This window comes from Comamonas koreensis (assembly GCF_021026195.1).
GTDB lineage: Bacteria > Pseudomonadota > Gammaproteobacteria > Burkholderiales > Burkholderiaceae_C > Comamonas > Comamonas koreensis.
Genome location: NZ_JAJNCT010000004.1, coordinates 1 through 114,349, shown reverse-complemented (window position 1 = coordinate 114,349; position 114,349 = coordinate 1). Strand labels below are relative to the sequence as shown.

The 114,349-nt window shown below is 63.3% G+C and carries 100 protein-coding genes (1 of these 100 cut by a window edge); 49 read left to right on the top strand and 51 right to left on the bottom strand.

The features are described from left to right. Both LPW39_RS02170 and dbpA read right to left on the bottom strand, forming a co-directional pair. Window positions 1–217, bottom strand: partial view of a cation diffusion facilitator family transporter gene (locus LPW39_RS02170; RefSeq protein WP_230770953.1) — the 5' portion only. The gene continues 737 nt to the left of window position 1, outside the view; 217 of the gene's 954 nt are visible here — the first part of the coding sequence; the start codon lies at window positions 215–217; the stop codon falls past the left edge of the window. Window positions 218–238: 21 nt separating this feature from the next. Beyond that, complete coding sequence (gene dbpA, locus LPW39_RS02165; RefSeq protein ID WP_230770951.1) at window positions 239–1,648, bottom strand: ATP-dependent RNA helicase DbpA; 1,410 nt, start codon at window positions 1,646–1,648, stop codon at window positions 239–241. Window positions 1,649–1,781: 133 nt separating this feature from the next. On the opposite strand from dbpA, the gene LPW39_RS02160 reads away from it, so the two are divergent. Together LPW39_RS02160 and LPW39_RS02155 are read left to right on the top strand one after the other, a co-directional pair. Further along, window positions 1,782–3,266 carry an AMP nucleosidase gene (locus LPW39_RS02160; protein WP_230770949.1) on the top strand — a complete coding sequence of 495 codons (1,485 nt, stop codon included), beginning with the start codon at window positions 1,782–1,784 and terminating at the stop codon, window positions 3,264–3,266. A gap of 173 nt (window positions 3,267–3,439) precedes the next feature. After that, complete coding sequence (locus LPW39_RS02155; protein WP_230770948.1) at window positions 3,440–5,146, top strand: tannase/feruloyl esterase family alpha/beta hydrolase; 1,707 nt, start codon at window positions 3,440–3,442, stop codon at window positions 5,144–5,146. Window positions 5,147–5,264: 118 nt separating this feature from the next. On the opposite strand, the gene purT is transcribed toward LPW39_RS02155, so the two are convergent. Next, window positions 5,265–6,494 (bottom strand): formate-dependent phosphoribosylglycinamide formyltransferase, encoded by a 1,230-nt coding sequence (purT, locus tag LPW39_RS02150; protein WP_230770946.1) that lies wholly within the window; start codon window positions 6,492–6,494, stop codon window positions 5,265–5,267. Between the two features lie 155 nt (window positions 6,495–6,649). On the opposite strand from purT, the gene LPW39_RS02145 reads away from it, so the two are divergent. The 6 genes from LPW39_RS02145 to LPW39_RS02120 all read left to right on the top strand — a co-directional run bounded on the left by LPW39_RS02145 (window position 6,650) and on the right by LPW39_RS02120 (window position 11,056). Further along, complete coding sequence (locus LPW39_RS02145; protein WP_269075735.1) at window positions 6,650–7,546, top strand: 3-hydroxybutyryl-CoA dehydrogenase; 897 nt, start codon at window positions 6,650–6,652, stop codon at window positions 7,544–7,546. A gap of 36 nt (window positions 7,547–7,582) precedes the next feature. Then, window positions 7,583–7,957, top strand: a complete 375-nt coding sequence (locus LPW39_RS02140; RefSeq protein ID WP_230770942.1) for a hypothetical protein — start codon at window positions 7,583–7,585, stop codon at window positions 7,955–7,957. A gap of 33 nt (window positions 7,958–7,990) precedes the next feature. Then, window positions 7,991–8,794 (top strand): HpcH/HpaI aldolase family protein, encoded by an 804-nt coding sequence (locus tag LPW39_RS02135; RefSeq protein ID WP_230770940.1) that lies wholly within the window; start codon window positions 7,991–7,993, stop codon window positions 8,792–8,794. A gap of 159 nt (window positions 8,795–8,953) precedes the next feature. Next, window positions 8,954–9,424: a MarR family winged helix-turn-helix transcriptional regulator gene (locus LPW39_RS02130; RefSeq protein ID WP_230770938.1), complete on the top strand. Its 471-nt coding sequence runs from the start codon at window positions 8,954–8,956 to the stop codon at window positions 9,422–9,424. Between the two features lie 41 nt (window positions 9,425–9,465). Continuing rightward, window positions 9,466–9,885, top strand: a complete 420-nt coding sequence (locus tag LPW39_RS02125; RefSeq protein ID WP_230770936.1) for an organic hydroperoxide resistance protein — start codon at window positions 9,466–9,468, stop codon at window positions 9,883–9,885. A 118-nt stretch (window positions 9,886–10,003) separates the two neighbouring features. Beyond that, the gene (locus LPW39_RS02120) at window positions 10,004–11,056 is read left to right on the top strand and encodes a serine/threonine protein kinase (RefSeq protein WP_230770934.1); all 1,053 of its coding nucleotides are present in this window, start codon (window positions 10,004–10,006) and stop codon (window positions 11,054–11,056) included. Between the two features lie 7 nt (window positions 11,057–11,063). Here the strand turns inward: LPW39_RS02120 and LPW39_RS02115 are convergent, their stop codons facing one another. Continuing rightward, on the bottom strand, window positions 11,064–11,570 hold the full coding sequence (locus LPW39_RS02115) for a hypothetical protein (RefSeq protein ID WP_407928774.1): 507 nt from the start codon (window positions 11,568–11,570) through the stop codon (window positions 11,064–11,066). Between the two features lie 226 nt (window positions 11,571–11,796). Between LPW39_RS02115 and LPW39_RS02110 the strand changes: the two genes are divergently transcribed. Beyond that, entirely contained in the window at window positions 11,797–13,008 is a 1,212-nt protein-coding gene (locus LPW39_RS02110) for an MFS transporter (protein ID WP_230770931.1), read from the top strand. A 1-nt stretch (window position 13,009) separates the two neighbouring features. Here LPW39_RS02110 and LPW39_RS02105 read toward each other — a convergent pair whose 3' ends face one another. The 4 genes from LPW39_RS02105 to htpG all read right to left on the bottom strand — a co-directional run bounded on the left by LPW39_RS02105 (window position 13,010) and on the right by htpG (window position 21,662). Then, window positions 13,010–13,738: an exosortase H-associated membrane protein gene (locus tag LPW39_RS02105; RefSeq protein ID WP_230770929.1), complete on the bottom strand. Its 729-nt coding sequence runs from the start codon at window positions 13,736–13,738 to the stop codon at window positions 13,010–13,012. A gap of 96 nt (window positions 13,739–13,834) precedes the next feature. Continuing rightward, complete coding sequence (gene xrtH, locus LPW39_RS02100; protein WP_230770927.1) at window positions 13,835–14,386, bottom strand: exosortase H; 552 nt, start codon at window positions 14,384–14,386, stop codon at window positions 13,835–13,837. A 167-nt stretch (window positions 14,387–14,553) separates the two neighbouring features. Beyond that, window positions 14,554–18,807 (bottom strand): DUF11 domain-containing protein, encoded by a 4,254-nt coding sequence (locus tag LPW39_RS02095; RefSeq protein WP_230770925.1) that lies wholly within the window; start codon window positions 18,805–18,807, stop codon window positions 14,554–14,556. A gap of 905 nt (window positions 18,808–19,712) precedes the next feature. Further along, on the bottom strand, window positions 19,713–21,662 hold the full coding sequence (gene htpG / locus LPW39_RS02090) for a molecular chaperone HtpG (RefSeq protein ID WP_230770922.1): 1,950 nt from the start codon (window positions 21,660–21,662) through the stop codon (window positions 19,713–19,715). 437 nt (window positions 21,663–22,099) lie between these two features. Between htpG and LPW39_RS02085 the strand changes: the two genes are divergently transcribed. The 8 genes from LPW39_RS02085 (at window position 22,100) to LPW39_RS02050 (ending at window position 29,440) form a co-directional block, all read left to right on the top strand. After that, window positions 22,100–24,220, top strand: coding sequence for an MSCRAMM family adhesin SdrC (locus tag LPW39_RS02085; protein WP_230770920.1), 2,121 nt, complete (start codon window positions 22,100–22,102; stop codon window positions 24,218–24,220). Window positions 24,221–24,317: 97 nt separating this feature from the next. Next, window positions 24,318–24,938, top strand: a complete 621-nt coding sequence (locus LPW39_RS02080; protein ID WP_230770918.1) for a hypothetical protein — start codon at window positions 24,318–24,320, stop codon at window positions 24,936–24,938. After that, window positions 24,938–25,609 (top strand): hypothetical protein, encoded by a 672-nt coding sequence (locus tag LPW39_RS02075; protein WP_230770916.1) that lies wholly within the window; start codon window positions 24,938–24,940, stop codon window positions 25,607–25,609. Before LPW39_RS02080 ends, LPW39_RS02075 begins: the two co-directional genes overlap by 1 nt. A 12-nt stretch (window positions 25,610–25,621) precedes the next feature. Then, window positions 25,622–26,113 carry a hypothetical protein gene (locus LPW39_RS02070; protein ID WP_230770915.1) on the top strand — a complete coding sequence of 164 codons (492 nt, stop codon included), beginning with the start codon at window positions 25,622–25,624 and terminating at the stop codon, window positions 26,111–26,113. Next, window positions 26,110–26,925: a fimbrial biogenesis chaperone gene (locus tag LPW39_RS02065; RefSeq protein WP_230770913.1), complete on the top strand. Its 816-nt coding sequence runs from the start codon at window positions 26,110–26,112 to the stop codon at window positions 26,923–26,925. Before LPW39_RS02070 ends, LPW39_RS02065 begins: the two co-directional genes overlap by 4 nt. After that, window positions 26,922–27,587, top strand: coding sequence for a hypothetical protein (locus LPW39_RS02060; protein WP_230770911.1), 666 nt, complete (start codon window positions 26,922–26,924; stop codon window positions 27,585–27,587). The genes LPW39_RS02065 and LPW39_RS02060 overlap by 4 nt, the downstream gene beginning before the upstream one ends. Before the next feature lie 80 nt (window positions 27,588–27,667). Beyond that, window positions 27,668–28,972, top strand: a complete 1,305-nt coding sequence (locus LPW39_RS02055; RefSeq protein WP_230770909.1) for an amidase — start codon at window positions 27,668–27,670, stop codon at window positions 28,970–28,972. A gap of 9 nt (window positions 28,973–28,981) precedes the next feature. After that, window positions 28,982–29,440 carry a hypothetical protein gene (locus tag LPW39_RS02050; RefSeq protein ID WP_230770907.1) on the top strand — a complete coding sequence of 153 codons (459 nt, stop codon included), beginning with the start codon at window positions 28,982–28,984 and terminating at the stop codon, window positions 29,438–29,440. Between the two features lie 74 nt (window positions 29,441–29,514). Here the strand turns inward: LPW39_RS02050 and LPW39_RS02045 are convergent, their stop codons facing one another. Further along, window positions 29,515–31,074 carry a pseudouridine synthase gene (locus LPW39_RS02045; protein WP_230770905.1) on the bottom strand — a complete coding sequence of 520 codons (1,560 nt, stop codon included), beginning with the start codon at window positions 31,072–31,074 and terminating at the stop codon, window positions 29,515–29,517. Window positions 31,075–31,407: 333 nt separating this feature from the next. Here LPW39_RS02045 and LPW39_RS02040 point away from each other — a divergent pair, with 333 nt between their 5' ends. Then, window positions 31,408–31,635, top strand: coding sequence for a hypothetical protein (locus tag LPW39_RS02040; protein ID WP_230770903.1), 228 nt, complete (start codon window positions 31,408–31,410; stop codon window positions 31,633–31,635). A 3-nt stretch (window positions 31,636–31,638) separates the two neighbouring features. On the opposite strand, the gene LPW39_RS02035 is transcribed toward LPW39_RS02040, so the two are convergent. Further along, complete coding sequence (locus LPW39_RS02035) at window positions 31,639–32,379, bottom strand: Crp/Fnr family transcriptional regulator (protein ID WP_021028675.1); 741 nt, start codon at window positions 32,377–32,379, stop codon at window positions 31,639–31,641. 134 nt (window positions 32,380–32,513) lie between these two features. Between LPW39_RS02035 and LPW39_RS02030 the strand changes: the two genes are divergently transcribed. The 9 genes from LPW39_RS02030 (at window position 32,514) to LPW39_RS01990 (ending at window position 42,278) form a co-directional block, all read left to right on the top strand. Then, window positions 32,514–33,059 carry a DUF4822 domain-containing protein gene (locus LPW39_RS02030; RefSeq protein ID WP_230770902.1) on the top strand — a complete coding sequence of 182 codons (546 nt, stop codon included), beginning with the start codon at window positions 32,514–32,516 and terminating at the stop codon, window positions 33,057–33,059. A gap of 75 nt (window positions 33,060–33,134) precedes the next feature. Next, on the top strand, window positions 33,135–33,389 hold the full coding sequence (locus LPW39_RS02025; protein ID WP_021028674.1) for an acyl-CoA-binding protein: 255 nt from the start codon (window positions 33,135–33,137) through the stop codon (window positions 33,387–33,389). Window positions 33,390–33,764: 375 nt separating this feature from the next. Then, entirely contained in the window at window positions 33,765–35,711 is a 1,947-nt protein-coding gene (locus LPW39_RS02020) for an AMP-dependent synthetase/ligase (RefSeq protein ID WP_230770900.1), read from the top strand. A 25-nt stretch (window positions 35,712–35,736) separates the two neighbouring features. After that, complete coding sequence (locus LPW39_RS02015) at window positions 35,737–36,519, top strand: ABC transporter ATP-binding protein (protein ID WP_133855165.1); 783 nt, start codon at window positions 35,737–35,739, stop codon at window positions 36,517–36,519. A 22-nt stretch (window positions 36,520–36,541) separates the two neighbouring features. Next, a complete protein-coding gene (locus LPW39_RS02010; protein ID WP_133855166.1) occupies window positions 36,542–37,471 on the top strand; it encodes a branched-chain amino acid ABC transporter permease in 930 nt (309 codons plus the stop codon). A 14-nt stretch (window positions 37,472–37,485) separates the two neighbouring features. Next, window positions 37,486–38,550, top strand: coding sequence for a branched-chain amino acid ABC transporter permease (locus LPW39_RS02005; RefSeq protein ID WP_133855167.1), 1,065 nt, complete (start codon window positions 37,486–37,488; stop codon window positions 38,548–38,550). Window positions 38,551–38,628: 78 nt separating this feature from the next. Beyond that, window positions 38,629–39,942 carry an ABC transporter substrate-binding protein gene (locus tag LPW39_RS02000; protein ID WP_230770898.1) on the top strand — a complete coding sequence of 438 codons (1,314 nt, stop codon included), beginning with the start codon at window positions 38,629–38,631 and terminating at the stop codon, window positions 39,940–39,942. Between the two features lie 129 nt (window positions 39,943–40,071). After that, window positions 40,072–40,911: an ABC transporter ATP-binding protein gene (locus LPW39_RS01995; protein WP_021028666.1), complete on the top strand. Its 840-nt coding sequence runs from the start codon at window positions 40,072–40,074 to the stop codon at window positions 40,909–40,911. A 107-nt stretch (window positions 40,912–41,018) separates the two neighbouring features. Then, a complete protein-coding gene (locus LPW39_RS01990; protein WP_230770896.1) occupies window positions 41,019–42,278 on the top strand; it encodes a phenylacetate--CoA ligase family protein in 1,260 nt (419 codons plus the stop codon). Window positions 42,279–42,348: 70 nt separating this feature from the next. Here the strand turns inward: LPW39_RS01990 and LPW39_RS01985 are convergent, their stop codons facing one another. Beyond that, window positions 42,349–42,660, bottom strand: coding sequence for a hypothetical protein (locus LPW39_RS01985; protein ID WP_230770894.1), 312 nt, complete (start codon window positions 42,658–42,660; stop codon window positions 42,349–42,351). Window positions 42,661–43,822: 1,162 nt separating this feature from the next. Here LPW39_RS01985 and LPW39_RS01975 point away from each other — a divergent pair. Continuing rightward, the gene (locus LPW39_RS01975) at window positions 43,823–44,665 is read left to right on the top strand and encodes a hypothetical protein (RefSeq protein WP_269075733.1); all 843 of its coding nucleotides are present in this window, start codon (window positions 43,823–43,825) and stop codon (window positions 44,663–44,665) included. A gap of 342 nt (window positions 44,666–45,007) precedes the next feature. Further along, window positions 45,008–46,174, top strand: a complete 1,167-nt coding sequence (locus LPW39_RS01965; RefSeq protein WP_269075732.1) for a hypothetical protein — start codon at window positions 45,008–45,010, stop codon at window positions 46,172–46,174. 51 nt (window positions 46,175–46,225) lie between these two features. Here the strand turns inward: LPW39_RS01965 and LPW39_RS01960 are convergent, their stop codons facing one another. The 7 genes from LPW39_RS01960 to urtA all read right to left on the bottom strand — a co-directional run bounded on the left by LPW39_RS01960 (window position 46,226) and on the right by urtA (window position 52,904). Beyond that, window positions 46,226–46,597 (bottom strand): zinc ribbon domain-containing protein, encoded by a 372-nt coding sequence (locus LPW39_RS01960; protein WP_230770889.1) that lies wholly within the window; start codon window positions 46,595–46,597, stop codon window positions 46,226–46,228. Between the two features lie 69 nt (window positions 46,598–46,666). After that, window positions 46,667–47,890, bottom strand: a complete 1,224-nt coding sequence (gene fmdA / locus LPW39_RS01955; protein WP_133855171.1) for a formamidase — start codon at window positions 47,888–47,890, stop codon at window positions 46,667–46,669. A gap of 80 nt (window positions 47,891–47,970) precedes the next feature. Then, on the bottom strand, window positions 47,971–48,660 hold the full coding sequence (gene urtE / locus LPW39_RS01950; RefSeq protein ID WP_230770887.1) for an urea ABC transporter ATP-binding subunit UrtE: 690 nt from the start codon (window positions 48,658–48,660) through the stop codon (window positions 47,971–47,973). 10 nt (window positions 48,661–48,670) lie between these two features. Beyond that, the gene (urtD, locus tag LPW39_RS01945) at window positions 48,671–49,414 is read right to left on the bottom strand and encodes an urea ABC transporter ATP-binding protein UrtD (RefSeq protein ID WP_230770886.1); all 744 of its coding nucleotides are present in this window, start codon (window positions 49,412–49,414) and stop codon (window positions 48,671–48,673) included. A 14-nt stretch (window positions 49,415–49,428) separates the two neighbouring features. After that, window positions 49,429–50,637: an urea ABC transporter permease subunit UrtC gene (gene urtC / locus LPW39_RS01940; protein WP_230770884.1), complete on the bottom strand. Its 1,209-nt coding sequence runs from the start codon at window positions 50,635–50,637 to the stop codon at window positions 49,429–49,431. Window positions 50,638–50,660: 23 nt separating this feature from the next. Beyond that, window positions 50,661–51,575, bottom strand: a complete 915-nt coding sequence (gene urtB, locus LPW39_RS01935) for an urea ABC transporter permease subunit UrtB (RefSeq protein ID WP_230770882.1) — start codon at window positions 51,573–51,575, stop codon at window positions 50,661–50,663. Window positions 51,576–51,656: 81 nt separating this feature from the next. Continuing rightward, window positions 51,657–52,904 (bottom strand): urea ABC transporter substrate-binding protein, encoded by a 1,248-nt coding sequence (gene urtA, locus LPW39_RS01930; protein ID WP_230770880.1) that lies wholly within the window; start codon window positions 52,902–52,904, stop codon window positions 51,657–51,659. A gap of 273 nt (window positions 52,905–53,177) precedes the next feature. Here urtA and LPW39_RS01925 point away from each other — a divergent pair, with 273 nt between their 5' ends. The 3 genes from LPW39_RS01925 (at window position 53,178) to LPW39_RS01915 (ending at window position 58,768) form a co-directional block, all read left to right on the top strand. After that, the gene (locus tag LPW39_RS01925; RefSeq protein WP_230770878.1) at window positions 53,178–56,561 is read left to right on the top strand and encodes a hybrid sensor histidine kinase/response regulator; all 3,384 of its coding nucleotides are present in this window, start codon (window positions 53,178–53,180) and stop codon (window positions 56,559–56,561) included. A gap of 2 nt (window positions 56,562–56,563) precedes the next feature. After that, on the top strand, window positions 56,564–57,448 hold the full coding sequence (locus tag LPW39_RS01920; RefSeq protein WP_230770876.1) for a response regulator transcription factor: 885 nt from the start codon (window positions 56,564–56,566) through the stop codon (window positions 57,446–57,448). 333 nt (window positions 57,449–57,781) lie between these two features. After that, window positions 57,782–58,768 carry a tripartite tricarboxylate transporter substrate-binding protein gene (locus tag LPW39_RS01915; protein WP_230770874.1) on the top strand — a complete coding sequence of 329 codons (987 nt, stop codon included), beginning with the start codon at window positions 57,782–57,784 and terminating at the stop codon, window positions 58,766–58,768. Window positions 58,769–58,839: 71 nt separating this feature from the next. On the opposite strand, the gene LPW39_RS01910 is transcribed toward LPW39_RS01915, so the two are convergent. Together LPW39_RS01910 and LPW39_RS01905 are read right to left on the bottom strand one after the other, a co-directional pair. Next, window positions 58,840–59,175 carry a DUF1840 domain-containing protein gene (locus tag LPW39_RS01910; protein ID WP_230770872.1) on the bottom strand — a complete coding sequence of 112 codons (336 nt, stop codon included), beginning with the start codon at window positions 59,173–59,175 and terminating at the stop codon, window positions 58,840–58,842. A 10-nt stretch (window positions 59,176–59,185) separates the two neighbouring features. Next, on the bottom strand, window positions 59,186–60,451 hold the full coding sequence (locus LPW39_RS01905) for a class I SAM-dependent methyltransferase (protein WP_230770870.1): 1,266 nt from the start codon (window positions 60,449–60,451) through the stop codon (window positions 59,186–59,188). Window positions 60,452–60,577: 126 nt separating this feature from the next. Between LPW39_RS01905 and LPW39_RS01900 the strand changes: the two genes are divergently transcribed. Continuing rightward, complete coding sequence (locus tag LPW39_RS01900; RefSeq protein WP_230770868.1) at window positions 60,578–61,141, top strand: hypothetical protein; 564 nt, start codon at window positions 60,578–60,580, stop codon at window positions 61,139–61,141. A gap of 3 nt (window positions 61,142–61,144) precedes the next feature. Here the strand turns inward: LPW39_RS01900 and LPW39_RS01895 are convergent, their stop codons facing one another. Further along, window positions 61,145–62,254, bottom strand: coding sequence for a M14 family metallopeptidase (locus tag LPW39_RS01895; protein ID WP_230770866.1), 1,110 nt, complete (start codon window positions 62,252–62,254; stop codon window positions 61,145–61,147). Further along, complete coding sequence (locus tag LPW39_RS01890) at window positions 62,251–64,344, bottom strand: molybdopterin-containing oxidoreductase family protein (protein ID WP_230770865.1); 2,094 nt, start codon at window positions 64,342–64,344, stop codon at window positions 62,251–62,253. Before LPW39_RS01890 ends, LPW39_RS01895 begins: the two co-directional genes overlap by 4 nt. A 263-nt stretch (window positions 64,345–64,607) precedes the next feature. On the opposite strand from LPW39_RS01890, the gene LPW39_RS01885 reads away from it, so the two are divergent. Beyond that, entirely contained in the window at window positions 64,608–65,813 is a 1,206-nt protein-coding gene (locus LPW39_RS01885) for a M20 aminoacylase family protein (RefSeq protein WP_230770863.1), read from the top strand. 319 nt (window positions 65,814–66,132) lie between these two features. Here the strand turns inward: LPW39_RS01885 and LPW39_RS01880 are convergent, their stop codons facing one another. The 4 genes from LPW39_RS01880 to hmgA form a co-directional block, all read right to left on the bottom strand. Next, a complete protein-coding gene (locus LPW39_RS01880; protein ID WP_230770861.1) occupies window positions 66,133–66,834 on the bottom strand; it encodes a haloacid dehalogenase type II in 702 nt (233 codons plus the stop codon). Between the two features lie 210 nt (window positions 66,835–67,044). Then, a complete protein-coding gene (locus LPW39_RS01875; RefSeq protein WP_230770859.1) occupies window positions 67,045–68,016 on the bottom strand; it encodes a Bug family tripartite tricarboxylate transporter substrate binding protein in 972 nt (323 codons plus the stop codon). A gap of 87 nt (window positions 68,017–68,103) precedes the next feature. Next, a complete protein-coding gene (gene fahA, locus LPW39_RS01870; RefSeq protein ID WP_230770857.1) occupies window positions 68,104–69,423 on the bottom strand; it encodes a fumarylacetoacetase in 1,320 nt (439 codons plus the stop codon). Between the two features lie 102 nt (window positions 69,424–69,525). Then, window positions 69,526–70,836 (bottom strand): homogentisate 1,2-dioxygenase, encoded by a 1,311-nt coding sequence (hmgA, locus tag LPW39_RS01865; RefSeq protein ID WP_230770855.1) that lies wholly within the window; start codon window positions 70,834–70,836, stop codon window positions 69,526–69,528. 178 nt (window positions 70,837–71,014) lie between these two features. Here hmgA and LPW39_RS01860 point away from each other — a divergent pair, with 178 nt between their 5' ends. After that, window positions 71,015–71,461 carry a MarR family winged helix-turn-helix transcriptional regulator gene (locus LPW39_RS01860; RefSeq protein ID WP_230770853.1) on the top strand — a complete coding sequence of 149 codons (447 nt, stop codon included), beginning with the start codon at window positions 71,015–71,017 and terminating at the stop codon, window positions 71,459–71,461. Between the two features lie 80 nt (window positions 71,462–71,541). Here LPW39_RS01860 and LPW39_RS01855 read toward each other — a convergent pair whose 3' ends face one another. Further along, window positions 71,542–72,591 carry a fumarylacetoacetate hydrolase family protein gene (locus tag LPW39_RS01855; protein ID WP_230770852.1) on the bottom strand — a complete coding sequence of 350 codons (1,050 nt, stop codon included), beginning with the start codon at window positions 72,589–72,591 and terminating at the stop codon, window positions 71,542–71,544. A 158-nt stretch (window positions 72,592–72,749) separates the two neighbouring features. On the opposite strand from LPW39_RS01855, the gene LPW39_RS01850 reads away from it, so the two are divergent. The 5 genes from LPW39_RS01850 to LPW39_RS01830 all read left to right on the top strand — a co-directional run bounded on the left by LPW39_RS01850 (window position 72,750) and on the right by LPW39_RS01830 (window position 76,290). Further along, window positions 72,750–73,550, top strand: coding sequence for an IclR family transcriptional regulator (locus LPW39_RS01850; protein WP_230770850.1), 801 nt, complete (start codon window positions 72,750–72,752; stop codon window positions 73,548–73,550). Between the two features lie 48 nt (window positions 73,551–73,598). Then, window positions 73,599–74,873 (top strand): DUF3108 domain-containing protein, encoded by a 1,275-nt coding sequence (locus LPW39_RS01845; protein WP_230770848.1) that lies wholly within the window; start codon window positions 73,599–73,601, stop codon window positions 74,871–74,873. 181 nt (window positions 74,874–75,054) lie between these two features. Continuing rightward, on the top strand, window positions 75,055–75,360 hold the full coding sequence (locus tag LPW39_RS01840) for a BTH_I0359 family protein (protein WP_230770846.1): 306 nt from the start codon (window positions 75,055–75,057) through the stop codon (window positions 75,358–75,360). Between the two features lie 125 nt (window positions 75,361–75,485). Then, a complete protein-coding gene (locus tag LPW39_RS01835; protein WP_230770845.1) occupies window positions 75,486–75,908 on the top strand; it encodes a MerR family transcriptional regulator in 423 nt (140 codons plus the stop codon). Next, a complete protein-coding gene (locus LPW39_RS01830; RefSeq protein WP_230770844.1) occupies window positions 75,901–76,290 on the top strand; it encodes a carboxymuconolactone decarboxylase family protein in 390 nt (129 codons plus the stop codon). The genes LPW39_RS01835 and LPW39_RS01830 overlap by 8 nt, the downstream gene beginning before the upstream one ends. Here LPW39_RS01830 and LPW39_RS01825 read toward each other — a convergent pair whose 3' ends face one another. Further along, the gene (locus tag LPW39_RS01825) at window positions 76,291–77,064 is read right to left on the bottom strand and encodes an AraC family transcriptional regulator (RefSeq protein ID WP_230770842.1); all 774 of its coding nucleotides are present in this window, start codon (window positions 77,062–77,064) and stop codon (window positions 76,291–76,293) included. 104 nt (window positions 77,065–77,168) lie between these two features. Here LPW39_RS01825 and LPW39_RS01820 point away from each other — a divergent pair, with 104 nt between their 5' ends. Continuing rightward, window positions 77,169–78,374, top strand: coding sequence for an MFS transporter (locus LPW39_RS01820; protein ID WP_230770840.1), 1,206 nt, complete (start codon window positions 77,169–77,171; stop codon window positions 78,372–78,374). A 101-nt stretch (window positions 78,375–78,475) separates the two neighbouring features. On the opposite strand, the gene LPW39_RS01815 is transcribed toward LPW39_RS01820, so the two are convergent. Next, window positions 78,476–80,941 (bottom strand): adenosylcobalamin-dependent ribonucleoside-diphosphate reductase, encoded by a 2,466-nt coding sequence (locus LPW39_RS01815; protein WP_230770838.1) that lies wholly within the window; start codon window positions 80,939–80,941, stop codon window positions 78,476–78,478. A 542-nt stretch (window positions 80,942–81,483) separates the two neighbouring features. Here LPW39_RS01815 and purU point away from each other — a divergent pair. From purU to LPW39_RS01800, 3 genes are all read left to right on the top strand, one after another. Then, the gene (gene purU, locus LPW39_RS01810; RefSeq protein ID WP_230770836.1) at window positions 81,484–82,329 is read left to right on the top strand and encodes a formyltetrahydrofolate deformylase; all 846 of its coding nucleotides are present in this window, start codon (window positions 81,484–81,486) and stop codon (window positions 82,327–82,329) included. Between the two features lie 75 nt (window positions 82,330–82,404). Then, window positions 82,405–83,910 carry an FAD-linked oxidase C-terminal domain-containing protein gene (locus LPW39_RS01805; RefSeq protein WP_230770834.1) on the top strand — a complete coding sequence of 502 codons (1,506 nt, stop codon included), beginning with the start codon at window positions 82,405–82,407 and terminating at the stop codon, window positions 83,908–83,910. Window positions 83,911–84,034: 124 nt separating this feature from the next. Next, a complete protein-coding gene (locus LPW39_RS01800; protein WP_230770833.1) occupies window positions 84,035–84,451 on the top strand; it encodes a carboxypeptidase regulatory-like domain-containing protein in 417 nt (138 codons plus the stop codon). Here the strand turns inward: LPW39_RS01800 and LPW39_RS01795 are convergent, their stop codons facing one another. Next, on the bottom strand, window positions 84,452–85,423 hold the full coding sequence (locus LPW39_RS01795) for a DUF6882 domain-containing protein (protein WP_230770831.1): 972 nt from the start codon (window positions 85,421–85,423) through the stop codon (window positions 84,452–84,454). Between the two features lie 217 nt (window positions 85,424–85,640). Next, the gene (trxA, locus tag LPW39_RS01790; RefSeq protein WP_230770830.1) at window positions 85,641–86,597 is read right to left on the bottom strand and encodes a thioredoxin; all 957 of its coding nucleotides are present in this window, start codon (window positions 86,595–86,597) and stop codon (window positions 85,641–85,643) included. Between the two features lie 112 nt (window positions 86,598–86,709). Between trxA and purE the strand changes: the two genes are divergently transcribed. The 4 genes from purE (at window position 86,710) to LPW39_RS01770 (ending at window position 90,497) form a co-directional block, all read left to right on the top strand. Next, complete coding sequence (gene purE / locus LPW39_RS01785) at window positions 86,710–87,204, top strand: 5-(carboxyamino)imidazole ribonucleotide mutase (RefSeq protein WP_021027607.1); 495 nt, start codon at window positions 86,710–86,712, stop codon at window positions 87,202–87,204. After that, window positions 87,201–88,397 (top strand): 5-(carboxyamino)imidazole ribonucleotide synthase, encoded by a 1,197-nt coding sequence (locus LPW39_RS01780; protein ID WP_230770828.1) that lies wholly within the window; start codon window positions 87,201–87,203, stop codon window positions 88,395–88,397. The genes purE and LPW39_RS01780 overlap by 4 nt, the downstream gene beginning before the upstream one ends. 11 nt (window positions 88,398–88,408) lie before the next feature. Further along, the gene (locus tag LPW39_RS01775) at window positions 88,409–89,407 is read left to right on the top strand and encodes an L-threonylcarbamoyladenylate synthase (RefSeq protein WP_230770826.1); all 999 of its coding nucleotides are present in this window, start codon (window positions 88,409–88,411) and stop codon (window positions 89,405–89,407) included. Window positions 89,408–89,504: 97 nt separating this feature from the next. Next, entirely contained in the window at window positions 89,505–90,497 is a 993-nt protein-coding gene (locus LPW39_RS01770) for an SGNH/GDSL hydrolase family protein (protein ID WP_230770824.1), read from the top strand. Between the two features lie 102 nt (window positions 90,498–90,599). On the opposite strand, the gene LPW39_RS01765 is transcribed toward LPW39_RS01770, so the two are convergent. Further along, a complete protein-coding gene (locus LPW39_RS01765) occupies window positions 90,600–91,463 on the bottom strand; it encodes a pirin family protein (protein WP_230770822.1) in 864 nt (287 codons plus the stop codon). 144 nt (window positions 91,464–91,607) lie between these two features. On the opposite strand from LPW39_RS01765, the gene LPW39_RS01760 reads away from it, so the two are divergent. Continuing rightward, window positions 91,608–92,519, top strand: a complete 912-nt coding sequence (locus LPW39_RS01760; RefSeq protein WP_230770820.1) for a LysR family transcriptional regulator — start codon at window positions 91,608–91,610, stop codon at window positions 92,517–92,519. Window positions 92,520–92,569: 50 nt separating this feature from the next. Here the strand turns inward: LPW39_RS01760 and LPW39_RS01755 are convergent, their stop codons facing one another. The 19 genes from LPW39_RS01755 to LPW39_RS23495 form a co-directional block, all read right to left on the bottom strand. Next, window positions 92,570–93,421, bottom strand: coding sequence for an amidohydrolase family protein (locus LPW39_RS01755; RefSeq protein WP_230770818.1), 852 nt, complete (start codon window positions 93,419–93,421; stop codon window positions 92,570–92,572). Further along, window positions 93,418–94,569: an FMNH2-dependent alkanesulfonate monooxygenase gene (gene ssuD / locus LPW39_RS01750; RefSeq protein ID WP_230770817.1), complete on the bottom strand. Its 1,152-nt coding sequence runs from the start codon at window positions 94,567–94,569 to the stop codon at window positions 93,418–93,420. The genes LPW39_RS01755 and ssuD overlap by 4 nt, the downstream gene beginning before the upstream one ends. 119 nt (window positions 94,570–94,688) lie before the next feature. Beyond that, window positions 94,689–95,306, bottom strand: coding sequence for an NAD(P)H-dependent oxidoreductase (locus tag LPW39_RS01745; protein WP_230770815.1), 618 nt, complete (start codon window positions 95,304–95,306; stop codon window positions 94,689–94,691). Window positions 95,307–95,430: 124 nt separating this feature from the next. Further along, window positions 95,431–96,705: an acyl-CoA dehydrogenase family protein gene (locus LPW39_RS01740; RefSeq protein ID WP_230770813.1), complete on the bottom strand. Its 1,275-nt coding sequence runs from the start codon at window positions 96,703–96,705 to the stop codon at window positions 95,431–95,433. After that, window positions 96,702–97,535, bottom strand: a complete 834-nt coding sequence (locus LPW39_RS01735) for a MetQ/NlpA family ABC transporter substrate-binding protein (RefSeq protein ID WP_407928771.1) — start codon at window positions 97,533–97,535, stop codon at window positions 96,702–96,704. Before LPW39_RS01735 ends, LPW39_RS01740 begins: the two co-directional genes overlap by 4 nt. A 26-nt stretch (window positions 97,536–97,561) precedes the next feature. Next, window positions 97,562–98,368, bottom strand: coding sequence for a MetQ/NlpA family ABC transporter substrate-binding protein (locus LPW39_RS01730; RefSeq protein ID WP_230770811.1), 807 nt, complete (start codon window positions 98,366–98,368; stop codon window positions 97,562–97,564). Window positions 98,369–98,393: 25 nt separating this feature from the next. After that, a complete protein-coding gene (locus tag LPW39_RS01725) occupies window positions 98,394–99,752 on the bottom strand; it encodes an LLM class flavin-dependent oxidoreductase (RefSeq protein WP_230770809.1) in 1,359 nt (452 codons plus the stop codon). Between the two features lie 50 nt (window positions 99,753–99,802). Then, window positions 99,803–100,666, bottom strand: coding sequence for a MetQ/NlpA family ABC transporter substrate-binding protein (locus LPW39_RS01720; protein WP_230770807.1), 864 nt, complete (start codon window positions 100,664–100,666; stop codon window positions 99,803–99,805). Between the two features lie 20 nt (window positions 100,667–100,686). After that, window positions 100,687–102,132, bottom strand: coding sequence for an LLM class flavin-dependent oxidoreductase (locus tag LPW39_RS01715; RefSeq protein WP_230770805.1), 1,446 nt, complete (start codon window positions 102,130–102,132; stop codon window positions 100,687–100,689). Further along, complete coding sequence (locus LPW39_RS01710; protein WP_230770803.1) at window positions 102,132–103,388, bottom strand: SfnB family sulfur acquisition oxidoreductase; 1,257 nt, start codon at window positions 103,386–103,388, stop codon at window positions 102,132–102,134. The genes LPW39_RS01715 and LPW39_RS01710 overlap by 1 nt, the downstream gene beginning before the upstream one ends. A gap of 72 nt (window positions 103,389–103,460) precedes the next feature. Then, window positions 103,461–104,723 carry an SfnB family sulfur acquisition oxidoreductase gene (locus LPW39_RS01705; RefSeq protein ID WP_230770801.1) on the bottom strand — a complete coding sequence of 421 codons (1,263 nt, stop codon included), beginning with the start codon at window positions 104,721–104,723 and terminating at the stop codon, window positions 103,461–103,463. A gap of 89 nt (window positions 104,724–104,812) precedes the next feature. Next, window positions 104,813–105,475 carry a methionine ABC transporter permease gene (locus LPW39_RS01700; RefSeq protein WP_133855220.1) on the bottom strand — a complete coding sequence of 221 codons (663 nt, stop codon included), beginning with the start codon at window positions 105,473–105,475 and terminating at the stop codon, window positions 104,813–104,815. Further along, a complete protein-coding gene (locus LPW39_RS01695) occupies window positions 105,465–106,655 on the bottom strand; it encodes a methionine ABC transporter ATP-binding protein (protein WP_230770799.1) in 1,191 nt (396 codons plus the stop codon). The genes LPW39_RS01700 and LPW39_RS01695 overlap by 11 nt, the downstream gene beginning before the upstream one ends. A 24-nt stretch (window positions 106,656–106,679) precedes the next feature. Continuing rightward, a complete protein-coding gene (locus LPW39_RS01690) occupies window positions 106,680–107,498 on the bottom strand; it encodes a MetQ/NlpA family ABC transporter substrate-binding protein (RefSeq protein ID WP_230770797.1) in 819 nt (272 codons plus the stop codon). A gap of 52 nt (window positions 107,499–107,550) precedes the next feature. Beyond that, complete coding sequence (locus LPW39_RS01685) at window positions 107,551–108,363, bottom strand: MetQ/NlpA family ABC transporter substrate-binding protein (protein WP_021026289.1); 813 nt, start codon at window positions 108,361–108,363, stop codon at window positions 107,551–107,553. An 827-nt stretch (window positions 108,364–109,190) separates the two neighbouring features. Next, window positions 109,191–109,661 (bottom strand): hypothetical protein, encoded by a 471-nt coding sequence (locus LPW39_RS01680; protein ID WP_230770796.1) that lies wholly within the window; start codon window positions 109,659–109,661, stop codon window positions 109,191–109,193. Window positions 109,662–109,773: 112 nt separating this feature from the next. Next, window positions 109,774–110,070, bottom strand: coding sequence for a hypothetical protein (locus LPW39_RS01675; RefSeq protein WP_230770794.1), 297 nt, complete (start codon window positions 110,068–110,070; stop codon window positions 109,774–109,776). Between the two features lie 652 nt (window positions 110,071–110,722). Next, window positions 110,723–111,043 (bottom strand): hypothetical protein, encoded by a 321-nt coding sequence (locus tag LPW39_RS01670; protein WP_230770792.1) that lies wholly within the window; start codon window positions 111,041–111,043, stop codon window positions 110,723–110,725. A gap of 3 nt (window positions 111,044–111,046) precedes the next feature. Next, window positions 111,047–114,289, bottom strand: a complete 3,243-nt coding sequence (locus LPW39_RS23495; protein ID WP_330166582.1) for an RHS repeat-associated core domain-containing protein — start codon at window positions 114,287–114,289, stop codon at window positions 111,047–111,049. Window positions 114,290–114,349: the final 60 nt, after the last annotated feature.

Genomic DNA, 114,349 nt, shown 5'->3' with positions numbered 1-114,349 from the left:
GGCGTTTGGCGATGGTGACCATGCCCAGCGCAAACAGGGCGCCCACCAGGTTGACCAGCGATTCCAGCGCATCGGACAACAAGCCCACCGAGCCGCTGACGGCCCAGGCGCTGGTCTTGAGGGCAATGGTGGCAATGGCCACCACCACCGAGATGCGCAGCAGGTTCTCGGGCGTGGTCCAGCGGCTGTGGGCTGCAGCGGATAAGGCGGGTTTCATGGCGGCGAGGTGTGGCCTGGTTTACAGCAGGCGGGCCTTGACGGTCTTGCCCTTGACCCGGCCGCTGTTGAGGCGGTCCACCGCCTGGTGGGCGATGTCGCGGCTGACGGCCACATAGGTCGAGAAGTCGTTCACATTGATCTTGCCGATCTGCTCCTTGGCGTAGCCAAAGTCGCGTGTCATGGCGCCCAGCACATCACCGGCACGGATCTTTTCCTTGCGCCCGCCGATGATCTGGATGGTGCGCATCGCCGGCACCATGGGCTGGCTGGATGCGGGGGTCAGCTCGCTCAGCGGATGCCATTGCGACTCGCGCCCCTGCAGCACCTCGATCTTGCCGACCGAGCCCATCTCGTCCATGCTGGCCAGGCTCAGCGCCAGGCCTTCGGCATCACCCCGGCCGGTGCGGCCGATGCGGTGGATATGCACTTCCGGATCGGGCGTGGTGTCCACATTGATGACGGCGGCCAGGTTGGCGATGTCCAGCCCGCGCGCGGCCACATCGGTGGCCACCAGCACGCTGCAGCTGCGGTTGGCAAACTGCACCAGCACTTCGTCACGCTCGCGCTGCTCCAGCTCGCCAAACAGCGCCAAAGCGCTCACGCCCTGGGCCTGCAGCACCTCGACCAGGTCGCGGCATTGCTGCTTGGTATTGCAAAAAGCGATGGACGACTCGGGCCGGAAATGCGCCAGCAGCTGCGATACGGCATGCAGGCGCTCGGATTCCTTGACCTCGTACCAGCGCTGCTCAATCTTGTGCGCGCTGTGCTGCGAGGCGACCTTGACGGTCTGCGGGTCGCGCATGAAGCGCTCGGCCAGCTGGGCAATGCCCTCGGGGTAGGTGGCCGAGAACAGCAGGGTCTGGCGCTCGGCCGGGCACTGGCTCGCAACGGTGACGATATCGCCATAAAAGCCCATGTCGAGCATGCGATCGGCCTCATCCAGCACCAGCGTATTGAGGGCGGCCAGGTCGATCACGTTGCGCTCCATCAGGTCCATCACCCGGCCCGGGGTGCCGACGATGATGTGGGCGCCGTTCTCCAGGCTGGCAATCTGGTTGCGCGAAGGCACACCGCCGTAGACGGTGACGACCTTGATGTTCTCTTCGGCGCGCGCCAGGCGGCGGATTTCGGTGGCGACCTGGTCGGCCAGCTCACGGGTGGGGCAGAGCACCAGCGACTGCACGGCAAACCAGCGCGGGTTCAGGCGGGCGAGCAGGGCCAGGCCAAAGGCGGCCGTCTTGCCGCTGCCGGTGCTGGCCTGGGCGATGACATCCTTGCCTTGCAGCGCAAAGGGCAGGCTGGCCGCCTGGATGGCCGTCATCTGCGTATAACCCAGTTGCTGCAGATTGGCCTGCATGGTCTGGCCCAGCGGCAGTTGGCTAAAGGAGGCGGCGTCCGCTGCGTTGGCGGGGGTGTTTGTTGCGTTCATGCCGCGATTATCCCGCGCCCGGGCCAGGGGCCGCCAACCACCCGGCGGGAAGCCCTGAAATCCGCCCTCGTCCACAGCGCTGCAGGCAGGCGATTTGTCATGCCGCCGCCCCAAAGCAGAGGCACAATGGTGCATGACCTATACCAAACCTGCCTTTACCGCACCGACCAGCCACCGCACGGCTCAATCCGCGCTGGCGCAGGTGCAGGCCATCTACGCCGAACAGATCGGATTCCTGCGCCAGGCCATGCAACGCTTTGTGGCGGGCGAGACCCCATCTGCCCCCTACCGCGCCTGCTACCCCTTTGTGCGCCTGCACACGCGCACCGTGGCGCGGGCCGACAGCAAGCTCGCTTATGGCTTTGTCGAGGGCCCCGGCCACTACGAAACCACGCTGACCCGCCCCGATCTGTTTGCCAACTACTATGCCGAGCAGTTCCGGCTGCTGATCGAGAACCACAATGTGGAGCTGGAAGTGGGCACCAGCAGCCAGCCGATTCCGATCCATTTCTCGTTTGCCGACAACGACCACATCGAAGGCCAGCTGAGCGCCGAGCGCCGCATGCTGATGCGCGATGTGTTTGACCTGCCCGATCTGCATGCGATGGACGACGGCATCGCCAACGGCACCTGGGAGCCCAAGCCGGGCGAGGCGCAGCCACTGTCGCTGTTCACTGCGCCGCGCATGGATTACTCGCTCCAGCGCCTGCGCCACTACACCGGCACCCTGCCCGAGTGGTTCCAGAACTTTGTGCTGTTCACCAACTACCAGTTCTATATTGACGAGTTCATCCGCCTGGGCCGCGCCGAAATGGCCAACCCCGACAGCGAATACATCGCCTTTATCGAGCCGGGCAATGTGGTCACCCGCCGCCAGGGCCTGGCGCCCGAGGCCGTGGATGCGCTGGGCAGCCCGCCACCGCGCCTGCCGCAGATGCCCGCCTACCATCTGGTGCGCGCCGACCAGTCGGGCACCACCATGGTCAACATTGGCGTGGGCCCGGCCAATGCCAAGACCATCACCGACCACATTGCCGTGCTGCGCCCCCATGCCTGGATGATGCTGGGCCACTGCGCCGGCCTGCGCAACAGCCAGCAGTTGGGCGACTATGTGCTGGCCCACGCCTACGTGCGCGAGGACCATGTGCTGGACGAAGAGCTGCCGCTGTGGGTGCCCATCCCTGCGCTGGCCGAGATCCAGGTCGCGCTGCAGCAGGCGGTGGCCGATGTCACCCAGGTGCCCGAGGACGACCTCAAGCGCTTCATGCGCACGGGCACCGTGGCCAGCACCGACAACCGCAACTGGGAGCTGCTGCCCGACAACACGCCCCAGCGCCGCTTCAGCCAGAGCCGGGCCGTGGCGCTGGACATGGAGAGCGCCACCATTGCCGCCAATGGCTTCCGCTTCCGCGTGCCCTACGGCACCCTGCTGTGCGTGAGCGACAAGCCGCTGCACGGCGAGATCAAGCTGCCCGGCATGGCCAACCACTTCTACCGCGAGCGGGTGGACCAGCATTTGCGCATCGGCATGCGGGCGGTCAACATCCTGCGCGAAGGCGGTGTGGACCGCTTGCACAGCCGCAAGCTGCGCAGCTTTGCCGAGGTGGCCTTCCAGTAAAAGCCGCATCGGCAGCGCCCCTACTCCAATGCCAGCACCAGCGTGCTGGCTTTTTTACTTATGGGGAACTACCTAACTGCAAACCCTGTGGATAACTGTGCGCCTCACTTCCACAATGGTCGGCGGGCCGTAAAGAAGCCTTTGCGCCCGCACCATAACAACCAGGAGACACAGTGACCATAACCATCCTCCCACCCCTGCGGCGCCTTATCCCTCTGACGGCGGTCGCCAGCGCGGTCCTTGCGCTGTCCGCCTGCGGCAGCGGCGGTTCGCACAGCTTCAATTTTGACGAGGCCAGCCTGGCGCTGGCCAAGCAGCAGGTGGCGGCCAGCCAGATCGGCCTGCCCACCAGCGGCGCCACGGTGACCTCGACCGAAAAGCCAAGCGCCGCCACCGGCGCGCAGCCCCCCGCTTCGGTACGGGCCAATATCTCGATTGCGCCGGTCGACCCTGGTGCCCCGGCCATCAAGATGGGCCTGCTGCTGCCCAAGGACTGGAACGGCAAGGTGGTGATGGTGGGCGGTGGCGGCTACAACGGCGTGATGCCCAGCCTCTACACCTACCCGGCCGCCCCCGCCAGCCAGGGCGCCTACCCGCTGCTCAACCAGGGCTATGCGGTGTTTGGCAGCGACTCCGGCCACCAGGCCGGGGCAGCCGGCAGCCGCGATGGCAGCTTTGGCACGAATGACGAAGCGGTCGCCAACTTCTCCGGCGCTGCGCTGAAGAAAGTCAGCGACGTGGCCGATGTGTTGGTGACCCGCTTCTACGGCAGAAAGCCGGACAAGCGCTACTTCATCGGCGGCTCCACCGGCGGGCGCGAGGCACTGGCCGTGGCCCAGAAATGGCCGTCCGACTGGGATGGCGTGGTGGCCTGGTACCCCGCCTGGAACGCCGCCAGCCTGGATCTGCAGTTTGGCCGCATCAGCCGCGCCTTTGCCCAGCCGGGCGCCTACCCCAGCCTGGGCCAGCGCAAGCTGCTGCGCCAGGCCGCGCTGGAGAAATGCGATGCGCTCGACGGCGTGCAGGACGGCGTGGTCAGCAATGTGGCCGCCTGCAACAACCAGTTTGACCCGGCTACCGCCACCTTAGGCGGCCAGCCGCTGCGCTGCACCGCTGGCGCCAGCCAGGAAGGTTGCCTGTCCGATGCGATGATCAGCGCGCTCAAGACCTACAACAGCGAAATCCGCTTCAGCGCACCACTGGGCAGTGGCGAGACGCAGTACCCGGGCTTCAACGTCTGGGGCTCGGAGCTGGGTGAGGAAGGCAGCAGCCCGCTGCAGCCCACGGTCAACCTGCTGGCGATGAACACCACCGCCCCGGCCAGCCCCGCGCCGCTCACCGCGCCCTACTGGGCGGTGTTCTGGGACCAGTGGGTGCGCTACTTTGTGACCCGCGATGCCAACTTTGATGCGCTGTCGCTGGACCCGCAAAACCCCGGCGCCTGGAGCGACCGCATCAACCAGCTCACCAAGCTGCAAGACATCAACAGCACCGACCTCTCCGCCTTCAACAAGCGCGGCGGCAAGCTGCTGATGGCCCATGGCACGGCCGATGTGCTCGTCAGCACCCGCGCCACCGCGCAGTACTGGCAGCGCCTGGAGCAGACCATGGGCGCCCCTGCGGTCAAGAGCTTTGCCCGTTACTACGAAGTGCCCGGCTACGGCCATGCGGCCAGCACCGCCTTCAATGCCAACTGGGATTCGCTCAAGGCGCTGGACCAGTGGGTGACTGCTGGCACCGCCCCTGGCGCCCAGGTGGTCAGCGACACCTCGGGTGTGCCGGGCCGCACCCGGCCGCTGTGCGAGTACCCGACCTGGCCGCGCTACAAGGGCAGTGGTGATGTGAACCTGGCCGACAGCTACAGCTGCCAGTCCAACTAAAAAACACCGCACCAAGCACGCCCCAAACAAAAGCATCTGGACGCCCTTCTCAAGGGCAGCCAGATGCTTTTTTATCGGATAAATCTAACGCGCTGCTGAGCAGTCGCTCAGCAACCGTTTACTCCGCCACGCGGGGCTTGACCAGCGCCGCCGCCTTTTTGGCGTTGTCGCGTGCTGCATCGGTATCGGCCGCGCGGGCCAGTGCCACGCCCATGCGGCGGCGGCTAAAGCTCTCGGGCTTGCCAAACAGGCGCACTTCAGTGCCGGGGATCTGCAGAGCGGCATCGACACCATCAAACACAATGCCCTGGGCATCCACACCACCGTAGATCACGGCGCTGGCGCCGGCGGTCTTGAGGCTGGTGTCTACCGGCAGGCCCAGAATGGCGCGGGCATGCAGCTCGAACTCGTTTTGCCACTGGGTGATCATGGTCACCATGCCGGTGTCATGCGGGCGGGGGCTCACTTCGCTGAACCAGACCTGGTCGCCCTTGACGAACAGCTCCACGCCAAACAGGCCCAGGCCGGCGGGCTCGCCGTTCAGTCCGGTGCCCAGGTCGCTGGTGATGGCGCGGGCAATGTCCTGCGCCAGGGTCAGCGCGCCGGGCGCCATGCGGGCCGGCTGCCAGCTTTCCACATAGTCGCCCTGCACCTGCACATGGCCGATGGGCTCGCAGAAATGGGTTTCGATCTGGCCGGCGGCATTCTTGGCGCGCACGGTCAGCAGGGTGATTTCGTAGTCAAAGTCGATAAAGCCTTCAACGATGATGCGGCCGCCCTGCACCCGGCCGCCTTCCATCGCATAGTTCCAGGCCTTTTCCACATCGGCCGGGCCGTCGATCTTGCTCTGGCCCTTGCCCGAACTGCTCATCACCGGCTTGACCACGCAGGGGTAGCCAATGCCGCCATCGATGGCCGCCTGCAGCTCTGCCAGGCTGTCGCAGAACTGGTAGGGGCTGGTGGGCAGGCCCAGGGTCTCGGCCGCCAGGCGGCGGATGCCTTCGCGGTCCATCGTCAAACGGGTGGCGCGGGCGGTGGGCACCACGCGCACGGTGCCTGCGGCCTCCAGCGCCTGCAGCGCGGGCGTGGCAATGGCTTCGATCTCGGGCACCACCATGTCGGGCTTTTCTGCCTCGATCAGCGCCGTCAGCTGGGCCGGGTCGCTCATCGTGATGGTGCGGGCATGGTGCGCCACCTGCTGGCCGGGCGCATTGTCATAGCGGTCCACCGCCACCGTCTCCACGCCCAGGCGCTGCAGGGCAATCAGCACTTCCTTGCCCAGCTCGCCGCTGCCCAGCAGCATGACTTTGGTTGCGTTCTTGGTGAGCGGGGTGCCGAAGGTGGTCATATCAGGTCGTGTCTACAAAGGGGCTGCGGCGCAGCGATGGGGGGCATTTTAGAACCCTCGCCTATCCCCGCGCTCTGTCGCCCAGTTTGTGCGGCGGTGCAGCACCTGCCGCTATGATCTTGGCACCGGGCTTGCCGATAGGCACTGCAGGGCGGATGCAGGCCAGCCCCTCTCCCAGCAACAGGACCCAAGGAAGACAGATGACGATCCAGACCGTAGGCGTAATTGGTGCAGGCACCATGGGCAACGGCATTGCGCAGACCTGCGCGGTGGCCGGGCTGAATGTGGTGATGGTGGACATTTCGGAGGCGGCCGTGCAAAAGGGCTTGGCGACGGTGGGCAGCAGCCTGGACCGCCTGATCAAGAAGGAAAAGATCAGCGAAGCCGACAAGACCGCCGCACTGGGCCGCATCCACGGCAGCACCCGCTATGAAGACCTGCAGAAGGCCCAGCTGGTGATCGAGGCGGCCACCGAGAACTACGAGCTCAAGCTCAAGATCCTGCAGCAGGTCGATGCGCTGCTGGACCCTTCGGTGCTGCTGGCATCGAACACCTCGTCGATCTCGATCACCCAGCTGGCTGCTGCCACCAAGCGCGCCGACAAGTTCATCGGCATGCACTTCTTCAACCCGGTGCCGATGATGGCGCTGGTCGAAGTGATCCGTGGCCTGCAGACCAGCGACGCCACGCATGACGCCGTCAAGGCACTGGCCGAGAGCCTGGGCAAATCGCCGATCAGCGTAAAGAACTCGCCCGGCTTTGTCGTCAACCGCATTCTGGTGCCGATGATCAACGAGGCCTTCTATGTGCTAGCCGAAGGCATTGCCTCTGCCCAGGACATCGATGACGGCATGAAGCTGGGCTGCAGCCACCCGATTGGCCCGCTGGCGCTGGCCGACATGATTGGTCTGGATGTCTGCCTGGCCGTGATGGAGGTCTACCTGAAAGACTTTGGCGACAGCAAATACCGCCCCTGCCCGCTGCTCAAGGAAATGGTCGCCGCCGGCCAGCTGGGCCGCAAGACCGGCAAGGGCGTCTACAGCTACGCCTGAGCGCGGGCGCCTGCGCTGCCCAGCGACCCCTGCCCCATGCCCGCGCCACGCAGCACCCCGATCTGGAAAAAGGCCCTGCCTGTGGCCGCGCTGGTGCTGGCCCTGGTGGCCTGCCTGGCCGGCTTTCGCATCTGGAAGCAGCAGCTGGAAGACGCGCCGGTCGATGCGCTCTACCGCGACTACCTGGCCTATGTGGCCGCCCGGGTACCCGCCGCCGATCTGCACCTGAGGCGCTACTACCAGCGCTATGGGCGCGACACGGTGGCCGCCAGGCATTTCAAGCCCATCTGCCGCAGCGTGACGGCCATGGCGGACCAGCAGGCGTTGGACCTGGGCGCCAGCGAATGGCACACCCTGGCCGGCAGCTGCCGCACGCGAATGGGCAACGACGAGATGCACCTCCTGCCCTGAGCAAACCCCTCACCACACACAACAGAGACAAGCATGCCAACCCCCAACCTCTTCAAAAAAGCCATGGCCGCCGGCCAGGCGCAGATCGGCCTGTGGTCGGCCTTTCCCTCGCCCTACATCACCGAGCTGCTGGCCGGCAGCGGCTACGACTGGATCATGCTCGACACCGAGCATTCGCCCAACGATGTACCCCAGGTGCTGCAGCAGCTGCAGGCGGTAGAAGCTGCGCTGCAGCCCCGCCCCACCAGCACCGTGGTGCGCCCGGCCTGGAACGACCCGGTACTCATCAAGCGCTACCTGGACATTGGCGCCCAAACGCTGCTGATCCCCTTTGTGCAGAACGCCGACGAAGCCCGCGCCGCCGTGCAGGCCATGCGCTATGCGCCCAAGGGCATTCGCGGCATGGGCGGCTCGATGCGCGCCAGCAACTTTGGCCGCGACATGCAGTATGTGGACGATGCCGACAAGGAGCTGTGCCTGCTGGTGCAGGTGGAAACTGCGCAGGCGCTGGACCAGATCGAGACCATCGCCGCCGTCGATGGGGTGGACGGCATCTTCATCGGTCCTGCCGACCTGTCGGCCAGCATGGGCTACCCCGGCCAGCCGCGCCACCCGGTGGTCAATGCCGCGATCGATGACGCCATCACCCGCATCCGCGCGGCCGGCAAGGCCCCCGGCATCCTGATGGTGGACGAAGCCCGCGCCCGCGAATGCCTGGCACTGGGCGCGCAGTTTGTCGCCGTCTCGATGGACCTGATCCTGCTGCGCACCGCTGCCGATGCGGTGGCTGCCAAGTTCAAGGACAGCAGCGGCCAGGTGGTGCAGACCGCATATTGAATGGACGGGGCGCAACCCAGCCGCCATCTGCGGCGCGGGCTGCCTGCCTTTAAGACGAAGCCAGGGCCCATGCACCGGCCCTGCGCAAACACCCTGTTGCCTGCAGGTGTTTTCTCAATTAAGTTGTGCACAATTTAATTGAGCACGATAATTCAACCCATGCCCAACGCCAACCCTGCCACTGCCCACAACGCGCTGCTGCTCGACCAGCAGCTGTGTTTTGCGCTGTACTCCAGCTCGCTGGCGATGACCAAGCTGTACAAGCCCTTGCTCGAACCATTGGGTTTGACCTACCCGCAGTACCTGGTGCTCTTGGTACTGTGGGAGGGCGATGGCTGCATGGTCTCCGAGCTGGGCGAGCGTCTGTACCTGGATTCGGGTACCTTGACGCCACTGCTCAAGCGCATGCAGACAGCAGGTTGGCTGCAGCGCCAGCGTGACAGCGACGATGAGCGCCGCGTGCGTGTGCACCTGACAGAAGCCGGCCGGCAACTGCGCGAGCAAGCAGCCGCCGTTCCCGCCTGTGTGCTGGAGCGCAGCCAATGCAGCTTACAGGAGTTGCAGGCCTTGACCCAACAGATCCAACAGCTGCGCAGCCGATTGGCCGCGCCGCTGCCCGCCGCTTCTTGAAGAAGCAGTTTTTTTGTCCCACCGTTGACCAGGAGTTCACCATGGCTACTCTCGAAAAAGTTCTGTACACCGCCCAAGCACACACCACCGGCGGCCGCGACGGCGCATCGCGCACCAATGATGGCCGCCTGGACGTGCAACTGTCCTCGCCCGGCACCAGCGGCCAGGGCACCAACCCCGAGCAGCTGTTTGCCGCAGGCTACTCTGCCTGCTTCATCGGCGCGATCAAGGCGGTCGCCGGCAAGCAAAAGCTTGCACTGCCCGATGGCCTGTCGATCGACGCCGAAGTGGACCTGGGTCCCATCCCGAACGCCTACGGCATTGCGGCCCGCCTGACGGTCAACCTGCCCGGCATGGACAAGGCCGCCGCTGAAAAGCTGGTGCATGACGCCGACCTGGTCTGCCCTTACTCCAACGCCACCCGCGGCAATATCGACAAGACCCTGACCGTGGTGGTGTAAGCCACGCTGCGCAACGATTGACCCTCTCCAGTACAGCCGGTGCATGCCTTGCATGCCCGGCTTTTTTTGCGCCCCTTTGGTCAAAACGGGCGACACAAGATAGGCGCACAATGGCAGGATGCACGACAACGACGACTACCCGCCCAGCAGCCCGCAGCAGGAACATGCCTATGCCGCACTCACGCCCGATCTGGTGCTCGATGCACTGGCATCGGTAGGCCTGTGGGGTGATGGCCGCCTCAATCCGCTGTCCTCGTATGAGAACCGCGTCTACCAGGTCTGGCTGGAAGACGGCAGCAAGGTGGTCTGCAAGTTCTACCGCCCGGGGCGCTGGAGCGATGCGGCCATTGCCGAAGAACACCATTTCTCCCAGCAACTGGCCGATGCCGAAGTGCCCGTGGTGGCACCTTTGCAGCTGGGCGGCCACAGCCTGCTGCAGCATGGCGGTTTTCGTTTCTCGGTATCGCCGTGGCGAGGCGGACGCCAGCCCGATCTGGACGATTGGGAAGTGCTCGAATGGGTCGGCCGCTTTCTGGCCCGCATCCACACCGTGGGCGAAGCCCAGCCCTTTGCGCACCGCCCCAGCATCAACGCCCAGGACTTTGCCCGCGAACCCCATGACTGGCTGATGGCGCACGGCGCCATCCCGCCCGGCCAGCGCAGCGCCTGGAGCGATGCCTGCCGCCGCGCCACCGACAAGATCTGCGAGATCATCGACCCGGGCAGCGCGACCGGCCACTTTGCCGCAGGCAGCTTTCGCAGCCTGCGCCTGCATGGCGACTGCCACCCGGGCAATGTGCTGTGGGTGCCGCCTGAGAACCAGGGCGGCGGCCCGCATTTTGTCGATCTGGATGACACGCGCAGCGGCCCCGCTGTGCAGGACCTGTGGATGCTGCTGTCAGGCGACCGCCGTCAGCAAAGCGCGCAGCTGTCGACCCTGGTGGAAGGCTATGAGCAGTTCCGCCCGTTTGACCGGCGCGAGCTGGTGCTGATCGAGCCGCTGCGCACCCTGCGCCTGATCCACTACAGCGCCTGGCTGGCACGGCGTTTTGACGACCCGATCTTCCCGATCCATTTCCCCTGGTTTGGCAGCGAGGCCTACTGGCAGGAGCAGACGCAGCTGCTGCAGGCCCAGCGCATCGCGATGGACGAGCCGCCGCTGTACGTTTAAGAATCGGTTAACAGCGGTTGTTCAAGCGGCAATCCGGCACCAGCTGGCCGTCAGCGCCGCGCCACTGCAGGTTGGCGTCATGCTCGCCCGTGGGTGGGTTGACCACCCCTGGTACGACCACGCCGGGCTGTGCGGACGGTGTATAGTCCGGCGCCGTTGCGGGGGCCGATGCAGGCGCCACGGGCGCAGCGGGGTCATACAACACCGTGCCGGTGCCCACACCCACGCCCACATTCGCACCACCGACGGAGGTGCCTACGCCGACACCCGCATTGCCGGTCACCTGGCCGCGCTGGTTGACCCCCACACCCACACCGACGGGGCCGACGCCTGTGCCCACCCCGGCGCTGACACCGCCACTGCCTACACCGACGCCCACCGAGAAGGGGCCCACCGGCACGCCAACGCCCACATAGGGTGAGCAGGCAGTCAGCGCAGCGAAGGACGCAGCGGCAATGGCGACGGCGGCCGCCGCACGGCGATGGCGGGGGAGGAAAAAGGGCATGGCAGGCATTCGGGTCATGGCTATTTTTAACAGCGATGGCCACACCAACCTTGACTACAAGGATATTCACAGGGCCACGGCAGGCCGATGTCCGACGCCAGGCCATGGGCTCCTGAGCGGGCCTGCGCCATGGCCAGCGCCTCTCCCTACAATCCAGCCCACCACTCCTCCCTGACCAGCCGCCATCCGCCGCTGGCCTGCTGCTGCCACCGCAGCCCCGCTCCAAGTTCTGATCATGAAATACCAATGGCCGCCCTATTTCTGGGTGTGCTTCTCGATGTGCGTCGGCGTCATGGGCACGGCGCTGGCCAGCCCGCTCTACCCGCTGTACCAGGCGCAGTGGCAGCTGCCGCCCAGCGCCATCACCCAGGTGTTTGTGCTGTACATGGCCGCAGCGCTCACCAGCCTGATGCTGCTGGGCGCGATCACGACGCGCTATGGCTTTTTCAAGGTGCTGCGGGCGGGGGTGATACTGATGAGCGGCGGCGTGCTGCTGTCGGCGCTGGCCTGGAACATGCAGGTGTTTGGCCTGAGCCGCATCATCATTGGCCTGGCCTCGGGGATGATCACGACCTCGGCCTCGCTGGGGCTGACCCAGCTCAACACCAGCGGTGACACGCAGCGGGCCGCTGCCACCACCAGCCTGACGATTGCCTTTGGTTTTGGCCTGGGGCCCATCGTCGGTGGCCTGGTGGCGCAATGGGCGCCCTTTCCGCTGCGCAGCGCCTATCTGCCGTCGCTGCTGCTGAGCGCCTTGGCGATTTATTCGCTGTTCCAGGTGCAGCTGCCGGCCCATTTGCAGCCCGCGCCAGCCAGCAGCAGTTTTGGCCTGTGCCAGCTGATGCCGCGCCTGACCTTCCCCGAACGTACAGCGCTGCGCCGCTACGGCCTGGCCGCCATGGGCGCCTTCTGTGCCTTTGGCATGTTCAGCCTGTTTGCATCGCTCGCACCCAGCTTCATGCAAAGCATGCTGCCCTGGCATGGCCCGGCGATCAGCGGGCCATCGATCGGCCTGATCCTGCTGCTGTCGGCCGCCACGCAGTATGCCGCCAAGGGCTTTGTCACCCGCAAGGTGCTGATCACCGGCTATGCAGCGCTGGCGCTGTGCAATCTGCTGCTGATCGTCAATGTGTTTGCCAGCTCGGCGGCGGTGTTTCTGCTCTGCGTGCTGACTGCGGCACTCGGCCATGGCCTGTGCAACCTGGGCGGCATCTCGGTGGTCAACAAGGTGGCACGGGCCGACAACCGGGCCGGCCTGCTGGCCACCTATCTGGTCATCGGCTATGTGGGCACGATCCTGCCCATCCTGGGGATTGGCTGGCTGTCGGACCAGGTGGGCCTGTCACGCGCGCTGCTGGCATTCTGCGCCGTTTTTGCACTGCTGGCCACGGCGTTGGCGCTGGCCACCTGGCGCACGCAAGTGCCGGCCCCCGGCAATAAGAGCTAGCTTATTTGCGCGGTGGCAGGGTGATGCTGATCTCGTGCGAGATCTCGGGCCCGCTCTCAGCCGGGCGGATCACCTGCTCGGGTGGAGGTGGCGGCGGTGGCCGCACCACGGTGGGGCGCGGCACCAGCTTGGGCTGGATGTTCTTCTTCCAGGCCTCGACCAGCACTTCGTTGACAAACTGGCGGTCCAGCCACAACCACAGCAAAAACGGCACCAGGGTCGGCAGCACCAGGCTGCCCAACTGGTAGCCATAGGCCAGCAAATCCAGCTGGGTCTGCGAAATCTTGAGCAGGCGCAGATCGATGTTGGTGGCCAGCACCATCTGCATCAGCAGACTGGTGCAGATGCTGAATGCCTGGAACGGCAGCAGGATCACATAACCGAGAACAGCGCGCCAGATGCGGCCTTTGCGCCAGGCAGCCAGCAGCAGCGCCAAAAAGATCGGAAAGCCGTAGGCATAGCGGCCTGGGTCGCCATCGACCGAAATCTCTGCCCAGCGGCCACCGGTATTGGCATTGGCCACGCCGACCGAGGTATCCACCTCGATCTTGCCGGGCGCAATGTGCACCTGCTTGACCCAGCCTGCTGCCAGGTCCTGCAGGCTTTCCTTGGAGATCACCGCCACCGGGTAACTCATCCACGGCGACAGCTGCACCCACAAGGTGGTCAGCACGATGATGCCTGCAAAGGCCAGCAGCGCAAATCGTTGTATCGGGTTCAGGCGCTTCATCCCACTTCCTCTGTATCCGCCCTTCTGGGGGCTGTGTGCTTTTTCGTGTGCCTATGGAAAAAAGCCAGCAGTGCGCACACTGCTGGCTGGTTCAGATCAGGCGGCGGCCAGTGCCGGGCCCGCCCCTGAGCCCGAAGGCGGCGGGGCGTCCGTGCCATCCTCGGCGCGCTTGGCACGCTGGCCGGCACGCACCCAGACCAGCCAGACCACCAGCACGTCCAGCATGATCAGCGCCTGCCACAGGTATTCGTGGGCAAAATTGAAGGCCGACATGTTCCACTGGCCCAGGTAAAACAGGCTGATCACGCGCACGATATTGACTGCCTGCACCGCAATAAAGCCCAGCACCAGGCCGATCATCTTGTGGCGCCAGCTCGACGGGAAGGCCATGATGGCCGCAAACAACACAATGCAGGCCTCAATGCCATTGCAGCCAGCCTCGATGGACACGCCAAAGTTGGTCGCATGGTTCCACAGCACCTTGCCTTCTGCCACGGCCGACTTGTCGAACCAGGTCACCAAAAAGGCGCAGATCTGCGCCAGCATCGCGGTCCAGGGCTCGACCAGGTGCTTTTGCACCCAGCTCAGCATATTGAGACCGAACAATGTGAGCTGAAGCCCTAGAAATACAAAAAAGAAGCGAACCATGGTGAGTGCCTGCTGTCGTCGAAGTGGACGTAGGAGCAAATATAGCCGTTAAAGTTCTGACCGGGGGAAATGCCTCTGTCAACAACTGGTGTACGTGCGGCGAATCCCCCACGCAAAAAAGCCGCGCAAGGGAATGCGCGGCTATATATATAGAGCTATTGATAATCTCAATAGTTTTTACGGCGTCCCAGTCGCAGGGCCGCCAGGCCCGCCATTACCAAGGCCAATAGCAGGACGGAAGCCGGGGCCAGGGTGGGCACCGCGACAGGCACGTGCTCAGGCTGGGGTTCGGGGTCGGGCTCAGGATCCGGAACCGGTGTCGGCTCGCCCGGGCGGTCTTCGCCGCCGCTGTCCTTACCGGGAACCGTGGTGGTGGCCGAGCTGTGGTTGTTGCCGGGGTCGCTATCGCCGGGCAGTTCCACCACAGCGGTATTGACCAGGCTGGCCGGGCCTTGCAGCGCGGCATCCACGGTGGTCTCCACCGTCAATGCGACGGACGCGCCCACGGCCAGCGGCTCCAGCGCGCAGCTGAGCGTGCGGCTGCCTTCGTCAAAGCGGCAGGCCGGTGACGCTTGCACAAAGACCAAGCCCTGGGGCAAGACATCGGTCACGCTGGCTTCGCGGCTAGCGGCCGGACCGTTGTTAACAACCGTCAAGCTGTAGGTCAGCGCGTCGCCTGGGGCGGCCTGGGCCTTGTCCACCGTTTTGGTCAGCGCCAGGTCCACCAGAGCCAGCGGCGTCTCGTTGCGGCTGTCGTTGTTGGTCTCGTCGGTATCGCCTGGGCTGGTCAGCGTGGCGGTATTGACGATGCTGGTCTGCCCATCTGCGCGCGACAGCAGCTTGGCGCTGAAACGGAAATCCCGCGTTTCACCGGCATTGAGCGACGTGATTTCGCAACGCAAGGCGCGCGTGGCCGGGTCATAGCCGCAGCCGGCGGGGGCTGCGCCTTCCAGCGCCAGGCCTTCTGGCAGCACATCGATGACCACCGCCTGGCCGTTCACCAGGTCATTGCGCGGATTGGCGGCCGGGTCTTCCTCGTTCTTCACCGTCAGGATGTAGCTGATCAGATCGCCCACATCCACGGCACCCGTCGTCGCGCTGGTCTTGGTCAGCGACAGATCCACATAGCGCAGCTTGTCCAGCTCATCAGGAGAGAGCTGTGCCGGGTCGTAGGTGGAGGTGCGGTCAGCCGTCTGGTTGTTCTTGCTGACATCGATGCCGTCCAGCACTTCCACATCTGCCTTCACGGTTGCGCTGTGGTTGATGGTGCCCACGGCGCGGCCATCACGCAGGGCGTCTGGCGCCATCGTGAACTTGATCGCCACCGACTCGTTGGGAGCCAGCCAGGGGAAATCGCAAACCAGCCTGCCTTCAATAGCGCCAGGGGCAGGCGCCGTGCAGTTCTTCACACCGATGCGGGCATCGGCCTTCGCCAATGCGACGCTGTCGAGCGACACAAAGCGGAAGTCTGCCGTCGATCCCGCCGCCGGGAACACATCCACCATCTGCACGCCGGTGGCATAGGACTGCGATGCACCGCTGTTGGTGACCGTGATCGTGTACTGGGTGTTGCCGGTGTCCAGCGGGATGCCGTCGTTGGTGTGGCGCATGTTCACCAGCACATCGACCTGGGGCTGGTCCAGTGGCACCGTTTCGCGGGCGCTGTTGTTGGTCTTGTCGGTCTCAGGGGTCACCGATGCCACGACGACCGCACTGTTCAGCACGGCTGGGTAGTCCAGCGCAACGGAGCGCAGTTGGTAAGTGACCGTTTTTTGGGCGTTTTCACCCACGGGAGCGCTCCAGGTGCAGGTCAGGGTGCGGTTGGCTTCGGTAATTTGCAGACCCGCCTCAAAGGCAGCGCCGCCACCCAGTGTGCAGCTGCCGCCGCTGATGGCCGGTGCCGATCCCACCCACAGGGTGCCCAAGGGCAGCGTGTCGGTAATGCTTACCGCACTTGCCTGCGAAGGGCCGCTGTTCTTGGCCGTCAGCGTATAGGTGATCGCCTGGGCGGCTGCCGCTTTCTCGGGCGCTGCCTGCTGGGTGACGGTCAGGTCCGTCAGCGCCTCCAGCTTGACAGTGGCCTCGGCGCGGTTGTTGCTCGGGTTGAACTCGGCCGTGTCGGTGGAGCTCACGGCCGCCACGTTGACGATGCTGTTGGTCTGCGTGCCATCGTTTTGGGGATCGACATACTGCCGTGCCTTGATGGTGACCACATATTCCGCCGTCGGGTCGGCAGGCAGATTGCGGAAGTTGCAGCGCACCGTGGCAGATTTCTGGTTGTTGTTGCCCGAGATCGAGCAGGCATCGGACTCCGCACCGTTGCCCCCTGGCATCTGCACTTCGGCGGTCAGGTAGCGCTTGTTGGCATAGGCCTTCACACCCAGCACGCCAGCGCTGTAGTCAGTCAGCAGGTTGCCCACAGTGTCGGTCACGGTGACCGTCTTGGCCAATTGCAGGTCCTCGCCCTGCGCATTGGCAGGCACATCGTTTTTCACGCGCAGGGTGTAGACCACCTCGGCGCCCGAGACCGCCGCCCCCGTCACCGCAGGCGACTTGCTGATCGCCAGATCGGCCTTGTTCTCGGAGATATTGACCTTGTTGCTGTTGACGATCTGGTTGAAGGCTGCGCCTTCGCGTCCAGCCACGCCAGTCAGCGACGCGCTGTTGGCGATGGACGCAAACTTGCCGTTTGCCGAATCGATATGCGCCACCACATTGAGCAGCAGCTCCGATGTTTTCCCCGCAGCAATGCCAGAGCCAAGCGTGCAGGTCAGCAGCTTGCCCAGCTCGGTGGGCAAGCTGCTCTTGGGGCTGCAGGCCCAGGGAGAATTGGCAGGAACACCGATGAACTGCAGCTGCCCATCGAGTTGATCCGTCACCGTCACAGTCTGGTCTTTCAGTACATCCAGCGGGCCGTTGTTCTTGATCTTGATCGAATACTGGTACGGCTGGCCGGAGGCAATCACCGACGCAGAAGTGCTCTTGGTGATCACCAGATTGACCTTGTTGCTGACCAAAACACTGGCCTGCGCCTTGTTGTTGTCAGTGACGTTGGCAGCGGGCTCATTGCTGGCCGACACGGCGGCTTGGTTGTTGAGCACCGTTTCCGCTTCGACCGATGCCACATCGACCGTGGCCTTGACCAGAATCGGCGGCAGGCTCTGCGTAAACGTGCCGCTGAATTCGCAGCGGATGACCTGCGCGTTGTGGTTGCAGGTCCAGCCCGTACCGCTGGCAGACACAAAGCTGATGCCGGCAGGCAGGGTGTCGGTGACCACCACATCCTTGGGCACCAGCTCCCCGGCCACGCGCTTGGCAACCAGTGTGTAGGTCACCGGTACGGCCTGGTCCGCCTTCTTGTCCACCACCGTAGGGCTGACCTGTTTGGTCAAAGCCATGTCCAGGTTCAGATTGGGCTGGACCTGGATGCGTACATCATCGACGTTGTTGTCCGGGTCGGCATCCAGAAACAGCTGCCCGGTCGCCGTTTCACCGGAGACGGAGACAACACTGCTCACATCACCATCGCCCGTCTTGAGCAGCACCGGGATGGAGAGTGTTGGCAGGGTCTGGTTGCGGGCCACCGACTGCCCGGCCGCCACCGTGTAGCTGCAGCTCCACATCGGAACAGGCTGGCCTGCGCTGGTGTCTTCCCCCTGCTTACAGACCCAGCCGTTACCAATGGGGCCGCCTTGGAACTCGGTGCCCTCTGGCTGCGGGAAGCGCACCACCGCCTTCTCGCCTTCCTTCAGCACAAAGGCATAGGGCGAATTGGAGTTGCGCACCTGGACTTGGTAGTCCACCTTATCGCCCTGGGTAAAGCTGCCCCCAGCGGCGGGCGAGAGAATCTGCACCGCCAGATCGGCACGCTCGTATGCGGTGATCGTGCGCGCAATCTCGCTGTGGTTGGTCGCCTCTGGATCCTTGTTGTTCAGTCCCGTGGCCGATGCCTTGGCCGTCCATGCCGTGCCTGCGCTGGGCAGCTTGACGCGGAAGTCCACTTCGACAAAGTCGCTGGCGGTCACCTTGGCGATCAGGCAGCTGAGCGGCGCATTGGCTTTGATGGTTTCACCCACCTTGGGCAGTTGCCCGGTGCAGCGCACACCGGTGGGCGCCACGATCCCTTCAAAAATCGCACCGGCCGGCAGCAGCTGCTCCAGTGTCACATTCGCCACTTCACCCCTGCCGCCGTTGAGCTTGACCTTGGCCCGGTAGACGAAGTCGGCGCCAGCGGGCCCGTCGACCGAGCCGTTTTCAGTGACAACGCCGGTCTGCGCGACAAAGGCGTCGTGGTTAACAAAGATGTCATACGCGGTCGACTGCGCGCAGGCCAGCGCAGGCAAATAGCCGCATACCAGTGCCACGGCGACACGGCCGCGCATATGGGCGAGCAGCGCCGCAGGCCGATAAGGATTTAACACTTTCAACGTCCCGAAAAAACAAATGGCAAAGCTTCGCCCTCCCCAAGAAAACAGGGATTTCGTTTTGCACATTCAGTGATAAAAAGGACTACCGATGCAGCGAAAACGGTTTTCCCCGCCACCGTTCAGATGGCGTCATCGGTAGAAACTGGTTGAGAACCCATCTGTTGCATAACGCAACAAAGGGGCCCGAATTTAGCACTGCGATTCACCGTATATATCCAATAAACTTTTATTTAAATTATTAGATATATATCAATGATTCGCATAAACAATGAATAAGCATTCATAGCCTTTGCAAACCATCGATGGATGCAGCAGGGATCGGCAAGCCACCCCGTGATGACCACCCTCTTCATCCCTTGTTACATCAGGCTCTAGCGGCAAGCGCCGGCGCTGCTCTAACGAAAATGCAACGAGTGCATCTGGGCCGGGCCTGAATCACAGCAATATGTTGATTTATATGGAAAATAATATAAAAAGGCTGAAGAGGTTCTGCATGGCCGTCACACCATGCACCCATCCAGGAATAAACGCGTGGTGTGCTTGCGACCGCAACCTGGTTACACGGGCGGGCCGCATCTTCAGGCAAGAAAAAGGCTCAGCGCGCGCGTGGATCTCAAGAAAAAAACGATGCTCGGCGACTTTCGCTGGCCGCAAGAGTCTCCGGCAGGGCTGTAGTCTTACTCCTACAATCTAATTGTTAACAAATATTAACGGGGTTTTTCTCAGGTATTTTAGATCAATGCCATCGGCAAGTAAGCGCTTCCATCAGGGTTATATGCCGCCACCGATCGGAGAAAAGCAATTTCCAGATCCGGCGGAATTGAATGAAGACATTCAAAATAAAAATCCCCGCAGGTCATTAACCCTGCGGGGATTTTGTGCGTCAATGATTTGCGGTTTTAGGCCAGCAGCGCATTCACCCGTTTCACATAGGCGGCGGGATCATCCGGCAGACCACCCTCGGCCAGCACGGCCTGGTCAAACAGGATCTGGGCCAAGTCATGGAAGTGCACCGACCCGTCCAGCTTCTTGACCAGCGGGTGCTCGGGATTGACCTCCAGCACCGGTTTGGACTCTGGCGCAGCCTGGCCGGCCTGCTTGAGCAAGCGGGCCAACTGCAGGCTCATGCCGCTGTCGGAGACCACCAGGCAGGCGGGCGAATCCACCAGGCGGCTGGTCGCACGCACATCTTCGGCCCGGTCCTTGAGCGCTTCCTTGAGCTGGGCCAGCACGGGCTTGAAGGCTTCCGCAGCTTCCTCCGCGGCCTTCTTCTCTTCCTCGTTCTGCAGCTTGCCCAGATCGACAGCGCCCTTGGCCACCGATTGCAGCGGCGTGCCATCGAAGTCCTGGAGGAAGTTCAGTGCCCACTCGTCGACCCGGTCGGTCATCAGCAGCACCTCGATGCCCTTTTTCTTGAACACTTCCAGCTGAGGACTGCTCTTGGCGGCGGCCAGGGTGTCGGCGGTGATGTAGTAGATGGCTTCCTGGCCCTCTTTCATGCGCGCCTTGTAGTCGGCAAACGAGGTGTTCAGGCCCTCGTGCGTGGTCGATGCAAAGCGCAGCAGCTTGGCGATGCGGTCCTTGTTGCCAAAGTCCTCACCCAGGCCTTCCTTGAGCACGGCACCAAACTCGCTGTAGAAGCGGCTGTACTTGCCTTCCTTGGCCTTGTCGTCTTCGCTCACCACATCCACCACGCCGTCGCTGCCTTCGGCGGCGGTCTGGGGCTTGTCGTGGCGCGCCAGGTCTTCGAGCATCGACAGAACCCGCTTGACCGAGCCATCACGGATCAGGCGCACATCGCGGCTTTCCTGCAGCAGCTCACGGCTCACATTCAGCGGCAGGTCCGCCGAGTCGATCACACCTTTGACAAAGCGCAGGTACTGCGGCATCAGCGCCTGGGCATCGTCCATGATGAAGACGCGCTTGACGTAGAGCTTGATGCCCGCATGCTTGCCCTGCTGGTACAGGTCAAACGGTGCCTTGGCGGGGATGTAGAGCAGCTGCGTGTACTCGGTATTGCCTTCGACGCGGTTGTGGCTCCAGGTCAGCGGGTCTTCGTAGTCGTGGCTGATGGCCTTGTAGAAGTCCTGGTACTGCTCGGGGCTGATGTCTTTCTTGGCGCGGGTCCACAGCGCGCTGGCCTTGTTCACGGTTTCCCACTCGCCGGTTTTTACCATCTCGCCGGGCTGCTCGTTCTCGCCCTCTTTCCACTCTTCCTTTTCCATCAGGATGGGCAGGCTGATGTGGTCGGAGTATTTGGCGATCACTTCCTTGAGCTTGTAGCCGTTCAAGAAGTCCTGCGCATCGTCGCGCAGGTGCAAGATGATGCTGGTGCCGCGCTGGGCACGCTCGATCTGCTCGACCTCGAAGTCGCCCATGCCGCCGCTGGTCCAGCGCACGCCTTCCGAAGCCTCGGCACCGGCACGGCGCGACTCGACGGTGATCTTGTCGGCCACGATAAAGCCGGAGTAAAAGCCCACGCCGAACTGGCCGATCAGCTGCGAATCGGCCTTCTGGTCGCCGCTGAGCTTGTCCATGAAGGCCTTGGTGCCGCTCTTGGCAATCGTGCCCAGGTTGTCGATGGCCTCTTGCGTGGTCATGCCAATACCGGTGTCGGTGATGGTCAGGGTCTTGGCTTTGTCGTCATAGGACACGCGCACTTCCAGATCGGGCTGGTCGCCGTACAGACCGCTGTCATTGAGTGCTTCAAAGCGCAGTTTGTCGCATGCATCAGACGCATTGGAGATCAGCTCGCGCAAGAAGATTTCTTGGTTCGAATACAGCGAATGCGTCACCAAGTGGAGCAGTTGGGCCACTTCGGCCTGGAAGGAATGGGTTTTTTTGGTCATGGGAGCTCAGTCTTCATCAACACAGATTAAGGGTCTATATGGGTGCGGGCCGTGCCGCTTCAAGGTATACCGTCATTTTAGAAATTGCTTATACAACCAATCTATATCAAAGATAGATTTATGACATGGCACGCTCATAAATGATCATGATTGACCGCAGGATTAAGCTTCAAGGTTCTTTACACAAGGCGCCATTCCACTTTGTCATCTCCTCTGACACACTTAACGTTATGTATCAAATATTGACATTTGATTGGTGGCAGCCGCGCAAAATAAATCCAACGCTAGTTAACCCCTAATTACAAATGCATGTTGTTGAGCGGCGACCCTTGTACAGCGGCACTGGTTTTTTCCAGGCGTTTACGGGGCGTGCCGCTGGCGGGGTGCTGGTGCTGGTGCTTGGTGGGCATGCGGCACTAGCGCAGGTGCAGAGCGATATGTCAGTCAGCGCCCGGGTGGAGTCACTGGACGCTGCCCAGGCTGAGCAGGCCCGGCTGCGCGCCGCCATCGAGGCGGCGCCCGCCGCCTATGAGGACAACTTCATGAGCGCCGATGAACTGACGGCCTTGCGGGCCGGTGAAGCCGAAGAAGTCGACCCCAGCACCTTGCCGCTGGGACTGCGCAGCTGGGCGCTGGAGAGCCGCCTGGGCATCGCGCAGTCTGACCGTGGCCAGCTGGCCAGCCAAAGCGGCACCGAGCTGGGCCAGCGCATCCAGTACCGCCAGCAAACCCTGAACTATGGCGAGTGGCTGCTGCAGGCCGATGTGCGCAGCATGCATGGCGGGCAAGACGCTTTCAATGGCATCGGCGCACTGGGCTATGCCCGCCAATCCAACAGCCAGCGCATCACCGTGCAGAACCTGGCCATGCCCCTGACACCGGGCATCCGCATGGACACCACCATCGGTGACGGCTACAGCGAGCTGACCCGGGGCCTGGGCCAGAACTACCGCCTGATGCTGGGCACCAGCACCGTGCGAGGCCTGTCCACCCGCCTCTATGGCGCGGACTTTGACATCAGCGCAGGCATGGGCCAGAGAGGCGATCTGCTGGGCGGCCCCTACCCCGGATTCGAGAAAAGCCAGGGCACGGTCGCCTGGGTGGGCGCCACCCAGCGCCTGGGTGGTGCCTGGTATGCCGCAGGCCAGCTGAACCAGGCCCACAACGTTGCGGCAGTGGACTATGGCCTGTGGAGCGACCAGGACAGCGGCAGCAAGCGGGTCAGCAGCTGGGCCGCAGCGCTGGGCTATGGCTCCCCTACGCAGCAGGATGGCGCACTGCGCGGCCGTCTGACCGCGTTGGGCAGCACCGTCCGCAGCGATTCGCTGCAAACCCCCTCTGGCAGCGCGCAAGGCCTCTACCTGGAGGCAGATACCAAGCGGGGCCGCTACCGCCATACCTGGGGCGCCTATGTGACCAGGCCGAACCTGCATTTTGGTGACTACCTGCTGCCCTCGGGTACCCAGGGGGCTTACTGGCGCATGGACCACAGCACCAGCCGCATGAGCTGGGGCACCGGAGTGGATGTGGAGCGCATGCGCGCCAGCAGCTGGCCGGCCCAGCAAGGCCAGACCCGCGTAGGGCTGAGCGGCAACCTGCACTACCAGATGGACCGCCGAAGCGCGCTGGGCGGCAACCTCAACCTGTACCAGACGCGCTATGCGGGCCACGGCCAGGGCGGTGGCCTAGAGGGCAGGATGCGCAGCCTCTACGCCTATGGCTACTACCAGACCCGCTTTGGCGAGCTGCCGCGCTCGCGCTTCAGCCTGAGCCTGCGCAGCAATGAGCAGATTGTGCTGGGCGACGGCACCGCCACCGGGCGCGAGCTGCAGTGGGAGCAGGACTGGATCAGCGCCCAGCGCGAGACCATGCGCTCTGAGTTGGTCACCACCCTGGGCTGGGCCGATGACCGCAGCAACGGCACCCACCAGCGTTACCCCACCGCTGGTGTGCAAGGCCGCTACTGGGCCAGCAACACGCTGAGCTTCTCCGGCAACCTGCGCTACACCTCGCAAAGCGGTGGGCTCTCTACCAGCCGGGGCCTGTCAGGCAATCTGCTGGCCGAAAAGCAGTGGGGAAATGGCTGGAGCATGGGCATGGGCGTGCTGCTCAACCAGGCGCGCCTGGCCACCAACCAGGTGCTCAGCTGGACCAGCCCGCAGGTCTACCGGAGCAACGACAAGACCGCCTATGTCTATCTGCGCTGGGAAGGCGGAACCGGCCGGCCCTTTGCTGTCGTTGGCGGCATGCCCGGCAATGGCAGCGGCAGTGTCGCCGGCCGCGTGTTCTATGACGCGAACAAGGATGGCCGCATCCAGGCCGATGAGGCCGGAGCGCAAGGCATCGAGGTGGTGCTCGACGGGCGTTACCGCAGCACCACCGATGCCGACGGGCGCTTCTATTTTCCGATGGTCGGCGTAGGCCGCCATCAGCTCAGCATCACGCTCGACAGCGTGCCCCTGCCCTGGGGCGCTGCCGACGGCACGGTACTGAGCGTTGATGTTCCGTTGCGTGGCGAAGCCAACGCCGAGATCCCTATCACCAAGGTGGAGGACTAGCCATGCAGCAGAACCCAGGCCCCAGCCTGCGCACCCCGTGCATGTTGTGGGGCGAACCTCGGCGCTCAGGCGCTTGCTCTGTTGAAAGACTCAAACCATGAAACACCCAAAATTGAAAGCATTGGCGCTGGGATCTGCCCTGGCGCTGGCCTACGCCGGCCATGCCCTGGCGGAGAGCCAATACGGTTTCTCCTCGGCCGGCACCGGCACGGTGACCGCCACCGCCAAGGTCAACCTGAGCGTGGTCATCCCCAAGCTGATCCTGCTCAAGGTGGGCTCCAGCAATGCGCTTCAGGACACCGTCACCTGGACCGCAGCGCTGACCATCCCGCCCACCCCCGGCACCACGCCCACGGCCACGGCCAACAACGTTCAGGTGCCCTGGGATGGGACCGCGCCCACCGTGGCGGTCACTCCCGCAGGCAATGTGCTGGCGGTGTCTGCCTGGACCAACGCCGGCACCGCCAACATCAATTGCGCCGTGGGTGCATGGAGCCCCGCTACCGGAGGCCCACCCAACGCCAACTTCACCGTCGTGTCCGCAGGCGCCACACCAGTGCCCCATCCCGGAGCCAACCTGGGCGCCTGCGCATCCACCACGCTCACCCCCAACACCTTGTTGAGTGGCACCTGGACCTATGCGCTGACCGGCACGGCCACCGCATGGAGCGCCGGCACCTACACCGGCTCGGTCACCTACACGGCCACAGGCGTCTGATGCCCCAGCGCGACGCAACCACCGCCGCGCGTGCTGTCCTGCAGGCAGCATGCGCACCGCTGAGTGCGGGGCTGGTGCTGCTCGCCTGCGGCACCATGGGCCCCGCCAACGCTGTCATCATCACGGTCAACGACAGCGCAGCCACCACCAACTATGCGCTGTCGCTGCAGGTGGGGTCGGCCTCCGGGACGGATACCGTGCAGTTCAATGTCTCGGGCAACAATGCCGGACTCACACCTACGGCAGTGACCGGATCGCCGGCCATCGATATCTCGGTCACACCAGTGCGCCCTTTCGTGGCTTCGGAAGTTGCCCGGCCGGTCACCTTGCGCGTGGATTCCAGCGCCGGACTGGTCTGCCAAAGTGGCCCTTGCGGCACTACCGTCATCCCGTTCAGCAAGATCAGCTGGACAGTCAGCAACAGCAGCGGCTCGGCGGCCGGCGATATCCAGAGCGGCCAGTTCACAGGCGCCACCAACCAGCAGCTGGCCAGCTTCAATGCCAATGCCAGCTTCTGCTCAATACCCATCATCGTCCTTTGTCTGGGCACCTGGACCTACCAGTCTCGGAACCTGAATGCCACACGCATGACATTCAGCTATGCGAACGACACGTTCTACCCGGCAGGTACCTACCGGGGCACGGTGTATTTCACCGCATCCATGGAATAAGGAGACGGGTCCATGCCCAGCTTTCGCCTTTACTGTGGTGCTGCTCTATTGGCCATGGCCGGCGCCTGCGGCCAAGGCGCCCATGCCCAGGCCACCCGGCTGGACGACTCCAGCTCCCCACGTCCCCAGATCAACTCGGATTTTCGCAATGCGCAGATGCTGGACCCGCACACCATCAGCCTGCCTTTCGGGCATGTGGAATACCGCCTGGCCACCGCCCCCTATATGGGCAGGCAGGCACGCATTTACTACGTCATCCCCCTGGCGGTAGCCGGCCTGCGCTCGCCCATGGGCATGCAGGTGCAGTGGCGCAGCGGCGGCCTGTTCCAGGGCGGCATGGGCCGGCCCGGCGACCGTGTGCTGGTCTGGAGCGGCGTGGTGCGCGCGCCCTGGATCACCGAGAGTTTTGACCTGCAGCTGCGCCTGGACCAGCGCCAGTTGCAGATGGGCCAGGGCGGCAGCCTGCGCTTTGAATCCTATTTTGAAATAGAGACCCAGCCATGACCCTTTTCCGCTTCTTCCGCCACCCGCTGTCCCTGGCCTTGTCCCTGGCCGCCTGCCTGGCCCAGGCCGCCCCGTTCGAGATGGCGATATCCCCCTCGCGCTTTGAGCTGAGCGCCAAAAACGGCGAGCGCATTGGCCAGTCCATCGATCTGCACAACCTGGGCTCGGCCGCCACCGCCTTGGCGGTACGCACCCTGGACTGGAGCTACTCGGCCGAGGGCCATATCAGCTACCACGACGAGCTGCTGCCCGGCAGCTGCCGCCCCTGGGTGGCGCTGGAGCGCCGCAGCGTCAAGATACCGGCGCAGACCAAGCAGGCCTTCCGCTTCCAGATCACACCTCCGGCCGATGCGCCGCGTGGCGAATGCCGCTTCATGATCGCCATTGAAGGGGTGGAGCCGGCCCAGCAGACCATCATCCAGAGCGGGGGCGCCAGCCTGAGCCTGCCAGTGACCGGCCGCATTGCCGTGGCTGTCTATGTGATGCTGGGTGGCGCCGAGCCCAAGCTCGAAGTCCAGCAGATCGGCATGCGCGAGATGGCCGGCAAGCGCAGCCCCTCCATCACCGTGCGCAACAGCGGCGATGCCCATGGCCGCCTCGAAGGCACGGTGGACGCCAAGGATGCCAAAGGCCGCGACTTCACGCTGGCGGTGGAAGGCACACCCATCATGCCGGGCCAGACCCGCCACCTGGCCCTGGTCCCCAAGGGCGAAGATGGCCAGCCCGCCATCCAGCCCAGCTACCCCATCAAGGCCAGTGGCCTGCTGGACTGGGACAAGGGCAGCTTCAAGCTGAATGCGGATTTCCAATGAGCACGCAGCGCTGCCCACTGATCATCATGCGCCAGGTGCTGCTGCCGGTGGCGCTGACGGCGCTGGGTGCCGTTGCGCAAGCGGGCAGTGCCAGCTCCGGCACCGGCAACCTGCCGCGCACCACCCCGGCAGTGGCGCTGAACTTTGCCATCCAGATCGACAAGTATGTGTTTTTCCGCATCGGCAATGGCGCCTGGCCCACACCGGGCGGCACCACTTCACTGGTGGGCTTTAGTTTGAGCCCGACGATACCGGCGGTACCCACCACGCCTGCCAACGGCAACAACACCGCCGTCAACTGGAACGGCACAGCGCCCCCATTCGCCGTCACCGCCAGCGGCAACGTGCTACCTGTGGAGGTGCGCAGCAATGGCGGCCAGGTCAGCGTGTTTGCCACCGTCACCACGGCGCTGACCAGCGGCAGCAACACCCTACCGATGAACGTGATCAGCGCGACCAGCAGCGACTCGGCGCTGCCGGCGCCCACCATTCCGGCCACCGGCACTGGCACCAGCGTGAACGTCACCGGGGGTGGCACTGGCACGGTCAACAGCCTGGTCACCATCCGCACGGCCAACTGGACCTTCGCCTACGACAACAGCGTCAGCCGTACCGCCGGCAATTACAGCGGGCAGTTGAGCTTTACCGCGTCCGTGCCTTGAGGTGGAGCCTGCAGCAGCCTCAGCAGCCCCTGGTAATTGGTTACGATGGCAATCCCATCAGATTTTTGAATGATTCCGCCATGCCCACCAGCGCCGAACGCCTTGCCCAGAGCCTGCAGACCCTGAACTCGCTGGGCGACGAGGCGCAGCGCATCTTCACCCAGCTCTACCCAGAAGCCGCCCAAGAGGCCGCGCAGGCCGCAGACCAGCGCGCAGCGCGCGGCCTGTCGCTGGGCCCGCTGGACGGCAAGCTCGTGTCCATCAAGGACCTGCTCGATGTGGCAGGCCAGGTGACCACCGCCGGCGCGAAAATGCGCCGCCACAGCGCCCCGGCCACACACGATGCGCCAGTGGTACAACGCCTGCGCGCTGCCGGCGCGGTGATCGTCGGCAAGACGAATATGACGGAGTTCGCGTTCTCGGGCGTGGGCATCAACCCCCATTTCGGCACCCCGGGCAATGCCGCCGATGTGCTGCACATCCCCGGCGGCTCCTCGTCGGGTGCCGGGGTCAGCGTCGGCCGGGGCCTGGTCGATATCGCCATTGGCTCGGACACCGGCGGCTCGGTGCGCATCCCCGCCGCCTTCAATGGCGTCACCGGCTTCAAGCCCACGCAGGCGCGGGTCTCGCGCGACGGGGCTTTTCCGCTGTCCTACACCCTCGATGCGCTAGGCCCCTTGGCCCGCAGCGTGGCCGATTGCGCGGCCGCCGATGCCATCATGGCCGGCACCATCCCCCAAGCCCTGCCCCCGCGCAGCCTGCAAGGCCTGCGCATTGGCCTGCCCCAGGGCCTGCCCTGGACCGATTGCAGCGCCGAGGTGCTGGCCCAGACCGAGCAGGCCATCGCCAGCTTGCAGGCCCAAGGCGCCAGCATCCGCAAGCTGGCCTGGCAGGATTTGATGGCCGCCCCCGCGCAGCTGCAAAGCGAGGGCACCTTGATTGCGGCCGAGGCTGCCACCATCCACCAGCAGGCGCTGGTGGATACGCGCGATGCCTTTGACCCGCGCGTGCTCTCGCGCATGGACAAGGGCCGCGCCTTGACGGCGCCCTACTACATCCAGCTGCTGCAACAGCGCCAGCAATGGATCGCCAGGATGGATGCCGCCATGCAGGAGGTGGACCTGCTGCTGCTGCCCACCATCGCCATCACCGCGCCAGCCATTGCGCCGCTGCTGGAAGACGACAGCGCCTTCTTCGCCGCCAATGCGCTGATTCTGCGCAACACCTCGATCTTCAATTTCTACGACCTGCCCGCCATCTCGCTGCCATTGCCGCGCGTGGCCGGTAGCCTGCCGGTGGGGCTGATGCTGGTGGGCGCGCGCATGCAGGATGCCAACTTGCTGGCCCTGGCCGCTGCTGCCGAGCAAGCGCTGGCCCAGGCATAAGGAGGCCCCATGGGACGCGCAAGCCTGCAATGGACCGACGAGATGCTGGCCGCCTTGGGGACCGACAAGGATGCGGTGCTGGCCGAGCGCTGGGGCACCAGCGCCAAGACCGTGAACCTCAAGCGCAACAGCCTGGGGATTGCCGCCTTTGGCCATGTGGAATGGACGCCGGAGATGCTGGCCGCGCTGGGCCAGGAGAGCGATGCCAGCCTGGCCACGCAATGGGGCATCAGCAAGGCCAGCGTGGTGGCCAAGCGCGGGGCGCTGGGCATAGCACCGCAGGACAGCAGCCGGGGCAAACAAAGCCAGCACAGCTGGCAACCTAACGAGGTGATGCTGCTGGGCACCGCATCCGATGCCGATGTGGCCGCGCAGTTGGGCCTGAGCCTGGCGGCGGTGCGCAATGCGCGCATGGCCCGCGGCATTGCAGCGGCCCGCCCGCAGAAACCGCCTATCGCCAAAAACTAAGCCCTCCCAGACCCGTCAGGCCGGAGAGGGCTTTCAAGCCACCGCCCTCGTAACGAGAACGGCTGAGCGTCAGCTTAGAACTGCTCGTTCTCGCCCAGGTAGCGCCACTGCCCCACTGGCAGATTGCCCAGCACCACCTTGCCGATGCGGATGCGCTTCAAGCCCACCACAAACAGGCCCACGGCCTCGCACATGCGGCGGATCTGGCGCTTCTTGCCTTCGCGCAGCACAAAGCGCAGCTGCTCAGGGTTTTGCCATTCCACGCCCGCCGGCAGCAGGGCTTCACCATCAAGGGACAGGCCGTGGCGCAGCAGCGCCAGCTTGTCTTCGGGGAAGTGCTGCTGCACATCCTGCTCGACGGCACCATAAGTCACACGCACCAGGTATTCCTTCTCAACCTCGGAATCCTCGCCAATGATGTGCTTGGCAATGCGGCCGTCCTGGGTCATCACCAACAGGCCGACCGAATCGATATCCAGACGGCCGCAAGGCGCCAGGCCCTTGAGCTGGCTGAAGTTGAAACGCGTCTTGCTGTGGTCCTCGCGCCAGTGGTTGGACGGGTTGACCAGCACCACCGCTGGCTCATGGCCGTCTTCGGCCTGGCCGCTGACATAGCCCATGGGCTTGTTGATCAGAATCGTCACCTGCTGGGCCTGCAGATCCTGCGCCTCGCGCCGGATCTCGATCTTGTCGGTCAGCTCGACGAGCTGGCCCATCGTCGCGACTTCGCCGTTGACCAGCACCCAGCCGTTCTCGATCCAGGCATCGCCCTCGCGGCGCGAGCACAGGCCCAGGTCGGACATGCGCTTGTTCACGCGCACCTGGCCTTCGGCCTTCAGCTGCTCATTCTGGGCCTGGGCCTTGGCGGTCTGCATTGTGCGCTGGGGCGCATCGGCGCGCCAGACGTTGGACGGCATCTCGCGGCGCGGGGCATCCCGGCGCGGTGGGCCGTCCCGGCGTGGTGCTTCGTCGCGTGGACGCTCCGAGCGGAAGCCATCCTGGCGTGGGCCGGCGCCAAAGGAGCGGGGGCCGCCCTCGCGGGGGCCGTCCGAGCGGGGGCCAAAGCCACGTGGGCCCTCGTTGCGACGGTCATCCTGGCGGGGGCCTGCGGGGCGGCGGCTATCCTGGCGCGGATCGCGCGATCCGGCACCTACCGAGACAAAGTCACCGCGCCCGGCATAAGGGCGCCCGGCGGAGGGGCGACCTGCATCGGAGCGACCTGCGTAAGGGCGTGCATCGTCACGGCGGCCACCATCAGCGCGGTCGCCAAAACGGCGCTCCTGGCCATAGCCACCATCAAGTGCCTCGCCACGGCCAAAACCGCCGTCGCGGCTGTCGCGGCCGGGCCAGCTATCCCGGCTGCCACGCTCAGCCCGGCCGTCGCGCGCGTCACGACCATCGCGGCTATCACGGCCATCACGACCGCCTCGGTTGTCGCTGAATCGGCTGTCGCCGCCAGCACGGGGCCCTGTAGGGCGTGGGCCACCAGCTGAACGCGGACGGTCCGCACCCGGCCCTCCGTCACGGCCGCGCGCGACGGGAGCGGGCGCGGGTTTGCGGATCAGGGTGAGTTTTTTACGGCCTTCGCCATCGTCGGCGGCAGGCGAATCAGCTGGAGAGCGGGGATTTGACATAGCCCGCTATTGTCGCGTGTCTTGCCATTCCAAGCGGGGCGCACGGCTATGGCAGCTGTGGATAAGCCTGTGCACAAACAAGGGCTGGCGCCCTGCCTTTTTTTCAGCAGCGCTTACAACTTGGCCCCTTACTTACGTCAATCCCCCCCCCGATGGTCATGCGCAGCCTCTTCCCTGCCGCTATCACTGGCCATCACAGCCCGCCAAGCCCCTTCCCATGCGGGCTGGCGCAATATGCATCGGAATGCGTATAGATGTGAGCAGTGCAAACGCCCTTAAAAGCAGCAGTTATTGAGGCGTAGCATGGGCTTATTCATTTTTGAGGAGATAACAATGAAGTCCACCACTACCCAACGTAGCCCGCGCCATGCGCTGTACTGGCTGCCCGCTGCTGCCCTGGTCCTGGGCGTTGCGGCTTTGAGCGGTTGCGACAAGGGCGCCTCCAATGCGCCGATGCCACGCGCTACGCCGGACAACACCACACCCGGCGGCTCGATGCCAGCACCCCCACCTGCAGGGGCAACCCCCGACGCGCCAGCCGCACCGGCCACCAAGCCCTAAAGGCTACAGATCGAAATCCGCCCGTTGGGGCTTGACCAGCCAGCCCTGCCCGCGCAGGGCCTGCAGATCGAGCACCCGCAGGCCGCCGTATTCGATACGGATAAAGCCCTGGTGCTGCAAGGCGGCCAGGGCTTCGTTCACCCGCTGGCGCGACAGGCCCACCAGGTAGGCCAGCTCCTGCTGCGTGATGCGCAGCACATCGCTGACCCCCGGGCAGAGCACCGGGTTGAACAGCGCAGCCAAGGTGCGGGCCACCCGCTCTTCGGGGCGGTTCAAGCGGTCAATCTCGCGGGCGCTGATGAACTGCGCCAGCCGCTCGTTGAGCTGGTGCATCACAAAGCGGTTAAAGCCCAGCGAATGGTCCAGCAGCCAGTGGAAGGCATCCACCGGAATACCGCAGACGGAGCTTTTGCGCAGCGCCTGGATGTCGTAGCGGTAGATCTCGCGCTTGAGGGCGGTGCCCTCGCCAAACCAGCCCGTGCGTGGCAGGCCGGCAAAGGTCATCGTGCGGCCCTCGCTGTCTTCGGCGCTCATCTTGAGCAGGCCCTCGATGACACCAAACCAGTAGGTCACCGGCTTGCCCACGCGGCAGACATACTCGCCCGGCTCGGCCTCGGTCACCATCAGCTGGCGCACGGCATAGTCGCGCTCGGCGGGCTGCAGAACAGGGATCCACGGGATATCGGCCACTTCCGCAGCATGCGGGGCACGGCGGCGTTGGTAGAGAGAGGCATGCGGGCTCATGGCGGCCAAGAATGCACGAGGCCGCACAGGCTGCAAAGGGGGGTGCTACCAGGGTTGGCCCTGCACTTGTCACCTGCGCAGCAAGTAGGCCCTGCGCAACAGGCGGCCCGCTAGACTGGAGCGTTCATCGCTCAATGACTACTGAATTTGCCATGTCCGATCTGAACCGCCCCCACTCCCCCACCTTCGCTGCCCTGGCGCTGGCCGCCGCACTGCTGGTCCCTGGCCATGCGCTTGCCGCCCCTGCCTGCGCTGCAGCATCGCCCGACGCCCAGGTGCTGGCCGGCAAAACCTGGCTCACCACCGCCGTCTACGAAGGCGATGACCGCAGCAGCAACCTGGTGGAGCGCTACCCCGGCGTCGTCGGCATCTCGCTCTGGGATGCCTGCAGCAACCGCTACGAATACTTTGACCCTGCCACCGGCCGCTCGCGCAGCCAGCAAGGCGGCGCCGGCTGGTTCTTCTTTACCGGCGATCGCCAGTACCAGCACACGGTGTCCGACAACGGCACGCAGTTGCGCCGCAAGATGGAGGTGGTCAATACCACCGAATTCACCTACTCGCGCCAGGTCCCCAAGGACATGCGCGAGGGCCAGCCCCTGGTCACCATCCATGTCGTGCACACACCCTACACCGGTGCTTTTCAAGTGCAGCCAAGCGCCGGCATAGGCCGCCCATAGTCCGCCACCAACGCCGGCCGCAGCTACACTGGCAGCCTTGCGCTCCGCCCCTTAACCCAACCCCAAGAGGTCCCCATGTCCGATCTGAACACCGCCTTTGAAGCCGCCAAGGAAGCCGCCCTGAACATGAGCGAGCGCCCCGACAACCAGACGCTGCTGAAGCTCTACGGGCTGTACAAGCAAGGCGCACATGGCGACAACAACGAGCCCAAGCCAGGATTTACCGACTTTGTCGCCTCGGCCAAGTGGAACGCCTGGAACCAGTGCAAGGGCATGGCGCAGGATGATGCCAAGCAGCAGTACATCGACATGATCCAGGAACTGCTCTAAGCATTCCGCGCCTGCAGGGGCTGGGGCCCGCGCCCTCCCACCCTGCATGGCCTTGCCGCCCCTGCGCCCGCAGCAGGGCGGCCCGCCCTCCGAATCCCTGCCCCTCTCGGCATGGCGCATTTGGCTTCGGGCCCCGTCTTCCAATACCGCAGCACCTGCGCGTCTCCCTGCATCCCCACTGCCTGGCGCAGCGCCAAGGCTGCGCCACGCGCACATGCACGGCAAATCGGCAGGCCGCAGGAAAGTACCTACAGCGTTTTCCCGCAGATTGTCGTCATAAAGACAAAACAACGTCAAAGCTGAACCTACATTCGGTTTCAACAGGACGCAAGGCATGGCACTTGTGATCTACAAAAAACGGCATAGGAGACAACCATGTCAACGACATTTCCCAAGCTATTGCTGCAGCACGCTGCCAATCGGCCCGAGGCCGCAGCATTGCGTGAAAAGGAATACGGCATTTGGCAAAGCTACAGCTGGTCCGAGCTGGCCGTGATGGTCGCCAAGATCGCCGCCGGCCTGTCGCAAGCCGGCCTGGCGCGCGGCGAGCACCTGGTGCTGATGGGTGCCAACCGCCCCCGGCTCTACGCCAGCATGCTGGCCGCCCAGTCGATTGGCGCCATCCCTGTGCCGCTGTACCAGGATGCGGTAGCGGCCGAATGCGTGTTCCCGCTGAACAATGCCGAGGTGCGCTTTTGCCTGGTAGAAGACCAGGAGCAGGTCGACAAGCTGCTGGAGCTGCGCGAGCACTGCCCGCAGATCAGCCATGTCTACTACGACGACCCACGGGGCCTGCGCAACTACGAAGAGCCCGGCCTGGCCTCGCTCGACAGCCTGATCGCCAGCGGCGAGACCTTTGTGGCGGCCAACCCCGGCTGGTTCCAGCAGCAGGTCGATGCCACCAAGAACGGCGATGTGGCGGCGATGTTCTTCACCTCCGGCACCACCGGCAACCCCAAGGGCGTGGTGCACACGCATAGCTCCTTGCTGGAGAGCGCTTCGGCCGGCGCCGAGTTTGAAAAGCTCGGCCATGGCGAGGAAGTGCTGGCCTACCTGCCCCCGGCCTGGATCGGCCAGAACATCTTCAGCTACTCGCAATGGCTGGCCTGCGGCTATGTGGTGAACTGCCCCGAGTCCAATGCCACCGTGCAGATCGACCTCAAGGAAGTCGGCCCCACCTACTACTTTGCGCCGCCGCGCGTGTTCGAAGGCATCCTCACCAGCGTGATGATCCGCATGGAAGACGCGGGCCTTCTCAAGCGCAAGATGTTCCACCACTTCATGGCGGTGGCCAAGCGCGTGGGCCCGGCGCTGCGCGATGGCAAGCCGGTGAGCCTGCTCGACAAGATCAGCTACAAGCTGGGCGACCTGATGGTGTTTGGCCCGCTGCGCAACAACATGGGCTTCAGCCGCGTGCGCGTGGCCTATACGGCCGGTGAGGCGATCGGCCCCGATCTGTTCAGCTTCTTCCGCTCGATCGGCATCAACCTCAAGCAGCTCTATGGCTCGACCGAGACCGCCGTGTTCGTCTGCATCCAGCCCGACAACCAGGTGTTTGCCGATACCGTGGGCAACCCGATTCGCGGCGTCGAGATCAAGATGGCCGAGAACGGCGAGATCCTGGTCAAATCGCCCGGCCTGTTGAAGGAGTACTACAAGAACCCCAAGGCGACCGCCGAGGTGCTGAGCGAAGACGGCTGGTACCACACCAGCGATGCCGGCTTCATGGACAAGAGCGGCCAGCTCAAGATCATCGACCGCGTCAAGGACGTGGGCCGCTTGAAGGGCGGCAGCAACGACGGCGCAATGTTTGCGCCCAAGTATGTCGAGAACAAGCTCAAGTTCTTCCCCTTCATCAAGGAGGCCGTGGCCCTGGGTGATGGGCGCGAGAAGGTCTGCGCGATGATCAACATCGACTTCGAGGCCGTGGGCAACTGGGCCGAGCGCCAGAACCTGCCTTACGCCGGCTACACCGACCTGGCGCAGAAGCCGCAGGTCTACACCCTGATCCAGAACTGCGTCGAGAAGGTCAATGCCGACCTGGCCACCGATGCGATGCTGGCCGGCAGCCAGGTGACGCGCTTCCTGGTCCTGCACAAGGAGCTCGATGCCGATGACGGCGAGCTGACCCGTACCAACAAGGTGCGCCGTGGCTTTATCGCCGACAAGTACGGCGTGCTGGTCGATGCGCTCTACGCCGGGCGCAGCGAGCAGTTCATCGAGACCCAGGTGAAGTTCGAAGACGGCCGCACCGGCAGCGTCAGCGCCACCTTGAAGATCGCCGACAGCAAGACCTTCGCACCGCTGAAGTCGGTTGCCTGAGCGCCCAGCCAAGAGAAAGCCACCCATGAGCAAAAAAATCGGTGACGTCATTCTTGACATCAAGAACATCAGCCTGCGCTTTGGCGGCGTCAAGGCGCTGACGGATATCTCCTTCAACGTCAAGGAGCATGAGATCCGCTCCATCATCGGCCCCAACGGCGCCGGCAAGAGCTCCATGCTCAACTGCATCAACGGCGTCTATACGCCTTCGGAAGGCGCCATCAGCTTTCGCGGCCAGACCTTTGCGCACATGAACAGCCGCCAGGTCGCCGAGATGGGCGTGGCCCGCACTTTCCAGAACCTGGCGCTGTTCAAGGGCATGAGCGTGATCGACAACATCATGACCGGCCGCAACCTGAAGATCAAAAGCAACCTGCTGATGCAGGCGCTGCGCCTGGGCCCGGCCCAGCGCGAGGAGATCCAGCAGCGCGAGTTTGTCGAGCACATCATCGACTTTCTGGAGATCCAGGCCTTCCGCAAGACACCCGTGGGCCAGCTGCCCTACGGCCTGCAAAAGCGGGTCGACCTGGGCCGCGCGCTGGCGATGGAGCCCAAGGTGCTGCTGCTCGACGAGCCCATGGCCGGCATGAACGTCGAGGAAAAGCAGGACATGTGCCGCTTCATCCTCGATGTGAACGACGAGTTCGGCACCACCATCGTGCTGATCGAGCACGACATGGGCGTGGTGATGGACATCTCCGACCGCGTGGTGGTGCTGGATTACGGCAAGAAGATCGGTGATGGCACGCCCGAAGAAGTCCGCAATAACGAAGATGTGATCCGCGCCTATCTGGGCGCAGGCCACTGAGCACAGACCCCAGGGGACCGCAATGGCATTTTTTCTTGAAACTTTGTTTGGTGGCCTGATGGTGGGCATGCTCTACGCGCTCATCGCGCTGGGCTTTGTGCTGATCTTCAAGGCCTCGGGCGTCTTCAACTTCGCGATGGGCGCGATGGTGCTGTTCGCCGCACTGGCCATGGCCCGCTTTTCGGAATGGATTCCGAAGTGGCTGGGCATGGAGCCCGGTGTGCTCAGCATTGCGCTGGCGCTCGTCGTCGCCATGGTCATCATGGTCGGCGTGGCCTGGGCGATCGAGCGTTTTGCGCTGCGCTACCTCGTCAACCAGGAACCCATCGCGCTGCTGATGGCCACCTTGGGTATCGCCTACTTCCTCGACGGCCTGGGCCCGATGATCTTTGGCTCGGCCGTCTACAGCATCAATGTGGGCATGCCCAAGGACCCCATGTTCGTCATGGAAAGCCTGTTCCAGGGCGGCGTGCTGATCAGCCAGGAAGACCTGTATGCCGCCGGCATTGCCGCGGTGCTGGTGCTGGTGCTGAGCGTGTTCTTCCAAAAGACCAAGACCGGCCGCGCCCTGCGCGCCGTGGCGGACGACCACCAGGCCGCCCAGTCCATCGGCATTCCGCTCTCGCGCATCTGGGTCATCGTCTGGTCGGTGGCTGGCTGCGTGGCGCTGGTGGTCGGCATCATCTGGGGCTCCAAGCTGGGTGTGCAGTACTCGCTGTCCCTGGTCGCCCTGAAGGCCTTGCCGGTTGTGATTCTGGGTGGCCTCACCTCCGTGCCCGGCGCCATCGTCGGCGGTCTGATCATCGGCGTGGGCGAGAAGCTCTCCGAGGTCTACCTGGGCCCTTATGTGGGCGGCGGCATCGAGACTTGGTTCGCCTACGGTCTGGCGCTGTGCTTCCTGCTGTTCCGTCCCCAAGGTTTGTTTGGCGACAAAATTATTGACCGCGTGTAAACGGAGACTGACCTATGTTTTATCGTGAAAATGGCCAGTTCAAGACCAGCTACGCGGCCGATCAGCAGATCTTCCCGGTGCTGCAGGACAAGTGGGCCATGCTCGCCCTGCTGCTGGTGGCCTTTGTGCTGGTGCCCTTTGGCTTCAGCGACTACACCTTCAAGGCGGTGCTGATCCCCTTCCTGATCATGTCGCTGGGCGCCATCGGGCTCAACATCCTGGTGGGCTACTGCGGCCAGATCTCGCTGGGCACCGGCGCCTTCATGGCAGCCGGCGCCTACGCGGCCTACAACTTCCATGTGCGCTTTGAAGGCATGCCGCTGATCCTGTCGCTGATCGGTGGCGGCCTGGTGTCCATGCTGGTCGGCGTGCTGTTTGGCCTGCCCAGCCTGCGCATTCGCGGGTTGTACTTGGCCGTGGCCACCCTGGCGGCCCAGTTCTTCATGGACTGGATCACCAGCCGCGCCGCCTGGGTCAGCAACTACTCCTCGTCCGGTTCGGTCAGCGCCGGCAAGCTGTCGGTGTTCGGCATGCCGATCGAGACGCCGGTGCAGAAGTACCTGTTCTGCCTGGTCATCCTCTGCGTGCTGGGCCTGATGGCCAAGAACCTGGTGCGCAGCGCCATCGGCCGCGAGTGGATGGCCATGCGCGACATGGATGTGGCCGCCAGCGTGATCGGCATCCGCCCCATGTACGCCAAGCTCTCGGCCTTTGCCGTCAGCAGCTTCATCGTCGGCATTGCCGGTGCGCTCTGGGGCTTTGTCCACCTGGGCGCCTGGGAGCCTGCCGCCTTCAGCCTGGACCGTTCCTTCCAGCTGCTGTTCATGATCATCATCGGCGGCCTGGGCTCCATCGTCGGCAGCATCTTTGGCGCCGCCTTCTTTGTGCTGCTGCCCATCTTCCTGACCCAGGTGCCGCACTGGCTGGGTCTGCCGCTGTCCACCGCCACCGCCACCTACCTGGAGCACATGGTGTTTGGCGCGCTGATCGTGTTTTTCCTGATTGTCGAGCCCCATGGATTGGCCAAGCTGTGGGCCACGGCCCGCCAGAAGCTGCGTCTGTGGCCGTTCCCGCATTGAGAGTTTTTTAAGAGAGAGCAACGCAGAGTGTTCGCAAGTGGGGGTCACCAGCCCCAACAACCCTAAGGAGATAGAACCATGTCTTTCAAGAAAGCTGTGATCGCCGCTGCTACGGCAGCCCTGGGTCTGGGCGCAATGATGGCTGCCCCAGCCGCACAAGCCCAGGAGCAATTTGTTCCGCTGCTGGTCTACCGCACCGGCCAGTTCGCGCCGCTGGGCATCCCATGGGGTGACGGCAAGCAGGACTACCTCAAGCTCGTCAATGCCAAGGGCGGCATCAACGGCGTGAAGATCAAGTTCGAAGAGTGCGAGACCGCCTACGACACCGCCAAGGGCGTGGAATGCTATGAGCGCCTCAAGGGCCGCGACGGTGGCGCTGCCGGCTTTGACACGCAATCGACCGGCATCACCTTCGCGGTGACCGACAAGGCCGCGGGCGACAAGATGCCCGTCATCACCCCCGGCTATGGCCTGTCGCAATCGGCCGATGGCAAGGTGTTCGAGTGGAACTTCCCGCTGCTGGGCAACTACTGGACCGCTGCTGATTCCATCGTGCAGGACATCCTGAAGAAGGAAAAGGGCAACCTCAAGGGCAAGAAGATCGCCCTGGTCTACCACGACTCGCCCTATGGCAAGGAGCCCATCCCGCTGCTGCAAAAGCGTGCCGCCAAGGAAGGCTTTGAGCTGATGCTGCTGCCCGTGACCGCCCCGGGCGTGGAGCAGAAGTCCACCTGGCTGCAGATCCGCCAGAACCGCCCTGACTATGTGCTGCTGTGGTCGGCCGGCGTGATGACGCCGACCGCCGTGCGCGAAGCCCAGGCCACCGGCTACCCCCGCGAGAAGATGTACGCCATCTGGTGGGGCGGCTCCGACCATGACGTGAAGGACATCGGTGCCGGCGCCAAGGGCTACAACACCGTCACCATCCACAACACCGGCGAGCGCGACAAGGTGCATGACGAGGTGAAGGCCACGCTATACGACAAGGGCCAGGGCACCGCGTCCGATCCCAAGGAACTGGGCCAGCTGGCACACACGCGCGGCATGATGATCGCGATGCTGCAGGTCGAAGCCATCCGCACCGCGCAAGAGAAGTACGGCAAGGGCAAGGTCATGACCTCCGAGCAGGTGCGCTGGGGCCTGGAGAACATGAACATGACCCAGGAACGCCTGAACGAATTGGGCTTTGGCAAGATCATCCGCCCCTTCAAGACCAGCTGTGACAACCACCTCGGTGCCGACTGGGCGCGTATCGCCACCTGGGACGGCAGCAAGTTCAACGTCACCTCGGACTGGTACCAATCGGACAAGAGCCTGATCGACCCGCTGGTCAAGGAATACGCCGACAAGTACGCCAAGGAAAAGAACGTGACGCCACGTTCCTGCAGCTAAGGCTGCGTGGTCCCTGGGCCTCTGTGGCCCGGGGCCTCTCGTGGCAGGCCCCTGGCGCCCTCCCCTGCGGAAGGCGCCCGCTCCCCGGGGCCGCCCACCCTCCATTTTGTTGAGAGATCAGGTGACGGCATGACCGATTCCCCGCAAACAGCTTCCACCCCATCCGCAGCAGCGCCGCTTTTGGTCGTCAACGGCATCGAGGTGATCTACAACCATGTGATCCTGGTGCTCAAAGGCGTCTCGCTGTCGGTGCCGCGCGAATCGATCGTGGCCATCCTGGGCGGCAATGGCGCCGGCAAGACCACCACCTTGCGCGCCATTTCCAACCTGCTCAAGGGCGAGCGCGGCGAAGTCACCAAGGGCAGCATCGAGCTCGAAGGCGAGCGCATCGAAGCGCTGACCCCGTCGGACCTGGTCAAGCGCGGCGTTGTGCAGGTGATGGAAGGCCGGCACTGCTTTGCCCACCTGACCATCGAAGAGAACCTGCTCACCGGCAGCTATACCCGCACCAGCAAGGGCGAGATCGCCGCCAACCTGGACAAGGTCTACAACTATTTTCCCCGCCTCAAGACGCGCCGCACCAGCCAGGCGGCCTACACCTCGGGCGGCGAGCAGCAGATGTGCGCCATTGGCCGCGCGCTGATGAGCAACCCGCGCCTGGTGCTGCTCGATGAGCCCTCGATGGGCCTGGCGCCGCAGATCGTTGAAGAAGTCTTCAACATCGTGCAGGACCTGAACCAGAAAGAGAAGGTCACCTTCGTGCTGGCCGAGCAGAACACCAACATGGCGCTGAAGTACGCCGACTACGGCTACATCATGGAGAGCGGCCGCATCATGATGGACGGCGCCGCCAAGGACCTCGCCAACAACGAGGACGTCAAGGAGTTCTACCTGGGCATGGGTGGCGGCGAGCGCAAGAGCTTCAAGGACGTCAAGAGCTACAAGCGCAGAAAACGCTGGCTGGCCTGACCGCACTGCTTCAACGCACCAATTACCGCGCCGGCTGATGCCCAGATGCCGGCGTCTGCGGCAGATTCGCCCTCAAAAATACCGATCACACGTCCCGGAGAACCCGCATGAGCCAGCACTACGACGATCTGGAGTCCCGCGCCCCAGCTGCCCGCGAAGCCGATCTGATGGCCCGCCTGCCCGCCCAGATTCGGCACGCCCAGCAACACTCCCCCGCCTTTGCCAGCATCCTGCAGGGCATCGATGCCGCCAGCATCAGCAGCCGCGCGGCGCTGGCGCAGCTGCCCGTGACCCGCAAGCATGAGCTGCTGGAGCGCCAAAAGGCCGAGCGCGCCCAGCACCCGGGCCGCGCCATCTTTGGCGGCTTCAACACCGCGCCGTTTGGCAGCGCCATGCCGCGCATGTTTGCCAGCCCCGGCCCCATCTATGAACCCGAAGGCCAGCGCCCCGACTACTGGCGCATGGCCCGCGCCATCTATGCGGCCGGCTTTCGCGCCGGCGAGCTGGTGCACAACAGCTTCAGCTACCACTTTGTGCCCGCCGGCTCGATGATGGAGTCAGGCGCCCAGGCGCTGGGCGCCACCGTCTTCCCCGCCGGCACCGGCCAGACCGAGCAGCAGGTGCAAGCCATGGCCGATCTGCACCCCCATGGCTACATCGGCACGCCCAGCTTTTTGAAGATCATCCTGGAGAAGGCCGAAGCCCAGGGCCAGCGCATTGCATCGCTGACCAAGGCGCTTGTCTCCGGCGAGGCCTGCCCCCCCTCGCTGCGCGACTGGTTCAGCGCCCGGGGCGTGGCCGCCTACCAGTGCTATGCCACCGCCGACCTGGGCCTGATCGCCTACGAGACCGAGGCGCGCGAAGGCCTGGTGCTGGACGAGAACGTGATTGTCGAAATCGTGCGCCCCGGCACCGGCGACCCGGTGGCCGAAGGCGAGGTCGGTGAGCTGGTCGTCACCACCCTCAACACCGACTACCCGCTGATCCGCTTTGGCACCGGTGACCTCTCAGCCGTGCTGCCCGGCCAGTGCCCCAGCGGCCGCACCAACACCCGCATCAAGGGCTGGATGGGCCGCGCCGACCAAACCACCAAGGTGCGCGGCATGTTTGTGCACCCCGGCCAGATTGCCGAAGTCGTCAAACGCTTTCCCCAGGTGCAAAAGGCGCGCCTGGTTGTCAGCGGCGCCATGGCCCAGGACCAGATGAGCCTGCAGGTGGAAACCACCGAGCTGGGCGCCGGCCTGGCCGAACAGATCGCCGACGCCGTGCGCGACATCACCAAGCTGCGCGCCGATATCGCGCTGCTGCGCCCGGGTGAGCTGCCCAATGATGGCAAGGTGATTGAGGATGCGCGGAGTTACGACTGAGCGCTTTGGAGACAACGCACGCTGAGTGCGCAAAACGGCCACGCGCCTTTGGGTTGCGTGGCCGTTTTTCTTAAGATCTCCAAATGCCGCCACCAAAACCTTCTCTGGCATATACCTTCAGCGGCAGCTTGGATTGGTATTTGCGCCCTTCTAAATCCTGGTAGCGCACGGAAATCTCAATCTCTGCGCCATAGCGTAACCAGGGCTCATTGCTTGAATCGCCACTGACAGCACCCAAAGAGGTGGTCAGCGCTTCGCCGTTCTTGAGCAAGAGCACTTCACCTTGCGCCAGGAAGTTGGCCTCAACCATTTCAAACTCGTTTTCACGGACTTGTGGATCGAGTAGCGATGCAATGTCCTCTTGAGAAGCATGCAGACGCACACGAACTGCTGGCCGATTACCGGTTGGTGATCACGCAACCAACAAACCCCCTCTGGCGCTTATTCGTGCCAGAGAGGCATTTTTTGCATCCGCCAGCCTATGGTCACGCTCGCCATTCACTGCAGCATCTGCGGCGAATAGGGGGATAAATGCCGCATGGATCACGACCAGCATCTATGGACGACCCGTTTTGGCGTGAAAGCTATCCACCGCACACCCTCAGTGGTTGACTTGCCAATAATCAACGGCAGTAACCCATGCGGTGATACACCCGGTTCGCAATCAGCCCTGGGCAGGCGTATTGCGATGTCCTAAAAGCATTTACCGTGCATCTATGGCTATGGATTAAAGCAATTTAAAAATCAGTTACCTTGCATGTCACAAATATCCATAAAACGCATACCGAATACCTGGCATGCACCAGCCCTAAAACGCGGATTCCGAATGACAACCGCTTCCCCCACGCCGAGCCATGGCGCTTTTCAACGCCGCCACAATGCCGAACCCAGAGCTGCGTTCTGTCGCCTACAGCACTGGCTACGCTGTAGCAACCATGAGCGCCGCCCGCTCAGCTGCGAAAACTTGCGGGCATAGGATAACTGCAAGGATTATTTACCATATTGATCACCAGTAATTCCCACTCACAGAAAAATGATCAAAAATCACTATTCATCGGCAACCCCACCATCCACCACCGTAATAAAGCGTCTCGCCATCCCTCAATAAAACAAATAGAGTTTAATATCGCATCCGGATATACCAAGAGAATTGGTTACCGCACGATCAGCGTGCAGAAAGGATTGCGATGCCGCCAAAATCTACTAATAGCCTTAGCCGATCGCTAAAAAAAATCACCTTCAGTTTGGCCACCAGTTGTGCGTTGATCGGCGCTTCCCAACAGGTACAGGCGCAGGATTGTGTGGATGAGGTCTATTACACCGAAGCGACCACCTGCACCGTTCCCAGCGGCATGAACATCGTCAACCTCAGAGTGGATGGCGCAGGCGGTGGGGCCGGTGGGTCGCCCTACCCGCCACTTCGACTGGGTTACGGGGGCGCCAGGGGTGCAAAAGGTGCCACCGTCGCGGGTGCTGTGCAGGTGTCACCCGGTGCCACATTACACCTGCGCGCGGGCATGGCCGGGCAACAAGGGGCGGATGCCATGGGAGTGCCTACTGTGGGAGGCGTGGGCGGCACCGGCGATGGCCATGGTGGCGCCGGCGGCGGCGGACGACATGGAGGCGGTGGCGGTGGCGGCGGTGGCGCCTCATCGCTGAACATAGCTGGCACCAGCATGTGGGTGCGCGCAGGAGGCGGTGGTGGCGGAGGCGGGGGTGGCGTACTGGGGTTTGCCGAAGGGGTTGCACAAAGCGCAGGCGTAGTGCAGTCCGATCAATGCAGCTCTGCTGCTTCCGCTGCCGGAGACGGCGACGAGGTAGAACCTGTCTCTCAGGGGGGCGCCAGCGGCGGTGGTGGCGGCAATGGCGGTACCTATGGCGATGCGCCGTCCACCACACACAAGGCCGCTGCAGCCAACTGGACGCCGCCAGCGCACGGGTCGCAGGGTGGCACCACTGGCGATTCCTGCTACTCCGCCCCCATTGAAGAGCTGTCTTTTGTGGCTGAGGGCAACGCCAACGGTGGCATCAACGCCGAAGCGGCCCCCAACATACCTGCAGCACATGGCGGCCTGTCCCTGATCTTCACTTTCGCAGCTGACCGCACTGCCCGGATTTCTGCCATCAGCGGAACAGGAGCCACCGTGCAAGCCCCCCAGACCATGCCTCCTGGCTATGAGGTGGGCAGCTACCGGGTGGCATGCACCGGCTCGGCAGGTGACCGCGCAAGCGGAGTGGCATCCGGGCCCGCAGCCACGGCCCATGTTCCGATGTCATTACCCGCTGCACAGTCCTGGGCCTGCGAAGTCAGCGCCACCTTGGTCGATAGCTTGGGTGGCGAAACCATCGAAACACTGCCCACCACGATGCAAAGCAGCCGCTCCTGAGCGCATCTGCAACGCCCCACTACCGCCGGAGGGCACACACCCCAGGTGCCCCTGGTTGCGCTGCTCGCCGCCTCACTCGCCGAGGTTTTATCTCTACGCCTTTATCAACGTTGCCGCCCGCAGGCGTTCTGCAACAAGCAGCTTCGCACGGCTTACGTGCAGAAAGGAATCAAGATGCCAAGGAAACCCAAACAGGGAGGCCTGAGCCGGTCGCTTCACAATCGCACTCGCTACGCCGCAGCCGGCTTTGCGCTTGCCGCAGCAGCACCTTACGCGCTGGCTGCAGATTGCGAGGATGCCACTTATTACGTCGAATCCACCAGTTGCCAGGTACCCCAGGGGATGAATATCGTCAATATCCGGGTGGATGGGGCCGGCGGAGGCGCAGGTGGTTTGGCAGCCCCAACGCTTGGGCTCGCTGATGGCGGCGCAGCCGGTGCGAATGGCGCCACCGTCGCCGGGGCCATGCAGGTGTCGCCTAATGCCCAATTGCAGTTTTTGATTGGCACCGCCGGACAGCAAGGGGCCAATGGCTCAGACACACCGACAGCGGGAGGTGAAGGCGGCTCGGGAGACGGGGCAGGCGGCGCTGGAGGCACTGGCGGAGACGGCGGCGGCGGAGGTGGCGGTGGCGGAGCTTCGTCGCTCACCATTGCAGGTACCAGCATGTGGATCCGCGCAGGCGGGGGCGGAGGGGGAGGCGGCGCAGGCCCATTGGGGGCAGAAGCGGGAAGGCCACGCAACGACAGCACTCCGTTGACCAAGGTCTGTACCCTCGCTGCCGCCTCGGGCGGCAACGGCGGCAATGTAGAGCCCATCACGCCCAATGGCCCCAGTGGCGGCGGTGGCGGAAACGGCGGAACTTACGCCAATGCTGCCAGCACTGCATTGCAAGCAAACGCGGCCAGCCAAACGCCACCGGCGCATGGATCAGAGGGCGGTTTTACCGGCGATTCCTGCGCGCCAGACCGGGTCGAATTTCTGTTTTTTGAAGCGAGCGGCAATAGCGGAGGAGGTATCAACGCCGAGGGTACTAACAGCACACCCGCCTCCAACGGTGGGGTCTTCTTCATCTTCGGTTTCGACCCTGAACGCACGGCTCAGATCACGGCTATCAGCTCCACCGGCGTTAGCGTGCAAGAGCCCCAAGCCATGCCCCCTGGCTACGCAGTGAGCGAGTACCGGGTCACCTGCACCGGCTCCGCAGGTGGCAATGCCAGCGGCTCAGCGCCCGGGCCCGCTGCATCGGCCAACATCCCGATGTCCCTACCAGGCAACCAGGTCTGGACCTGCGAGGTAACGACTACCTTGGTTGATAGCACTGGCGGTGACAGCATCACCACCATTCCCACCTCCCAACAAAGCAGCCATACCGATATAGGTCCAGAGCCGCCCCGAGCACCGGCCCGTGTTCCGGTGCTCGGGGCGGCAGGTGCTGCGTCACTGGGCGTGCTGGGGTTAGCGGCATGGATGGGCTTGCGCCGCCAAAGTCAAAAGGGCTTCCGTTGAACGATCCGACCTCGTCATGTGTGCGTGCATATACGTCTTCAGCGAAGCCCCTCAGTGGCTGATCATCCAGGGCCGGTTCCCTATCTGGCTCTTGAGCGCCGGCTGCGCCGCTGCAGCAGTTGCGCCAGTTTTCGCGCCCCCACTAGTGCAACACCCACAGCCACTCGGATGCCGCAGCCGCCCATAGCTGCCCGCAGCAGGATCGGTATCACGCGACATACGCGGCGCATGGCGGGCGCGTTCGTTGACCTCGGCGGCGCGGCGCTGTTGGGGCGAGGTGCAGGCCAGGCGCGGGGCCTGGCTGATGACGCGCTCTGAGGCCGCGCCGCAGCGGGGGCAAGCGCAGGCCAGGTTGCGGTCGGCCAGGCGGCGCAGCGCGTCGAACGCGCCGCAGTGCTGGCAGGCGTAGTCATAGGTGGGCATCACAGTCTCCTGCACAAAAAGATAAAAGCGGGCCGGCACAGCGGCCCGCATACGCGCGTTTTGCTCGTCTTACTTGTCGTACGAGATCGGCATATCGATGCTGCCGTCCAGGTACTTGACCGGGCCAGCCGCGCTCGGGTTGATGTCGAAATCAAAGATCTGCGTGGGCAGCCACAGGGTGGCGCAGGCATTGGGCACGTCGACCACGCCGCTGATATGGCCCTGCACCGGGGCGGTGCCGAGGATGGAATAGGCCTGGGCGCCGGAGTAGCCGAACTTCTTCAGGTACTCGATGGCGTTGAGGCAGGCCTGCTTGTAGGCCACGTTCACATCCAGGTAGTACTGCTTGCCCGATTCGTCAACGCTGATGCCTTCAAAGATCACATAGTCGTTGTAGGTCGGCACGATGGGGCTGGGCTTGAAGATGGGGTTCTTGATGCCGTACTTGGCCATGCCGCCCTTGATGATGGACACCTTCATGTGTACCCAGCCGGCCATCTCGATCGCGCCGCAGAAGGTGATTTCGCCATCGCCCTGGCTGAAATGCAGATCGCCCACCGACAGGCCGGCGCCATCGACATAGACCGGGAAGAAGATCTTGGAGCCGCGCGAGAGGTCCTTGATATCGCAGTTGCCGCCATGCTCGCGCGGGGGCACGGTGCGCGCGCCGCTGGCAGCCGCCTTGTCGCGTGCCTCGCCCTTGAGCTGCCCCATGTGCGCCGTCGCCATGAAGGGCGGGTTGGCCAGGTTGCCATCGGGGTTGGTGTCGATCAGCGCCTGCTCGCGCGCATTCCAGGTCTCGAGCATCTTGGGATCGGGCAAGGTGCCGATCAGGCCCGGGTGGATCAGGCCGGCATAGCGCACGCCGGGGATGTGGCGCGAGGTGGTGAACATGCCCTGGAAATCCCAGATCGATTTTTGCGCGGACGGAAAGTGGTCGGTCAGGAATCCGCCGCCGTTCTTCTGCGAGAAAAAGCCGTTGAAGCCCCACTGGCTCTCATCCTTGGCACCGATGTCGAGCAGGTCCACGACCAGCAGGTCGCCGGGCTCTGCGCCTTTGACGCCCACCGGGCCCGAGAGGTAGTGCACCGTGGTCAGGTCCACATCGCGCACATCGTCGGCGCTGTCGTTGTTCTGGATGAAGCCCCCCGTCCAGTCGTAGGTCTCCAGCACAAAGTCATCGCCGGGGTTGACCCAGCAGGCCATCGGAATATCGGGGTGCCAGCGGTTGTGCACCTTCTCGTTGGAGGGGGCCGGTTGGGACAGATCAACCTTGATCAGGGTTTCGGGCATGTGCAGCTCCTGTGATGCAGTCAATGAAACAGAAAAATGCGGGCCGGCAGCGCAGTGCCAGCGGCCGACCGCGCAAGGACCTAAACCGACAGATAGGACTTGATGTGGGCCTCGTTGGTGTTGGCGCGGTCGGTCTCGTGCACGATGCGGCCGCCCTCGATGACAAAGAGCCGGTCGGCCACATCCATCGCAAAATGCAGCACCTGCTCGGAGACTACGATGGTGATTTCGCGCATCTTGCGGATCTCGTTGAGCGCCTTGGCGATGTCCTTGATGATGGACGGCTGGATGCCTTCGGTGGGCTCATCGAGCAGCAGCACCTTGGGGTTGGTGACCAGCGCACGCGCAATGGCCAGCTGCTGCTGCTGCCCGCCCGAGAGGTTGCCGCCCTTGCGCCGGCGCATGTCCCACAGCACCGGGAATAGCGCATAGATCTCGTCGGGGATCTTGCGGTCGCGGGCGTTCTCCAGACCGGTCTCGATGTTCTCCTCGACGCTCAAGGTCGGGAAGATCATGCGGCCCTGGGGCACATAGGCAATGCCCTTGGCCACGCGCAGATAGCTCTCGTCGCGTGACACGTCCTGCCCCACCACCTGCACCGCCCCGCTCTTGAGCGGCAGCACACCCATCAGCGCCTTGAACAACGTGGTCTTGCCCATGCCGTTGCGGCCCATGATGGCCAGGGTTTCGTTGGGCCGGCCTTCGAAGGAGATGCCGTGCAGCGCCTCGCTCTGTCCGTAGGCCACGTGGATATCGTTGACTTTCAGCATGTGCGGCTCCTCAGTGGCCCAGGTAGACATCGATGACTTTGGGATCGGACTGCACGGCCTCCATCGAGCCTTCGGCCAGAATCTTGCCCTGGTGCATGACGGTGACCTTGTGCGCAATGCGGGCTACAAACTCCATGTCGTGCTCGATCACGATCACCGAGCGGCCCACGCAGATACGCTTGAGCAGCTCGGCCGTCAGCTCGCGTTCGCGCGCGCTCATGCCGGCAATCGGCTCGTCGAGCATCAGCAGTTCTGGGTCCTGCATCAGCAGCATGCCAATCTCCAGCCACTGCTTTTGCCCGTGCGACAGCAGGCCCGATTCCATCTCCAGCACATGGTCCAGACCGATCTCCTGCGCCACGGCCTGCACGCGCTGCTGCACGGCCTCGGTGCACTTGAAGCGCAGCGCGCCGAACACCGAGCGCCCCTCGGGGTAGGAGACCTCCAGGTTCTTGAAGACCGACAGGTTCTCGTAGATCGACGGGGTCTGGAACTTGCGGCCGATGCCCTTGCGCACGCGCAGGTACTCGTCCATGCCCGTCAGCTCCTGGTTCTGGAACTTGATGCTGCCGCTGCTGGCCTTGGTCTTGCCGCAGATCAGGTCCAGCAAGGTGGTCTTGCCGGCGCCGTTGGGGCCGATGATCACGCGCAGCTCGTTCTTGTCGACATAGAGGGTCAGGTCCTCGATGGCCTTGAAGCCGTCAAAGGAGACCGTCAAACCCTCCACCGCCAGTGCAAAGTCGGTATTGCTCATTGCGCACTCCTGGTTCAGACGCCTTCGGCCGCAGGCTTGCCGCTGACCGGCTCCTGCGCCTTGCTGGTGGCGGTGGTGGTGACGGGCTTGGTGGCCGTGCTGGTGGCCACTGGGCTGGTCGGGCTGGTCGGGCTGGCGGGCTTGGCGGCACGCCGCGCCAGCATGGGCTTGACCTTGCTGGCATACAGGCCCGCCAGGCCATTGGGGAAGAACATGGTCACCACGATGAAGAGGCCGGCCATGCAGAACATCCACAGATCGGGGAAGGTCTCGGAGAAATAGGTCTTGCCAAAGTTGACCAGCAGCGCGCCGTAGACGGCCCCGACCAGGCTCATGCGGCCACCTACGGCGGCAAAGATCACCATCTCGATCGAGGGAACAATGCCGACGATGGAGGGCGACATAAAGCCCACCTGCAGCGCAAACATCGCGCCGCCAATGCCCGAGATCGCAGCGGCCAGGCAGAACACAAACACCTTGAACATCGACACGTCATAGCCGGAGAAGCGCACGCGGTCTTCCTTGTCGCGCATCGCCAGCAGCAGGGTGCCGAGCTTGCTTTTCTGGATCCAGAGGCAGGCAACGACCGATAGCAGCAGCAGGCCGCAGCAGACGTAGTAGAGGATGTACTTGGCGCTGTCGGTGCGGATGTCCCAGCCCAGCAGGGTGCGCAGGTCGGTCATGCCGTTGACGCCGCCGGTATAGCCCTGCTGGCCGATGATCAGCACCGTGAGGATCAGCGCCACGGCCTGGGTGATGATGGCAAAGTAGACATCGCCCACCCGGCGGCGGAACATCGCAAAACCGATGATGAAGGCCAGCAGCGCGGGCGCAGCCACCACGGCAAACAGCGCAAACGGCAGGTGCTCGAACGGCGTCCACCACAGCGGCAGTGCGGTGAGCTGGTTCCAGTCCATGAAGTCGGGGATGCCCGGTGTGGACTGGATGCTGGTGCTGGCCTTGTCCGAGGCTTCGAGCTTGAGGAACATGGCCATCGCATAGCCGCCCAGGCCAAAGAACACGCCCTGCCCCAAGCTCAGCACGCCGCCCCAGCCCCAGAGCATGACCAGGCCCACGGCCACAAAGGCGTAGCAGAGGTACTTGCCCACCAGGTTCAGGCGGAAGGAATCGAGCGCCAGCGGGAACACCACCAGCAGCACCACGGCCAGCAGTGCCACATGTCCCAGGCCGGTGCGCTCCAGCCACACACGCATATCTTTCATGGTTGTCATCCTTTCCACCGGCTTTAGCGGCGCACCTTGCTGGCAAACAGACCTTGGGGCCGCAGCATCAAGACCACGACGATGAAGGACAAGGTCAGCACCTTGGCCATGGAGCCACTCAGGAAGAACTCCGTGATGGACTGCACCTGGGCAATGCCAAAGGCCGATGCCACGGTGCCCAGCAGGCTGGCGGCGCCGCCAAAGGTGACGACCAGGAACGAATCCACGATGTAGAGCGAACCAGAGGTAGGGCCCGTCGAGCCGATGGTGGTGAAGGCCGCACCGGCGATGCCCGCGACCCCGCAGCCAATCGCAAAGGTCAGGCGGTCGGTCTTCTTGGTGTTGATGCCGATGGCGTTGGCCATCACCCGGTTGCTGACCGTGGCCCGCACCCGCAGGCCCCAACGGCTGCGGTACAGCGCAATCAGCACGCCGGCGGTCACCAGCAGCGCCAGCGCCAGCACAAACAGGCCATTGATCGGAATGTCCAGCCCCTCGCTGGGCGACCAGGACCCCATCAGCCACTCAGGCAAGGTGGGGCTCACCTCTTTGGGGCCGATCACCGAGCGGAACACCTGCTGCAGCCCCAGGCTCAGGCCCCAGGTGGCCAGCAAGGTATCGAGCGGGCGCTTGTACAGGTGGCGAATCAGCGCCCATTCGGCCAGCCAGCCCAGCACAAACGCAAAAACAAAGGCCGCCACGATCGACAAGGGAAAGTAGTAAGGCATCCAGGCCGGTGCATGGGCTTCCACCAGGGTGGAGGCCATGAACACGGTGTAGGCGCCGATGGTCATGAACTCGCCATGCGCCATGTTGATGACACCCATCTGGCCAAAAATAATCGCCAGGCCCAGGCCCATCAGCAGCAATACCGCAAACAGGCTGAGGCCTGCAAAGCCCTGCATCAGCCCGATATTCATCATTTCAGAAAAAGTCATGGCGCTCTCTTGTCGGGTGGTGGTCGGCGGCATCGCGGGCCCGAGGGGAAATGCCCCGGGGCCCGCTCTTGGAGTTCTGATTTATTGGTAGCCCTTGGGGAAGGGATCAGGCTTGATCAGCTCGGGCGACTCGGACACCACCTTGAAAGTCCCGTCCGGCAGGCCCTGCGCAATGCGCGACTTGCTCCAGAGGTGGTGGTTGGCGTCGATCTTCACGTAGCCTTCGGGGGCGGTGTTCAGCTCGATGCCCGGCGATGCAGCCACGACCTTGTCCACATCAAAGCTGCCGGCCTTCTCGACAGCGGCCTTCCACAGCCAGGGTCCCAGGTAGCCGGCCTGGGTCACATCGCCGATGACCGACTTGGGGCCGTACTTGGCCTTGAAGGCCTCGACAAACTTCTTGTTGTTGGGGTTGTCCAGCGACTGGAAGTACTTCATGCTCGAATAGAAGCCGGCAAAGTTCTCGCCGCCAATGCCCAGCATTTCGTCCTCGGTCACCGACAGGGTCACCAGGAACTGCTTGTCACCGGTGATGCCTGCGGCCTTGAGCTGCTTGTAGAAGGCCACGTTGGAGCCGCCCACGACAGCTGCAAAGATCAGATCGGGCTTGGCCACCTTGATCTTGTTGATCAGCGAGTTGAAGTTGGTGTTGCTGAGCGGGTAGTACTCCTCGCCGACGACCTTGCCCTTCTGGAAGGTCTCGATGTGCTTGCGCGCAATCTTCATCGAGGTGCGCGGCCAGATGTAGTCCGAGCCCACCAGGAACACCTTGGAGGCGTTCTTCTCCTTCTTGGCCCAGTCGAGGCTGTACAGAATCTGCTGGGTCGCTTCCTGGCCGGTGTAGATGACGTTCTTGCTCTGCTCCAGGCCTTCGTAGAAAGTGGGGTAGTAGAGCAGGCCGTTTTCCTTCTCGAAGACGGGCAGCACGGCCTTGCGCGAAGCCGAGGTCCAGCAGCCGAAGACGGTGGCCACATGGTCGCTGATGAGCAGCTTCTTGGCTTTTTCGGCAAAGGTGGGCCAGTCGGAGGCGCCGTCCTCCTTGATCACGCGGATCTTGCGGCCCAGCACGCCGCCCATGGCGTTGATCTGGTCAATGGCCAGTTGCTCGGCCTGGATGGAGCCGGTCTCGGAGATCGCCATCGTGCCGGTCGAGGAGTGCAGCTGCCCGACCACCACCTCGGTATCGGTCACCGCCAGCTTGGTGGTGTTGACCTGGGCGGTGGGCGGCGTCTGGGCACGCGACAGCATAGGCAGACCCGCCATGCTGATGGCACCCAGGCCTTGCAAGAGACGGCGGCGGCGGAGCGACTGTTGGAAATCCTGAGACATGCTTTTCTCCTCAAGTGGTTCAGGGGCTGAACCGGTAACGGGTTGAAACCTGTTGGTCACTCTAAAAGTGCCGCCCCCAAACACCCATACGTCATTTGACGTAGCCCCTGCGTACGCACGCCGAGCTGAGCTTGCGCGCCCACTGCACTTTGGGTCACACCTCGCCGGCCGCACCTCGCCGGCCGCACCTTGCCGGCCGCACCAGCCTTGCCGTGGCCTGAATATTGCTTAGTCCGCTGATCCCTTGCCCACAGCGCCTGTGCGCTGCCTGTGATGACCAAGCCCTCCCAAAAGATCTTCCCGATCCGCCGCGAATACAACGCCTGGGTGGCCGACGAGACCATGGAGGACTACGCGCTGCGCTTTACGCCGCAGAAGGCGCGGCGCTGGAGCGAATGGCAGCTGCTGAACACGGCGATGGGCGGGCTGTCCTTTCTGGCGCTGGAGGCCATTGGCGCGACCATCACCCTGGCCTATGGCTTCAGCAGCGCGGCCTGGGCCATTGCGGTGATGGGCATCGTGATCTTTCTGACCGCCTGGCCCATCTCGGTCTGCGCGGCGCGCTATGGGCTGGACATGGACCTGCTCACCCGGGGCGCCGGCTTTGGCTACCTGGGCTCGACCATCACCTCGCTGGTCTACGCCACCTTCACCTTTATCTTTTTTGCGCTGGAGGCGGCCATCATGGCGCTGGCCGTGCAGATGGCGCTGGGCTGGCCGCTGGTGGTCTGCTATGTGCTGTGCGCGCTGGTGGTGATACCGATGGTGCTGTATGGCGTCACCTTCATCTCCAAGCTGCAGGCCTGGACCCAGCCGCTGTGGGCGCTGATGCTGCTGACGCCCTACCTCTGGCTGGCCTTTGCGCAGCCCCAGTTTGTGCATGAGCTGCCGGGCCTGTCGGGCCTGACCTCGGGCAGCGCCGATTTCAACTGGCTGTATTTCGGCTCGGCCAGCACGGTGATCTTTGCGCTGATCGTGCAGGTGGGCGAGCAGGTGGATTACCTGCGCTTCATGCCGCGCAAGACGGCGGCCAACCGGGGCCGCTGGTGGTTTTGTGTGCTGATGGGCGGGCCGGGCTGGATCCTGATGGGTGCCGCACGCATGCTGGGCGGCGCCTACCTGGCCTATGTGGCGCTGCAGTTTGGCTCGACTGTGGCCGAGGCCTCGGACCCCACCCACCTCTACCTGACCGCCTTTGGCAAGATCATCCAGGACCCGGGCATCGCCCTCTGGGTCACCCTCGTCTTCGTCATCATGGCGCAGATCAAGATCAATGTGACCAATGCCTATGCCGGCTCGCTGGCTTGGTCCAATGTATTCTCGCGCATCACCCGCAGCCACCCGGGCCGCGTGGTGTGGCTGGTGTTCAACGTGATGATCGCGATGCTGATCATGACCCTGGGCGTGTTCAGCGCCTTGGAGAAGGTGCTGGGCATCTACAGCAATATCGCCGTCGCCTGGGTGGGCGCGCTGGTGGCCGATCTGGTCATCAACAAGCCGCTGGGGCTGAGCCCGCCGGGCACCGAGTTCCGCCGCGCCTACCTGCATGACCTCAACCCCGTCGGCCTGGGCGCGATGGGCATTGCCGCGCTGGCCGCCGGCATTGCCTACAGCGGCCTGCTGGGCGAGCTGGCCAGCGCTTTTGCGCCCTATATCGCGCTGGTGATTGCGCTCTTGGTATCACCGCTGCTGGCCTGGGCCACGCGCGGGCGCTGGTACATCGCCCGCCCGCCCGCGCTGTTTGAGGCGCCCGAGCTGCCATGCGCCGTGTGCCAGAACCAGTTCGAGCGTGCCGACATGGCCGCCTGCCCCGCCTATGGCGCGCCCATCTGCTCGCTGTGCTGCTCGCTCGATTCGCGCTGCCATGACCGCTGCAAACCCAGCACCGCGCGCGCCCAGGTGCAGTGGCGCAGCCTCTACGAAAGCCTGCTGCCCCAGCGCATCCAGCGCAGCATCAACTTTCGGCTGGCGTCGTATGCAGGCACGGTGCTGCTGCTGACCAGCCCGATGGCGCTGGCCTTGTTCGTCGTCTACATGCAGCAAAGCCTGGCGCCGGGGCAGACGGATTTGCGCTGGGCCTTTGTGCGCGCCTTCTCGCTGCTGGCGCTGCTGTGCGCGCTCTATGCCTGGTGGCTGGTGCTGGCCAAGGACAGCCGGCGCATGGCGCGCGAGGAATCGGAGCGCCAGACGCAGATGCTGCTGCAGGAGATCGAGGCCCACCAGCGCACCGATGCGCAGTTGCAGGCCGCCAAGGAGCATGCCGAGGCGGCCAACCAGGCCAAGTCGCGCTATGTGGCCGGCATGGCCCATGAGCTGCGCACGCCGCTGACCAGCATCCTCGGCTATGCCCAGCTGCTGCTGCGCCGCAGCGATCTGCCCGGCCCTGCGCACGAGAGCATCAGCACCATGCTGCACAGCGGCCAGCACATGCATTCGCTGATCGACGAGCTGCTGGATCTGGCACGCATCGAGGCCGGGCGCCTGCGGCTGGACCCGGCGCCGCTGCAGTTCCCCGAGTTTCTGGAGGCCGTCAACCGCATGGTGCGGCCCCAGGCCCAGGCCAAGGGCCTGCAGTTCGAGCTGCAGACGCAGGGCCGCATTCCGCAGTGGGTGCGGGCGGACGCCAAGCGCCTGCGCCAGATTCTGATCAACCTGCTGGGCAATGCCATCCGCTTTACCGACAGCGGCAGCATCCGCCTGCAGGTGGACTGCCACAGCGATGTGGTGCGCTTTGACATCCGCGACACCGGCATAGGCATTGCGCCGCAGGACCATGAGCGCATCTTCATGCCCTTTGAGCGGGGCAGCGCCGGGCGCCGCGCAGCCAGCACCGGCACCGGCCTGGGCCTGACCATCACCCGCATGCTGACCTTGCTGATGGGCGGCGAGCTGAGCCTGCAGAGCACGCCCGGCCAGGGCAGCACTTTCTCGGTGCGTCTGTACCTGAGCGAGGTGCACAACCCGCCGCGCGCGCTGGCGGGCCAGCCCCAGGCCCGGCCCTTTATCGGCGGCTACCAGGGCCCGCGCAGAACGCTGCTGCTGGTCGACGACCAGCCCATCCACCGCCAGCTGATCGCCGGGGTGCTGATCCCGCTGGGTTTTACCGTGCTGGAAGCGGCCAGCGGCCATGAGTGCCTGGAGATCATCCGCGATGCGCCACCCGACGCCATCCTGCTGGACCTGAGCATGGACGACCTGAGCGGCTGGCAGACCGCTGCGCTGGTGCGCCAGCAGTACAGCGCCGCGCACCTGCCCATCGTCATCGTTTCGGCCGACCTGTTCGAGAACCAGCCCGAGCAGCTCGAGCGTGCCGGCTGCCAGGCCTTTGTCGGCAAGCCGGTGCTGGAGTCCGAACTGATGGACACCCTGGCCTGGCTGCTGAAGCTGGAATGGCTGGAAGACACAGCCGCGCCCCCGCCCCCCGCAGCGCTGCCCACTAGCGCGCAGGAACCGCCGCTGCCGCCGGATCTGCAATCGGACATCACCCGCTTGGCGCGCTTTGGCGATGGCGCCGGCCTGCGCAAGCTGCTGGCCGCTGCCCAGGCCAGCCACCCTGAACTACAGCACGCGCTGCAAGCCCTGGATGCGGCGGCCCAGCGTTTTGATTTCCCCTTCATCCTGGAGCGCCTGGCGCCAGCGGAGCACAGCGAGCCCTGACCATGCCTACTTTCCAAGCCCATGCCGGCGTCGTTCTCGTGGTGGACGATGCTGTCGAGACCCTGGGATTTCTCTGCGAGGCGCTGAGCCAGCAGGATTACACCGTGCTGGTAGCCCGCAACGCTGCCGAGGCGCTGGAGCGCCTGGAGATCGCCACGCCCGATGCCGTGTTGCTGGACTGCGTGATGCCCGGCGAGAGCGGCTTCTCGCTGTGCCGCAAGATCAAGGCCCACCCGGCCTGGGCCCATGTGCCGGTGATCTTCATGACCGGACTGTCCGAGACCGACCATATCGTCGAGGGCTTTGCCTGCGGCGGCGTGGACTATGTCGTCAAACCGCTGAAGCTGCCCGAGGTGCTGGCGCGGCTGGCCCGCCATATGCACAACGCCCATGTGGGCCGCATGGCCCAGGCCGCCGTCGATGTGGCCGGCATGGGCGTGGTGGTGCTCGACCGCCAGGGGCGCCTGGCCTGGCGCTCCCCCCAGGCGGCGCTGTGGCTGGAGCAGGCTTTTGGCGCCAGCGCGGCAACGGCTGCGGCCTGGCTGCAATCGGCCCGCCACCAGTCCGCCCACCAGGCGCTGGGGCAAGGCAGCCTGGTGGCCCAGGATGTTGGCGAGGTGGGCATTGGCGAGCGCATGCTGGTGCTGCGCCTGGGCCATGAAAGCATGCGCGCCAGCACCCAGCGCCTGCAGGATGCCGCGCTGACCCCGCGCGAGACGGAGGTGCTGGGCTGGCTGGCCAAGGGCAAGACCAACCGCGACATTGCGCAGATCCTGGGCATGAGCCCGCGCACCGTCAACAAGCACCTGGAGCATGTGTTTGAAAAGCTGGGCGTGGAGACACGCGCAGCGGCGGCAGCCATCGTCAGCGGGTCGCTGACGGCGTAAGCTTGGTGAAAGCCATAGGCAGGCTACGGATATTACGGGGCCTGGCGCGGCTGCCAAGGCCGTCGCAGCTTGCGCCAGCGCAAATAAATGTCCATAGCTGCCTCTGGCTGCGCGACATTTCGCCGATGGTTAACGACATTTCAACTATCAATATTGATAGCAACTATCACAAACAGTGATTGAGCCGGGCGGCCATTGGGCTTTAAGTTCACGAAAATCGGCCCGGTCAAAAACTCGAAACACTCAGGAAAAACAAGGGTTTACCTTAGAAAAAACCCAAGCGCTAACTCGGTAGGATGGCAGTCTTTTTCCGCACTAAAGAGACAAGCCGATATGAACAAGATGTTGCAATGGACTGCACTGGCCCTGGCGGCCGCTACCGCCACCGGCGCCTATGCCGACGCCTCCTACCCCAACAAGCCCATCACCATCGTCGTACCGTTCACGGCAGGCGGCCCGACGGACCGCGTGGCACGCGATCTGGCCGAAGCACTGCGCAAGCCCCTCAATGGCGTCACCGTGGTCATCGACAATGCCGACGGCGCAGGCAGCACCATCGGCATGGCCAAGGCCGCACGTGCCAAGGCCGACGGCTACACCCTGCTGCTGAACCACATCGGCGTGGCCACCGCCCCTATCCTGTACCGCAAGCTGTCCTTTGATGTGACCAAGGACTTTGAATACCTGGGCATCATCAACGACGTGCCGATGACCCTGATCGGCAAGCCCACCCTGGCGCCGAACAACTACAAGGAACTGGCCGCCTACCTGAACAAGGAAAAGGACAAGGTCAACCTGGCCAATGCCGGTATTGGTTCCGCCTCGCACCTCTGCGGCCTGCTGCTGCAAAGCACGCTGAAGATCCCAATGACCGCCGTGCCTTACAAGGGCGCCGCACCGGCGATTGCCGACCTGATGGGCAACCAGGTGGATGTGCTCTGCGACCAGACCACCAACACCACCGGCCAGATCGAAGGCAAGAAGGTCAAGGCCTATGCCGTGACCACCAACAAGCGCCTGACCACCCCATCGCTGAAGGACCTGCCGACCCTGCAGGAAGAAGGCCTGAACGGCTTTGAAGTGACGATCTGGCACGGCCTGTACGCCCCCAAGGGCACGCCGGCCGACATCCTGAAGAAGGTCAACGACGCACTGAAGGTGGCCTTGAAGGACCCCGAGTTCATCAAGAAGTCGGAGAACCTGAGCGCCGTGGTTGCCACCGACCAGCGCATCACGCCGGAAGGCCACAAGGCCTTTGTGCAGGCCGAGATTGCCAAGTGGACGCCGATCATCAAGGCAGCCGGCACCTTCGCCGACTGATCAGCCATCGCCCAAGCAAAAAGACTGCCTCGGCAGTCTTTTTTCGTTGGTGTGGGTAACTCTGTGAGCGATCAGCCGCCCCAGACCACATCGGCCTGCTCGGCCGCACTGCGGCGCAGCATCTCGATAAAGGGCACCGCCCGCTGCTTGAGGCCGACGCTGGCCTTCACATCCTGGCCATCCGCGTCTTCGGGGTCCTGGTCCAGATCGGGGGCCTTGGCGGCCTGGGCGCGCTCGTCTTCGGCAGCCACAGCGGCTTGCAGGGCAGCAATCGCCTGGGGAATCTGGTCGACGGTGATGATGCCCCGGGGCGAGGCATCCTTGCCGATGATCTGCAGCACCTTGCGGGCATCAGGCTCCAGCATGATCAGGTCTGCAGTGGCCTGTGATTTGAATTTGAATAGCACGGCGCTCTCCTTATCGATACATATAGTCCCGGGTGAATGGGTATTGTGATTGTGCACCAGGCATGGTCCCTGTCGTCATCGATCTATCGGGCATGACAGCCAGCATCTGGTGCAAGGCCACCCAGCCATGCTCAAAGCCGGTGGCGCAGCCGGCCAGGTAGAGGCGGTAGGCGCGCAAGGTCTTGGCGGCCTGCGCGGGGTTGCCCTTTTGCGAGAGGATGGCCAGCGCCTCGTCCAGCTGTGCCTCCAGCGCATCGGACCAGGCCCACAAGGTCTTGGCGTAGTGCGGGCGCAGGTTGTCGGTATCCACCATCTCCCAGCCCGCATGCGCCATCTCTTCAAGCACCGCGCTGACGTGGATCAGTTCGCCACCGGGGAAGATGTATTTCTCGATGAAATCGCCCATGCCGGCGCCCAGCTGCTCGTTGTCGGTGCCCCCGGCGGTAATGCCGTGGTTCATCAGCAGGCCACCGGGTTTGACCAGGCGCTTGAGCACCGTGAAGTACTCGTGCATATGGGCGCGGCCCACATGCTCGAACATGCCCACCGAGGCGAGCTTGTCAAAAGGCTGGTCCACGCGCAGCTGGCGGTAGTCGGTCAGCAGCATCTGGACCCTGCCCTGCAGGCCTTTTTGTTCTATCAGCCGGTTGACATGGGCATGCTGGTTCTTCGACAAGGTAATGCCGGTGCCCTCGATGCCATAGTGCTCGGCAGCCCAGAGCAGCAGGCCGCCCCAGCCCGCGCCCACATCCAGAAAGCGCTCGCCGGGCTGCAGCCGCAGCTTGCGGCAGATCAGGTCGAGCTTGGCCTCCTGCGCCTGGGCCAGACTGTAGCCAGGCTCGGCATAGTAGGCGCAAGAGTAGACGCGGCGCGGGTCCAGCCACAGACCGTAGAAGTCGTCCGAGACGTCGTAGTGGAACTGGATCTGCTCGGAATCCTTGGTCAAGGTATGGAGCGCCGCCGAGCGCGAGCGCGCCAGCAGCCTGCTCCACCAGGTCGAGCGGGCTGCCACCGGGTCCGCTGGCATCAGCGCCACTGCGGCGGCCATGGCATCGCGCATGCTGCCTTCGATCTCGACATGGCCCTCCACCATCGCTGCACCGACCACCCCTATATCGCCCGCCGCCAGCGATGCCAGTGCCGCCGCGTTGTGGCATCGGATGCGCACCTGGGCCTGGTCCGGCGGACCGATCCATCCGCCCTGGGGCATGGAGATGGCAACCACCACTGGCAAACCCGCCAGCTTTTCTTCGAGCTTGGAATGCAGGATATTCATGCCACTTATTGTGTGACGCCGCCCCGTTCCGTCAATGGCATTTGTCTGACACACCTACTGACAGCATATGTATAAAAGATACAGCCAACGGCCTCTCCGAAGCACGCTTAGCATTGCTCTCCGACCATGCCCACATCCCTGCCAACTGACCCCTCTACCCCTTTGCCCACCGCGCTGCCGCCCGGTTTGGCAGCGCTGCAAGCGCGCTTTCCAGACCATGACTGGCTGGTGCTGCAGGCCGACCCGGATGCCTGCCATGTCTGGCGTGTGGCAGCGCAAAGCGCGTCTCCTATTCGACACGATCTGCCGCTGGGCTATGGCCAATTGGCAACACAGTACCTGAGCCGCGCGTCCGCCGGCGCCGGCCAGGTGGAGCAGGTGATTGAGTTGGTGGAAGACCAGATCATGCCGCTGACCCGCAACTGGCCAGCGCCCGGCCCCCAGCTGGCGTTGCTATGCAGCGCGCCGGACATGGCCGCGCTCGTGGCGCAGCTGCCCAACCCGCAGGCTGCGCTGCAGACCACCGACGCGGTCGAGCAGCTGTTTAACCGCTATGCCCAGCACATGATGGGCGGCAGCCACAGCGGCCTGCAGCTGACGCCGGCGCAGGCTGCGCTGCTGGTTCTGCTGCGCGAATGCCTGCACCACTGGGGCTGCCAGCAGGTCGCGCTGCGGGCTCAGCACACTTAGAGATCAGCGCGCTTCGCTGCTGAGTCCATCGACGGTCTGGAACAGCGCCTGGCGCGCCTGGCTGATGATCTGCCCTTTCCAGGCCGCGCTCTCGTCATAAAAGGCTTCACGCATCTGCTGGTGGATGGCGGCCTGCTGGGCCGCGGGGGCCTCGGGGTGCTGGTGCAGCCAGTGGTCGGCGCGCAGCGCATCCAAGGTGGCATGTACCGGCAGCACGCCGTACTCCAGGGCCATGCCGGTAAAGGCGGCCTGCGGGCATTCTTGCGCCACGCTGTTCCAGAGCAGCCCGGTCAACGGCGGCGATGAGGAGCTGCCATCGTCCAGCGAGGTGACCGGCGTGGCGCCTGCACCATCCCACCAGCGGCGCGCCCGCGCCAGCATGGCGGCATCACCGGGCGGGCCGGTGAAGATGCGCTCGCCATAGCCATTGGGGCCCAGGCCCGTGTGCACATCGATCCAGGCAATCTGGCGCGCCTGGCTGCCATGCTGGCGCAGCACTTGGCGCAGGGTCTGGTTGCTCCAGGTGGGGGCCTGGCCGCCAAAGAACACGCCTTGTGGATGGCGGTACTGGCCCTGGGCCACCGCAGCCTGCCAGGCCTTGAGGCCGTGGGTTTCGATGAAGTCCTGCATCGCCTGCTGCACCGGGGCCACCGGCGGCCACTGGGCGGGCACGATCACCTCATGCAGCTGGTCATAGGCCGGGTTGCCCGGCAGCGGCTGCGAGAAATCAACAAAGTTGCGGTTCAGGTCGACGTTCTCCTGCGTCACCCGCCGGCCGTAGGAAAAGCCATGGGGGTTGAGCGCATGCACATAGAGCACGGCCACCCCGGCGCTGCGCGCCTTGTCCAGCCACTCGGCATCGCGCAGCGCATAGACCTGCACGCCGCTGCCGCAGTAGCCTTCGATGCCATGGCAGGCGCTGCTGAGGATCAGCAGCTTGTCTGCGTCCATCGCGCCGTCCCGCGCCACATCCATGGCCAGCGCCTCGCCTGCGACCCCGGTCAGCGGATGGGGCTGCGACTGCAGCGCCAGGCCGGCAGAGGCGGCGGCCTCCAGAAACTGCTGGCGTGCTGCAGCATAGCTGGGGGAAAAGGCTTGTTCTACGGCGCTCATGCGGCAATACCTCCGTGGCTCATGTCGGCAGTGACCATGCGCTCGACCTGCACCGCACAGTCGTAAAAGGACGGTGCGCGTCCGATATCGGTCAACTGCTGGTGGGTCAGCTCGTTGACGTTGGTGCCATTGGGCCCATCCTTGCGCCACCAGATGCCCAATCCCACCACCACGCCGGGCCGGGCGCGGCCGTTGATGCTGGCATGGCAGACATGCTCGCCCCGGTTGTTGAAGACGCGCACCAGATCGCCATCTTCAATCTGGCGGCTTTGCGCATCGCTGGGGTGCATCTCCAGCATCGGGCGCTCCTCGGCACTGCGCAGCTTGCGCACATTGACGAAGGTAGAGTTGAGAAAGTTGCGCGCCGGCGGCGAGATCATCGCCAGCGGATGGCTGGCCGTGGGCAGCTCATGGTTGGGCAGGTAGTCGGGCAAGGGGTTGATGCCCATGGCCTCCAGCGCCGCGCTGTGGAACTCGCACTTGCCCGAGGGCGTGGCAAAGCCGCCATTGGCAAACGGGGCGTCGGGCAGGTTCTGCGCGACAAATCCCTGCGCCAGCAGCTGCTCGAACGGGATGCGCGTTGGGTCCACCGCCTGGCGGCACAGTTCCTCGTCGCTGTCGGCAAAATGCGGCGCGGCAAAGGCGCTGTCGTAGCGCGCCATCTGCGCGGCCAGGTCGCGGAAGATCTGCGCATTGCTGCGCGCCTGGCCCAGCGGCGCAATGGCCGGGCGGTTGAGCAGCACATCGGTATGGCCGTAGCTGGTGTGGATGTCCCAGTGCTCCAATTGGCTGGTGGCGGGCAGCACATAGTCGGCATAGTCGGCCGTGTCGGTCATGAAGTGCTCCAGCACCACGGTGAACAGGTCCTCGCGGGCAAAGCCCTTGACCACCTTGGCCGAATCGGGGGCCACCGCGACCGGGTTGCTGTTGTAGCAGATGAGAGCAGCAATCTGCGGGCCGAACTCGGCACTGGCGGGCTTGAGCAGCGCATCGCCAATCGTGCTCATGTTGACGGTGCGCGGCTGGCGTGCGCCCAGCAGCGCCGGCATTTGCAGCGCGCCCCGGCGCGCCGGTGCCGACGAGGAGCTGGACAGCAGCAGGCCGCCAGCGCGGTGGCGCCAGGCGCCGGTGAGTGCGGGCAGGCAGGCGACCGCGCGCACGGCATTGCCGCCGCCGCGCACACGCTGCATGCCGTAGTTCAGGCGGATCGCCGCCCGCTCGGTGGTGCCGTAATCGCGCGCCAGGCTGCGGATCTGCGCCGCATCGATGCCGCAGACCTGGGCGGCGCGCTCGGGCGACCACTGCAGTGCACGGGCCTTCAGATCCTCCCAACCCAAGGTGTGCTGGGCGATGTAGTCATGGTCGAGCCAGTCGTTGCTGATCAGCTCATGCATCAAGGCCAGCGCCAACGCCGCATCGGTGCCGGGCAGCAGCTGCAGGTGCTCATGGCATTTGTCGGCGGTCTCGCTCTTGCGCGGATCGATGCAGACCAGCTTGGCGCCGTTGCGCTTGGCCTCCATCGCATAGCGCCAGAAATGCAGGTTGCTGCCAATGCTGTTGCTGCCCCAGATGAGGATCAGCTGGCTCTCGGCAAAGAACTGCACCCGCATGCCCAGCTTGCCGCCATAGGTGTGCAGCAAGGCCTCCGAGCCCGCGCTGGCGCAGATGGTACGGTCCAGCAGCGAGGCGCCCAGCTGGTGGAAAAAGCGCCGGTCCATGCTCTCGCCCTGCACCAGGCCCATGGTGCCGGCATAGCTGTAGGGCAGGATGGCCTGCGGATCGGTCTGTGCAATGCCATGCAGCCGCGCGCTGATATCGGCCAGCGCCTCGTCCCAGCTGACTGGCTGGAACTGGCCGCTGCCCTTGGGCCCCACCCGCTTCATCGGCTGCAGCACCCGGTCTTCGTGGTAGCTGCGCTCGGTGTATTTGCTGACCTTGGCGCAGAGTACGCCACCGGTGTGCGCATGCAGCGGATTGCCGCTGACCTTGGTCGCCACGCCATCGACCACCGTGGTGACCAGTGAGCAGGTATCGGGGCAGTCATGGGGGCAGGCCCCCAAAACGGTAGTGGTGGCAGCGGTGGTGGTCATGGCAAGGGGGCGCCGTGGCGGGCGCGGGATCAGGGGTGGGGGAAGTAGTGCTGCACATGGTAGCGCCAGATGGCAAGCGTTGGCGTCTCCTGCAGCACGTTCCTGAGCAGGGCCCAGGCCCAGGGTTATTCCCAAGACATTTCAGCGCAGGGCCGCCCTGCTTTGCTGCACCATAGAGGGCTTGGCACGCCGCGCGCCAACGCCTTGGCCCCTTGCGGCACCGGCCAGACAGATACATCCCCATGTAGCCAACAGGATTTCCCATGAAGCTGATTGATTCCATCGTGGCCGAAGCGGCCAGCATTGCCCAGATCCGCAAAGACATCCATGCCCACCCGGAGCTGTGCTTTGAAGAAGTGCGCACGGCCGATCTGGTGGCAGCCAATCTGACGGAATGGGGCATTCCTATCCACCGTGGCCTGGGCACCACCGGTGTGGTCGGCATCGTGCACGGCAAGGACGGCGGCGCCAGCGGCCAGGCCGTGGGCCTGCGCGCCGATATCGATGCGCTGCCGATGCAGGAGTCCAACACCTTTGAACACGCCAGCCGCCATGCCGGCAAGATGCACGCCTGCGGCCATGACGGCCACACCGCGATGCTGCTGGCCGCAGCCAAGCACTTCTCCAAGTTCCGCGATTTTGACGGTACCGTCTACCTGATCTTCCAACCCGCCGAAGAAGGCGGTGGCGGCGCGCGCGAGATGATCAAGGACGGCCTGTTCGAGAAATTCCCGATGCAGGCCGTGTTTGGCATGCACAACTGGCCCGGCATGGCCGCCGGCAATATGGCGGTCAGCCCCGGCCCGGTGATGGCCTCCAGCAACGATTTCAAGATCACCATCACCGGCAAGGGCGGCCACGGCGCGATGCCGCACATGGGCAATGACCCCGTGCCGATCGCCTGCCAGATCGTGACCGCATTCCAGACCATCATCACCCGCAACAAGAAGCCGCTCGATACCGGCGTGATCTCCGTGACCATGATCCACGGCGGCGAAGCCAACAACGTGATCCCCGACCGCGTGGAGCTGCAAGGCACGGTGCGCACCTTCCGCACCGAAGTGCTGGACCTGATCGAAGCGCGCATGCGCCAAGTGGCCGAAGGCTGCTGCGCCATGAACAACGCCCAGTGCGACTTCTACTTCAACCGCAACTACCCCGCCACCGTCAACAGCGTCCCCGAAGCCGAGTTCGCCCGCCAGGTGATGATCGACATCATCGGCGCCGATAAAGTGAAGGCGCAAGAACCCACCATGGGCGCCGAAGACTTCTCCTTCATGCTAGAAGCCAAGCCCGGCGCCTACTGCTTCATCGCCAACGGCGAGGGCGACCACCGCGCCATCGGCCACGGCGGCGGCCCCTGCACCCTGCACAACCCCAGCTACGACTTCAACGACGACCTGATCCCCCTGGGCGCCACCTACTGGGTAGAGCTGGCCACCAAGTGGCTGGCCCAAGCGAAGAAATAAGAAGCGAAACCAGCAACCCAAGCAAAGCGCTCGAGCAAAACCCGGGCGCTTTTTGCATTGAACAATTGACCAACCGCTGACCCCCCCAACCAAAAGCGGTAGTAAGAAGCGCAGCATCCAATCAAGCGGTATGCCGGAGCGGGCCCAAGAAGCAAGCGCAACGCCCAACCCCACCACCCCAACGCCGAGATAGGGTCTGAGACGAGGCGCGCAGGCGCAGACAGTACGCCTGTACGGCAAGCCTGCGCAACGAAGGATCAGGCCCTATATCGGCGCCCCCGCACGATTAGCAGCCCCCTCTCAAAAAAGGGAATAGGCTTCAACACCCCAACTGATCCGCCAGATCCAATAAATCACGACAGTGGTAGGTGTTGTCGGGTTGGGGGGTCACATCTTTGGGCTGGTTGGCCCCATATTCATGGGGTCTTTGGACATAAGCCGTCTGCAACCCGCACCCCCGCGCCGCCGCCAAATCACTGTGATGCGCAGCGACCAGCATGACGGAAGCCGCCTCCACCCCAAAAACATCCGCCACGCCAAGATAGGCCCGAGGATCCGGCTTGTAAGCCTGAAAAACCTCCGCCGACAAAACACAGTCCCAGGGCAAGCCCGCGTTCTTGGCCATGTAAGTCAGCAAGGCAATATTGCCGTTGGACAGTGGCGTGATGACAAAGCGGCTTTTGAGCCGCTGCAGGCCGGCGACGGCATCGGGCCAAGGCGCCAGCCGGTGCCAGACCCGGTTCAGCTCGGCGCGTTCGGCCTCGGGCATGTGCTCCAGCCCAAACTGCGGCAGGATGCCGTCCAGAATGCGGCGGTGCAGCGCATCCATGCGCGTCCAGCCCAGCTGGCCCTGGCGCACCAGGTCCATCGCAGGCTGGTAGCCCTTGCGCCAGGCCAGCGCAAAGGCGTCGCCATCCACCTGGGGATAGCGCTCGGCCATCTCGCGCTGGATGCTGCCGTGCCAGTCGACGACCGTGCCAAAGACGTCAAACGCCAGAATCTGGGTGAGCGCTACGGCCATCGGAGGGGTTCCATCGAAGTAAAAACACGCCCCAGCATGCGCCAGTGCGAGCCACCGCCCTATCGCGCAGGCGTCAGCCTCAGGGCCGAAAGAGCGCAGACACAAAAAAAGCGCGATGTCCTAGGACATCGCGCTTGGTGACTTAACTTTTTTAACCCGAATGGTTAACCAACTGGCGCTTCGATTTTAACGCAATTCCACAATTTTTAACTAATCTAATTGAATATTGTTGGTTTTTATCACTGGGCCCAGCTTATTACGCTCTGTGACGAGGAATTTTTCCATCTCGCTGCGGCTCGTAGGCGTCACCTCCAGCCCCATGTCTTCGAGGCGCTTGACCACGGCCGGGTCCTTCAAGGTGGCCTGCAACTGCTCGCTCAAGCGGTTGACACGGTCTTCCGGCGTGGCCTTGGGGACCACCAGGCCCTGCCAGGCATAAGCTTCAAAGCCCTTCAGGCCCTGCTCATCGAGGGTGGGGACGTCCGGAAACACCTTGGAGCGCTGCGGTGTCGCAATGCCGATGGCGCGCAGCTTGCCGGCCTGGATGTTCTGGAAGCCGGCCACCGAGTCCACAAACATGAAGGGCACCTGGCCACCCAGCACATCCTGCACGGCGGGCGCCGCACCCTTGTACGGCACATGCACCAGGCTCAGCTTGGCCTGCTCCTTGAAAATCTCGGTCGCCAGGTGGTGGGGCGAGCCGGCGCCCGGTGTTGCATAGCTGACGCCGCCCTGTTGCGCCTTGGCCCAGGCAGTGAACTCGGCCAGGTTCTTGACCGGCAGCTTGGGGTTGACGACGAGGATCAGCGGAAAGCGCACCAGCATGCCGACCGGCGCAAAGTCCTTCTCGGCGCTGTAGCTGAGCTTTTGGTACAGAAAGGCGTTGGCCGCCAGGGTGCCGGTGTCGCCCGTCAGCAGGGTGTAGCCATCGGGTTTGGCGCGCGCCGCGTAGTCGGCGCCGATATTGGTGGCCGCGCCGGGCTTGTTGAGGATGATGATGGACTGGCCCAGGGCCTTGGCCATCGGCTCGGCCACCACGCGGGCGACCACATCGGAGCCGCCGCCGGCCGCATAGGGCACGACCCATTCAATGGGACGCTCGGGGTAGGCAGCCTGGCTCAGCGCCGGCAAGGCCAGCGCAGCGGCAGCCAGCAGCTGGCGCAGGGAAAAAGGGGTGAGCATGTGTTGTCTCCTGTTGGTAGTCTTTGTTGTCTCTGTGGGGCCGGGCCTGGTGCATTGTCCACCGGCCCCCAGCCAGGCAGCTGTCGCTTAGAGCGTGCGCGCTGGCAGCATCTGGCCTTCGCAGATGCCAAAGCCGATGCGGGCAGCGCCGGGCCGCTCACACCAGCCGCGCAGCACCACGGCATCGCCATCTTCCAGCCAGGTGCGGGTTTCGCCATTGGGCAGGGTCAGCGGCTGCTTGCCGCCAACGGTCAGCTCGATCAGCGCAGCGGCCTGGTCCAGGCTGGGGCCGGACAAGGTGCCGGTTCCCAGCAGGTCACCGGGCTGCAGGTTGCAGCCGTTGATGGTGTGGTGGGCCACCAGCTGCGCCACCGTCCAGTAGGCATGGCGGTAGTTGGACTGGGTGATCTGCACGGCCTTTTCACCGGCAGCACGCATCTTGGAGGTCTGCAGGTCCACCGCCAGCGCAATGTCGAAGGCGCCGGCCTCGCGGTTGTGGGCGCTGTCCATATAGGGCAGCGGCTGCGGATCGCCTTCAGGGCGGGCAAAGGCCACCCGGTAGGGCGCCAGCGCTTCCAGGGTCACCACCCAGGGGGAGAGGGTCGAGGCAAAGTTCTTCGACAGAAACGGGCCCAGCGGCTGGTATTCCCAGGGCTGGATGTCGCGCGCCGACCAGTCATTGAGCAGGCACAGGCCAAACACATGGTCCTCGGCCTCGCTGATGCTGACGGGCTCGCCCAGTGCATTGGACTGGCCTACGAAGATGCCCATTTCCAGCTCGATGTCCATGCGCGCGCTGGCCTTCACCGTCGGCACCGCTGCATCGGGCGCCTTGGTCTGGCCCACCGGGCGCTTGAACGAGGTGCCCGAGACCACGATGCTCGACGAGCGACCGTGGTAACCAATGGGCACCCATTGGTAGTTGGGCAGCAGGGGGTTGTCCGGGCGGAACTGCTTGCCGATGTTGGTGGCGTGGTGGATGGAGGTGTAGAAGTCGGTGTAGTCGCCAATCCGCGCCGGCAGGTTGTAGGCGGCCTGCGCTTGCGGCACCAGCAAGCCCTGCCACTGCGCCTGCTCGGCCGCGCCCACGCGCAGGCCGCGCGACAGCGCCAGGCGCAGCGCGCTCCAGGCTTTGGGGCCCAGCGCCATCAGGGCGTTCAGCGTTTCCTGCGCGCCCGCCTCGGCGGCGCGCTGCGCATCGCCGCTCAGGCTGCCGCTGGCGGCCAGCGCCTGCAGGTCGACAATCTGGTCGCCAATGGCCACCCCGCCGCGCCAGGCTTCCTGGCTGCCTTGGCGGCGGAAGCTGGCAAACGGCAGGTTCTGCAGCGGGAAATCGCTGCCAGCGGCCTGGGCGCTGCTGACCCAGCTTTGCAGTGCGGGGTCATGGGTTTCGTTGAGTAGGGTCATGCGTGGGTGTCTCCTGTGGGGTGGCAGCGGGCGAGCATGCGGTCTGCGCCCGCTGCGGATCGGTTTCGGTGGCCTCGGCGGCGGTGGAACGTGTCGACGGTCTCAGGCTTTGCCTTGCGGTTTGAAATGCTTTTGCAGCCCTTGCCAGCAGCGGTAGTACTCGTGCTGGAGCTGCACCGTCTCCAGCGCATAGGCGGTGGGCTGGATGACGGCCGGGGTCTCGAACATGAAGGCCATCGTGCTGTCGATGTAGTGCGGCTTGTGCGTGTCGGCCTTGCTGGCTTTGTCGAAGGTGTCGGCATCGGGCCCGTGGCCGCTCATGCAGTTGTGCAGCGACGCGCCTCCGGGCACAAAGCCCTCGGCCTTGGCGTCGTAGGCGCCTTCGATCAGGCCCATGAACTCGCTGGCGAAATTGCGGTGGAACCAGGGCGGACGGAAGGTGTCCTGCGCCACCAGCACGCGCGGCGGGAAGATGACAAAGTCCAGCGCATCCACGCCCGGCAGCGCGGTGGGCGACTGCAGCACCAGAAAGATCGACGGGTCGGGGTGGTCGTAGCTGATCGAGCCGATGGTGTTGAAGCGGCGCAGATCGTATTTGTAGGGCGCGTAGTTGCCATGCCAGGCCACCACATCGAGCGGCGAATGGCCGATGCGCGCCGACCAGAAGTGGCCGCGCAGCTTGGCCACCAGCTCAAAGTCGCCTTCCTTGTCCTCATAGGCGGCGACCGGCGTCTGGAAATCACGCGGGTTGGCCAGGCCGTTGGAGCCGATCACGCCCAGATCGGGCAGCTTGAGCAGCTCACCGTAGTTTTCGCAGACATAGCCGCGTGCGCTGCCGTCGAGCAGGGTCACTGCAAAGCGCACGCCCCGAGGTACCACGCAGATCTCTTGGGGTTCCACATCCAGGGTGCCCAGCTCGGTGGCAATCTGCAGGCGCCCTTGCTGGGGCACGATCAGCAGTTCGCCATCGGCGTTGTAGAAGTAGCGGCCTTCCATGCTGCGGTTGGCCGCATACAGGTGGATGCCGCAGGCGGCATTGCCGGCCATGCTGACGATGCCCTGCAGAAAATCGCAGGGCGCATCGGGCGGCGGCAAGGGGTCCCAGCGCAGCTGGTTGGGGGGCGTGGGCACCTCGTCAAAACCGCCGGTGACATGGCTTTTCCAGCGCGGCAGCGCCAGCGGCGCAAAGGGCTCGTGCATGGCGCCGGGCCGGATGCGGTAGAGCCAGCTGCGGCGGTTGCTGTGGCGCGGCGCGGTAAAGGCCGTGCCCGACAGCTGCTCGGCATACAGCCCCAGCGGCGCCACCTGCGGCGAGTTGCGGCCGACCGGCAAGGCGCCCGGCTCGGCCTCGGTAGCCCATTCATTGGCAAAACCTGTCATATAGTGCCGGGGCTCGGCGCTCAAACTGCGCATGCTTGTCTCCTGTCAGTCATTCTTGGGGGTGGGTGCGCAAGCCCTGCAGACCTGGCGCAAAACTAGGGAAAACACTTGACGTGGTGGTGAGCTGGGCGCTTCCGCAAAGCGAGGCTCCGTGACATAGTCGCGGTAGCTGTTTTCCCAGCCAGCATCGATACAAAACCAAGGAGACGCGTTGAACACGCCGCTGGACCGTACCTATACCCACCGCCTGCATGCGCTGGCCAAGATCACCGACCGCACCACCCAGATGGTGTACGAGGAAGAGGTGGGCATCCCTATCAGCGAGGCCCGCTGCCTGGCCGCGATTGGCGCGTTCCATCCCCTGTCGGTCAATGACCTGGCGATGCGCGCCAACCTGAACAAGGCCCAGGCCAGCCGCTCCACCCAGGCCCTGGTGGAGCAAGGCCTGGTGCTCAAGCAGGCCAGCGAGGTGGATGGGCGCGGCGTGGTGCTCAGCCTCACACCCAAGGGCTGTGCCTGCTGGGAGAAGGTCATGGTGGTGATCGCCCGCCGCAACGAAGAAATCCTGTCGGCCCTGACCATTGACGAGCGCGAGCAGCTCAGCGTGCTGCTGGACCGCTTGCTGCAGCACGCGCGCCAAACCAGCCTGCCCGAATAGCGGCGACCTGCGGCCCGCATGGCTGCATGCACGGCGCGGCAGTGGCTTGCGCCGCCGCTGGCAGGCATGCAGCCTGGCGATCATGCAGCGGCCTCCGGCTCGGCCACGGCATCGGTCTGCGCCTGGTAGAGCGACGCCACATTCTGGTCAATCGCGCCAAACAGGCTGTTGCCGTCCTTGCCCTTCATCTCGATGCGCACCGTGTCGCCAAACTGCATGAAGCCGGTTTGGCTCTTGCTTTTTTGCAGCGCTTCCATGCTGCGCTTTTCAGCGATGCAGCCATAGCCCTTGGGCCAGTCCATGCGGCCATGCTTTTCAGCGCCGCTGTTGCTGACGGTGCCGCTGCCCAGCACGGTGCCGGCGCGCAGGTTGCGCGTCTTGGCCGCATGGGCGATCAGCTGACCAAAGTGAAAGCCCATTTCCGGGCCCGCATCGCACATGCCGACCTTGCGGCCGTTCCAGCTGGTCTGCAAGGCCAGGTGCACCTTGCCGCCCCGCCAGGCATCGCCCAGCTCATCGGGCGTAATCGCCACCGGGCTGAAAGCGGTCACCGGCTTGCTCTGCACCAGGCCGGCGCCCTTGTCCCGCTCGGCCGCCTCCAGCTGGCGCAGGCTGACCGGATTGGCCAGCATCAGCAGGCGCACGCTGTCCAGCGCATCCTCGGGGTTAGTGTCCTGCTTCACATCGCCGGTGATGATGGCCAGCTCGGCCGAGAAATCGATGCCCATGGCCTCGCTTGCCACCACGATGTCATCGTTCGGGCCGATGAAGGCGTCGCTGGCGCCTTGGAACACCAAGGGATCGGTCTTCAGCGCAGCGGGCAACTCCTCGCCCGGTGCCAGCCGCAGCAAGGCCACATGGCTCAGATAGGCGGCCCCGCTCAACCACTGGTAGGCGCGTGGCAGCGGTGCCATGCACTGGGCGGGGTTGAAGTCAAAGCTGTGGCGGGCGCGGTCGGCATTGAGTGCGTCGTACAGGTCCTGCAGCTGGGGGGCGTAGAAATACCAATCGTCGAGCACCTGCTGGAGGCGGTGCGCAATCCCGGAGGCGTAGTGGGCCGTGCGCAGGTCGCGCGAAACGACGACCAACTGGCCGTCGCGCGATCCGTCTTTATAGCTTGCAAGCTTCATACCGGTGTCTCACAGTCAAACATGCCTCTATCGTGCCAGATTGGCTCCGGGCTGGGCGCTTGTCGGAGTGCTTGCGCGCGGCACCGTGGAGGCCTTGCACTGTCAAATTACGATTAGTGAAACGCATTCCTTTATTTAGAATACCTTAAACTAGCGCCATGGACAAGGATCGTGCAGGCATTCAGTCGGTGGAGGTGGGGTTTGCGCTGTTGCAGGCGCTGGTAGATGCCCGTGGCCCGCTGGCGCTCAAAGACCTGGCGCATGCCGCTGCAATGCCGGCTGCCAAGGCCCACCGCTACCTGGTCAGCTACCAGCGCAGCGGCCTGGTCAAGCAGGATGCGGCGACGTCGCGCTACGATCTGGGCCCGATGGCCTTGCAGCTGGGGCTGGCCGCGCTGCGCCGCAGCGACGCAGTGCGGCTGGCGCGCGAGCACATGCCCGACTGGCTGGAGCGCCTGGGCCATACCGTGGCGCTGGCCGTCTGGGGCAACCATGGCGCAACCATCGTGCACTGGGAGGAACCACCGCACGGCACCACCGGTCACCTGCGCCTGGGTGATGTGATGCCCCTGCTCTCCTCTGCCACGGGGCGCTGCTTTGGCGCCTGGCTGCCCGCCGCACGCACTGGGCCAGCGCTGGAGCGCGAACTGGCGCAGGCCCGCCTGGCCGGGCGCAATGATCTGCCCCAGACTGCCGCTGACGCCCACCTGCTGTTTGCCCAGGTGCGCAGCCAGGGCATTGCCTCGGTGGTCGATACCCTGCTGCCCAGCGTGGTGGCGCTGTGCGCCCCGGTCTTTGATGCGCGGGGCCAGCTGGTACTGGGCATCACCAGCCTGGGCACGCAAGCGACCTTTGACCCCGCACCGGATGGCGCCATGGCCCAGCACCTGCAGGCCATCGCTGCGCAGCTCTCGCACGAGCTGGGCTACAGCCCTGCAGAACCCTCCCTGCCGCGCTAATCCAGCTGGCCTGTGGGCCTGCGCAGCAGGCACTACACTGAGCGTCTCATGCGCCAACGCCCCCTTATCCTGCTGACCTTTGCCGTGCTGGCCGCCCATGGGCTGCTGCTGGCCTGGCCCGGGGTGCAGGATGCCATCAGAAAGGCGCGCATCACTGGCAGCACCCCGAACGAGCTGCGCTTTGAGGTGCGCCAGATTGCACCGCCTCCTCCGGTGGACGCGCCGCCTGCACCCACGCCGGTCTCCAGGCCCCGCGTGGCGCAATCCGCCCCCACCGCACCCCGGCTCCAGGTGCAGAAAGCACCGCCAGAACAGGCACCAGCCAGCCGCGCGAGTGTAGGGCCCAAGTTCCGGGAAGGCCTTAGCGACAAACCCGCCACCCCCGAGGCAGCGCCCGTGGTAGAAGCCGAGTCTGCACCGGCCGCCCCTTCGGCGCTGGACCAGCTGCTCGCATCGGGTGACGCCAGCCCCGCGCCCGAACCCATACCCGGCTCCGCTGCCGATCTGCAACCGCTCAATGCCGTCGCAGGCCAGGGCGATGCCAGCGCCGCCCCCGCCCAGCCCACAACGGAGGCCAAGGCCGAGACGGAGGCGCCCAGCGCCAGCGAACCCGCGCCGCCGATCGGCATTGGCAGCCCCGGCTATGCCGGCCCGATGCCGGCGATCAAGCTGCCGCCTTCGGCGCGGCTGCAGTTCCAGGCCAAGGGATCGGCCAAGGGCTTCCAGTATTCGGCCAAGGCGCAGCTGAGCTTCAAGACCGATGGCCAGCGCTACCAGGCCGAGCAGGAGGTGTCAGCCTTTTTGATGGGCAGCCGCAGCCAGACCAGCAGCGGCCAGATTACGCCCCACGGCCTGGCACCGCAGCGCTTTGTGGACAAGGCACGCAAAGAGCGCAGCGCCGAGCTGGATGCCTCGGCGGGCCGCATCCGCTACAGCGACGGCGACGAACCCCAGGCCGTCAGCGCCGGGGTGCAGGACCGGCTGTCGATCTTTTTGCAGCTCTCGAGCATGGTGGCGGCCAACCCCGAGCGCTATGCGCCGGGCAGCACGGTGGCGATCAATGTGACCAGCGCGCGCAGCACGGAGGTATGGACCTTTGTGGTCGATGGCCCCGAAACCCTGGATTTGCCCGCTGGTGCCACCCCGACCTTGCGCCTGACCCGCCAGCCGCGCAAAGGCCAGGACCAAAGCGCCCACCTCTGGCTGGCCCCTTCGTTGCAGTACCTGCCGGTGCGGATCCGGCTGTCACAGTCCAATGGCGATTTCGCCGATCTTCAGCTGCAGGCAGCCGCAGTGGATGGCCAGCCGGCCACCCTGCCCTGAGCCCGGCTTCCCTGGCCGTGTACGACAAAGCCTCCGCCACACGTCCCTGATTTGCGACGTTTGTCTGTAAAAACACCGCCAATGGCCGGGAATGCCATCAAAACCTGCTACAACGGGGTTGTGGACGCAGGCTTGCAAATCGGCAAACTGCCACCACCTTCACTTCACAAGGAGGAACATCATGCAAATGATTTACGACTCGGACTCATTTGTGGTGTTGCACCTGACGCCAGAACTGCCCCTGTCCAATGACGGTGCATCCGTCACCAGCCCCACCGTCACCGAACCCCTGCGCCATCTGCAGCGCCAGGGTTTTGAGATTGTGGACAAGCGCAGCGGCAAGGAGCTGTACCTGGATGGCGCCTGGGCAGAAATGTTCCACCAGCAAATCCAGGCCTGGCAAGCCAATGCACCGACTGAAGAAGAAGTCGAGGCCACCCTGGACCGCTATACCGGCCTCGCCCAACAACCGGTGATCGTGCATTAAACGCTGCACCGCTCCCCAAACCATCCCAGCTGTTTGCGTGCCCTCCAGGCGCAAACAGCTTTTTTTTGCCCAAACCAGTCAGTGATGCTGGACTTAGCGTGCGCTCTAACTTCGACAATGCCTGCATGGAACCACCCCTCAGCATTGAAGAAGCAGCGCAACGCACCGGGCTGAGCGCCCACACCTTGCGCTATTACGAACGCATTGGCCTGATTGCCTCGGTCACGCGCGCAGCCGGCGGCCAACGCCGCTATGCCGCAGCCGACCTGGCCTGGCTCGCCTTTCTGACGCGCCTGCGCACCACCCGCATGCCCATCCAGAAGATGCGCCTGTTCGCCCAGCTGCGCAGCAGCGGCGATGCCACCGTGCCCGCGCGGCGCCAGATGCTGCAGACGCATCTGGCCGAGGTGCAGGCCGAAATCGCCGCGATGCAGCAAGCCGCCCAGGCGCTGCAAGACAAGATTGCCCACTACCAGGCACTGGAAGACGCGGCCTCTGCGCAGCCCCACAAAAACGCCACCCCCAAGAAGGAGCCCAACCATGGCTGAAACCACCCGCTACCAACGAGGCCTGGACAAGCTGCGCGAGATCGACGGCCACGCCGGCGAACAGGTGGTGGCCAGCCTGGCCGCCATCGCACCTGACTTTGCGGATTACCTGATTGAATTCCCCTTTGGCGACATCTACAGCCGCCCCGGGCTGGACCTTAAAAGCCGCGAGATTGCAACGGTGGCCGCCCTCACCGCGATGGGCCATGCGGCACCACAGCTGAAGGTACATATCCAGGCGGCACTGAATGTGGGCTGCAGCCAGCAGGAAGTGGTCGAGACCATCATGCAGATGGCCGTCTATGCCGGGTTTCCGGCTGCGCTCAATGGGCTGTTTGTGGCCAAGGAGGTGTTTGCGCAGTGCCCTGCCCCTGCCGCCTGATCAGCGGAAGAACCCCGAGGGCGTCTGGCCAAACTGGCGCCTGAACATCGTGGCAAAGGCGCCCGGGCTGTCATAGCCCAGCGCCAGCGCGACGTCGATCACCCTCTGGCCCTGGGCCAGCCGCTCCAGCGCCTGCAGCAGCCGGGCCTGCTGGCGCCAGCGGGCAAAGCCCATGCCGGTATCGCGCAGAAAGAGGCGCTGCAAGGTCTTGGGGTCCACCTCGAAATAACGCGCCCAGTCGTCCAAAGTGGCCTGGTCTTCGGGCTTGCGCTGGATATGGCTGCAGATGCGCTGCAGGCGCGGGTCGGCGGGGCTGGGCAGGTGCATGGGCAGAACGGGCAGCACCTGCAGTTCATCGAGCAGCAGCCGCATCAGGCGGCCATCGCGTGAATCAGCCTCGTAGGGGATGTTGATCTGCATCGCCGCATGGATCAGCTCGCGCAGCAGCGGCGAGATGCCCACCACCTGGGCCTGCTCGGCCAGGCTGGGGGCAGCATGGGGGCGCACAAACAGGCTGCGCATGCGCACCTCGCCGATATGGCGCACCTGGTGCTCAGTGCCCGCCGGCATCCAGATGCCTCTTGTGGGCGGCACGATCCACTGCCCCCCGTCGGAGGCGACCAGCATCACGCCGTGCACGGCATAGATCAATTGGTGGTGAAAAGGGTGGCGGTGCGTCCCGGTGCTGCTGCCGGGCGCATAGTCGGTGGCATGGCAGGCGATGGGCACAGGGCTGCGCTCCATCTCCTCCAGGGTCTGGAAGTAATAAGGCATCGAATGTCCGTTTTGCGAAGACTTTATCCCAAAATGCGCAAGACAGGCAAATGAGCCGGCCCTAGCATGGCTGCTTTCTGTTGAACCGCACAGGCCATGCCGCCATGAACTCCACCCTCGCCGTCCATCCCGCGCAGCGCCCTGCTGCCCCGCCCCGCACCGCCTTTGGCGTGCTGGGTGCCATCAGCACCGCCCACATGGTCAACGACATGATGCAGTCGCTGATCCTGGCGCTCTACCCCATCCTGCAGGGCAACTTCCAGCTCAGCTTCAGCCAGATTGGCTTCATCACCTTGGTCTACCAGGTCACCGCGTCGCTGCTGCAGCCGCTGGTGGGCCTCTACACCGACAAGCGCAGCACGCCCTATTCGTTACCGCTGGGCATGTGCTTTACGCTGGGCGGCCTGCTACTGCTGGCCTTTGCGCCCAACTACAGCACGGTGCTGGTGGCCGCCGCCCTGGTGGGCACCGGCTCGTCGATCTTCCACCCCGAATCCTCGCGCGTGGCCCGCATGGCCTCGGGCGGCAAGCATGGCATGGCGCAGTCGCTGTTCCAGGTGGGTGGCAACACCGGCACGGCACTGGGCCCGCTGCTGGCGGCGGCAGTGATCGTGCCCTTTGGCCAGCAAAGCATTGCCTGGTTTGGCCTGGCGGCGCTGGGTGGCATTGCACTGCTGACCTGGGTGAGCCGCTGGTATGCGCTGCAGCACCGTGCGGCCAAGGGCATGCGCACCCCGGTTGCCACTGGCCTGCCGCGCTCGCAGGTGCTGGGCGCGATCGCCGTGCTGCTGGTGCTGATCTTCTCCAAGTACTTCTACATTGCCAGCCTGTCGAGCTACTACACCTTCTACCTGATGGAGCACTTTGGCGTGGGCGTGCAAAACGCGCAGCTGCTGCTGTTTGTCTTCCTGCTGGCCTCGGCGGTGGGCACCGTGGTGGGCGGGCCGATAGGCGACCGCATTGGCCGCAAGCCCGTCATCTGGGCCTCGATCCTGGGCGTGGCGCCGTTCGCACTGGTCCTCCCCCACGCCAACCTGGCCTGGACGGTAGTGCTCACCATCATCATCGGCCTGGTGCTGTCTTCCGCGTTCTCGGCCATCCTGGTCTACGCCCAGGAGCTGATTCCCGGCAAGATCGGCATGGTCTCGGGCCTGTTCTTTGGCCTGGCCTTTGGCATGGGCGGCCTGGGCGCTGCCGTGCTGGGCATGATCGCCGACCGCAGCGGTATCGAGCATGTCTATGCGATGGCCGCCTACCTGCCACTGCTGGGCATGGTGGCCATCCTGCTGCCCAAGGTGCCCAAGCGCTGATGCTGGTCTGAGAGGCCCTGAAAAACACGAACGCCCGGTCTTGCGACACGGGCGTCTGTTTTTCTTAACGGCTGAAGGCCGGGTTCAGCGCCAGCGCAGCATTAACCGCAGGCACCGACAGCGCCGCAGGCGGTGCAGTACTCGCAGCCATCCTTGCGGATCACTGCATGGGCGCCGCACTCGTTGCATTTTTTGCCGGCCATGGTCTGCAGGCCCTGGCTCACCACTGGTGCGGACACCGCAGGGGTCAGGGTGGGGCTGCTGATGCCCGGCAGGTTCTGCTGGCGGCGGCGCTCCAGGATCTGCTGCACCGCATAGGCGATGGCGGCCACTTCCGAGTCATGCCACATCGGCACATGGGTGCCATCGGCACGCTGGTAGGTGCCCAGGCGCACGGGGCCCCGGTCCCAGGCGACCTTGCGCATGTCGGCCAGCGCACGCTCCAGGAACCCACCGCGCGCGGCCAGCGACAGCAGGCGCATGCTGGAGGTGATCCACTGCTGCGACTCGCCGCTCTGGCCCACGGGCATGAAGAACTCCACCGCGCGGTCCACCATGCTCTTGCCATCGGCGCTGGGCACCGGCAGGAAGGAGACGATGATGTAGAGGCGCTGCTGGCCTTCCTGCGTCCAGTACTCGACCTTGTCGGCCACGGCGCTGAGCTCGCCCTCGGGGCGGCGCTCGATCACCAGTTTCATCGGGTCCACCACGGCAGCTGCGGGGGCCTTGTCAGCAGCGGCTGCCTCGGGCTTGGCAGCGGGCGTGGTCTCCAGCACCGCACCCAGAATGCTGTTGGGGCGGTAGGTGGCCAGGCCCTTCAGGTTGCCGCGCCAGGCCTGCAGGTAGAGGTTCTTGAAGTCCTCATAGGGGTAGTCGGCGGGGATGTTCACCGTCTTGGAGATGGCGGTGTCCACATAGGGCTGCACGGTCTCCATCATCGCCAGGTGCTCGGTGGCCGACATCTCCAGCGCCGAGACAAAGTAGGCAGGCAGCTGCTCCACATCGCCGCCCAGCTCGCGGTACAGGCGCCAGCTGTGGTCTTCGACCTGGTACTGGCTCTTGCTGCCATCGGCCTCGCGTTTGTTGCGGGTGTAGGTCCAGGAGAAAGCCGGCTCGATGCCGTTGGAGGCATTGTCGGCAAAGGCCAGCGAGACGGTGCCGGTGGGCGCAATCGACAGCAGGTGGCTGTTGCGAATACCGTGCTTTTTGATGTCGTCCTGGATGTCCTGGGGCAAGCGGCTGGCAAAGGTGCCCTTGGCCAGATAGCCCTTGGCATCGAACTTGGGGAAAGCGCCCTTCTCCTGGGCCAGGCCGACCGAGGCGCGGTAGGAGGCATCGCGCATGCATTCGGCAATACGCTTGGCCATGTCGCGGCCTTCCTGGTCGGAGTAGCGCAGGGTCAGCATCGTCAAGGCATTGCCCATGCCGGTAAAGCCCACGCCGATACGGCGCTTGGCGGCCGATTCCTCACGCTGCTGCTCCAGCGGCCAGAAGGTAGCATCCAGCACGTTGTCGAGCGCGCGCACCTGGGTGGCCACCACCTGCTCGAAGCTCTCGAAATCAAAGCTCGGCAGCCCGCCAAATCCAAAGGGGTTGCGCACAAAGCGGGTCAGGATGATGGGGCCCAGATCGCAGCAGCCATACGACGGCAGCGGCTGCTCGCCACACGGGTTGGTGGCGGCAATGCGCTCGCAGTAACGCAGGTTGTTGTCGTCGTTGATATGGTCGAGGAACAGGATGCCCGGCTCCGCGAAATCATAGGTCGAGGTCATGATCGTGTCCCACATCGCCCGGGCACGCACGGTCTTGTAGATCCACTTGCCGTCCTCGCGCTGCACAGCGCCTTCGGCGCGCAGCTTGGCATTGGGCTTGCCGCTGTGTACCAGCTGCCAGTCGGCATCGTCCACCACCGCCTGCATGAAGGCATCGGGCACGCCCACCGACACATTGAAGTTGTTCCAGCGGCCTGGCGTGCGCTTGGCGGTGATGAACTCCATCACATCGGGGTGGTCGATGCGCAGCACACCCATTTGCGCGCCCCGGCGTGCGCCGGCCGATTCCACCGTGGAGCAGCTCTGGTCAAACACATTGATATAGCTGCAAGGGCCCGAGGCCATCGAAGCCGTGCCCTTGACCTCCGCCCCCCGGGGGCGGATGCGCGAGAAGTCATAACCCACGCCACCACCGCGCCGCATGGTCTCTGCGGCCTCGCGCAGCGCCTCGTAAATGCCGGGATAGCCTTCATCGTCAAAGCCCTGGATGCAGTCGCCCACCGGCTGCACAAAGCAGTTGATCAAGGTGGCCTGGATGTCGGTACCCGCGGCCGACATGATGCGGCCCGCGCCAATCGCACCGGCATGCAGGTTGGCGTAGAACTTGGCTTCCCATTCGGCCTGCAGCTCGGGCTTTTCCACCGAGGCCAGCGCGCGTGCGACGCGGCTGTACAGGTCCTCGATACTGGACTCATCACCCTTGAAGTACTTCTCCTTGAGCACATCCAGGCTGATGGCCTGCGGTGCCTGGGCAGCCAGGGCCTGGGGAGATGGGGTGATGTGGTCGCGTTTCATCTGTTAAATCCTCAAAAAAACGGTCGTATGCAAGCAGATCGCGGCGATGGGCTGCCACTGGGGCAGCACTGGCGCCAGACGACCCGCACCCCGGCGCCATGCGGCGGGGCATGGGGGCTCGGGCATGCCCAGGGTCAGGGCGGCAGTTTGGTGAAATCGATAGGCCGATCCAAACGCACTTGGGTTTGGAGACCATGTGCCAATCTACCCCCAATTGCCGAACATGGAAACCACGAAACCACCCTTGTGGTGTGGCTGCATATCCGCTCGGTCCGAGCGCCGAAATGCTGCGCTGCCAATGCCTGGGAAGCGAGGAAGCGCTTATTTATGGCCACATCCGAAGCAGCACGGGTTCTGGTCGATGTCTTTGATTTGCAGCGGTTTTCCGGGGCGGGAATCTGCCTGAAAGACCGCTGGATGACAGAACAATAAATTTATAATCTTGACGTTTATTTACAAAGTCGCAACTCAATTCTACCCAGTCAAAACACCAAACCCCGACTGGGGAACTCCCTTAGCCAAGGCTGCGACAATGGCAGGTTATGACCAACGCTTACATCCTCACTCTCTCGTGCCCTGATCGCCGGGGACTGGTCCACGCGGTATCCGGATTTCTGCTGGAGCACGGCAGCAATATTGAAGAAGCCGCCCAGTTCAACGATCCGGCCACTGGCCTGTTTTTCATGCGCGTGCGCTTTGCCAGCGAAGGAGACCCCAGCCAGCTGCGCGAGGATCTGGATGCTTTTGCCAAGCCTTTCGAGATGCACTGGCGCCTGCATGCGGCCGAAGAAAAGATCAAGACCGTCATCATGGTCAGCCGCCAGGGCCACTGCCTCAACGACCTGCTGTTCCGCTGGAAGGAAGGCTTGCTGCCGATCGACATCCGCGCCATCGTCAGCAACCACCGCGACTTCTACCAGCTGGCGGCCAGCTACAACATCCCCTTCCACCACATCCCGGTGACGGCAGCGACCAAGGCCCAGGCCGAGGCCAAGCAGTTCGAGATCATCGAGGCCGAAGGCGCCGAGCTGGTTGTGCTGGCGCGCTATATGCAGGTGCTGTCCAACGACCTGTGCAGCAAGCTGTCGGGCCGAGCGATCAACATCCACCACAGCTTCTTGCCCAGCTTCAAGGGTGCCAAGCCCTACTACCAGGCCCATGATCGGGGCGTGAAGCTGATCGGCGCCACCGCCCACTATGTGACGGCCGACCTCGACGAAGGCCCGATCATCGAGCAGGACGTGGCCCGCGCCTACCACACCGACACCGTGGAAGACCTGACCGCCCGTGGCCAGGACACCGAGAGCCAGGTGCTGGCCCGCGCGGTGAAGTGGCACAGCGAGCACCGCGTGCTGATGAACGGCCACAAGACCGTCATCTTCCGCTGATCCAGCACCGGGGCCTGCCAGCAGGCGGTTGCCCCGGTGACCTGGGAAGGCTTGGCAACTTGCTACAGTGTGGGCATGAGCCAGGTTGACCTCCCCACGCCCCCACCGGCCACCACCGAGCGCGCAGAACGCCAGCGCGAAGTCGTGGCCGCCCTGCGCAAGCTGCTGCCCGACGACTGCCTGCTATGGCATGACGAGGACACCACCCCCTATGAATGCGATGGCCTGACCGCCTACCGCCAGCGCCCGCTGGTGGTGGCGCTGCCCGAGACCTATGCCCAGGTGCAGGCGGTGCTGCAGGCCTGCCATGCGCTGCAGGTACCCGTGGTGGCGCGCGGTGCCGGTACTGGCCTGTCCGGCAGCGCGCTGCCGATTGCGCTGGGCGTGACCTTGTCGATGGCCCGCTTCAACCAGATCCTGCACATTGACCCGGCCGCCTGCACGGCCGTGGTGCAATGCGGCGTGCGCAACCTGGCCATCAGCGATGCAGCGGCGCCCTACGGCCTCTATTACGCGCCCGACCCATCGAGCCAGATCGCCTGCACCATTGGCGGCAATATTGCCGAGAATTCGGGCGGGGTGCACTGCCTCAAATACGGCTTGACGGTGCACAACGTGCTGCAGATCAAGGGCTTCACCGTGGAAGGCGAGCCCATCGAGTTTGGCAGCCAGGCGCTCGATGTGCCGGGTTACGACCTGCTGGCCGCCGTGATCGGCAGCGAAGGCATGCTGGCCGTGGCCACCGAAATCACCGTCAAGCTGGTGCCCAAACCCCAGCTGGCGCGCTGCATCATGGCCAGCTTTGACGATGTGCGCAAGGCCGGTGATGCGGTGGCAGCGGTGATTGCCGCCGGCATCATCCCGGCCGGGCTGGAGATGATGGACAAGCCGATGACCGCCGCCGTCGAGGACTTTGTGCATGCCGGCTATGACCTGAGCGCCGAGGCCATCTTGCTCTGCGAGAGCGATGGCACGCCCGAAGAAGTGGCCGAGGAGATCGCCCACATGAGCCAGGTGCTGCGCGCAGCCGGCGCCACTGCGATCAGCATCAGCCAGGATGAAGAAGAGCGCCTGCGCTTCTGGAGCGGCCGCAAGAACGCCTTCCCCGCCAGCGGCCGGATGAGTCCGGACTACATGTGCATGGACTCGACCATTCCGCGCAAGCGCCTGGCCGATATCCTGCTCGCCATCCAGCAGATGGAGAAAAAGTACCAGCTGCGCTGCGCCAATGTGTTCCATGCGGGCGACGGCAATCTGCACCCGCTGATCCTGTTTGATGCCAACGACCCCGACCAACTGCACCGCTGCGAGCTGTTTGGCGCCGACATTCTGGAGACCAGCGTTGCCATGGGCGGCACGGTGACTGGCGAGCATGGCGTGGGCGTAGAAAAGCTCAACAGCATGTGCGTGCAGTTCTCGGCCGAGGAAAACGCGCAGATGCTGGCCCTGAAAGCGGCCTTTGATCCGCAGGGAACGCTCAACCCGGGCAAGGTGATCCCGACCCTGAACCGCTGCGCCGAGTACGGCAAGATGCTGGTGCGCGCTGGCAAGCTGTCGCATCCGGACCTGCCCAGGTTCTAGGCTGCACGGCTGGGTGTGGTGCAGGCCGCGTCCGCTGCGTACTGCGATGTCCGCCGTTGGCTGACAGGCAACCCAGCGGCGCAGGCGCACAGTCAAGGCAGAGCCACTACTGCAAAGGATTGCCTTGAAAAACCCCATCACCACACTGAACGCTGCCCTGCTTTGCGCCGCCCTGCTGTCTGCCACTGCGGTGCAGGCCCAGCAACCGGCGCTGCAGAAGGCTGGCGATGTCCAGTATGTCTGCGGCGGCATTGGCATTGACGAGTCGACAGCCATGCGCGCGGCGATGAAGGACTATCCGCTGTCTCTGCTGTTTGCGACCAAGACAGGCGACTATCTGGCGAAGATCCAGGTCGTGATCGAGTCGGAGAAGGGCACGGAAGTCGCGCAGTTCCAGGCCCAGGGCCCCGTGTGCCTGCTGCGTCTGGACAGCGGACGCTACACCGTCAAGGCCAGCGCCGATGGCGGCAAGGCAGTCAGCCAGAGTGTCGAGGTAGCGCCAGCTGGCACTCCAGGCAAGACGCTGGACTACCGCTTCTGATCAAACCGGCCCGAGGCTGCCGGAGATGGCGCTGATGCGGCCCAGGCTGTCCAGATCGGCAACGATGCGGTTTGCGCCGTGCTGGCCGGTGATGCGTGAGCCGGTCTCCTGCACGCTGAAGCCCTTGGCGGGCAGGTAGTGCTGCAGCAGCACGCGGTGGTCGAGCTCAAAATCGCTGATCAGCTGTGACACGACGGTCGGCACACGCTCGGGCTTGGGCGCCGTGCTGGGCAGGCCATGGTCGGGATCGATCAGCGCCAGCAAGATGCCTTCGCCATAGTTGCCCAGATAGTAGCCGGCGCTGTTGTCGGCGCCTGCAGCGATCAGGCCGATTACATGCAGGTCTTCCTGGCGCAGCGCGGTGCGTGGCTGGGTGAAGAGCTCCAGGTTCTTCGCAGCGCCAAAGCCTTGCAGCTGGCGTGCGACTTCGGTAAAGGCGGGTGCCACCTCGGCCTGGGTATGGGCCCAGATCCACAGCCAGGTGCCCGATTGGAAGGAGTAGGAGCCCAGCACCTGCATGCGAAAGCGCAGGTCATCGCCAAAGGCAATCAGGCCTTGGGCGGTGTCGGCCGACCAGGCCCGGTCGCCGACCTTCTCGGCAAAATCAAGCTGGCGGTCCCAGGCCATGCCGGCATAGGCAGACAGCGCTTCGCGCAGGGCGGGATCGGCAATGGCGGGGGGGATTTCAGCGTCGCGGGCGGCTGCGGCCTCGAAAAGATCGGCCTGGGGACTGGGCGCGGCTTCAACTGCAGGCTGAGCGGCAACTGCTACCGGCACATCGCCAGCGTTGGGAGTAACCACGGGCGCTGCCAGCTCGGCTGTCGGGTCAAACGCCGGTTCGCGCGTGCCGCGCACGGGGTCATGCGGCGCGGCGCCTGTGGCCGCAGCGGGGTGCGGGCTCGGGGTTTCAGCGGGGGCAGCCGTTGGCGCAGAAGGGTTCAGCCAGCCAAACAGTTTTTGCCACAATCCCATGGTGTTGATTCTCCTGCGGTAGCGGCACGCCCCATGCGCCCCAAGCGCCAAAGACCGTAATTTAGGGCCTATTGACGCTCAAAATGGGCACCTGCGCGCACCCATCGCCGCTTTGCTGCTATCAGTATAGGTGCAAACCACGATACCCCTGTTTTGCAGTTGCAACGGGGTGTAGGGTCTGACTGTACAGGAAGCGCGACGATAACGTCGCCGCGACTCAGTTCAGCGCCATGCTCAGGCGGCGGCGGTAGCTGCTCAGCAGCGCGCCCACTTCGTCTTCCTGCTTGCTGGCCTTGCCGGTCAGCGCAATGCCGCCAGCGGTGGTGCCGGGCACGGCATCGTTGGCCTTGGGTTTGGGGGGAGTGAGCAGCTCCAGAATGGCGACAAACAGCTTGCGTGCGGCCTGGTCGTTCCAGGTTTTGTCGCGCATGATGATCTCCAGCAGCTCATCCATGCTGGCGGTCCACTGGCCTTCGGCCATCAGCGCCTGCGCCTTGGCAAAGCGGGTGTCAAAATCGCGCTTGTTGGCGGCAATCGCCGCGTCGAACTGTTCCAGCGGCCAATCGCCCCGGTCGTCCTCGTGCACAAAGCGGATCGCCTGGGCCCAGGCCTTGAGCGCCACAAAGCGCAGCGGCTGCTGGATGCGCTTGAGCGGCTCCTCAATCTGGGCTTCGGCCTCGGTCACGGCGCCGGTCTGGATCAGCAGGCGGGCATAGTCAAAACGGGCATCGTCATTGCTGGGGTCGGCCGCCAGCGATTCTTGCAGCATCTGCAGCGCGGCCTGCACATCGCCGCTATCCAGCAGTTGCTGGGCTTCGTCGGCGCCCGCTTCGGCGGCCATCGCGGCCTCGGAGGGCAGGTGCTTGTCCAGAAACTCGCGCAGCTTGCCCTCCGGCTGGGCACCCATGAAGCCGTCCACCGGCTTGCCGCCGATCATCAGCACACAGGTCGGGATCGAGCGGATGCCGAACATGCCGGCCAGCTGCTGCTCCTGGTCGGAATCGATCTTGGCCAGCTTGAAGCGGCCGCCGTAGTCGACTTCCAGCTTATCCAGCATGGGGCCCAGGGTTTTGCAGGGTCCGCACCAAGGTGCCCAGAAGTCCACCAGGACCGGCACCTGCATGGAGGCCTGGATGACTTCGGCTTCAAAATTCTCAATGGTGACGTCGATCATGTCGCTAAAAATCCGTGTTGATCAGGCAGCTTCACTGCAAAAAGTAAAATGGCGGGTTCCATCCTGGCGCGGGGCCGGCATTCTTGCCCTTAGACACCCGCCAACCCACACTATGACACCCATCCAAGTTGGCGTGGTCATGGGCTCCAGCAGCGACTGGGAGACCATGCAGCACGCAGTTGCCATTCTCCAGCAATTCGGTATTGCCTTTGAGGCCCAGGTGGTCTCGGCCCACCGGATGCCCGACGACATGTTCCGCTTTGCCGAGAGCGCCGTAGAACGGGGCCTCAAAGCCATCATCGCCGGCGCTGGGGGCGCAGCCCACCTGCCTGGGATGATAGCCGCTAAAACCCCGGTGCCCGTGCTGGGCGTACCGGTGGCCAGCCGCCACCTGCAAGGCGTTGATTCGCTGCACTCCATCGTGCAGATGCCCAAGGGCGTGCCGGTGGCCACCTTTGCCATCGGCCAGGCCGGCGCTGCCAATGCAGCCCTGTTTGCCGTGGCCATGCTGGCCAATGAAGACCCTGCGCTGCGCGCCAAGCTCGACGCCTTCCGCGCCGAGCAGACCGAGGCGGCCCGCAACATGACCTTGCCGGTGAACGAATGAGCACCAGCAGCCCCAGCGCCCAGGCGCACCACCAGGCCCAAGTGATCTTGCCCGGCGCCACCTTGGGCGTACTCGGCGGCGGCCAGCTGGGCCGCATGTTTGCCCATGCCGCCCAGTCGATGGGTTATTTCACTGCCGTGCTGGATGCAGATGCCACCAGCCCGGCCGGTCTGGTCAGCCACCACCATGTGCGCAGCGGCTATGAAGACCCGCAAGGCCTGGCCGAGCTGGCGCGCCTGTGTGCTGCGGTGACCACCGAGTTCGAGAATGTGCCCGCCGCCGCGCTGAACCAGCTGGCCCAGAGCCTGCCGGTCTCGCCCGCAGGTGCCTCCGTGGCCATCGCCCAGGACCGCGCCGCAGAAAAAGCCCATTTCGTGAAGTGTGGCGTGCCCTGCGCGCCCTACGCCGTCATCGAGACCGCCGAGCAACTGGCCGCCGTCAATGACGCGCTGCTGCCCGGCATCCTGAAAACCGCGCGCATGGGCTATGACGGCAAGGGCCAGATCCGCGTCAAGACCCGCGAAGAGCTGGTCGCTGCCTGGAATGAGCTCAAGCAAGTGGCCTGCGTGCTCGAAAAGATGCTGCCGCTGGCGCATGAGTGCTCGGTCATCGTCGCGCGCAGCCGCAACGGCGATATCGTGCACCTGCCGGTACAGCGCAACCTGCACCGCGAAGGCATTCTGGCGGTGACCGAGGTCTATGCCGGCAACCTGCCCGCCGCGCAGGCCGAGCAGGCCATTGCCGCGGCCCAGTCGGTAGCCCAGGGCCTGGACTATGTCGGCGTGCTCTGCGTGGAGTTCTTTGTGCTCGAAAGCGGCCAGCTGGTCGTCAACGAAATCGCCCCGCGCCCGCACAACAGCGGCCACTACAGCCAGAACGCGCTGGATGTGTCGCAGTTCGAGCTGCAGGTGCGCTGCATGGCCAACCTGCCGCTGGTGCAACCGCGCCAGCACAGCGCCGCCATCATGCTGAACCTGCTGGGCGACCTGTGGTTCAAGGACAGCGCCAGCGCGCAGACCCCCGCCTGGGACCAGGTGCTGGCCCTGCCCGGCTGCCACCTGCACCTGTACGGCAAGGTCGATGCCAAGCCTGGCCGCAAGATGGGCCACCTGAACATCACGGCCGCCACGCCCGAGCAGGTGCGCGAGACGGCCCTGAAGGCCGCTGCCATCCTGGGCATTGCCGCGTTCTAAGAGGACAACACGTGATTCTGGATGGAAAGCTCGAGGCCTCGGTGCACGCTGCAGCCCTGGCGCTGCAGGCGGGGCAACTCGTCGGCCTGCCGACCGAGACGGTCTACGGCCTGGCCGCTGACAGCGACAACGATGCCGCCGTGGCGCAGATCTTCAGCGCCAAAGGCCGCCCTGCCGATCACCCGTTGATCGTGCATGTGGCCGATGCCGCTGGTGTGCAGCGCTATGCCAAGGCCGTGCCGGTGTTTGCCCAGCAGCTCATCGATGCGTTCTGGCCCGGCCCCCTCACCCTGATCCTGCCGCGCCTGCCCGGTGCAGCCGTGGCCTCGACGGCGGGGCAGGACAGCGTGGGTCTGCGCTGCCCCTCGCACCCGGTGGCACAAGCCGTGCTGCGGGCCTGCCAGCAGCTCCAGCCACCGGTCTGGGGCGTCTCGGCGCCCAGCGCCAACCGCTTTGGCCGCGTCAGCCCCACCACGGCCGCCCATGTGGCGGCGGAGCTGGGCGATGACCTGCTGGTGCTCGATGGCGGCGCCTGCGACATCGGTATCGAGTCGACCATTGTCGACTGCACGCGCGGCGTGCCCGTGCTGCTGCGCCCTGGCGCCATCACGCGCGATGACATCGAACGTGCCTGCGGCACCCGCCCCCTGTCGATGCAGGAGCTGACGGCCGATACCCCGCGCGCCTCGGGCACCTTGCTCGCGCATTACGCGCCCAGCGCCAAGGTCAGGCTGATGGATGCCAAGCAACTGCAATCGGCGCTCGATGTGCTGGGTGCCGACGCGCGGCATATCGCCATCTACCACCGCAGCCCGCTGCGCAATGCCAGCCGGCATCTGCGCCTGCAGCCCATGCCCGGTGCACCGCTGGCTGCGGCCCGCGAGCTGTTTGGCCTGCTGCGCGACTTTGACGACTGGGGTGCCAAGCTCATCTGGATCGAGACCCCACCGGACTCGGCAGATTGGGAAGGCGTCAGCGACCGGCTGCAGCGCGCTGCGGCGGCGGGCTGATTCGCTTAGCCCCTGGCGTTTTACCTCTCTTTACCTCATCACCTTGGTGGCCTGGATCAGCCTCGCTACACTACGCTCTACTTACTGGAGAACTCACATGGCAGCAAATTGGATGCGCCGTACCGTGTTGACCGCCGTGGCTGGTGCCTCGGTGGCCATGCTGGCGGCCTGCGGATCGAGCTCAACGGCGGACGCGATTCGCCCCGACAGCATCGTCACCTTTGGTGATGCAATGTCCGACCTGGGCCAAAACCCCAATGGCCGTCCCTACTCGGTCAGCAACGGCAGCTACAACAACTGGACGCGTGAAATCGCCTACCGCTATGACCTGACGCTGACTGCAGCCAAGGACGGCGGCACCGCCTACGCCTATGGCAATGCCCGCGTGTCCCAGGCCGATGCGACCGGCGTGACCAATGCCCCCTCCATCACCGCCCAGATCGACAGCTACCTGGCTGCCAACCCGACCTTCGGCAGCAAGCAATTTGTGCTGATGAGCGGCGGCATGAGCGACGTGATTGCCGGCTACAACGAATACGCCGCCGGCACCAAGACCCGCGACCAGTACCTGGCTGACATGACCACCGCCGGCCAGCAGATGGCAGCGCAGGTGCGCCGTCTCAATAGCGCTGGTGCCCCCCGTGTGCTGACCGTGGGCACGCCCAACCTGGGCCGCACCCTGTGGGCCACCACGCTGGACAACGCGCAACCCAGCGCCGATCCCAAGCCCTCCAACACGCTGGAAGCCGCGACCACCGCCTTCAACAACGGCCTGCTGAACGCCTTGTTTGGCCTGTCGGGCACGCAAGTGCTGTACGCCGACGTGCAGTTCTACTTCAACTCGATGACCGGCAACCCCGGCAGCTACAGCTTCACCAACAGCACCGATCCAGCCTGCACCACCGCAGATGCCACCAATGGCCTGAACATTGGTCTCAACCAGATCAACTCGTCGCTGTGCACCGCAGACACCCTGGTGGACGCCTCCAAGGTGGACCAGTACCTGTTCTCCGACCTGGTGAACTACACGCCCCAAGCGCACCGCCGCTTTGGCGACTGGGTCTATGACCGCATGAAGGCCAACTGGTAAGCCATCGCCTTTTCAGCGAACTACACCGCAAAAATGGACACCGAGGTGTCCATTTTTTTATGCGCTACCGAGAGCCCGAATAGCGCAGCTCAGACCCGCCGATCAAGCCTGCATGCTGCCAAACTTGCCGCTGTTGAAGTCATTGACGGCCTGCACGATCTCCTGCTGGCTGTTCATCACAAAGGGGCCGTAGCCAACGATGGGCTCGTCGATGGGCTCGCCACTCATCAGCAGCAAGGCGACATCGCCATTGGCCTCCAGGCTCAGCTTGCGGCCTTCCTGGGCCATCACCACCAGCTGCGCCTCGCGCGCCACATCCTTGCCGTTGACCAGCACGGTGCCTTGCACAATGGCCAGCGCGGTGCTCCAGCCCTCGGGCAGCTCCAGCTCCAGCTTTTCACCGGCCACCAGGCGCAGATCCCAGACATGCATCGGCGTAAAGGTCTTGGCGGGGCCTTGCTGACCTTGGTAGTCGCCGGCAATCACGCGCAGCTGGCCGCCACCGGGCAAAGCCACCGCAGGGATCTGCGATTGCACGATGGCCTGGTAGCCAGCGGCTGCGCCCTTGTCCTTGGCAGGCAGGTTGACCCAGAGCTGCAGCATGCGCAGCTTGCCGCCCTTGGCGGTGAACGCTGGCGAATGGAACTCCTCGTGCAGAATGCCGGCGCCGGCCGTCATCCATTGCACATCGCCGGGACCGATCTCGCCGCCCTGGCCGGTAGAGTCCCGGTGCGCCACCTCGCCGTCATAGACGATGGTCACGGTCTCAAAGCCCCGGTGCGGGTGCTGGCCCACGCCACGCGGTGCGCTGGCAGGTGCAAATTCAGCGGGGCCGGCAAAATCGAGCAGCAAAAAGGGGCTCAATACCTTGCCGTGGCTCTGGTAGGAAAACAGTGAACGCACAGGAAAGCCGTCGCCAACCCAGTGCTGGCGGGGTGCGTCTTGGACATGCAGTACGTTTTTCATCGGGGATTCCTGTCTGGCCTCCAAGCTAGGTGTCGGAAGGCTGTACCGTTATTGTGGGGTTGAAACACTGGAGGCGGTAGACGGCATAATTCGCCTTGATAGTTCTATTTCCTGAACGATAAAGACCATTCAGCCGAGCGCCCCATGCAGCAATTTGACCTCAACGACCTGTTCTATTTCGTCCAAGTCGTCGACCACGGCGGCTTTGCGCCTGCCGGGCGCGCGCTGGGCATGCCCAAGTCCAAGCTCAGCCGCCGCATCGCGCTGCTGGAAGAGCGCCTGGGCGTGCGCCTGCTGCTGCGCTCCACGCGCAAGTTTGCCGTGACCGAGCTGGGCCAGACCTACTACCAGCACTGCAAGGCCATGCTGGTCGAGGCCGAGGCCGCGCAGCTGAGCATCGATGCCGTGCAGTCGCAGCCCCGGGGCGTTGTGCGGCTGAGCTGCCCCATCACCTTGCTCCATGAGCTGGTCGAACGCATGCTGACCGACTTCATGGTCATGTACCCCGAGGTAACGATCCAGCTGGAGGCCACCAACCGCCCCGTCGATGTGATTGGCGAGGGCTTTGACCTGGCGATCCGCGTGCGCACCATGCCGCTGGAGGACAGCGACCTGTCGGTGCGCATGCTCTCGGTGCATGCCCAGCACCTGGTGGCCAGCCCTATCCTGACCGCACGCCAGGGCATTGTGCGCAGCCCCGCCGATCTGTCGCAGTGGCCCAGCCTCTGGCTGGGCTCGCCCGAGCAGCAGTTTGTGTGGAAGCTCGAACACGACAGCCTGCCCAGCATCCAGGTGACCCACACGCCGCGCCTGATCACCACCGACATGGTGGCGCTGCGCAGCGCGGCCATGGCCGGCCTCGGTGTCGTGCAGTTGCCGATGATCATGGTGCACGAGCAGCTGGAACAAGGCACCCTCGTCAAGGTGCTGCCCGAATGGGGGCCGCGCAAGGAGGCGGTGCATGCGGTATTCGCCTCGCGCCGGGGCATGCTGCCGGCGGTGCGGGCGCTGATCGACCATCTGGCGGCCGCATTTGCAAAAGTGCCCGGCTGCTGATGCGGCCGGGCACTGTGGTTGCAGCGAGAGCGATGGCTTTCCAGCGCTGATTACAGCTTCAAAATCCGCGCCGCATTGCCATGCAGCAGCTTGGGCAGCACGGCCTCGTCAAAGCCCAGTGCCAGAAAGTCGTCAATGCTCTGGCGGATGGGGCGGAAGGGGTAGGACGAGCCAAACAGCAGCTGGTCGCCCAGGAACTGGTTGGCGGCCTGCACATAGGCCTGGCTGCCGGGCTGGAACACATACATGTCCGGCACCAGGTAGACATTGGCATAGCGGAAGGCCAGGCCAATGGCCTCCTGCACGCGCGGCCAGTAGCCGTGGTAGACGACCAGCGGCAGATCGGGAAAGGCCTGCGCCACCTTGGCCAGGCGTGCCGGGTCGTTGAAGCTCGGGTCCGGCGTGGTCGGGCCGCTCATCAGGAACAGCGGCACGCCCAGTGCCTGCGCACGCTCGTAGATCGGCCAGTAGACAGGGTCATCGGGGTGGCGGGCGGGGTCGCCAAAGCCGGGCTCCAGGTCGATGCCGCGCAGACCCAGCACCTTGATGGCACGCTCGATCTCGTCGAGCGCCGCCTGCTCGCCCTGCAGCACCGGGTCGACCCCGGCAATGCCCAGCAACTCGCGGTGGCCATGCACGATCTGGTGGATGGTGTCGTTGGGCAGGTGCTGCGAAGGCGTGTGCCGCCCCACGACCACCGCCTGGCTCAGGCCGGCATCGCGCACTGCCTGCAAAAAGCCGTCCTGGGTCAGCGATTCCTCAAAATGCGTGTCGCTACCGCGCGTGCCCACGCGCCGGTTCAGCCAGCGGGCGGTGTCATGCTCGGGCGAGCCGGGCGTTGCGCCAAAAAAGTTGTGCAAGAACGCTGGCCGGCAGCGCATATCGATCACGGGCAGGCTCATGAGGCCGACTCCTTCCATTGTTGAACACCACGAACATCAAACGCGCCGCCGGTCTGCGAGCGCGCGGTGGTCACGCTCTTCTTGCCCATCAGCGGAAACACCAATTCGGCAAAGCGGATCGACTCCTCCAGGTGCGGGTAGCCCGACAGCACAAAGGTATCGGCGCCAATCTCCATGTACTCGCGCAGGCGCTCGGCCACGGTGGCCGCATCGCCCACCAGCGCGGTACCGGCACCACCGCGCACCAGGCCCACACCGGCCCAGAGGTTGGGTGCCACCTCCAGTTTCTGGCGGTTGCCGCCATGCAAGGCCGCCATGCGCGCCTGGCCAACCGAATCCATGCGCGCATAGTTCTGCTGCGCCTTGGCAATGTCGTCGTCGGTCAGCTTGCTGATCAGGCGATCGGCATCGGCCCAGGCCTCCTCATTGGTCTCGCGCACAATCACATGCAGGCGCACACCCAGGCGCAGCTGGCGGCCGGCAGCGGCGGCACGCGCCCGGATATCGGCAAACTTGCGCGCCACGGCCTGCGGCGGCTCGCCCCAGGTCAGATAGGCATCGACATGCTTGGCCGCCAGGTCATGGGCGGCATCGGAGGAGCCGCCAAAGTACAACGGCGGATACGGCTTTTGCAGCGGTTCGAAAAAGTTCTTGCCCTGCTTGACCTTGAAGTACTTGCCCTCGTGGTCCACCGTCTCGCCGGCCAGCAGGCGCCGCCAGATGCTCAGAAACTCATCGGCATAGGCATAGCGCTCGTCGTGGGCCAGAAACACGCCATCGGCCTCCAGCTCGGTGGCATCGCCCCCGGGCACCACATTGAGCAGCAGGCGCCCGGCCAGCGCCTGGTCCAAGGTAGCGGCCTGGCGCGCGCTGGGCACCGGCATGCCCAGCGAGGTGCGCAGCGCCACCAGCAGCTTGATGCGCTGGGTGACCGCCACCAGGCTGGATGCCACCACCCAGGGGTCCAGGCAAGAGCTGCCGGTCGGAATCAGCAGCCCGTCATAGCCCAGGTTCTCGCTGGTGGTGGCAATGCTGCGCAGGTACTCGGGCGTGGGCTGGCGGCCAAAGTCCGAGGCACCCAGGTAGCGGGTGTCGCCGGACGTGGGCAGGAACCAGAACAGCTCCGGCGGGGATGAGGTAGAGGCCATGGCAAAGGGTCAGGGAGGCTGCAAGGCAAGGGGCGTGCAGCAGACGCCGCAGGGCATGCTGCGCCAGCCCGCCAGCAGCGTATGCAGGCGGGTGGCGTTTAAAAGAAGCCTGAACGCGCTCAGGCGGCCTGGCGCTCCAGCGCATGCAAGGCCGGCTGGCTGCTGCGCTGGCTGTGCGCCAACGCGCTCAGCACCGGCACGGCCAGGTCCACGGCCAGTGCGATGTGCTTGTGCAGCGCTTCGCTGACCACCACACCGTTCTGGATGTCTTCGGGCGTTGCATAGACGCCGATCGGCAAGGTCAATGCCGAGAAGAAGCCAAACAGCGGGCGCAGCTGGTGGTCCAGCACCAACGAATGGCGTGGGCTGCCACCGGTCGCGGCCAGCAGCACGGGCGTGCCCTGCAGTGCATGCTGGTCCACCAGGTCAAACAGGTGCTTGAGCAGGCCCGGCAGGCTGCCCCGGAACACGGGCGAGCCGACGATCAGGAAGTCCGCCGTCTCGATCGCCTCCAGCGCATCACGGGCCTGGGCGGACAGCGCATCCTTGTACAGCACCGGGCCAATGTCGACCACCAGATCGACCAGGTCGATATGGCGCACATCCAGGCGCACGGCCTGGGCGGACTGGCCCAGGGCCTGGCCCAGTTGGAGGTGCAAGCTGTCCAGCAGGCTGCGGGTGCGCGAAGGCTTGCCCAGGCTGCCATTGACGATGACGGTTTTCAAGATGCGGCTCATGTTCATTCCAGTCGTTCACACGCAAGGGTCCAGGGCCCGGCCTATCCGGGTCGCTGCCTCCAGCGTCAAGACAACCATTACAACCACTGCGCCGCCTGAGGCCAAGGAATGAAATCTCATGTTCTTATGCGTTTTTTGCTGCGAGGCCCACTTGCCAGAAGTAGACCGGCTCCGCGCCATTGAGCAGCATGTCGCCCACCGACTTGGCCTTGTAGATGACCGGGTTGTGCGAGGCCAAGGTGCGGGCATTGCGCCAGTGGCGGTCCAGCCGCAGGCCCTCGGCCAGCGCGCTCGATCCGCCCACATCGAACATGCGGGTTGCCGCCTGCAGCACCGCATCCACCACGGCCACCTGGGCCTGGGCCGCACGCAGCTCCAGCGCGTCGAGCTGGGCCTTGTCGGCGCGCGCCTGGCCCGCCTCGGCACTGCGCAGGATCGGGCCCAGCGCCTGGGCCACATCGCGCACCACCAGCTCGCTCATGTAGGCGGTGCTGGCCAGCTGGCCCACGATCTGCTGCACCAGCGGGTCGTCCTTGGGCAAAGCCGCTGCGCCGTGGCTGAACACGCGGCGGCGCCCCTGCACATAGGCCAGAGTGTCGCGGCTGAGCGCGCGGGCAATGCCCGCCAGGCTCGCCAGGTGGAACAGCTGTGCAAAGGCCACGATAGGCGAAGGCTCGCCGGAGCGGAACTGCAGCACCGCATGCGCGGGCACCTGCACATCGCGCAGCACCGTGGTGCCCGATCCGGTCAACCGCTGGCCAAAGCCGCGCCAGTCATCGAGCCGCTCCACGCCAGGCGCATCGCCCGCCACCAGCGCATGCACCGTCTGGTCGGGCTGGCCCGGCACCACCGCGCGCGCCAGCACGCTGATCCAGTCGGCATACAGGCTGCCGGTGCTGTAGAACTTCTGGCCGTTGAGCCGCCACTGGCCAGGCGCCGCTGGGTCGGGCACCAAGCTGGTCTGCAGGCTGCCGACGGCCCCCTCGCCCACCTCGGTGGTGGCGTTGCCAAAGGTGGCGCCCTGGGCCACCAAGGGCAGCCAGTGGCGCTGTGCCTCGGCCGTGCCTTGGTAGAGCACGCGGTCCACAAACAGAAAATGCGGCCGCAGGATCTGGGTCAGGTTGGGGTCGGCCTCGGCCAGGTCCACCAGCAAGGCCACGAGCTGCTCCAGCGACGCGCCGCCGCCGCCCCAGGCCCTGGGCAGGCGCAAGGCGGTAAAGCCGCTGTCCCGCAGCCATTGCAGCGGTGCATGGGCCAGGCTGCGGCTGTGCTCGCGCTCGGCCGCCCCTTCGGCAATGCGTGCAAACACCGGCGCAAAGCGCTGCTGCAGATCAGCCAGGCTCGGGGGGCTGGCATCGCTCGCCTCGGGCGCCTGGCGTGTCAATGTGGCTGCAGTCATGGTGCGGCCTTGGCGGTGTTCTTCCAGGGCAGCGAATAGAGCTTGGCGTCATCGGCGAACGAGGCGCTGATCTGCTTGGCGACCGCAGGCGATGCCTGGTAGAGCTGCACGAACTGCGCAATGCGCGGGTCCTGCTTGCGGTCACTGCGGGCCACAAAGCGGATGGCATAGTACAGATCATCGACGGTGGAGTACAGCAGCGCGCGGCTGGCCAGCTCGCGCTGACCGGCATTGACCAGGTGGGCCGGATAGCCCTGGGCCAGTGCCACATCGTCAAGCGCACGCACCAGTTGCGGGCCCTCCACCTCCAGCAGCTTGAGCTTGCGTGGGTTGCTGACGATATCGTTCACGCTGGCCTTGGCGCCCACACCAGGGCGTAAGGTGATGAGCCCGGCCGTTTGCAGCAGCAACAGGCCCCGGGCCTGGTTGACCGGGTCATTGGCCACCCCCACCGAGGAGCCGGCCGGGATGTCAGCCAGAGACGCATACTTTTTGGAATACAGGCCGATATTGGGCAGCAGGCCCACACCGACGCTCTCGATCTTGTAGCCCCTGTCGCGGATCGCGTTATCCAAGAAGGCCTGGTGCTGGAAGTAGTTGATATCGATATCGCCGGCATCCAGCGCAGTGTTGGGCGTGGTCCAGTCGGTGAACTCGATCACCTGCACATCGAGCCCGGCCTGGCGGGCCTCCTTGGCGGCGACTTGGACCGAATCGGCCAGCGAGCCAGGGGTGACCCCGATCTTCAGCGGGGCAGCCACGGCACTGGCTACTGCCATGGCGCAGGCGCCCAGCGCCAGCAGGTATTTTTTCAGCGCAAACGTCATCATCGTCTTTCTTCCTGTAGGTAGCGGTATCACTTCAGCCATGGCAGGCTGTAGAAGCGGCTTTCATTGGCGTACGAGGCATGGATCTGCTGGCGCACCGCCTGGGATTGCTGGTAGATATCGATGAACTTGCGCACCCGCGCATCCTTGACGTTGTCGGCCCGGGTGACAAAGTGGATGGCCCAGAAGGCATCCGATCCGACGCTGTAGTACAGGCCCTGGCGGGCGGTCTCCAGCTGACCCGCCTGCAGCAGGCCGCCCAGGCTGACGACGGTGATGTCGGCATCATCGAGCGCCCGCGCCAGCTGGGGCCCGGCCACCTCGATGAACTTGAGCTTCTTGGGGTTGCTGGCGATGTCGTCGATCTGGGCCAGCTGCGGCGCGTTGGCGCGCAGGGTCACCAGGCCCGCATCGCGCAAGGTGGCAATGGCACGCGCCTGGTTGGAGGTGTCATTGGCCAGCGCCACGCTGGCGCCCGTGGGCAGGCTGTCCAGGCTTTTGTAGCGCTTGGAGAAGATGCCGATATTGCCCCTCGAGCCCACGGCCACGGCGCGCAGGTCCTGGCGGTTTTCGCGGTTGAAGGTATCGAGAAAGGCCTGGTGCTGGTAGTAGTTCAGGTCCAGGTCGCGGTTGACCAGTGCGGTATTGGGCAGGGTCCAGTCGGTGAACTCGACGACCTGCACCTCCAGGCCCTGGGCCTTGGCCTCGCGCGCTGCAATCTGGGCTGAATCGGCCAGCGAGCCGGGCGTGACGCCGACGCGCAGTGGCTGGGCCTGGGCGGCGCCCAAGGTGGCGAGCGACAGCAGCAGGGCTGTCAGAGCGGGGAAAAACTTCATGGCTGCTTTCAAAAAATCTCGGTGCTTATCGGCGCTGCCGCGCGCCGGGGTGGTTGGCGGGCAGACCATCGCCACGGCCAAACAGCTTGTGGCGCAGGCTGCCCTCTTCGTAGCGCGTGCGGTAGCGGCCCCGGTTCTGCAGCTCGGGCACGGCCAGGCTGGCAAAGTCCTCCCAGGTCTCGGGCACGACGATGCGGGTGAGATTGAAGCCATCGATCTCGCCGACATCGATCCAGCGCTCCAGCGCATCGGCCACCTGCTGCGGGTCGCCGACGATGGTGTTGTAGCGGCTGCCCAGGCTGAACTGTTCGAGCAGCTTGCGCCGCGTGGTCAGGCCCTGCTGCTGGGCGGCCTGCACCGCCGACTGGATGGCATTGCCCTGGCCGTAGACGATGGGCTCGTCCAGGTCGTACTGCGCAAAGTCCACACCGGTGCTGGCGGCAAAATGCGCCAGGCCGCCTTCGGCACTGGCATAGGCCAGGTAGTCGGCGTATTTCTCCTCAGCCTCGGCCTGGGTGGGCGCCACCACCACGGCTGCGCCTACATAAATCTTGATGTCATCCGGCCTGCGCCCGGCGGCCACGGCGGCCGCTCGTAGCTTGCGCGAGGCATCCCTGGCCGCCTCTGGCGTGCGCGCACCGATAAAGATGCCCTCGCCATGCTGGCCGGCAAACTGCAGCCCGCGCTGCGAGGTGCCGGCCTGGAACAGCACCGGCGTGCGTTGCGGCGATGGTGCGCTCATGTGGATGGCATTGGCGCGGTAGAACGGGCCCTCATGCACAACAGGGTGCACCTTGTCCGGCAGGGTGTGGATGCGGCGCGCCTTGTCGGCGATCACGGCGCCGTCTTCCCAGCTGCCTTCCCAGAACTTGTAGGCCAGCGCCAGAAAGTCATCGGCACGGTCGTAGCGGCTGTCATGGTCGGCCAGGCCGTCCTGGCCCAGGCCGCGCGCGCCGCTGTCCACATAGCCGGTGACGATGTTCCAACCGATGCGGCCATTGCTCAGCTGGTCCAGGGTGGTCACATCGCGGGCAAAGGTGTAGGGCTGGTGCGCGTTGACGGTGGCGGTCAGGCCAAAGCCCAGGTGCTCGGTCACCGCCGCCATCGCTGACACCAGCAACCAGGGGTTGTTCACCGGCAGCTGGACGGCCTCGCGCAGGGTCAGGTCCACCCCACGCTGGTAGACGTCGTAGTAGCCCACCACGTCGGCGATAAAGATGCCGTCGAACAGGCCGCGCTCCAGCAGCTTGGCGATGTCGGTCCAGTACTTGAGCGTGTGGTACTGGGTGGACTGGTCGCGCGGATGCGTCCACAGCCCGTGGTGGATATGTCCCACGCAGTTCATGTTGAACGCGTTGACATGCATGTGTTTCTTGTCTGTCATGGCCGGTGTCGGTGAAGGAGCTCAGGGAACGCGGAAGGTCGGGCGCAGCATCACCATGAGGGGATGACCACGCCGTTGAAGGCCTGCTGGATGTAGCTGCGCACCTCGTCGGTGCGGTAGGCCGCCACCAGCTGCGGCACCCAGGGCGAATCGCGGTTTTTCTCCTGCACTGCTATCAGGCAGACATAGGGGCTGTCCCCGCCCTCGACCAGCAGCGAGTCCTTTGTGGGATTGAGCCCCGCCTTGTAGGCATAGTCGGCATTGATGGCGGCCAGCTCCACATCGTCCATCGCGCGCACCAGCATCGGCGATTCCAGCTCGACAAAGCGCAGCTTGCGCGGGTTGTCTGTTATGTCTTGGGTCGAGGCAAACACGCCCTTGATCGGATCGATGCCGGGCTTGAGCTTGATGAGGCCGCCCTTCTCCAACAGCAGCAGCACGCGCCCGCCATTGGCCGGGTCATTGGGCAATGCAATCTGGGCACCCACCGGCACATCCTCCAGCCGCTTGTAGCGCTTGGAGAACAAGGCAATCGGGCCCACCCAGGTGCGGCCAAAGCCCACCAGCTTGTAGCCACGCGCACGGATCGCCGCCTGCAGGAAGGGGCCGTGCTGGAAGCTGTTGGCATCCAGGTCGCCCGCATCCAGCGCGGCATTGGGCATCACATAGTCGCTGAAGGACACGATCTCGATCTTGAGACCATAGTCGCGCTCAGCGACCTTTTTGACCGCCTCGAACACCTGCTCATGCGGGCCCGAGGTGACCCCCACTTTCAGCACCTTGGTCGTCACCGGTACCGCTGCCTGGGCGGTGCTGCGCCAGGCCCCGGTGGCCAGCGCGGCGCCGGCCGCCAGCGACGAGGACAGAAAACGCCGGCGTTGGCCTGGCAGCGGAGAAGAGGGGTTCTGGGACATGGGGAGTTCCTGGTTGGCGATCAGGCCAAGGCCTGGGCGTATGGCGTAGAGAGGGATGGCGATGCCTGGGCACCACCGCCTTGGACGGACTGGCGAAACTGCTGCGCATGGTGCTGGGCTGGCAGGCGGTCGCCCTGGCCAAACAGCTTGTGGCGCATGCTGCCGGGCGCATAGGCGCTCTTGTGCAGGCCCCGCGACTGCAGCTCGGGGACGACCAGGTCGATAAAGTCGCCAAAGCATTCGGGCACCACGGTGCGGGCCAGGTTGAAGCCATCAACGCCGGCTTCCTCGACCCAGGACTGCATCTCGTCGGCAATCTGCTGGGCATCGCCCACCACGGTGGCATAACGCCCGCCCAAGGCCAGCTCATCGATCAGGTCACCCAGGCGGTAGTCCTCGCGGCCATTGGCCAGGCGCTTGATCGAGTTCTCGATGCCATTGCTGCGGTGCTGCTGCAGCAACGGGGTGTCGCGCTGGTAGGTGGAGAAATCAATGCCGGCGGTGGCAGACAAATGCGCCAGCGCAGCCTCAGGGCTGGCGTAGCGGCAGTACTCTTCGTACTTTTCCTGGGCCTGGCGCGTGGTGGCGCCCACCACGGGGGTCATGCCCACCAGCACCTTGATGTCGCCCGGCTGGCGGCCGGCGCGCACGGCCTCTTCGCGCAGCTGGCGCACCAGCGCGGCGGTGGCGGCCTTGTCCTGGATGGCCATGAACACGCATTCGGCATGGCGCGCTGCAAACTGCAGGCCCCGGCCGGAGCTGCCCGCCTGCAGCAGCACAGGCGTGCGCTGCGGCGATGGCTCGCTCAGGTGGTAGCCATCCACCTGAAAATGCGGGCCGCTGTGCTGCACACGCCGCACCTGCTGCGGATCGGCATAGACGCGGCCTGCCCGGTCGCGCCGCACGGCGCTGTCGCTCCAGCTGCCTTCCCAGAGCTGGTAGAGCACGTCCATGAACTCATCGGCACGGTCATAGCGCGCATCGTGCGCCAGCTGTTGCCGCTGGCCCATCGCGCGCGCGGCCGAGTCCAGGTAGCCGGTGACGATGTTCCAGCCAATGCGGCCCTGGGTCAGGTGGTCCAAGGTAGAAAAGCGCCGCGCCAGCAGATAGGGCTGTTCGTAGCTCAGGTTGACGGTGACACCAAAGCCCAGGTGCTCGGTCACCGCGGCCATCGCGGGCACCACCAGGGTTGGGTCGTTGATCGGCAGCTGCACCGACTCGCGCAGGGTCACATCGACCGACTGCTGGTAGGTGTCATAGGCGCCAATGATGTCGGCGATAAAGAGGCCATCGAACAGGCCGCGCTCCAGCTCCTTGGCCAGGCGGGTCCAGTAGTCCAGGCGGTGGTAGTCGCTTGATTGGTCGCGCGGGTGCGTCCACAGCCCATGGTTGATATGGCCCACGCTGGCCATGTTGAAGGCATTGAGGATGATGGGCGCCCGCGCGCTGGCGGGGGTGCTGGCCATCACAGTGCTCCGTGGCGCGGGGGCAGCACGCCGCTCAGCGCATAGTTGCCGATGGCATGGTATTTCCAGCGCACAGGGTCATGCAAGGTATGGGTGCGCACATTGCGCCAGTAGCTGTCAAAGCCATGCTCGGCAAAGGTGGCTGAAGTACCCCCCAGCTCCAGCAGCTTGTTGGCCGCCAGCAGGCCAGCCGTATGCGCCAGCGCACGTGCCTGCGCCACAGCGACGGAGGCAGCAGCCACGGTATGCGCCGTGGGCTCCTGCTGCGCAGCATCGACCAGCCTGCCTGCGCGCCGCAGCAGCGCCCGCGCGGCATGCAGGCGCAGCTCCACATTGCCCAGCGCCTGCAGGGTCAAGGGGTCATCGCTGGCCTGCGCCACGCCGGCATCCACCCAGGCGCGCGACTGGCTGCGCACAAAGGGCAAGGTGGCGCGCAGCGCGCCTTCGCCAATGCCCAGGTCGATGGCGGCATGGATGATCTGCGCAAACGGCCCGATGGTGCTGGGGCTGTCAAAGCTCGATTGGAATGGCACGATCCAGGCCTCGTCGATGGCGACGTTCTCCAGCAGCACCGAGCCGCTCCCGGTGACCCGCTGGCCCATGCCATCCCAGTCGTCGATCACCGTCACGCCTGGCGCAGTGCGCGGCACAAACACCATCACGCTGACGGGGTCCTTACCTTCGTCGATGACCTGCATGGTCTGCACCGGAATCCAGTGCGCAAAGATGGCGCCGGTGCAGTAGAACTTGCGGCCATTGAGCACCCAGCCCGATGCGCCCCGCTCCAGCCGCGAACGGCGGCGGTAGTCGCGGTGGCCGATCTCGGACAGCGCATTGCCAAAACGTTCGCCCGCCTGCACCCGCTCGTAGAAAAAGCGCTGCTGGGCCTCGCTGCCCCCCACGCGCAGCACCTCCAGCGCATAGAAATGGTTCTGCGGAATATGGCCCAAGGAGCCATCGGCCGCAGCCACGGTGGCGATCAGCTGCGCCACCGTCCAGGCGCTGGCCTGCAGGCCGCCGTAGGCGCGCGGCACGGTGATGGCCCAGAGGCCGCTGTCGCTGTAGGCCTCGATTTCTGCCCAGGGCAGGCGGCGCTCGCGGTCGCGCAGCACCGCATCGCCGGCCCAGGCATCGGCCAGCTGTTGGGCTTGTTGCAGGGCGGCCTGCTCGCTGGCAAACACGGGCGGGCGCTGGCGCGGTGCGGGGGCGGGTGCTACCGGGTTGGCAGCGGCGATCACAGGGGGAGAGGTAGTCATGGTGCTTGCTCGGCGGCGGGGCGGCAGCGGGCTGCCGGCCTGCGCATCAAAGTCGTTGTGCGGTGCGGTGGCTCAGTTCCACTGGTGGCGGCGCGGTGCGCGGCCATTGAGCAGGTAGTTGCCCAGCAGGTGGTATTTCCAGCGCACCGGGTCGTGCAAGGTATGCACGCGGGCATTGCGCCAGTAGCGGTCCAGGTTGTAGCCGGCGCGGGCCGATGAGGTACCGCCCAGCTCCAGCAGGCGCTCGCTGGCGTTCAGCGCGGCCTCGGTGGTCAAGATCTTGGCGCGCGCCACCGCAACCGATGCCTGGGCGCTGCTCTCGTCCGTGACGGGTTGCGCAGCCAGCGCATCGAGCTGCTGCGCGGCATCGAGCAGCACCTCGCGGGCAGCATCCAGCTCCACCTGCAGTTGGCCAAACTCCTGGATGATGTAGGGATCCTGCCAGGCATGCTCGACACCCGAGTGCACCCAGGCACGGGTCTTGTCGCGCACAAACTGGCGTGCCTCGTCAAACGCGCCCTGGGCAATGCCCATGTCGATGGCGGCCTGCAGAATCTGCGATACCGGGCCGGACAGGGTCGGCCGGTCCTTGAGCGCATGCAGCGCAATCACATCGCGCGGCTCGACCTCGACATCCTTCAGCACCACACCACCGCTGGCAGTGGTCTTCTGGCCAAAGGCGTTCCAGTTGTCGATGATCTGCAAGCCCGGCGCCGTGCGCCGCACCCAGACCTGCACCGGGCGCTGCGCCTCATCCTCGGCGCGGAAGGGCACCCAGTGGGCGAACAGCGAGCCGGTGGAGTAGTAGCGCGTGCCGTTGACCAGCAGGCGGCCATCGGCCGTCCGGCGCAGGCTGGCGGTGGCATCGCTCAGCTGGGCGGCGCGGCCCTTGCGCTCAGGGCCGGCATTGCCCAGGCGGTGGCCGCTCAGCACATCGGCAAACCAGCGGCTTTGCTGCGCGGGGCTGGCGGTATCGCGCAGGTTCTGCACCAGCGCAAAGTGGTTCTGTGGAATCTGGCCGAGCGAGGCATCGGCTGCGCTGATGCTGGCAAACACCTGCACCACGGTGTGCCAGCTGGCCTGCAGGCCACCATGGCTGCGCGGCACGGTGATGCCGCCCAGGCCGCTGGCGGTGTAGCGCTCGATCTCGTCCCAGGGCAAGAGGCGTTCGCTGTCGCGCCGGGCCGCGCCACCGCGAAAGCTCTCGGCCAGCGCGGCGGCCACTTGCAAGGCCTCGGCCTCGCTGCGGATCTGCGCGGGCTGGCTGGGCGGCAAAGGCAGGCGGGGTGGGGAATCGGCGGGCAACGCTGCGCCCTGGGCAACCGCTGAAGTCATTCGGTGCTTTCTGAAGTGGTTCGGAGAGAGAAAGGCCAGAGACGCGCCCTGGCCTGCAGACCACGGCAGGCTGCCGTGGTGGGCCGCGCTCAGCGGCTGCGCAGCCAGTGCGCCACGCGGTCGCCGGCGGTCTGCACGATGGTGACCAGCGCAATCAGCACCGCAATCACGATCAGCATCACCTGGGTGTCAAAGCGCTGGTAGCCGTAGCGGATCGCCAGGTCGCCCAGGCCGCCCGCCCCCACCGCGCCGGCCATGGCCGAGGAGCTGATCAGCGCCACCAGGGTGATGGTGAAGCCGCCGATGATGCCGGGCAGGGCCTCGGGCAGATAGACATGGCGCACGATGTCCCACTTCTTGCAGCCAATCGCCTGCGCCGCCTCGATCAGGCCGGGATCGACCTCGCGCAGGCTGACCTCGGCAATGCGCGCAAAGAACGGCGTGGCGCTGATGGCCAGCGGCACAATCGCCGCCCAGACGCCAATCGTGGTGCCGGTGACCAGGCGCGTGAACGGAATCAAGGCCACCAGCAGCACGATAAAGGGCGTGGCCCGGAAGCCGTTGACGACGCTACCGACAGCGCGGTTGGTGCGTGGCGACTCCAGAAAGCCGCCGGGGGCCGTCACGATCAGCAGCACGGCCAGCGGGATGCCCGCCAGCAGCGCGATACCGGCCGAGGTGGACACCATGATGAAGGTGTCGGCCAGCGCCTTCCAGTAGCGGTCGATGGAAATACTCAGTTCAAACAACATAGCCCAGTACCCTGATTTCATGTGCAATGGTGGCGGGGCCTTGCGTCAGCGCGGCCCAGTCGTTGCGGGCGGCAGCACCATCGATGGCGATGATGAGCTGGCCCTGGGCATGGCCCTGGATGCGGTCCACACCGCCGTGCAGCAGGCGCACCTTGGCGCCCAGTGCCTCGGCAATGCGGGGAAAGTCCGGCTCCAGCCCGTCATGCCCGCTGTAGCCCAGCTGCAGTACTTGCTCAAATTGGCCGGTGCCGGGCGCTTGTGGTTGCAGGCGCTGCTGCAAGTCATCGGGCACGCCATGGAGCAGCGGTGCCAGCAAGGCCTGGGTGGCGGCATGGCGCGGGTTGCCAAACACCTGCCAGACCTCGCCCAGCTCGGCAATCTCGCCCTTCTCCAGCACCAGCACCTGGTCGGCAATCTCGCGGATCACGCTCATCTCATGGGTGATCAGGATCACCGTGATGCCCAGGCGGCGGTTGATATCGCGCAGCAGCGCCAGGATGGCCTGCGTGGTCTCCGGGTCCAGCGCCGAGGTGGCCTCGTCGCAGAGCAGGATCTCGGGCCGGGTAGCCAGCGCACGGGCGATGCCCACACGCTGCTTTTGCCCGCCGGAGAGGCGGCTGGGGTAGGTCTTGTGCTTGTCCTGCAGGCCGACCAGGTCGAGCAGCTCGGTCACCCGCTGCTGGATCTGCGCGGCAGGCACACCGGCCACCTTGAGCGGCAGGGCCACATTCTCAAACACTGTTTTGGCCGACAGCAGGTTGAAGTGCTGAAAGATCATGCCGACGCGGCGGCGCAGCTGCACCAGACCGGCTTCATCCAGCGTGCCGATGTCGACACCATCGACCAGCACCTGGCCGCTGCTGGGCGCTTCCAGCCGGTTGATGGTGCGCAGCAGGCTGGACTTGCCCGCGCCGCTGCGCCCGATGATGCCGAAGATGCTGCCGGCGGCAATGTCCAGGGTGATGTTCTGCAGCGCAGGCACCTCGCCCGCCGATGAGCGGTAGACCTTGCCCAGATCGCGGAACACCACGGTGCCCAGCGGCGCAGCTGGGGCCTGGCCCTGGCTGCCTGCGGAGGCCGATACAGGCGCATTCACCCGCACACTGCGGCCGTCTGCCGCAGGCTCAGCCTCGGCGCGGAACTGCCTGCGCAATACATTGGATACGGCTGAAAGGGCCATGTGCTTCTCCTGCGGTCGCTGCCCTTACCAGGGCAAGGTGTACAGCTTGGGGTCGTTGTTGAACTGCTGGCTGATGGCCTGCTTGACTGCCGCAGAGTTCTGGAACACCTGGACAAACTTGCGCAGCTTGGGGTCGTCGGCGCGGCTGGCCTGCGAGACAAAGCCCATCGCATAGAAGCGGTCTGCAATGCCCGAATACGCCAGGGCCTTGCTGGCCTGTTCCTTCTTGCCGGCGCTGACAAAGTAGCTCGGCCAGAGCACGGCCAGGTCCACATCGGGCAGCGAACGGATGAGCTGCGGGCCCTCGACTTCGTAGAAGCGCAGCTGCTTGGGGTTGTCGGTGACATCGGCCACCGTGGCGCCAGGCGCATCACCGGTGCGCAGACGGATCAGGCCGGCCTTTTGCAGCAGCGCCAGGCCCCGGCCCTGGTTGACCGGGTCATTGGCAATCGCGACCTTGGCCTTGGCCGGCACATCGGCCAGCGACTGGTAGCGCTCGGAGTAGATGCCGATGTTCTGCAGCAGGCCCAGGCCGACAAACTTGAGCTGGTAGCCGCGCTCCTTGATGACGTTGTTCAAAAAGGCCTGGTGCTGAAAGAAGTTCAGGTCCACATCGCCGTTGTTGACGGCCTCGTTGGGCACCGTCCAGTCGGTGAACTCGACCAGCTCCACATCCAGGCCCTGGCTCTTGGCATCGGCAATCACCGCCTTGATGGCATCGGCCGTGGCCCCTGGTGTGGAGGCAACGCGGATCTTGTCCGCTGCCTGCGCCAGTTGCCACCCTCCCAGCATGGCCGCTGCTGCAATTGCAGCCACCACGCGTCTGTTGATCTTGTTCGTCATGTTTTTCTCGCTTGCTTTTCTTGTGGGATAAGGGGTCGGTAATCCGCCGCGCTTACTTCTTCAGCCAGGCCAGCGTGTAGAGCCGGTCGTCATTGCTGAAAGACTTTTTGCTGACCGTGCGCACGGTCTCGGAGTTCTGGTAGATGCGGATGAACTTCTGCACCACCGGGTCGTTGACCCGGTCCTTCTTGACCACGAACTGGATCGCGAACTGTTGGTCCTCGATGCCCGAATACGCCAGGCCGCTCGATGGATCAAAGGCCTTGGCCGCCACGATGAAGTGCGGGTAGCCCTGGGCAATATCCACATCGCCGGTGATGCGCACCAGCTGCGGCCCTTCGACCTCAACAAAGCGCAGCGACTTGGGGTTGCTGGCAATGTCGTTGATGGAGCCCAGATAACCAACACCCGGCTTGAGCGTGATCAGCCCGACCTTTTGCAGCAGCAACAGGCCCCGGCCCTGGTTGACCGGGTCACTGGCAATGCCCACCTTGCCGTTGTTGGGCACATCGGCCACGTTCTTGTGCTTGAGCGAATACAGGCCCACATTCGCCAGAATGCCAGTGCCGGCGCTGGCCAGCGCGTAGCCATTCTTCTTCACGGCGTTGTCCAAAAACGGCTGGTGCTGGAAGTAGTTGATATCGATATCGCCGTTGTTGACTGCCACGTTCGGCGTGGTCCAGTCGGTGAACTCGATTACCTCTACATCGATCCCCTGGGCCTTGGCATCCTTGGCCGCCGCATTGATGGAATCGGCATAGGCACCGGGCACGACAGCGATCTTGAGCTTGTCTGCCGCCACAGCCGGCAGCACCGCCACAGCAATGGCAGCGGAGATCAGCACACGCTTGAAACTCTGAAACATGGGACGTCTTTCTGGAGGTAAAGACTGCGCCATCACATGGCGGCAGCAGCAACGAAGCCTCCATTGGAGCTTTCGGGCTGGCTTTGCACCACGAAGAATTTCAAATATGGATATGAGAAGTCTGTGCTGGGGGGCTTAAGCGCTCAGGCTGGGATGCCTTCCGTCAGAAAACATGGGTGGGGTGGCCGATGAAGTCGAGGATGGTCTTGTTCAGGCGGTGCTCTTTGGAGTGCCTTGCGGTGGTTCTAACGCGGGCTCGCTGTGATCGGCGCTGGATCTCTGCTGGGGTCAATGTTGGAGAGGGGGAAGGGGGTGCTTCATCCGCTTTGGTGAAGCGGCGATGGGACGCATGCTTGAGCTGAAGTTGGGTGAGCGCGGAATTTGGGTATCAATCCCCATCTGGCCCTTTCATCGCACTAAAAACGCTTTACAAGCTGGTAGCACCCGAACTGCATCCTAGATGGTGAAAGCCTTGTACGTAGGCCTGTCGATGACTTTGTAGGCAGCATCGCTGGTATGTGGGAGAGCCCCAAATTACACCTTGATGTTCAGCACAGCAATAATCTTGGGACCAACAAACCAAAGAAAAATAGTTATCGCGAATCTCGCCCAGGCGGATTCAATCCACCAAGCTATTAACTCAAACCCTAAAAATGCCTCGCATAAAAAGACAATTAATAGAAAACATGCATGTAACACACTGACTACCTGGAGTCTTTTGAAAAATGTCAATTCGGAATAAGCGCTCATTCAGTGCCTCTGACGTCTTGATTCTCCTCATTTATTTATCTATTTCATCATCACTGCTAAAGCAAACTCCAATTTTGTCATCGAGCATTTTGTGGGCACAAAAGCTTAGCGGCTTTCACCTTCTCATAAAAGCCAGAAAAATCATATACCTCTTGGTCAAATTTATTTTTTACGAAAAACATACTTTTAACATTCAAGACGTTAAACATACCTAAGTAGCCATAAGAGAAGAAATATTCCCCACCAACTTTCCTCAAGAAAACAACATAATGGCTTTCAGTGGGAACTGGATTATTAGCGTTTTTTACATTTAGTCTCATTGAATATTTTGAAGAGTTGCCTACTATGTTTTTAACTACAGTGAAGTCATATACAGAATCTTCAATTTCCTCAGAAACTTTTCGATGCACTTGCACTAACGCAACTTCATCCGAAGTGCAAACCACATCGGAAAAATTTATGGCAGGAGGATAAGAAGCAAAAGCCTTCGCAAAAACCCAAAAGATCATAATCAATCCGAATTGCATTCGCACCAATTTCTTAGCCAAAAGTCAATCATTTCTGAGATCAATTTTCCCAATGAGCAAAATTAATAATTTCGCAATATTAATATTCGTAAAAAAAAATAAAACCAATCCGATATTTGTTATTTTTCATAATTTACAACCCACGATACACATGAACAACCTCCAGCTTATTATTAATCAGAAAAGTCGACTCGCCACCTGGTTGCGCTGGAATTAAGGCATAGGCCACCACAAATCCGCAACCATCTCTCATTATATCAACAGTTAATTCATCAGGATCGACATCTCGATCAAAACCACGATTACGGCCATAATTATTAAAAACTTCTAACGCGATTTTTTTATCAATTCTCACTGGATCACATTTATCTACAGAAGTACACCCAAAGAGAGAAGATGAAAAGAGTATTAAAAACAACCAATTAATCATGAAACTATATATTAACAAGCAGTTGGATTTGCATTATTAAAAACACAACACCCTCTTCAAGCATTATGAAAGACCTGAAAAACAAAACCACCAACTTGGCTTTAGACACCTTAAATGCTTACGCTTTTCTCCTTAAGCACATTTTTAGATTTATCCATAATTAGTGCTGCAACCATCGACTGGAGCTTATCGCTCCTCCGATATACGCCTCATCGAGCATTTGGCTTAATTCAAACTTATACTTTGTCATTCCAAATTGGCGAATCAAGTAACAAACCAATGTTATCGAATACTCTTCGATTTTTAAAGATTATTATCTTAGCTTCAGACAGAAACTAGTATCTTAATTTGCAAAGCAGGAGAGTACCTCATAGAACTCTCGACGAGCTAAACGATGCGGCACTGGAAATTATCTCGATACCTGTACTTAAGAATTCCGCAATATTCAGGATGTCGAAACGCATTTTGACAAATAATTCGGACAGTTTGGCTCTTTCAGAAAGATTATGAACTTGATTGCAGAAGAAAACTATCCAGCGGCTTCTAACAAAATCGCTTTCTCAGCAAAATTTATGCTCAAGATTCTATCTCATTAAATAATGGCAAGAGGCTATACACTTAGAGATCCTCATAAGAGTTCAATCATAATAATTCATTTACCCACACTCACATCTAAAATGCTCAGATCTTTATCTAACTGGACAAAAAAATGCCCAAGACCTGCATGTGGCTTAACCCAAAAAATCATTACATTCACTCCCTCAACACAGTCAAGGCCGCTATATCTATAGTTATTAATATCAAAAACGGATTTCACTTCACGCCTCCAATATTGATCTAATTCAGAAAATACCTTACGCTCCACAATTTTAGCATCTAATTTCACATCATTGCATAGTTGATATTGTTCAACACCCCGCGCAGCGCAACCAGATAATGCTAATGAGCACAACAAAATAATATATAAAAACATGATTTAGCTATTGGCTTGTCGACAAGCAGACTCCCCTCGAAATTTCGCCTGCCTTTTCGCTTTCTCAAGAGCACCGATACAAAAATCGGCCTTGCATTTATACTTCTCTAGGCATGCGAATTCAACACCATATGCCCTACATTCTGATTTTTTTACATCATCTATTGTCATCCCTCCAACTTTAAGCTCACCACATTTACCTGAACAGTTGGTAATCCCATCAGCTATATGGCTTCTCTCATGTTCCAGCGTGCAGTGATACACGGCATCATAACCCTCATGCCCTATCTCATCTGTTCTTCTTCTAGCACACGGAACTTGGCTACCATCGCAGCAAATTACTAGGCCTTCAACGTCTCCAGGCAATACGCCGGTTCCTCTAGAGCTTTGATAAAAACCGGCAGCTTCAGCATCTGAGCAGCATTGAACTTCACTTCGTTGGGTACACCCGGGACACTCGCGCTGTGCAGCTAATCCATATGGATCGATACTATTAACAGGGTCATTTTTAGCATACGAATACAAATTTGGCCCATCAGCAAGACCGATAGGATCAGGCTGAATATAGCGACCTAGCTGCGGACTATAATATCTATTGTAATTATAATAAAACCCTGATTCTTTATCATAGTATTGTCCTGGAGCCCTAAAATTAAAGGATTCTCCACTCAAATTAATTTCCTCGACCTCGCCAAAACTTGTACTTGTCAAACTCCATGAAATCTTTCCGCTCTCGTCAAAAGCGATAATTGGCATGCCATTTTTCTCCCTAGAAAAATAGCTATAGCTGTAGCCATTATCAGCCAGATCGGCTTGCCATAGCAGACTACTTCCATACGCTCTGTTCGGCTCCCAACCGTACTTCTTTAAAAGCACTCCCGCCGAATTTATTTCTCCAATCAGTTCATCATTAGCATATACATAATATGTATCATGATTGCCAGAATTATCTATTTTGGCAACTCTCCTGCCAAATACATCATAATAATATTTGAAATTAAAATTATTATCACTATATCCAGTTAACCTTAAAGACGCATCATATGTTAGACGCTGGGTTTTTTCAGCACTCTCTATTTCTTCGATTGCTCCGAAATCGTTATTCCTTATTTCCGCTGAAGAATAACCTTTAAAACCCGTCAGCTTATTAAAATCACCATATGAGAAATTTATAGTTCCCAAAGAGTTGAATTTGCTTACGATATTACCCAGCCCATCATAGCTATAAGTCTCAGAATGATTCCCACCTTCACTAATTTTATTGAAAATTACTCTCATAGAATCATCATATTCAAAAGCACTAGCAACACTAATTTTTATTGAATTTGAGTCTATTTTTGTCTCTTTTTTTGAAATTAAACCAGCATCATTGTATTGATAACTATCCGAAAATATCTTTAAATCCGATCCATCCTGAGTCAAATATTTCTCTTTTGTTCTAAAAAAACCATCGTACGTTATTTTTTCATCGAAAACCGGAAATTTAATTACTTGCGGATACATCCAACTATGATTGGACCACTGAATACCACCTTTTTCATCAGGAATAGAAATATGACTCAAATACTCTTTACTGTATTTGTATGTTTGAAAGGTTTTATCAGGATATTGCAAACTAGTTAATTTACCATCTTTATCGAATTTGTTTTCAATATTTATATCAATAGGTTTTACAGAAGTGTGAAACGTGGACTTTTCTGAAATTACATTCCCATTGAAGTCTCTTGCATAAATCGTTCCAAAGGAGACATTGCCGCTGGAATCATATCTATGATATTTTTTCATTCTTCCATTTACATCGAAATCAATTTCATAGAGCGAGTTTTCTTGAGGTTTCTTCTGATTGAAATAACCGATATGAGTTTTTTGATCCAATTGATCATATCCATATTCAATATACTCATCGCTATTTAAAATCTTTTTAACCAGTCTACCTTTCCCATCGTATTCATAAATATAAATACCATGCCCTCCTGACTCCTTTACCAAGAGATTGTTTTTATATTCATAACCATATGAATTACCGCTGGAATCTTTTACTTCTACAACATTATCAAGGGAGTCATATTTATATTCTAAAATATAACCATTTTTATCTTTGTAGGATTTTTTTCTTCCAAGCTCGTCATATCTCCAGTACGAACTCACTCCATCCTCGATCTCTTGAATTTTTTGACCAAGCGGATCATATATGCTTTCAACATTAAAACTAACTCCGTCGTGGTCAGTTTTTATTGTGCTCACCACTCTTCCAAGCTGATCATATTTGTATAGATCTTTTAGGCCTGCAGGATACATTCGACTTTTTATTAAATTTGAACCATCTGAAATTTCTGCCAATATATAATCAAATGAAATCTGATTGCCAGACAAGTCTGATTTTTCAATTAAACGCCCCATTTTGTCATATTTATAATATGTGACAAGACCCTCAGGCGATTTTATTTCGGAAAGCAGCCCTGTCTCATTGTATAACCTTTCAAAATCTCCACCGTTATAATCCGTGCTATTTAATATTTTACCGCTGGCGTTATATTTATATTCTTTAGACGATCCATCAAATGTCTTAAGCTTCAATACCCTACCCACTGCATCATAATCAACTGATGCAATATTATTTTTTTTATTTTCAAATGTACTTACCAATCCATTCGCTAAATAAGAGTACTTTTCCACAAACCCCAGAGCATCTTCTTGAGATTTTAAATTACCAAGCAGATCATATTCAATATTAGTCCATCCTGTACTAATATTATATTTTCTTAAAACAAGCCCATTTTTATCATATTGGAATTTTTTTAAGTTTATTTTTTTATCTTGAATTTTGGAAAATAGATCTATTGATAAAATATTTCCATATAGATCGTAGTTATACTCAGTCGATCGCTCCACTGGAGAACCCTTAGCCTCAAAGAATTTCGAAGTCCTTCCTTTTTCGTCATATTCCCATGTGCTAATTACTCCAATCCTATTTTCAAAACTACTCAGTTTTCCAAACACGGGCTCATACGTGTACTTCTCCACGCTGCCATCGGGGTGGGTGATTTGCAGCGGTTGGTAGTTGCTGTCGTAGGTCGTGGTGGTGCTGTAGCCCCGGGCGTTGGTGTACTTCTGTTGGTAAGCGCCGTCCCATTGGTTGGAGGCTGCCCTTTTGCCGTTGAAGGTGCGGCTGAGTTCATTGCCTTGCAGGTCGTACTGGGTGACGGTGGCGTTGCCTCTGCAGTCGGTGTAGGTGACTTCAAACACCCGGCGCTCGCGCAGGTAGTTGTTGGCGCCCGTGGATGCGCAGCCGCTTTGCCCGTCGAA

Excerpts from the sequence above, each read along its gene's own strand:
- LPW39_RS01755 (WP_230770818.1), bottom strand. The coding sequence starts at position 93,421 with ATGAGCCTGCCCGTGATCGATATGCGCTGCCGGCCAGCGTTCTTGCAC.
- LPW39_RS01895 (WP_230770866.1), bottom strand. The coding sequence starts at position 62,254 with ATGAGCGCCGTAGAACAAGCCTTTTCCCCCAGCTATGCTGCAGCACGC.
- LPW39_RS02030 (WP_230770902.1), top strand. The coding sequence starts at position 32,514 with ATGACTACTGAATTTGCCATGTCCGATCTGAACCGCCCCCACTCCCCC.
- LPW39_RS01960 (WP_230770889.1), bottom strand. The coding sequence starts at position 46,597 with ATGCCCACCTATGACTACGCCTGCCAGCACTGCGGCGCGTTCGACGCG.
- htpG (WP_230770922.1), bottom strand. The coding sequence starts at position 21,662 with ATGACCAAAAAAACCCATTCCTTCCAGGCCGAAGTGGCCCAACTGCTC.
- LPW39_RS01780 (WP_230770828.1), top strand. The coding sequence starts at position 87,201 with ATGAGCACCAGCAGCCCCAGCGCCCAGGCGCACCACCAGGCCCAAGTG.
- LPW39_RS02120 (WP_230770934.1), top strand. The coding sequence starts at position 10,004 with ATGCACGACAACGACGACTACCCGCCCAGCAGCCCGCAGCAGGAACAT.
- LPW39_RS02050 (WP_230770907.1), top strand. The coding sequence starts at position 28,982 with ATGGGACGCGCAAGCCTGCAATGGACCGACGAGATGCTGGCCGCCTTG.
- LPW39_RS01995 (WP_021028666.1), top strand. The coding sequence starts at position 40,072 with ATGACCGATTCCCCGCAAACAGCTTCCACCCCATCCGCAGCAGCGCCG.
- LPW39_RS02005 (WP_133855167.1), top strand. The coding sequence starts at position 37,486 with ATGTTTTATCGTGAAAATGGCCAGTTCAAGACCAGCTACGCGGCCGAT.
- LPW39_RS01880 (WP_230770861.1), bottom strand. The coding sequence starts at position 66,834 with ATGGCCGTAGCGCTCACCCAGATTCTGGCGTTTGACGTCTTTGGCACG.
- LPW39_RS01965 (WP_269075732.1), top strand. The coding sequence starts at position 45,008 with ATGAATATCGTCAATATCCGGGTGGATGGGGCCGGCGGAGGCGCAGGT.
- fmdA (WP_133855171.1), bottom strand. The coding sequence starts at position 47,890 with ATGCCCGAAACCCTGATCAAGGTTGATCTGTCCCAACCGGCCCCCTCC.
- LPW39_RS02040 (WP_230770903.1), top strand. The coding sequence starts at position 31,408 with ATGAAGTCCACCACTACCCAACGTAGCCCGCGCCATGCGCTGTACTGG.
- LPW39_RS02085 (WP_230770920.1), top strand. The coding sequence starts at position 22,100 with ATGTCAGTCAGCGCCCGGGTGGAGTCACTGGACGCTGCCCAGGCTGAG.
- LPW39_RS01840 (WP_230770846.1), top strand. The coding sequence starts at position 75,055 with ATGCAAATGATTTACGACTCGGACTCATTTGTGGTGTTGCACCTGACG.
- LPW39_RS01805 (WP_230770834.1), top strand. The coding sequence starts at position 82,405 with ATGAGCCAGGTTGACCTCCCCACGCCCCCACCGGCCACCACCGAGCGC.
- urtA (WP_230770880.1), bottom strand. The coding sequence starts at position 52,904 with ATGTCTCAGGATTTCCAACAGTCGCTCCGCCGCCGCCGTCTCTTGCAA.
- LPW39_RS01890 (WP_230770865.1), bottom strand. The coding sequence starts at position 64,344 with ATGACCACCACCGCTGCCACCACTACCGTTTTGGGGGCCTGCCCCCAT.
- LPW39_RS02160 (WP_230770949.1), top strand. The coding sequence starts at position 1,782 with ATGACCTATACCAAACCTGCCTTTACCGCACCGACCAGCCACCGCACG.
- urtC (WP_230770884.1), bottom strand. The coding sequence starts at position 50,637 with ATGAAAGATATGCGTGTGTGGCTGGAGCGCACCGGCCTGGGACATGTG.
- urtE (WP_230770887.1), bottom strand. The coding sequence starts at position 48,660 with ATGCTGAAAGTCAACGATATCCACGTGGCCTACGGACAGAGCGAGGCG.
- LPW39_RS01725 (WP_230770809.1), bottom strand. The coding sequence starts at position 99,752 with ATGACAGACAAGAAACACATGCATGTCAACGCGTTCAACATGAACTGC.
- LPW39_RS01740 (WP_230770813.1), bottom strand. The coding sequence starts at position 96,705 with ATGACTGCAGCCACATTGACACGCCAGGCGCCCGAGGCGAGCGATGCC.
- LPW39_RS02115 (WP_407928774.1), bottom strand. The coding sequence starts at position 11,570 with ATGCCTGCCATGCCCTTTTTCCTCCCCCGCCATCGCCGTGCGGCGGCC.
- LPW39_RS02045 (WP_230770905.1), bottom strand. The coding sequence starts at position 31,074 with ATGTCAAATCCCCGCTCTCCAGCTGATTCGCCTGCCGCCGACGATGGC.
- LPW39_RS02070 (WP_230770915.1), top strand. The coding sequence starts at position 25,622 with ATGCCCAGCTTTCGCCTTTACTGTGGTGCTGCTCTATTGGCCATGGCC.
- LPW39_RS01850 (WP_230770850.1), top strand. The coding sequence starts at position 72,750 with ATGGACAAGGATCGTGCAGGCATTCAGTCGGTGGAGGTGGGGTTTGCG.
- LPW39_RS02140 (WP_230770942.1), top strand. The coding sequence starts at position 7,583 with ATGCCCGCGCCACGCAGCACCCCGATCTGGAAAAAGGCCCTGCCTGTG.
- fahA (WP_230770857.1), bottom strand. The coding sequence starts at position 69,423 with ATGACCCTACTCAACGAAACCCATGACCCCGCACTGCAAAGCTGGGTC.
- LPW39_RS01855 (WP_230770852.1), bottom strand. The coding sequence starts at position 72,591 with ATGAAGCTTGCAAGCTATAAAGACGGATCGCGCGACGGCCAGTTGGTC.
- LPW39_RS02025 (WP_021028674.1), top strand. The coding sequence starts at position 33,135 with ATGTCCGATCTGAACACCGCCTTTGAAGCCGCCAAGGAAGCCGCCCTG.
- LPW39_RS02020 (WP_230770900.1), top strand. The coding sequence starts at position 33,765 with ATGTCAACGACATTTCCCAAGCTATTGCTGCAGCACGCTGCCAATCGG.
- purE (WP_021027607.1), top strand. The coding sequence starts at position 86,710 with ATGACACCCATCCAAGTTGGCGTGGTCATGGGCTCCAGCAGCGACTGG.
- LPW39_RS02130 (WP_230770938.1), top strand. The coding sequence starts at position 8,954 with ATGCCCAACGCCAACCCTGCCACTGCCCACAACGCGCTGCTGCTCGAC.
- LPW39_RS01685 (WP_021026289.1), bottom strand. The coding sequence starts at position 108,363 with ATGTTTCAGAGTTTCAAGCGTGTGCTGATCTCCGCTGCCATTGCTGTG.
- LPW39_RS02000 (WP_230770898.1), top strand. The coding sequence starts at position 38,629 with ATGTCTTTCAAGAAAGCTGTGATCGCCGCTGCTACGGCAGCCCTGGGT.
- LPW39_RS01925 (WP_230770878.1), top strand. The coding sequence starts at position 53,178 with ATGACCAAGCCCTCCCAAAAGATCTTCCCGATCCGCCGCGAATACAAC.
- LPW39_RS02105 (WP_230770929.1), bottom strand. The coding sequence starts at position 13,738 with ATGAAGCGCCTGAACCCGATACAACGATTTGCGCTGCTGGCCTTTGCA.
- LPW39_RS01745 (WP_230770815.1), bottom strand. The coding sequence starts at position 95,306 with ATGAGCCGCATCTTGAAAACCGTCATCGTCAATGGCAGCCTGGGCAAG.
- LPW39_RS02125 (WP_230770936.1), top strand. The coding sequence starts at position 9,466 with ATGGCTACTCTCGAAAAAGTTCTGTACACCGCCCAAGCACACACCACC.
- LPW39_RS01760 (WP_230770820.1), top strand. The coding sequence starts at position 91,608 with ATGCAGCAATTTGACCTCAACGACCTGTTCTATTTCGTCCAAGTCGTC.
- LPW39_RS01695 (WP_230770799.1), bottom strand. The coding sequence starts at position 106,655 with ATGGCCCTTTCAGCCGTATCCAATGTATTGCGCAGGCAGTTCCGCGCC.
- LPW39_RS02075 (WP_230770916.1), top strand. The coding sequence starts at position 24,938 with ATGCCCCAGCGCGACGCAACCACCGCCGCGCGTGCTGTCCTGCAGGCA.
- LPW39_RS01825 (WP_230770842.1), bottom strand. The coding sequence starts at position 77,064 with ATGCCTTATTACTTCCAGACCCTGGAGGAGATGGAGCGCAGCCCTGTG.
- LPW39_RS02145 (WP_269075735.1), top strand. The coding sequence starts at position 6,650 with ATGCAGGCCAGCCCCTCTCCCAGCAACAGGACCCAAGGAAGACAGATG.
- LPW39_RS01875 (WP_230770859.1), bottom strand. The coding sequence starts at position 68,016 with ATGCTCACCCCTTTTTCCCTGCGCCAGCTGCTGGCTGCCGCTGCGCTG.
- LPW39_RS01975 (WP_269075733.1), top strand. The coding sequence starts at position 43,823 with ATGGGAGTGCCTACTGTGGGAGGCGTGGGCGGCACCGGCGATGGCCAT.
- LPW39_RS01905 (WP_230770870.1), bottom strand. The coding sequence starts at position 60,451 with ATGAATATCCTGCATTCCAAGCTCGAAGAAAAGCTGGCGGGTTTGCCA.
- urtB (WP_230770882.1), bottom strand. The coding sequence starts at position 51,575 with ATGACTTTTTCTGAAATGATGAATATCGGGCTGATGCAGGGCTTTGCA.
- LPW39_RS01835 (WP_230770845.1), top strand. The coding sequence starts at position 75,486 with ATGGAACCACCCCTCAGCATTGAAGAAGCAGCGCAACGCACCGGGCTG.
- LPW39_RS01705 (WP_230770801.1), bottom strand. The coding sequence starts at position 104,723 with ATGACTTCAGCGGTTGCCCAGGGCGCAGCGTTGCCCGCCGATTCCCCA.
- LPW39_RS01715 (WP_230770805.1), bottom strand. The coding sequence starts at position 102,132 with ATGGCCAGCACCCCCGCCAGCGCGCGGGCGCCCATCATCCTCAATGCC.
- purT (WP_230770946.1), bottom strand. The coding sequence starts at position 6,494 with ATGACCACCTTCGGCACCCCGCTCACCAAGAACGCAACCAAAGTCATG.
- LPW39_RS01795 (WP_230770831.1), bottom strand. The coding sequence starts at position 85,423 with ATGGGATTGTGGCAAAAACTGTTTGGCTGGCTGAACCCTTCTGCGCCA.
- LPW39_RS02060 (WP_230770911.1), top strand. The coding sequence starts at position 26,922 with ATGAGCACGCAGCGCTGCCCACTGATCATCATGCGCCAGGTGCTGCTG.
- LPW39_RS01675 (WP_230770794.1), bottom strand. The coding sequence starts at position 110,070 with ATGATTAATTGGTTGTTTTTAATACTCTTTTCATCTTCTCTCTTTGGG.
- LPW39_RS01830 (WP_230770844.1), top strand. The coding sequence starts at position 75,901 with ATGGCTGAAACCACCCGCTACCAACGAGGCCTGGACAAGCTGCGCGAG.
- LPW39_RS02065 (WP_230770913.1), top strand. The coding sequence starts at position 26,110 with ATGACCCTTTTCCGCTTCTTCCGCCACCCGCTGTCCCTGGCCTTGTCC.
- purU (WP_230770836.1), top strand. The coding sequence starts at position 81,484 with ATGACCAACGCTTACATCCTCACTCTCTCGTGCCCTGATCGCCGGGGA.
- LPW39_RS02080 (WP_230770918.1), top strand. The coding sequence starts at position 24,318 with ATGAAACACCCAAAATTGAAAGCATTGGCGCTGGGATCTGCCCTGGCG.
- xrtH (WP_230770927.1), bottom strand. The coding sequence starts at position 14,386 with ATGGTTCGCTTCTTTTTTGTATTTCTAGGGCTTCAGCTCACATTGTTC.
- LPW39_RS01710 (WP_230770803.1), bottom strand. The coding sequence starts at position 103,388 with ATGACTACCTCTCCCCCTGTGATCGCCGCTGCCAACCCGGTAGCACCC.
- LPW39_RS01845 (WP_230770848.1), top strand. The coding sequence starts at position 73,599 with ATGCGCCAACGCCCCCTTATCCTGCTGACCTTTGCCGTGCTGGCCGCC.
- LPW39_RS02135 (WP_230770940.1), top strand. The coding sequence starts at position 7,991 with ATGCCAACCCCCAACCTCTTCAAAAAAGCCATGGCCGCCGGCCAGGCG.
- urtD (WP_230770886.1), bottom strand. The coding sequence starts at position 49,414 with ATGAGCAATACCGACTTTGCACTGGCGGTGGAGGGTTTGACGGTCTCC.
- hmgA (WP_230770855.1), bottom strand. The coding sequence starts at position 70,836 with ATGCGCAGTTTGAGCGCCGAGCCCCGGCACTATATGACAGGTTTTGCC.
- LPW39_RS01690 (WP_230770797.1), bottom strand. The coding sequence starts at position 107,498 with ATGACGAACAAGATCAACAGACGCGTGGTGGCTGCAATTGCAGCAGCG.
- LPW39_RS01730 (WP_230770811.1), bottom strand. The coding sequence starts at position 98,368 with ATGAAGTTTTTCCCCGCTCTGACAGCCCTGCTGCTGTCGCTCGCCACC.
- LPW39_RS01920 (WP_230770876.1), top strand. The coding sequence starts at position 56,564 with ATGCCTACTTTCCAAGCCCATGCCGGCGTCGTTCTCGTGGTGGACGAT.
- LPW39_RS01700 (WP_133855220.1), bottom strand. The coding sequence starts at position 105,475 with ATGTTGTTTGAACTGAGTATTTCCATCGACCGCTACTGGAAGGCGCTG.
- LPW39_RS02110 (WP_230770931.1), top strand. The coding sequence starts at position 11,797 with ATGAAATACCAATGGCCGCCCTATTTCTGGGTGTGCTTCTCGATGTGC.
- trxA (WP_230770830.1), bottom strand. The coding sequence starts at position 86,597 with ATGATCGACGTCACCATTGAGAATTTTGAAGCCGAAGTCATCCAGGCC.
- LPW39_RS01770 (WP_230770824.1), top strand. The coding sequence starts at position 89,505 with ATGGCAGCAAATTGGATGCGCCGTACCGTGTTGACCGCCGTGGCTGGT.
- LPW39_RS01765 (WP_230770822.1), bottom strand. The coding sequence starts at position 91,463 with ATGAAAAACGTACTGCATGTCCAAGACGCACCCCGCCAGCACTGGGTT.
- LPW39_RS01815 (WP_230770838.1), bottom strand. The coding sequence starts at position 80,941 with ATGAAACGCGACCACATCACCCCATCTCCCCAGGCCCTGGCTGCCCAG.
- dbpA (WP_230770951.1), bottom strand. The coding sequence starts at position 1,648 with ATGAACGCAACAAACACCCCCGCCAACGCAGCGGACGCCGCCTCCTTT.
- LPW39_RS02035 (WP_021028675.1), bottom strand. The coding sequence starts at position 32,379 with ATGAGCCCGCATGCCTCTCTCTACCAACGCCGCCGTGCCCCGCATGCT.
- LPW39_RS02015 (WP_133855165.1), top strand. The coding sequence starts at position 35,737 with ATGAGCAAAAAAATCGGTGACGTCATTCTTGACATCAAGAACATCAGC.
- LPW39_RS01820 (WP_230770840.1), top strand. The coding sequence starts at position 77,169 with ATGAACTCCACCCTCGCCGTCCATCCCGCGCAGCGCCCTGCTGCCCCG.
- LPW39_RS01735 (WP_407928771.1), bottom strand. The coding sequence starts at position 97,535 with ATGATGACGTTTGCGCTGAAAAAATACCTGCTGGCGCTGGGCGCCTGC.
- LPW39_RS02010 (WP_133855166.1), top strand. The coding sequence starts at position 36,542 with ATGGCATTTTTTCTTGAAACTTTGTTTGGTGGCCTGATGGTGGGCATG.
- LPW39_RS01885 (WP_230770863.1), top strand. The coding sequence starts at position 64,608 with ATGAAGCTGATTGATTCCATCGTGGCCGAAGCGGCCAGCATTGCCCAG.
- LPW39_RS01900 (WP_230770868.1), top strand. The coding sequence starts at position 60,578 with ATGCCCACATCCCTGCCAACTGACCCCTCTACCCCTTTGCCCACCGCG.
- LPW39_RS02055 (WP_230770909.1), top strand. The coding sequence starts at position 27,668 with ATGCCCACCAGCGCCGAACGCCTTGCCCAGAGCCTGCAGACCCTGAAC.
- LPW39_RS01720 (WP_230770807.1), bottom strand. The coding sequence starts at position 100,666 with ATGTCCCAGAACCCCTCTTCTCCGCTGCCAGGCCAACGCCGGCGTTTT.
- LPW39_RS01915 (WP_230770874.1), top strand. The coding sequence starts at position 57,782 with ATGAACAAGATGTTGCAATGGACTGCACTGGCCCTGGCGGCCGCTACC.
- LPW39_RS01670 (WP_230770792.1), bottom strand. The coding sequence starts at position 111,043 with ATGTTTTTATATATTATTTTGTTGTGCTCATTAGCATTATCTGGTTGC.
- ssuD (WP_230770817.1), bottom strand. The coding sequence starts at position 94,569 with ATGGCCTCTACCTCATCCCCGCCGGAGCTGTTCTGGTTCCTGCCCACG.
- LPW39_RS01990 (WP_230770896.1), top strand. The coding sequence starts at position 41,019 with ATGAGCCAGCACTACGACGATCTGGAGTCCCGCGCCCCAGCTGCCCGC.